This window comes from Corynebacterium sp. p3-SID1761 (genome assembly GCF_055862885.1).
In genome coordinates this window covers 57,298-152,514 of record NZ_JBSQBJ010000004.1, presented here as the reverse complement: position 1 = coordinate 152,514, position 95,217 = coordinate 57,298, and the positions used below count along the sequence as shown (strand labels likewise).

Sequence of the window (95,217 nt, the reverse complement as noted above, 5' to 3'; positions counted from 1 at the left end):
CTTTTCTTTACTTAACCCGCTATTTATTATCAATGTCTGGGGAGCGCTCCCGACAGATCAACAAATGCACTTAAAAATGAGTAATCATGAGGCCGTGAGTTACCACATGGTTCTCAACAAACCAACCAAACAACAGCTGGATTCGTGGGCGCTGCAAACCCAAAATCCTGGGGAAGCTGCATACAGAGAAGGCTTTGGCTCAGGTTCGCTGCTTGAATCCGGTTGGGTTCCAGCAGTCTGCTCCGCGGTATGATTCCCAAGGGAGAATGTCTGCGATAAACACGTTTCGAGGAGAATGCACATGACTACTTCAAAGAAGTTGCTGGCTCTGGGAGTTGCGGCAATTACCACGCTTTCAATCGCGGCATGTTCAGAGGATGAAGCTCCGCAGGCGGAGCAATCGTTTGAGGTGCAATCTTCGACTGCAGAATCTTCTTCCCCGGAGTCCACGGGGTCTGAGTCAGAGACTCCTTCCGCTTCCGCCAAAAATGAGAAGGAAGCCGAGCCAACTTTGGTTGATCCTGCAAATTCGCTTGAGCTGAGCAATGGAAAATTTCGCTTAACCAAGGACGAAGCCGGCCCCGGTTCTCCGGAGGACATCGTCACCTCATATCCTGAAATGCCCGATCATGGTTTTTCGGAGCTGCAGGTAACCGTGCCACGAGCTGAGAGGAACGGGATCATGCAGTATAAGAAGGGTTCAAAACTAGAGCTTAAGATTGCTGCGGCTGATCTCTCAAAGGTCCCTTTTGAAGAAAGAGAATGGGCGGCTCTGGACTTCAAGCTGCTGGACGAAAGCGGTGCTGACGTCTTAAAGGGACAGAATGTTCGTCCCGAATGGTTGCCGGGCTATCAAAACGTAAATTACGATGAGATCAAGTTTGAGAATAAGGATATTAAGCTATCGGATTACGCTGAGGCGAATGTTGCTTATAACCTTGAAAAGGAGGGGAAATTCACCCTGGAAATCGAGGTTGCAATCCCGGGCTACAAGCCATTTAACATCAGTCAGCCTTTAGTTGTTGCCTAAGTCGAAATGTTAGCTGCCACTGATGGTTCACACCTCATCGTCGATGATTTGATCGGAACCCGCAAGGTTTTATCTCAAGCAGTTAGTGTGACTCTTGGCCGGGCATCTGAATTCCCCATTGGAGCAGACGACCCTGCTATGCATCGCGCTTTTCTGCATTTCTGGTGTGACCATGGAATGTGGATGGTGCGCAATGTAGGCAGTTTCATCTCGGCCACTATTCAGCCGTCCTATGAAACCAACACGTATTCACCGGTTCGTCTCACTCCGGGAACGCAGTGGCCCCTCCCTACAGGTACTAATTTCATTCTGTTCGCGACTAGAAACCTGCGGTATGAGATTGAAGTAACGGTTGCCCGACCAGTCGATTCCGTTCCGCAAATGAATACTCCCTTGGCCCCATTCACAATGGGGACATTTGATCCAAATATCGAGCAGCAGCAGGTGTTAGCTGCGCTAGCAGCGCCGCTTCACCGTGACCCTAGTGCAGATCCGCGCATTGTGGTTCCTTCTGTGAAAGACCTTGCATGCCAGCTAGGCTGGGGAGAAAAGAAAACTTCACAGAAGATTCAGTACATGGCGGAGACGTTGAAAAGGTTGGGTGTTCCACAGTTTCAAGATGGAGTGAACATCCCGTGGCGCATCGTACTTGCGAAGTTCGCGGCGGAAAATCCGCATTTGTACTCTTAATTCTACTTGCTCGTATTCACCATGTTCACCATGAATTTTTCAAAAGCCTCTGTCCCTGAAGACTTTTTAAATGACTTAAGTGCCTTGGGGTACTCGAACGTCCAACAGCTTGGACAAGGTGGTATGGGCACCGTATTTCGTGCTTACAAGCGAAATCTAGATCGGACAGTGGCAATCAAGGTTGTTTCCCAGGATCGTGTTTCTAACTCTGAATATGTCCAGAGGTTCCACGCGGAGATGCGCACCATGGCAGCGCTTGATCACCCTGCGATCGTTCCTGTGTACGACGGGGGAGTGACCACACATGGTTTTCCGTACTTCACAATGAAGTACATCGATGGTGAGAATCTTCATGACTTCTTACACCGACGTCGAGCATCGCGCCAGCTTCTTACCGTTCAGGAAGTTGTGCAGATTCTGGCTCCAATTGCCAGCGCGCTTGACTATCTCGCGGTGCTACCGAATCCTGTGGTTCATCGAGATATCAAACCGGCTAATATTTTGTTGCCCTCTTCAGGGATGAACGGTATTCCGGCTTTGCTAACGGATTTCGGTATTGCAATTGATCGAGAATCCACTCGTATGACTCGGGTAGGGATGCGTATCGGTACAGATGGATACATTGCACCCGAATTGTTGGTTACGAAAGACGTGTCGGAACCTCCGCAACCGGATGCGTTGAGTGAACAGTATTCCCTGGGCCTGGTTGCTTTTGAGCTGTTAACAGGCATTTACGTTCGTGGCTCCGTGACGTATGCACAGTGGGCTGTGAATCGACCAGTACCAGAGCTTAAAGGGCATTTGATAAACCCCGCGGATGCTTCACACGTTAAGAAGCTCAATGAGGTCTTCGCGAGAGTTTTGGATGGTAACCCGAAGAAGCGTTTTGCAACCGCCTCGGCCTTTATTTCTGCTTTGCGCTCCGCAGGAATGGAGCAGCAGTCAGCGCATGTGAAGCAAGGAGCGAAGCACAAAAGAGTTCCGAAGAAACTACTAGTGCTTGCCACGGCGGGAATGGTGGTGGTCGCGATAGCTGCAGCAATCATTTCTTATCTGACCGCGTCCCAATGGGAAGGGGAAGATGCAGTTTTAGCTGACACTTTCCCACACATCGTGAGCCAGAATTCCGGAGGAGAAGGATGGCAATCTACGTCGTGCGAACATCGAGAACCAAGTAGTGGAGAGCTTGCCCGTATTGCCTGTAACTCGGGTCAATTTAGCGTGGTTGTTGCTCACTTCGAATCGGTGGAGGCGAGGAATGCCGTGATCCCAGTCGAAGGTGCTCAAACAATGAGATCAAGTCGATGCAGTGCGTTAACTATGCCGATGGGCTCGGATGATTCTGCCTATGGGGTGTTTCCACAAGGTGATCTGGCCGCCTACGGGTTTATTGTTTCTGGGGACAACGCTGAGGATCTGCGGTTGAAACTTCCGATCTGTTAGCCTCCTGCTACGTGTCGCCATTTTTGTTGCACTAAGTCGTATTAGGGCATTAATTCGAGCTGACTACACAAGAAGCCTAAACTTGGTCACCATGATCAACGTGCTGGCCGTCGATACCTCCACCAATTACGTCACTTGTGGTGTTGTCCGCATTTCCGCCAACGGCCAAGTCCGTGTGCTGGCGGAGCGTCTGGCGGATAACGTTCGCGGTCACATGGAACTACTCGCCCCCAATATTCAGGCTTGCCTGGACGAAGCCTCGCTTTCCCCGCGTGATCTGCACACCGTTGTAGTCGGTACCGGTCCAGGTCCGTTTACGGGGCTACGGGTTGGCATGGCCACAGCTGCTGCTTTTGGCGACGCCCTCTCAATTCCCGTGCACGGAGTTCCCAGCGCAGCTGGCACCGTGTGGGAACACGTAGTCTCCCAGGTGGGTGCGAAGGCCTTCGGCGATTACCTCGTTGTTTCCGATGCACGTCGCCGGGAGTTTTACCACTCCCGGATCAGTTTTGTTCAGGGCGTAGCAGGGCAGTTGTGCTCAGAGGTGCAGGTTCCGGCTTCTGTCCACGCCCCCGATGTGGTGCTGGACATACAGCGACGCCTGGATCGCTGGCCTCTACGAGTCCTGAGTGCCTCGGCGGTGGCTGATCAGGTTCAGGAGCTATGCGGCTGCCAGGAAGGTTGCCAGGTGGAGAGCCTGGACGCTCACCCCACGCCGCGTGGCCTCGTGCTTGCTGCGTTGGAATCTCGTGGTTCAGTCCCTGGGCTGCTCACAGATGCTCCAGCGTTGCGGGCACTGTACCTGCGCCGTCCGGATGCGAAGGAGCCCACGGCGAAGGCGATTTCGAAGGCACTGGATTTCTCCCGAGTTGGGGATCCGTATTCGGAGGTAAGCGAGCCTGAAAGCATTGCGGGGGTTGCCACGGTGACTAATGCAGAGCCCGCTGTGGATGCTTCCCCTCATGGCGCCCGGGTACGCCAGCTCAAGGTCACTGACGCGCCGGCATGTGCAACCATTGAGCAGCGACTTTTTACTGAAGATTCCCCTTGGTCAGCCGATGCGTTCGTTAGTGAGATTGCTGCGCCGCATACGCACTGTCTTGGCCTGGAGGTCGCCGGTGAACTTGTCGGATACGCCATCCTCGCAGTTGGTGGCCCGGCGCACGATCCGGAAGGGGAGATCCACACCATCGGTATCCTTCCCGAGTGGCAGGGCAAGGGATTGTCCAAACTACTCATGGATCCGCTCGTCACTATTGCCGACCGCTTGGGAGCCCCGATCTTCCTGGAGGTTCGCACCGACAATCAGCCCGCCGTTGGCCTCTACGAACGCTACGGCTTCGCCATCGAAGGCACGCGCAAAGACTATTATCAGCCTTCTGGGGCCGACGCCTTCACCATGGTGCGCCCTGGTTTTATTTCTGACGCCACCCCGGCTCCAGAGGCCGAAAATTCAGATCGACCTCGCTATATCCTGGGTGTCGAAAGCTCCTGCGACGAAACTGGCGTGGGGATTATCGCCAGCACCTCAGCTGCCGACGGCGCCGAACAGCTGGAGATCATCGCGGACAAAGTGGCTTCCTCGATGGAACAGCACGCCCGTTTCGGTGGGGTGGTTCCGGAGATTGCCTCCCGTGCTCACCTGGAGGCTATGCAACCGACGATGCGCGCCGCACTGGCGGAGACGCGCGCGAACGTCCCAGGCTTCCACGCTCCGGACGTGGTGGCTGCGACCGTAGGCCCTGGCCTTGCTGGTGCCTTGCTGGTCGGCGCCGCCGCGGCGAAGGCCTACGCGCTGGCGTGGGAGGTTCCTTTCTATGGGGTCAACCACTTGGGTGGACACGTGGCTGTGGGGACGCTCAGTGAAGGAGGCACGGTGGATACTACGGATACTACTGCCCCAGGTGAGGATCTCAACAATGCGATCGCTTTGCTGGTCAGCGGTGGGCACACGCAGATTCTCCACGTCACCGGCGTGGGTGCCCCGATGGAGGAGCTTGGCAGCACGCTCGATGACGCGGCAGGTGAGGCCTATGACAAGGTCGCTCGTTTGTTGGGGTTGGGCTATCCCGGAGGCCCTGTTATCGACCGTCTAGCGGCTGAGGGGAACCCGCAAGCTATAGCCTTCCCGCGAGGTATGATGCGCCAGCAGGACTCGCGTTATGATTTTTCTTTTTCGGGCCTCAAGACCGCCGTTGCCCGTTATGTCGAAAAGGCTGATAGGGAGGGTGCAAGCGTTCCGATCGAAGATGTGTGCGCTTCCTTCCAGGAGGCTGTGGTGGACGTCCTCGTCACCAAAGCTCTTCGTGCCTGCGAGGATAAGGACGCTCGTGTGATGTTGCTCGGCGGAGGTGTTTCCGCAAACAAGCGTCTAAGGGAAGCTGCTGCCACACGCTGCGGAGAAGTGGGCGTCACCCTAAAGATCCCGCAGGCAAAGCTCTGCACCGATAATGGTGTGATGATCGCCGCACTGGCCGCGCGTCTGGTTGCTGCAGGGGAGGAGCCGAGTGGTTTGTCGACGCCTACAGATCCCGCACTTGACGTGGAAGAGCCTATCCTGCGGAATCCCTAGTTTGCTGGCAAAATGTGTCTTGACTGTGTAAAGATTCACAGATTCTTCTTCCTTTGGTTTCTTGGGAGACTTCATCCGGTGCCGTGTAGACAGGTCAGCGGCATCAATAAACTCACGAGTTAGGAGCTCACAATGGCACGCAGCATGCTGGTCACGCCCGATCTTCAGGCGCGGGAACTCGACATTGATCTTTCAGAAGCCGCCGATGTCTTGGGCGGTAGCGAGCACGATCGCCTGCACGTGGTGTTCGTGGAGAGCGGTCTGACGGTCGCTGCTATTTACTCCTCTGATGCGCGCAAGGTTGAGAACCCGGAGCCGAACCCACTGGCCTCCATGGGGCGTAAGGAGCAGGAGACTGGTGATTCCAGCTTCATTTCTGATCCAGCTCGCGCGATCATCGGCCCGGTACTCTTCGTCGGTGACGAAGGCGAAGACCTGACGGACGAAGATATCGAGTCTATCCACAACGGCATCCGCGCGGTTGAGAACTACAAGACGGATAATGCCAAGGATTACGAGCTGTGGCACAACGCGGTCATTAACCTGACCAAGGGTGTTTAGCACCGGGGTTTGTTGAGCCTTAGCACTTGCGAGGGTAGAGTGCCAGATAGGTTGTTTGACTCACAGTTGTTCACCCGCGACGACGGCTGTATCTGGAAAACCAACCGGCATAACAGTTCACAAGAGTGAAACCTACAGCTCGAATACACGGAGGTATTCAATCGTGGCTAACGTCAACATCAAGCCCCTTGAGGACCGCGTCCTCGTTCAGATCGTTGAAGCTGAGACGACCACCGCATCCGGCCTGGTCATCCCTGACTCCGCAAAGGAGAAGCCGCAGGAGGCAACCGTCATCGCAGTTGGCCCCGGCCGCTGGGCAGATGACGACGATCGCATCCCGATGGATGTAAAGGAAGGCGACACGGTCGTCTTCTCCAAGTACGGCGGCACCGAGCTGAAGTACAACGGCGAAGAGTACCTGCTGCTGAGCCAGCGCGACATCCTCGCAGTCATCGAAAAGTAAGCGGGTAGCTGCATGTCTAAACTCATCGCATTTGATCAAGAGGCCCGTGAAGGCCTACAGAAGGGCGTCGACGCCCTGGCGGACGCGGTGAAGGTGACCTTAGGCCCGCGCGGTCGAAATGTCGTGCTGGATAAGGCCTTCGGTGGCCCGACCGTAACCAACGATGGCGTGACCATTGCGCGCGACATTGACCTGGAGGACCCCTTCGAGAACCTGGGTGCCCAGCTGGTGAAGTCCGTCGCCATCAAAACCAATGACATCGCCGGAGACGGCACTACCACCGCCACCCTGTTGGCTCAGGCCCTCATTAACGAGGGGCTGCGTACCGTGGCGGCAGGTGCTAACCCGATCGCTGTGAACCGCGGCATCGTGAAGGGGACCGAGCGTGTATTGGAGCTCCTACGCGAGCTGGCGCAGCCGGTTGCAGACAATGCCGCAATTGCCAACGTCGCCACCGTTTCTTCTCGTGACGAGAAGATCGGTGCCATGGTTGCCGATGCCTTTGACAAGGTGGGCAAGGACGGCGTTGTGACGGTTGAGGAGTCGCAGTCCATCGAAGACGAGTCCATCGTTACCGAGGGTGTCTCCTTCGACAAGGGCTACCTTTCCCCGTACTTCGTCACGGATCAGGAGACCGGCCACGCAGAGCTGGAGAACCCACTGATCCTGCTGGTGCGCGAGAAGATCTCCTCCCTTCCGGACTTCCTGCCGGTGCTGGAGAAGGTTGCTAATTCCGGTAAGCCGCTGTTGATCGTGGCGGAGGATATCGAAGGCGAGCCGCTGCAGATGCTCGTGCTGAATGCCATCCGCAAGTCGCTGAAGGTCGCCGCCGTGAAGTCTCCGTACTTCGGCGATCGTCGTGCGGCATTCATGGACGATCTGGCAATCGTCACCGGCGCTACCGTTATCGATAGCGAGCTGGGACACAAGCTCTCCGAGACCACCTTGGAGCAGCTGGGCACCGCGCGTCGCGTGAACATCACCAAGGAAGAGACCGTACTGGTCGATGGTGCTGGTTCTGCAGAGGCTGTCGAAGAGCGTCGCAACCAGATCCGTGGTGACATTGAGCGCACTGACTCCTCCTGGGATAAGGAGAAGTTCGAGGAGCGCCTGGCAAAGCTCTCGGGTGGCGTTGCTGTCATCCGTGCTGGTGGAGCAACTGAAACCGAGGTTAACGAGCGCAAGCTGCGCATCGAGGATGCGATCAACGCAGCCCGTGCTGCGAGCCAGGAAGGCGTAATTGCTGGCGGTGGCTCCGTGCTGGTGCAGATCGCTACCGAGATCGAAGAGATGTCTCGCCAGGCTGAAGGCGACGAAAGTATCGGCCTGCGCTCCTTGGCTCGCGCCCTGCGCCGTCCAGCGTTCTGGATCGCGGACAATGCCGGTCTCGACGGTGCTGTAGTAGTTGCCCGTACCGCCGAGCAGCCGAATGGCTCTGGCTTTAACGCCGCTACCCTGGAGTACGGCAACCTGCTGGAACAGGGAATTATTGATCCGGTTAAGGTCACCCACTCTGCGGTGGTGAACGCAACGTCCGTTGCCCGCATGGTGCTGACCACCGAAACTGCTGTGGTGGATAAGCCTGCAGAGCCTGCTGCTAATGCAGGCGCACACGCAGGCCACGTGCACTAACCACTGCGAACCTGCCTAAAGCTAGCAAGGCAGATAAACAAAAAGAGGATGCTTCCCAGGATGTTGGGAAGCATCCTCTTTTTGCGTTGTGCACAGCGTGGATGATTGTGAAGCTTAAAAGATGTGGCGTAGTGGCCTTAGGAGGCTACGCGGCGGCCACGGTTGCGGGAAGTGGGGCGCAAGATTGCGTCGCGCTCAGATTCACTGAGGCCACCCCAAATGCCATAGGGCTCGCCCACGCTGAGGGCGTGGTTACGGCACTGCTCAATGACAGGGCACTCGCGGCAGATGGCCTTGGCACGGTGTTCACGCATGGCGCGAGCACGGCCACGCTCGCCGTCCGGGTGGAAGAAGACGGAAGAATCGGCTCCACGGCATGCGCCGTGAAGCTGCCATTCCCAAGTCGACGATGCTGGTCCCGGAAGCTGGCTGGGCTGTGGCATTAGGTGGAAACTCCTCGTGAAAAAGTCAGATGCTCACTTGTAGTGACGTCAGAGAGGTTCCAATCCTTAAGTAAATTTTAGGTAAAGGGTTGGTGCCCTGCGGGTGTCGGAAAGCTGTTTTGCTATACATTCTCCGAAAGTCTGTAGCTACTAACCTGCGGAAATGCGATTAGTTGAACAATTGATTAACTTGTTTCGTCGCCACGCCCAGATTCCCCCAAAGGGGGCTAAGAAAAATCCCGTACTGCTGTTTCCTCCTGCGGGTGCGCAGCTCCGGTGTGGCTGAGCTAGAAGAGAGAGGAAAGGAAGAGGAGGGGAGGAGATGGGGAGACAGTGGGAGGTAAAGATCGGGAAACTCAGGAAATGTGGGAACATGGGTCGGGCTTAATTGATTGCACGCGTGTGAGGAGTATTCGAACAGTCCCTCCCTAATCGATCCGGGGCTGTCGGCGCGGTGTGATAGTTTCAACCCACATTGGTATTGACGTTCGAAAGCTTGACGGAGAAGAGGCGATGGCGGCAGCTTGGAATGCTGATAAGGAGATTCAAGATCTCCTGCCGGCGGCCATTGCACGGGACCGCCGGGCGGCTAATGACCTCATTAAGCTCATTTACCCCAGGGTGGTCGTATTCTGCCGTAGTAAGCTGAGCTCTCATGGCTATCCGACGCCGGAGGATGTCGCTCAGGACGTGTGCATCGCGGTAGCTAAGGCGCTGCCACGTTATCAAGACACCGGCGCGCCGTTTATGGCTTTTGTCTACCAAGTGGCGCGGAACAAGATTACGGACGCCTATCGCTCGCGTCAGCGCGACATGTCCGATCCGGCGGAGGAGCTTCCGGAGGAAGAATCTTTCCAGGATTCCCCCGAAGAGGTGTATTTGAGTCAGGATTCGTGTAACGACTTGGTTAAAAAGCTCGATATTCTGAGTGAGAAATCAAAAGAAATTCTTCTCCTCCGCGTGGTGCACGGCTACACAGCGGAAGAGACCGCGGAGATTGTAGGATCGAAGCCCACCGCCGTCCGGGTAGCGCAGCATAGGGCAGTGGCGAAGCTGAAGAAACACGGGATCATCCAAAGTAGGTAGTTACCTTCAAGTGATTTCAATAAAGAAAAGGGTTTAACGCCATGGCACAGAATGACGACTTCTGGGGAGACGAGGAGAGTTTCTCCTCGATCCTGGACTTGGATCGCATTCTCGATGCGATCGGTCGGGGGGAGTCGATCCCGGAAACTGAAAGCTTCGACTCCAACGATCCATTGTTTGCCGAGCTGGTTGCGACCCGCGAAGCGCTCCATCGGGATATTCCACCCGCACCGGACGTAAGCTTCCTCTTCCCGGACGAAGAACCCGAGTTGGCTGACGGTACGACCGGCCAGAATTCTCGTTTGCTACGCACAGGTGCGAAAGCCGCAGCAGCTGGAGGTGTGTCCTTGACCAGCATGTTGGTGGCTGGTGGTGTGGCTGCCGCTTTGGCAGTTGGCGGCCTAGGGTATGCGGCGTATTCCAATTCCCAAGGAGCACATGTAAAGCACGAGGAATCGGCCGAGAGGGGGGCGGCCGAGGCGCTGAACTCCAGTGGTGTCGGTGAAGATGTCTCCGGCGGACAAGAGGGCGTCCTAAAGGAAGAGAACATCGCAGATAAGACCGACCGCGACGATAAAGACCGCGAAAAGGATAAGAAAGACAAAAAGGAAAAGGACGAGGCGGACAAGTCTACTGTCACCGAGTCCCGAGCTCCGCTCACCACGGTGGAGGAAATCCCGACTACCACTATTATTCTGGGCGGAACTGAATCCTCCATGCAGCCGGAGCCAGGTCTGCCAGTCGGCCCGATCGCGCCTACGAAGCCCAGTGAGCCAGTGGCTACGCCTCACCCGGAGAAGCCGACGCCGACCGCCAAACCCACGGTGTCGCACCCAGAGCCACGACCTACGTTGGATGGCTATAGCGCGCCCGTAGATGCCCCAGCTCCGATTGAGGGTAGTTAACTTACTTACCCCTACAGAAACGGCGGGCGCAGGCCGTGGAACGCGAAATCGATAGCGTCCGCGTAGCCCAGGCAATAATCCCAGGTCACGTAATTATTTGGATCTGGTTGTGCCGATGGTTCGTGCACAGGGACAAGCTCGTTGTTGAGCATCGTCGTGATATTCGACTCGATGATGTCCCAATCGTAGAAGTGCGTATCCTCGCAGTCCTCACACAACATCGCCACGCCACGAATCCCACGGGGCTCCAGCAGCTTGCGGAAATCACGGACATTTTTCAGATCTTCCCGCAGAGCCTGAACCTCGTCGGGAGACAGCGGCGGCACAGCTCCGTCGAACTCGTCAGGATCCAGGAAAGACGCTGGGTCATTGGGATCATCAGCGAAAGGATCCGGCGGCATTTGATCGTGGTTAAAGCTCACATCAACACCGTACCCTGTGGTCGGTGGTGGAAAGCAAAAACACGATTGGATTCGAGCCGGGGTCAGTACCCAACCCCGGGAAACAAAAATGCGCCTCAAGGGGTTATTCTGTAGTACATCGGCGAGAAGACGGCGAGAACTCCCTGGTGAGCAATCCCGGTGAGTTTGAGTAGCAGAAAATTCTAAAGGAAGGTCGGGCAACCCGTGACAAACCCTGAGATGAACGCGAACACCTACCCAGTTTCCACCGGTGGCGACGACCCCAACAAGGTTGCTCTGGTCGGACTGACCTTCGACGATGTCTTGTTGCTGCCCGCAGCGTCTGAAGTGATCCCCTCCGGAGTGGATACCGCCACCCAGTTCACCCGCAACATCAACTTGAACATTCCCGTGGCTTCCGCGGCGATGGATACGGTGACGGAAGCTCGCATGGCAGTAGCCATGGCTCGCCACGGTGGCATCGGCGTGCTGCACCGCAACCTCTCCATCGAGGACCAGGCACAGCAGGTAGAAATCGTTAAGCGCTCCGAGGCCGGTATGGTTACCGACCCAATCACTGCTTCTCCGGACATGACCATCCAACAGGTGGACGAGCTATGCGCTCGCTACCGCATCTCCGGCCTGCCTGTGGTGGACGATGAAGGCGTGCTGGTGGGAATCCTCACGAACCGCGATATGCGCTTCGAGACTGACTTCAGCCGCAAGGTCTCCGAAGCCATGACCCCCATGCCGCTGGTTGTCGCCCAGGAAGGCGTATCTGCCGAAGCTGCCCTCAGCCTGCTGTCTGAGCATAAGGTGGAAAAGCTGCCCATCGTCGATGGTGCAGGCAAGCTGACTGGCCTGATCACGGTGAAGGACTTCGCAAAGCGCGAGCAGTACCCGCTGGCTGCCAAAGATTCCTCTGGTCGCCTGCTGGCCGCTGCAGGCATTGGTACTGGCGAAGATGCATGGACCCGTGCTGGCAGCCTCGTAGATGCTGGCGTGGACGTGCTGATTGTCGACACCGCCCACGCACACAACCGTGGCGTGCTGGACATGGTTTCCCGCGTGAAGAAGGAGTTCGGCGACCGCGTCGACGTCGTCGGCGGCAACTTGGCTACTCGCGAGGCCGCACAGGCCATGATCGAGGCAGGCGCTGACGCTATCAAGGTCGGTATTGGCCCCGGCTCCATCTGCACCACCCGCGTTGTTGCCGGTGTTGGTGCTCCGCAGATCACGGCCATCATGGAGGCCTCCGTGCCGGCCAAGAAGGCAGGCGTGCCGATCATCGCCGACGGTGGCATGCAGTTCTCCGGGGACATCGCCAAGGCACTGGCCGCCGGCGCATCCACCGTCATGCTGGGCTCCATGCTCGCCGGCTCCGCTGAGACCCCCGGTGAGATCGTGACCATCAACGGCAAGCAGTACAAGCGCTACCGCGGCATGGGCTCCATGGGTGCGATGCAAGGGCGCGGCCTTACCGGCGAGAAGCGCTCCTACTCCAAGGATCGTTACTTCCAGGCAGATGTGAAGTCCGAGGAGAAGCTGGTGCCGGAAGGTATCGAGGGGCGCGTCCCCTTCCGCGGTTCCATCAGCTCCATCCTGCACCAGCAGGTCGGTGGCCTGCGCGCAGCGATGGGCTACACGGGCGCGGCGACGATCTCGGAGCTGCAGAACGCACGATTTGTACGCATCACCGGTGCAGGCCTGCGTGAGTCCCACCCGCACGACGTGCAGGGCATCATGGAAGCTCCGAACTACAACCCGAATCGCTAAAACCCAGCCTTAGCTAGTCAGAGCACACTTTTAGGAGTGACACCCTCATGCAGGAATATGTGGACATCGGACGCTCGCGCACCGCGCGCCGAGTGTATGGCCTGAACCAGATCGACATCGTTCCCTCGCGGCGTACCCGCAGCTCGCACGATGTAGACACGTCGTGGAAGATCGATGCATATTCGTTCGATATTCCACTGATGTCCCACCCGACCGACTCGATCGTTACTCCTGAATTCGCTATCGAGTTCGGCCAGCTGGGCGGTCTGCCAGTAATCAACGCCGAAGGCCTGTGGGGTCGCGTGGAAGATCTGGACGCTGCCCTGCGCGGGGTCGTTGAAGCTGCCCAAAAAGCCGATGCTGCCCTGTTCGACGAGGAAGGTGTGGACGCCACCTCGGACTCCGGTATCTTCGGCGCCAACGCGGAGCTACAGCGCCTGCATTCCCTGGAGCTCAATGTGGATCTGCTGCAGGAGCGCCTGAACCAGGTGCGGGAATCGGGCGTGCGTTTTGCCGTCCGAGTTTCCCCACAGAACGCCCGCGAACTAGCTCCGGTGCTGATTAAGGCCGGTATGGATTTGCTGGTGGTGCAGGGAACCTTGGTCTCCGCCGAGCACGTGCACCGCGATGGTGAGCCACTGAATCTGAAGGAGTTCATCGGCAGCCTGGACATTCCAGTCATCGCCGGCGGCGTGGTGGATTACACTACCGCAATGCACTTGATGCGCACGGGCGCCGCTGGTGTGATCATTGGCTCCGGCCACACCACCAACAACGAGTCCCTGGGTATCGATGTGCCGATGGCTACTGCCATCGCCGATGCGGCTGCTGCGCGTCGTGACTACCTGGATGAGACGGGTGGCCGTTATGTGCACATCATCGCCGACTCTTCGCTGACCCGTTCCGGCGACGTGGCAAAGGCCATCGCCTGCGGCGCTGATGCGGTGTCTCTGGGCCTGCCCTTGGCTACCGCAGCTTCTGCAGGCGCCCCGAACTGGTACTGGCCATCCACTGCAGGTCACCCGCAGTTGCCGCGCGGTGTGGTGGAAGAAGTTGGCCTGGGTGAGCCACAGCCATTGAAGACCTTGCTTTTTGGTCCGACCTCCAACCCAGTTGGCGATGAAAATATTATCGGTGCTCTGCGTCGCTCGATGGCAAAGTGTGGCTACACGGATATCAAGAGCTTCCAAAAGGTCGACCTGGTCGTTCGCTAAGAAAAAGAAAGAACATAACTGATCCGCATGAAGATTTCCCAGTGGTGGCAGCGCACAACTGACCGGTTGCCGATGCAACTAGCGGTGCTGTCGTGGGCGTCAATAATAATCGGCGTGATCGGCATCATCGCGACGCTCGTCCTGTACGTCGGCTATAAGCCACAGCAGGGCGACGAAACCGTGCAGATGAATGTTGGCGCCACTGGTGTGATGGTGGGGCTGTATTTCTTCGCCTTCGTGTTGTTCGGGGCGATGATTATTCAGGGGCGCACATGGGGTGTGTCGGGGCTGGTGCTCACGCACGTCACTTTGGTGCTGATTACGATTACGGTGATCCAGTCGGGAGTGTTCTGGCTGGCGGCAATCTTCGGGGTGGTGGCAGCGGTATCGTTGGCGCTGATTTTCTCTCCGCCGTCGATGGATTGGTACAAGCAGCGTTTCGCGGATAACCGGGGGTAGCGCCACCGGTGTGCTGCGCGGGGTGGACGTGCGTTAAGGTTAGGAACTGTGACTCAACAAGACCCAGCTGCCGCCGCTCCACGGCCCGTGCTTGTCGTGGATTTCGGTGCGCAATACGCACAGCTCATTGCCCGCCGTGTGCGCGAGGTTAACCTGTATTCCGAGGTCATCCCGCACACCATGTCTGCCGAAGAGGTTGCCGCGAAGAACCCTGCGGCTCTGATTCTTTCCGGTGGTCCTTCTTCTGTTTACGCGGATGACGCCCCCTCGCTTCAACCCGGACTGTTGGAACTGGGCGTGCCGGTATTCGGTATCTGTTATGGATTCCAGGCGATGACTCAGGCCATGGGTGGCACCGTTGCAAAGACCGGCCAGCGTGAATACGGACGTACCGAGCTGCAGATTCAATCGGAAGCTGGCGTACTCCACGCAGACATGGGCAGTAACCAGCAGGTGTGGATGAGCCACGGCGATTCCGTATCTGTGGCCCCGGAGGGCTTTGCCGTGACCGCCCGCACCGAGGGTGCGCCGGTGGCTGCCTTCGAATGTCCGGAAAAGCGCATGGCGGGTGTGCAGTACCACCCAGAGGTGCTGCACTCTCCTAAGGGGCAAGAGGTGCTGCGCCGCTTCCTGCTGGAGACCGCAGGGCTGGAGCCGACGTGGACCGCGGGCAACATTGCCGAGCAGCTTATCGAGCAGGTACGCGAGCAGATCGGCGACGAAGGACGCGCGATTTGTGCCCTGTCGGGAGGGGTGGATTCCGCGGTGGCCGCTGCGCTTGTGCAGCGCGCAATCGGTGATCGCCTGACATGCGTATTCGTAGACCATGGCCTGCTGCGCGCCGGTGAGCGCGAGCAGGTGGAGAAGGACTTTGTGGCTGCCACCGGCGCGAAGCTGGTGACGGTGGATGAGCGCGAGGCATTCCTGAACAAGTTGGCCGGCGTGAGCGAACCAGAGGCAAAGCGTAAGGCTATTGGCGCGGAGTTTATCCGCTCCTTCGAGCGCGCCGTTGCCGGTGTGCTGGCCGATGCCCCGGAGGGGTCCAGTGTGGACTTCCTGGTACAGGGCACTCTGTACCCGGATGTTGTGGAATCCGGTGGAGGCACTGGTACCGCAAACATCAAGAGCCACCACAACGTCGGCGGCCTGCCGGACGATGTGGAGTTTGAGCTGGTAGAGCCACTGCGCCTGCTGTTCAAGGACGAAGTACGTGCAGTGGGTCGCGAGTTGGGTCTGCCGGAGGAAATCGTAGCGCGCCAGCCATTCCCGGGACCAGGCTTGGGCATCCGCATCATCGGTGAGGTAACCGAGGAGCGTTTGGAGACTTTGCGCGCTGCCGACGCGATTGCCCGCGCGGAGCTGACTGCCGCTGGCTTGGATGACGTGATCTGGCAGTGCCCGGTGGTGCTGTTGGCAGATGTGCGTTCCGTGGGCGTGCAGGGCGACGGGCGCACCTATGGTCACCCGATCGTGCTGCGTCCGGTGTCCAGTGAAGATGCAATGACTGCGGACTGGACGCGAATTCCTTTCGATGTGCTGGAGAAAATCTCGACGCGTATCACTAATGAGGTGGAGGAAGTAAACCGCGTTGTGCTGGATGTAACCAGCAAGCCGCCGGGAACCATTGAGTGGGAGTAAGAAAAACTTCCGGAATTCTTATTTTGCGCCTCAAACTAGGTTAAGCTGTACCGCATAGTCATTTTGCATGGCTATGCAAAAGTTGGGTTTTCATTTCTATTTCGCATTTCCCATAGAAAAGGTACATATCTATGACTTCCAAGTTTGTTCGTAGCGCAACTGCCATCGCTGCAGCATCTGCATTGGCTTTCGGTGGGGTAAGTGTTGCTTCTGCAGCTCCGGCTGGTTCCCTAGGTGGACTGGTTGGCTCCCTTGGTGGCAAGAAGGATCTGGATGTTCCGCAGGGTGCCAAGGTTAAGCTGGGTAACCTTGGCGGTCCGGCCTTTAATGTTGATCTGTACAAGCAGGTTCACGGTGCGACTACCGTTGCTCCGGGGGCTACTGTAAAGACTCGCGTTGAGGTTCAGGGCGTCAAGGGTAAGACCACCGTTAACGAGATTATTGAGTGGATGCCTAAGGGGTTCCAGCTGCTCAAGGTTGAGCGTATTAAGGGAAGTCTGATCGGCGGTGACTCTGTCCACGAGCTGGGGCAGAGCGAGTATGCAGTGACTCAGAACAAGGACAAGACCGAGGTTCATGTTTCCTGGGAGGAAGGGCTGCTGATCAAGCACAAGCCCACTGTTGATACGGCCACTCCGCTGCTGCTGGACTTCACGTGGAAGGTTCCAGAGAAGGAAGGCACCTACAAGAACGGTGCTGGACTAAAGGTTGGTGCTGTGGTTAATAACTACAAGGTCTTCGACAATGGCACTCCGATTGTCGTGAAGAAGGGCACTGCTCCGTCTGGCTCGGGTGCTTCCGGCTCCTCGATCTCCGGCTCTTAACTTAAAGCCGAGAACTTTTCGGCCCGTCTCCGCCGCATGGTGGGGGCGGGCTGTTTCTTGTGTACTAGCGCTTCTTCTTGGCCGTACCGATTGGCTTGATGTGCGCCGTGCCGTCGATCTGTGGGTAAACGAACCAGGTGTATGCTCCTGCGATAACCCACGCGATAGCCATCAACGCCCACGAGCGAGTATTGAGTAGCGGTATCGCCATGAGGGCGATCCACAGTGGGAATAGTGGCGCAACCTGCGATGCGCTGGTGCGATAGCGCTCGCCGCGTTTTTCTACTTCTTCGCGCACCTGCCTGCGATATGGGTGGCTAAACGTTAGCAACAGCGCTGCACCGACGGTGGCTACCAAGACAATGACCTGAAAGCCAGGCGCTAGCGGAGCTGCCATGATGCCTACCGCTAGGCCGAAAAGTGCCGACCCAATGGCGCGCACGACGGTAGGTGGGGCAATGACGGGCTCGTTGCGGTTTTTGGAGCTCATGACTGCCCATTCTAGGTGACGCCACCTTCTCCGCCCCTTCCAGCCTGCGTCTTTAGTCGCGTGTTTGACGTCTCTTTAGGGGAGGGATATATTCGCAACCATCAGGATAGAACATGTGTTCTAATATGTGTTGTTGGTTGCAGATATGTCCACGGGCACTGGTAGAAGATGCCTAGAACATGTTGCGGTGGAACAGGGAAGGGAGGTGACGGGTATGGCTCAGGCCGAAACACAGGCGAGAAAGCAGACTACACGGCAGGTGGAGGCAACGACGATCGCCAGTTTGCGGCACAAGATGCGGCAGATCGAATCTGGAGGTGCTCTGACATCCGGTATTTCCAGCGCTTCGGTACTGGAGGTAGTGCCGACGGGGAACGAGGCGTCACAAAGAAAAGACAATGTGCGTGTTGCGCCGGTGCCGCAGTGGCTGGCCGAGCACCTACCGGGCGGTGGGGTGGCGCGCGGGCAGGCAACGCAGGTGTCGGACTGTCCCGCAGTATTGGTGGATATGCTCGCACATCTCACAGCGCAGGGGATGTGCGTGGCGGTGGTGGACTATCCGCGACTGGCGATTGCGGCAGTGGCTGCCGCTGGTGGGGATGTGGAAAGGCTAGTGCTCGTACCAGACTCCACACCACATACCGCAGCGGTGTTAGGGACACTGGTAGAGGGGATGGATGCGGTGCTGTTCGCAGCCGGCGGGCAGAGCGGTGCTGTGAGTGCGACTTTTATGCGACCGGTGGAGGCACGGCTGCGGAAAAGCGAATGCGCCCTGCTGGTGTGTGGGCAGGCGTGGCCACAAGCGAGGATGCATGTGGATCTGCACGTATGCGGTGTGCAGGGGTTGCGCCGCGGTGGTGGGCGGATCCGCGCCGTGGCGATCGAGGGACGCGTGTGGGGGAAGGCTCAACCGCCACGTACAGTGCAGGCGACGATTGGCGCTGAGAATGTTGTGGATACAGGCGCAGCAGGCATAGAAGGCGTGACTTATGCCCACTCTGGGTAGAGCAGTGGGGAGAGCCTCGGGTAGCACAGCAGGGAGCGCAACACAGGCGCCCCGCAATGTACGAGTGGCTGTGCTGTGGTTTCCGGATTGGCCGGTGTATGTTCAGGCTCAATCACATGGGTGGGATGTGTTGGCGCCTGCTGCGGTGATTACGGACTACCGAGTTCTGGCTTGCAACGCGGCTGCGCGGAGCCACGGCGTCAAGATCGGTATGAAGCAGCGTCACGCGTTGGCGGCCTATCCACAGTTGAACGTGGCTGCGGATGATCCGAACCGGCAAGCGGCGGTACACGAGGACGTACTGAACGCACTGCAGGACGTTAGTGCGGTGGTGGAGACCCTGCGACCAGGATTACTGGCCTTCCCTGTGGATGCACTATCCAGGTATTACGGCGACGAGGACACTGCGGTGGAAAAGTTGCTGGACGCTGCCGCACGGATTCACGCTGACTGTATGGCAGGGGTGGCCGACGACCTGGTGTCGGCGGTATGGGCAGCACGGCTGGGCAGGACTATCCCTCCGGGAGAGAGCACAGAGTTTATCGCCGAACTACCGATCGACGTGTTGGGAATTGAGCCGGAGCTGCGCGCCCCCGTACAGCTAAGCGCTACGTTGCAGCAGTTGGGGCTGCGTACGATGCGAGACTTTGCCGACCTTCCACGGGCAGACGTAGCAGCGCGTTTCGGGCAGGAGGCCGTGACCTGGCACCGCATTGCCAGTGGCCATGTGGATAGGGATGTCGCGCCCCGACGACGCCGCGAAGAATTAGAACTGCGCTACGAAGCAGAGGAGCCTATCGCCCGCACTGAAACCGCCGCTTTCATTGCCCGGCATGTGGCCACTGCGCTGCATAATAAACTCTTCGCAGCGGGGGAGGCCTGCCTGCGCCTGGCTGTGCGGGCCTACTTGGAACCCCCAGCTGGCTATGCTGGGCCGACCGTTATTGAGCGGCTCTGGCGGTGCCGTGAGCCCCTCTCGGAACAGGACACAGCCCAGCGAGTGCGCTGGCAACTAGACGGTTGGCTCACCCGCCTGCGAGCAGGTGCGGGAGCTAACGCGGATGCTGATGTTGGGGCTGATGCTGGGTTCGACTGGGCGGATAGCACTGCTGGTGTCACATGCATTGAGCTTGTGCCCGTGGAAACCGTCCCAGCAGGGAGCCTCGCCGCGCCACTATGGGGTGGGCCAGACGAAGGTATCCGGGCCGCGCGGGCTGCCGCCGGACGGGCGCAAGCGTTGATTGGTATGAACCGTGTGTTGCGTCCCATCCACCGCGGCGGTCGTGCAGTGGCGCAGCGCATCGTTACCGTTCCCTATGGAGAAGACGACCCGGAGGCCATCACCGCCCTGACTACTCGCCAGTGGGAAGGCCAACTCCTGCACCCTCTGCCCGGCTTGATCGGGGCACCCGGATCACGTGACGCCCGCAATCCCAGCGCCGCACACCCCGCAGCACGACTGACGCTACTGGACCGCCACGAGAATCCAGTGCACGTTACAGGCCGGGGTTTGATGAGCGCACCACCGGAAACTCTGCGTTGGGGTGGCCGACGATTGCACATCACCGGCTGGGCTGGTCCCTGGCCCGTTGATGAACACTGGTGGGCAGAGGGGAAGCGCTATGCCCGACTGCAGATCTCTGCCCGGATGTCACCCCGTGAGGAGGAAACGCGCAATACCCGTCATGACGCGCCGGGCGAACAGGCATTTCTGCTGGTGTGCAAAGGGAAACAATGGCGGATCGAAGCCACCTATTAGCAAAGCTATGCCCCCGTAACTTGCTACTCTAGATAACATGCCAACAACTAGAAACGCCCAGGCCGGACAGCCCAAAAACAGCGCTGACACCTTAGGCGGAGTCTACGCGGACATGTGCTCCCAACGGACCGATGAGACTCTTCCTGGCACCGCTAAGCCGGGTCGCTTGGTCCTTGCCCTGGAGCATCTCACCGCCTGGGGGCACGATATCCTCGACGGCGATGCCTTGGGGAAGGAGCTCAGCACAAAAATTGAGAAATTCCTCGCAGAAAACAATGCTCAGCTGCAGTTCATCCGGCGTCCCGGCCGGGAAGGCCAGCAACGTGCCGCCAACCCCACCCGCCAGCTCTACATCAGCTGGGCCGAGGGCTATGGCGATGATCCCACGCCCATTCTCGAAAGTCTGCAGATATCCGATCCGGAGGCACTGCTCGATCTTGACCTCAGCGCTCCCGGCGCAGCCGGCGGCCAGCGCATCGACGGTCCGCTGTTACTGGTGTGTACTCACGGCAAACGCGACAAATGCTGCGCAGTATTCGGCCGTCCTGTCGCCGACGAGCTCACCGCCGAATACGGAGAAATAGTCTGGGAATCCTCCCACACCAAGGGGCATCGCTTTGCCCCCTCCATGATTCTGCTGCCGACCAACTACTCCTATGGCCGACTCGGCACTGCCGGAGCTCGCAGTATGCTGGAACGCGCCAAGCAGGGCGAACTGTGGCTGGAAGGCTGCCGCGGCCGCGGGCTGTGGGATCCGGTTGGGCAGGTCGCGGAGCTTGCCGTCGCGGAGAAGATGTCTCAAGAAGGCCGCCCCGTCACACTGGCAACGATGCACGTTCGTAAGCCGGAAGCAGCCGAGGCTGAAGCCACGGACGCTGGCACCGAGGTGCGCATTGTGCGCGTTACCGACGAAGCTGGTGCACATAAAGAAATCACGGTGCGCCTGACTTCGCGCTCGGGTGGTACATCCGTTCCCTCTTGCGGCAAGAAGCCCAAACAGACCGTGACGTGGGACGCGGAGTTCTAAACCCATAGAAAAACCCCGGGGCAGTTCAGATTTGAACTAGCACCCGGGGTTTTGTCGCTAACTAGCGGCGCATGATCTTCTTCGACAGCCAGTTTCCGCCCAGCTGCGCGATCTGCACGATGACGATGATTACTGCAACGGTCGTCCACGTTACGGCGTCATTAAACGAGCGATAACCGTAGACAATCGCGAAGTCACCCAAGCCGCCGGCGCCGATGTATCCCGCCATGGCGGACATATCGACAATGGCGATAAACATAAAGGTCAGGCCTAGGATCAGCGGCCCCAGCGCCTCAGGGATGATTACCGAGAAGATGATCTTCAGCGGCGAGGCACCCATCGCCTTGGCCGCCTCGATCACGCCCGGGTCGATGGCCACGAGGTTCTGCTCGAAGATGCGGGCGGCGCCGAAAGTCGCGGCGACGACCATACCGACGATCGCGGCCTCGGTGCCGATACGGCTCTGCACCACTAGGTCAGTTAGCGGACCGATCGCTGTCAGCAAGATGATGAACGGGATCGGGCGGATGAAGTTCACCAGGAAGTTCGTTACCCAGTAGACCGCACGGTTCTGCAGAATGCCGCCCTTGCGGGTGGTAAACAGTAGCAGGCCGATCATCAGGCCTAGAACCGAGGAGATCACAAGCGTGATCGAGACCATGTAGAGCGTGTCGAAAATGGCCTTTTGGAACGTGTTGCCGTAGCGATCCCAATCCATTTGCGCGAGGGTCATCGTGTTCATCGGATCTCCTCAATCTCGGTGGAGGACTGCATATGGCTGTGGAACTCCTCAATTGCCTGCTCGCCGGCGGCATCGTGCGCCGTCAAGCGCAAGGTAAGGCGACCGAAGCTGTGGTTTTGAAGGGTAGTGACGCCACCGTGGACGATGTTGACCGTCACTCCTGCAGCAGACAGCTTGGATACGGCGTCGAAGAAACCAATTCCCTCGGCCATAGTCACAGTGAAGAGGCGACCGTGCTCGGACTGTAGCGCCTCGGCCTCAACCATGTCCGGAGTGTTGCGCAGGGAAGTGGCCACAAAGTTGGCCGCAGTCTGCGTCTGCGGGTTGGAAAAGACTTCGTAAACGCTGCCCTGTTCCACGATGCGGCCGTTCTCCATCACGATGACGGAGTCCGCGATGGCGCGCACAACTTCCATCTCGTGAGTAATCACGACGATGGTGATGCCGAGCTCACGGTTGACCTTGCGGAGGAGCTCCAACACGTCGCGCGTGGTGGAGGGGTCCAGTGCACTGGTGGCTTCATCGGCCAGCAGCAAACTGGGGTTGGTGGCCAGCGCGCGGGCGATGCCGACGCGCTGCTTCTGACCGCCAGAGAGTTGCTCCGGGTAGGCCTTGCCCTTATCGGAAAGGCCGACGAACTCCAGCAGCTCCTTGACACGTTCCTCGCGCTGCTGCTTAGGCATGCCCTGCAGGCGTAGTGGGTAGGCCACGTTGCCTGCCACGTTGCGGGAGGAGAAAAGGTTGAACTGCTGGAAGATCATGCCGATATCGCTGCGCAGCTTGCGCATTTGCGATTCCGGTAGGGGAACGATGTCCTGGCCATCCAGCAGGATCTGCCCGCTGGTGGGGCGATCCAGGCCGTTGATCTGACGGACGAGGGTGGACTTGCCTGCACCGGAGTAGCCGATAATGCCGACGATGGATCCCGCCGGGATATGAGTGTTGATGTCCTGCAGGGCTCGAATTTCTTTCTTGCCCTGCTTGAAAACCTTCGTCACATCGCGGAAGACGATGTCTGTGCCAGTGCTACTCGTGCCAGTGTTGCTCGTGCCGGTGGTGCCGGCACTGGGCTGGTCGACGCTAGGTTTCGCGTCTGAAGCCATAGGGAACCTCTTTTGAGAGTGGGGGTTAGGGAAGGGAGCTACTTCTTGATCTGCTTTTCGGTGTCCTTCAGGATCTTAGACAGCTCGTCTGGGCCCATCTTGACCTCGACGGAGGTGCCCTTGGACTGCTCGTTCAGCGCATCCTGAACGTCCTTGGAGTGCCAGACGTCGATGAGCTTCTTCAGATCCTCATCGTCCTTGTGCTCCTCGGTGGTGACGAAGGCGTTGATGAATGGTTTTGCAGCCTCTGCCTTCGGGTCATCCTGGACAATGGAGGACTTCGGGTCGATGTTGCCGCGCTCCAGGAAGGAGTTGTTGATGACGGCTGGGGTGCCGTCCTTGTAGGCGGTTACGGTCTGGGCGGCATCAACCGGGGTGACCTTGACCTTGGACTTGCTTTCATCAACATCGGCCGGAGTCGGGGAGAGAACCTTATCGTCCTTCAGCTTCACTAGACCGGCGGATGCCAGCACGTGGAGGGCACGACCCTGGTTGGTCGGGTCGTTCGGGATGGCGACCTCGCCGGCTTCCTCGATGTCCTTAACTTCGCTGTGATCCTGGTAGTACACGCCCAGCGGGATGATCTCGGTTGCGCCGATCGGTACCAGGTTGGAATCGTTGTTGACGTTGAAGTCAGCCAGGAACATCAGGTGCTGGAAGTTGTTGACGACGATTTCGCCGTCCTGCAGAGCACGGTTCGGCAGGCTGTAGTCGCCGAACGGAACTAGCTCGACATTCAGACCTTCTTCCTTAGCCTTCTGTTCGAAGACCTGCCACTGCTTTTGGCCCTGGTCGGTGGTGCCGATCTTGATCGTGTCATCGTCACCGCCGCAGGCGGAAAGGCTGAAAGCCATAGCTACCGCAGCTACTCCGGCTGCAACCTTTTGGCGAAGGGACATGGGAATCCTCCTGGATTGTCATGGGCCCGGATCTTTTTGGAACGTCCGGGCTGAACTGTGCGATTAAGGTAGCAGTCTAAACCAAAATGAACAACTTAGTCTAGTTTCAGTTTGAGCTTTTTCGGAAGTAGCTACACATTAGCCATTAATAGAATATGTGTTCTATAGTTGCAGTGTGTCTAATGAGTCGCGCAAGCCACAGTCCAGAAGTTTCTCCCTAGGCTCACCACTGAGTTGGAAACAGCTCGAAAGCGTGCTGTCTGGGCAAGGCCCTGGACTGCGGAACCTGCGGGCAGTAGGAATAGGGGAGGAGACGGGAGTAACTGGGGGCGAAGGGGCGTCAACAAGAAAAACCGGAATCGCCTTTGCCGAGCTTCATGCCTGCAACACCTACAACTTCCTGCGCGGCGCGAGCCAACCCGAGGAAATGGTTGCAGCGGCGCGCGAACTGGGGCTAAGTGCTCTTGCATGTGTAGATCGCGATGGCTTTTATGGGGCAGCGCGCTTCGCAACGGCGGTGACTGAGAGCACAGGGAGCTCCGATGCTGGCGAAACGAACCTCGCGACGGTGTTCGGCGCTGAGCTGAGCCTCGACGTGCCGCTCACAGTGCTGTGCAAAGGACGCGAAGGGTATGTGCGGCTAAGTCGCCTTATTACTGACGCCCGTATGGCCGACCCCGACAAAGATTCCGTACGGTACCCCGACCTCTCCCAGCTAGCAGAGGCAGCGGGCGGCCACTGGCTCGTGCTTCTCGACTGGCGGTGGGCAGAAAGCACGACAAGCGCATACACGGCAGCGCGGCTAATAAAGCTTTTTGGCACGGCCAATGTTGTGGTCGAGTTGCAGCACACAATGAATCCGGCAGATGCCGATCGCAACGAACGCCTCCACGCCCTAGCGATGCACTACGGACTGCGTGAGATCGTTAGCAGCGCCCCTACATGCGCCACACCGAAACACTCCCGGTTGGCCGGGGCGAAGGCGGCGCTGCGCGAACGCACAGACGTCGCTGCCGCAGAGCCGACCGTCCACCCGGTGGGCGGCTCGTGGCTGCGCTCGGGGGAGGAGATGCTGCAGCTCGCCGGCGATTGTGAGTGGCTAGCCCGTGCCGTCGAGACTTCCGTGCAGGTCGCCCGCGAATGCGCCTTCACCCTGGATCTTGTTGCGCCGAACCTGCCGCATTTCCCCGTACCGGAGGGATACACGGAAATGTCCTGGTTGCGCGCTATTACCGCCCGCGGCGGAGCTGAGCGCTATGGACGGCGCGGTTCTTCTGCAGCCGCCAACCAGGCGTGGGCCACCATTGACCGCGAACTGGAAACGATCGAACACTTAGGCTTTCCCGGTTACTTCCTCATCGTCCACGACATTGTCTCCTTCTGTCACGAGAGCAACATCTTTTGCCAGGGACGCGGGTCTGCGGCGAACTCTGCAGTGTGCTTTGCTCTGGGGATCACGACGGTGGACGCGGTGGCGTCGGGGCTGCTATTTGAGCGCTTCCTCTCCCCGGAACGCGACGGGCCGCCCGACATTGACCTCGACATCGAGTCGGGAAGACGCGAGGAGGTGATCCAATACGTGTACTCCCGCTATGGACGTGAGAATGCCGCGCAAGTGGCAAACGTGATTACCTATCGCCGCCGTGGCGCGATCCGCGATGCTGGCCGGGCTCTCGGCTACGCGCCGGGTCAGATCGACGCATGGAATCGTCACCCAGAACAAACCCCTGAGATTGTTTATGACCTCGCCGAACAGATGCGGGATCATCCCCGACACCTAGGAATCCACTCCGGGGGAATGGTGATCTGTGATCGTCCTATCGCACAGGTCGTACCTACAGAATGGGCGCGGATGGAGGGGCGCTCCGTGGTGCAGTGGGATAAGGACGACTGCGCCGCCGTGGGGTTGGTGAAGTTCGACCTGCTGGGGCTGGGCATGCTGGAAGCGCTTCACCATGCGGTGGATCAGGTGCGTGCGCACCGCGGACGGAACGTCGAGCTTTGGCGACTGGACCCTACCGAATCGGAGGTCTATGCAATGCTTGCCCGCGCCGATGCAGTGGGAGTGTTTCAGGTGGAATCCCGCGCACAGATGTCCACTCTGCCGCGTCTGAAGCCACGTACGTTCTATGACCTCGTAGTGGAAGTAGCGCTGATCCGCCCCGGCCCCATTCAAGGCGGCTCCGTGCACCCATATATTCGCCGCCGCAATGGCCTGGAGCCCGTCACTTTTGACCATCCATGCCTGGAGCCCGCGCTGACAAAAACTCTGGGCATTCCGCTATTTCAAGAGCAGCTGATGCAGATGGCCGTGGATGCGGCGGGGTTCACCGGCGCCGAGGCTGATTCCTTGCGTCGGGCGATGGGATCGAAACGTTCTCCGCAGAAGATGGAGCGATTGAAAAAGCGCTTCTACCAGGGTTTAAAGAATAAAAACGGCATTATGGGCGCTGTAGCGGATCGGCTCTGGGACAAGATCGTGGCCTTTGCCAGCTATGGCTTTCCCGAGTCGCACTCGCAGTCCTTCGCCTCCCTTGTTTACTACTCCGCGTGGTTCAAATATCACTACCCGGCGGAGTTCTGTGTGGCGCTGCTGCGGGCACAGCCGATGGGTTTCTATTCGCCACAATCCCTGTTGGCGGATGCTCGCCGCCATGGAGTGCAGGTTCTTCCCGTGGACGTGAACGCTTCTGCCGTGCAGGCCGATGCCGTCGTTCCCTTAGCGACGCCCCCACGTTCCAACCGACCAACGGGAGTTCATGGGCTAGGGCGCGGCACCGCTGAGCCGGTGGGGCAGATACGCCTGGGACTTAGTGGTGCCGGAGGAGTAAAGGGTATCTCCGCCGAAGTAGCGGGGCGCATTGTGGAAGCACGTGAAAGGCTCGGACGTTTCACCAGTGTGGAGGACCTATCACGAGAGGCTGGCCTGACCACGGCTCAAGTGGAGAAGTTGGCTCGCGCTGGAGCGCTGGGGAGTCTCGGACTGACCCGCCGCCAGGCGGTATGGGCTGCCGGGGTGGCTGCGACCGAACGCCCCGGAATGCTTCCGGGCACGTCCGGGGTACATGCGCCAGCTTTGCCGGGGATGAGTGCTTTTGAGATGGCGGCGTCAGAACTAGAAGCAACGGGCGTAACAACTGATGAGCATCCGGTGCAGTTACTCCGCTCGTATCTGAACCAGTGGCATCGACGCCCAAACGGTGCAAGTGGTGCAAGCAATGCAGGTGGTGCGGCAGTGGTGACCGCCGACAGTCTGTTGCACGTTCCCAATGGCACCCGCGTGCGCGTCGCTGGCGTGGTGACACATCGGCAGCGTCCCATGACCGCAGGTGGAGTGGTGTTCTTTGGGCTAGAAGACGAGACAGGGCTGGCGAATATTGTGGTCTCGCCAGGACTGTGGACGCGGCAGCGGGCAGTGGCATTGAATGCGAAGATCCTGGTCGTGCGAGGGATCGTACACAACGCAGAAGGAGCTGCTGCGGTGACGGCAGATCTATTGGAACAGGTGGAAACTCAGTTACGCCCGGCAGGCGAGATCGCAGGTGCACATGCGGGGGCGCGAGACTTCCGCTAAGCGATAGCGGACTTAGCGCACTGAACGGCTTAGTGATCTTGAACACGGGGTGCGGTGATTGACACAAGCGCAAGGGCAAAGAACAATCGTCCACGTGAACCGCCAACCTTTCGACTCCAGTAACCGCGACGCGCACCGTCGCGAGCGCGGAAACTCTGCTCGAAAGAAGCATCACCATCTGGCCGAGTTTTCTCAGGCGGGAAGCTACGGCGCGCACGCTGCGGAAAATTCTTGGCGGGGGAACAGACGGCGTCATAACCAGAACAATGAGGAAGCACCTGCTGGAAGGCACCGCAGGGAAGACGCCGCAGCGCATAGGCGGCCAACAGAACAGCAATTCCGCCGCCGCCGAATCGCGGCGACAACGTTTGCAGTATTCCTCCTGGTTTGTGCCGCTGGCGTGGGCGTGACAGTGCAGAAACTGACTCACGCTACCCATAAGGATCCACAGGCCCATAACACTGTGAAAGAACCCGCGGACTATGCCCCTACAGAGGCTGTGGCGATCCCGCCTACCAGTCAGAATGTGCAGGTCACGCCTGCGGTTGCGCGTATCCCGAAGAAGTTCCGCCCTATCCACGATGTCATGAAGCCAGGGCAGAATAAGACTCTGCTGGTCAATTCCAGCAACCGTGACCGCCGGTACATCATCAACGTGCCTAAGGGTGCAAAGCCGTACTCCAAGAAGGAAAAGTCCGCCAAACCCGGCAAGCCCATCCCTTTGATCTTTGCGTTTCATGGCTACCGTGAGCAGGCAGACCAGATGGCGCGCTACACGGGCCTGGCGGGCAAAGATGCGATCGTGGCATACCCACAGGGAGTGGGTAATGCATGGGAGGGCGCCCCGTACGCGCGCGTGAAAAAGGGAGAGGATGTGCGTTTTGTCCGTGACATCCTGGACGAAATCTCGTCTACCTACGAGATCGACGCCAACCGTATCTATGCCACTGGCATGTCCAACGGCGGCGGTTTCGTGGGCAAATTGGCCTGCGAAATGCCAGATGAATTCGCAGCATTCGCGGCTGTGTCCGCCGCGTACTACTCGGGAACGTGGAAAGCCTGCGCAGAGAAGGGCTCAGATCCGAAGCACCCAGAAACAGTGCGTTTCAAGCGGGGAGCGACAAGCCCTTTTCTGGATATCCATGGGCGCAAGGATCAGACGATCCACTACAGCGGTGGCCCGCGCTATGGCGACAAGTACTTGGGCGCATTTGAGTTTGCACAGCAGTATGCAAGTCGCTCTCGCTGTGTGGGTGCGCCGATCTCCACCCGCGTGACAGATGCTGTGCAACGCGTGCAGTGGCCGCATTGCGGACCAAACATGGAAGTCACTCACCTAGCCATCGGCGATGCTGGCCACACGTGGATGGGTGAGCGCACGGGCGAGGCAGGCGCGGCGGCCAGTGACCCTGAGAGTGAGAGAAAGTCGAATGCCGTGACGGCGACTGGGGAAGTCGCCGCGTTCTTTAAGGCGCACAGCCGATAAGGCCACGCGCGTTTTAGGTAGAAAGATCCACGTCGTCGTATGCGATTGCGGGGTCGGTGAGCCAGGCGATCGCGCGGTGGCGTTCTACCAGCGTGGAGTGATCCTGGGGCTGCAGAACGCTAGGGCCGGTTGACATAGAGCCGGTAGGCGCCTGGGTCTGTTGCTCCACGGATACCCAGCGCAGGGAATAGACATACTCAGAGGCATCGCAGAGCTCGGAGAGACTGCGTAGGTTGAGCTCGCTCGCGTCGCGTCCCTCACGATCGACGGCACGGAGGGCGCCCCGGAGGGCGGGAAGATCAACGGGGTTGAAGCCGAAAACATCAATGTCAAGGAGTCCTACTGCCCAGGCAAGGAACTCTGCGGCGGTGTACGCCCAGGCCAGCTGGTAGGCATCTTCCTGCAGATCCTGACTGTATGCAAGGTTTCCGTCCGCACCAGCCTGTGCAGCCTCTGCGCGGTCAAGGAAGGCCCGCTCCACGGGGGTGAGATGTTCGAATGAACGGCGGGAGCCAGCGCGGAGGGAGGCGAAGTCCACGGGCTCTCCATTGAGCACGTTTGCTGCGACCGTCGCCACTACGGCCAGGGTGACGGCTCGGTTGAAAACTTCCTCGGCCGGGCGGATCAACAGCTCGCCTTCGGATCGCACTGGCGGCAACGTCGGCGCCACCTGGAAACCCTGCTGCCAAAGGCCACTGCGTACGCGTCGCATACGCTCCTCAGAGTCCGGGTGACGGGGCACAGAGTTTTCCTGAGCCCCAGTAGAAGAAGAGCTGCCGACCAGGGCTGGATCCAGCAAATCTGCCCCGCCGGCGTTGCGCACAGTGCCATCAGAAAGGAAGAAGACTGCATTCGCCTCACGGGCCCAGTCGGCGAAGTCTCCCAGATGGGAAAAATCAAAGTCGTCTTTACGCTCGAAGACGTAGTGGCGGCGCACATTATGGATGTGCTGCATCACAGCGTGAATATACGAATTAAAGCTGCCAAAGCGCTGCAGACCTTGCTCGGCCGCGTATCCCTCGAAGCCCTCCAGATGTTCCAGCAGCTCACGGGTTTGCTGGTCATCATCCTCACTAGCGCCGTTGGCGGTGGTCTTCAAAAATGGTCGCTCGGTTTCCTCGAAGCACAGAGCGCGGGAGGCGATAGCGGGCTCGCCCGGCCCGTTGAAGGGCACGTCCGCTCGGACGGTGGAATAGGCGTTCACGTAGATGCTCATGTCTCCACAGCATAGAGTCTCTGCGCCAGATGTGCCGTGAACTTTCACCAGCCCACCAGCTGGGACCCACGTCACAGTGGCGGGGAAGCCTGCGCTAAAATACTAGAGTCATGCGCCATACGACTTCCCCCTCGCTTGCGCCCAACGGCACCGCCATTGCCTATATTGTTCGCGATGGTGGTTATCCTTACGCGGTCCAGGCGGCCCTCACCGAGGATGGAGTGGGGAAGGAACGACCCGTCCAACTGCCTACAGAAGGCCCCGTGACGCGCGTACTGCATTCCCCGGACGCACAGTGGATCGCCTGCGAAGTATCCCCTAAAGGTTCGGAAAAGCTCGAGACCTTTACGGTTTCTACAGACCCTGGGGTGCAGGGGGCGTCACCACTCAGGAACACCTTTGACGCCCGCACGCGCCTGGTGGAGTGGGACCGCGACAACCTGGCTATGGACGCGGTGGCCGCCGACGGTATGACTGAGGCGCGTCTGGTGAACCCCAACACATCCCGCTACCTGGTGATGGACCGGCGCATTGATGCGCTGCTGGTCGCCGCCGAAGCCGGATATTGCCTGATGCGCGTTGGCCCGCGCGGCAACCGAGAACTTCTGCTGGTCACCCCGCAGGGCAGGTGGATGCCGCTGCTGCCACCGGAACCAGGCGCGACGACGGAGGACGGGCGGATACTGCCGATTGCGGATAATCGCCTGGTGATTCTGGTTGTCACCGACCACGGGGCGGAGCGGCGGCGTCTGCTGCGGCTGGTCGTTGATATTGAGGGCGAGCGTCCGGTGTGCGTCGAATCGGAAGAGTTGATTAGCAATCCCGAGGCCGACGTAGACGAATTCGTCATCAGTGAGGATCTATCGACCGCCGCGGTCCTGTGGAACCAAGCGGGGATTTCCAATCTGGAGCTTTTAAGCCTGGGCGACGAACAGCGCGTCCAGGTACGCCGCACTGTAGAGCTGCCGGGCATGGTGGCCGCCGGGCTTTCCATCACCGACGATGGCCGATTGCTGGCTCTCACAGTCGAGGGGCCGAATCTGCCGCCGACGGTGGAGATCCTGCGACTCGAGTCCGGGCGCGTGGAACCATTGGACCCGAACCGAAGTGACCGCCTAGATGAGCGTGCTCGCCAAGGAGATGTGCCCGAGCTGGTTTATTACACTGCTCGCGACGGGCTGGAGCTTTCCGGATGGCTGTATCTGCCCGAGGAACCTGCGCCGGAGCGCCCCGTGTATGTGCACCTGCATGGCGGGCCGGAAGGGCAGTCGCGCCCCACGAACCACGATGTGCTCGCAGACATCGTTGCCGCTGGTTACACGGTATTTACTCCCAATATTCGAGGTAGCAAGGGCAATGGACGGGCATTCATCCACGCCGATGATCGCTATGGTCGCTTCGCTGCCATCGACGATGTGGCGGATACGGTTTCTTTCCTTTGTGACGCCAACTTGTGCACTCCCGGGCGAGTATTCCTCGGCGGTCGCAGTTATGGCGGGTTCTTGGCTGTGTTGGCGGCGGCTCGCTACCCCGACATGTTCCTGGGCGTGGTGGATGCCTGCGGTATGACGAGTTTCGAAACGTATTACGAATCGACGGAGCCGTGGCTGGCAAGCGCGGCGTCCCCCAAGTACGGGTATCCCATGCATGACGCGGAACTGCTGTGGGAGATCTCCCCACTGCACAAGGCCGAGCAGATCACCACCCCAGTACTGCTGATCCACGGGGCGAACGACTCGAATGTCCCACTGCAGGAATCCCAGCAGCTATATGACGCGCTGGTGTCGCACGGCCGCACGCCCCAGTTCTTGGAGGTACCGGGGGAGGGCCACCAATTTGTAAAGCCGAAGTCGCGGCAGCTGATCGGCGAGCGGATTTTGCAGTTCTTTGGAGAACTGAGTTAGCGCCTACCGAGCTAGATTCTTTAGCTATGGCGCACGAGGGTGTGCAGGAGCCCCACGGCAAAAGTCAGTAAAGCGTCCTATCGTGGAAAGCGTTGGATCCCTAGTTCCTCTAGAACGGGGACACAGCCCAAAAACACTTTGTTAGGAGAGCGAGCCTCGATGGCACACCAAAAGCGTCAGATTCCAAACCCCGTTGAGATTTTTGACCTTCTGAAGTTCAAGAAGCCGACCCTGGATTTTAAAGCCCGCCGCCTCAGCAATGCGCAGACGATTTGGGATCTGCGCGACATTGCGAAGCGTCGCACCCCGGCTGCAGCCTTCGATTACACCGATGGCGCTGCCGACAATGAGATTTCCATGAACCGCGCACGTAAGGCTTTCCGTGACGTGGAGTTCCACCCGTCAATTCTGAACGACGTCTCCCATGTGGACACGACTGCGGAGGTCTTCGGCGGTACGTCCTCTCTGCCTTTTGGTATTGCACCGACGGGCTTTACCCGCCTTATGCAGACCGAGGGCGAGCTGGCCGGTGCCGGTGCCGCCGGCCGTGCAGGCATTCCGTTCTGCCTGTCCACCCTGGGCACCACCAGCATCGAGGACGTGCAGAAGGCCAACCCGAATGGCCGCAACTGGTTCCAGCTATACGTCATGAAGGAACGTGAGATCTCTTACGGGCTGGTCGAGCGTGCTGCTCAGGCGGGCTTCGATACTCTGCTGTTCACCGTGGATACACCAGTGGCAGGCAACCGCCTACGCGATGCCCGCAACGGCTTTTCCATCCCACCGGAGATTTCTCTGGGAACGGTGCTCAACGCCATCCCGCGCCCCTGGTGGTGGTGGGACTTCCTAACCACGCCACCGCTGGAGTTCGCCTCCCTGACCAGCACCGGCGGCACCGTCGGTGAGCTGCTGGATTCCGCGATGGATCCCTCCATCAAGTTCGAGGACCTGAAGACCATCCGCGAGATGTGGCCGGGCAAGCTGGTCGTCAAGGGCGTGCAGAACCTGCCGGATTCTAAGAAGCTGGCCGACCTGGGTGTTGACGGCATCATCCTGTCGAACCACGGTGGCCGCCAGCTGGATCGCGCTCCGGTTCCTTTCCAGCTGCTGCCGGAGGTCGTCCGCGAGGTCGGCAAGGACGTGGACGTCGCAATGGATACCGGCATCATGAATGGTGCGGATATCGTTGCCGCCATCGCCAAGGGTGCGAAGTTCACCCTAATCGGTCGTGCCTACCTCTACGGCCTGATGGCCGGTGGCGAGGCCGGCGTGGATCGCGCCATCGAAATCCTGGCCAGTGAGGTGCGTCGCACCATGCGTCTGCTGCAGGTTTCCTCCCTCGACGAGCTGACCCCGGAGCACGTGACCCAGCTGAACTCCCTGGACATCAACCGGGTCAACGGAGTGGCAGCCGACGAGCAGAGCCTGTTCAGCTAGTCGCTGAACTTCATGCCCGCGTCGCTGAGGCGGCGCACGTAGGGCATCCCCAGGCCGGTGGCCGGAGTGAGCACTCCGCCGCCGGTTTTTCCTTGGTAGGCGGAGCCTGTCGGCAGTTCGGCGTCACAAAGAACAAGAGTGAGCGCAGCCTCGCTAAGCATCAGGGACGTGCCCTTGTACCCCGGGTCGGCGTCCAGGCTGATGGTGTTTGTGTACGTGCTGCCGCCGGCGCCGACGCCGTAGTGCTTAGCGTGGAAGAAACCGGCATCGCGTTCGGCCTCAGACGGCCCCTCGCCGGGCTCAGGTACCCAGCGAGAGAGGAACGTGCGCAGCTTGTCTTGGTTCAGCGCCGTCACTGCCGTGCCGAGCACTGCGCCCATGGTGAAGGCACGCATGCGCCCCTTCAGCCCCTTGCCGGTGTACTGATATTCGCTGTAGCGCATTTTATCGCCGTATTCGTAGCCGAGCAGCGCGTTCGAGCGGCGTACCACGCGCGTGTTGGAGCCCGCCATGATGAAAGGCCCGGCCCAGACGTCCTCGCTGCCGTCGCTAGCGCTAGCACCCCCGATGTCACTTTCCCGCACCACACCGAAGTCTGGCTGCTTGCCCAGCTCCGGCTCGTTGGCGCGGTCAGGGGAGAGGGTGTATGGGTCGGCCAGCAGCCGCTTCTTCTTCTGGCTGCCCTTGGCGGCGGCGAATTGTTCGCGCATCGAGTCGATCGTGCCGCCGGAGAGCCCACCCTTCATCTTCACGATCATGGTGGCGGACTTGAGGGTGTCTTTATTTTCGGCCGCCCTCTGTCCCAGCAGTAGCATTCCCAGGTCACTCGGAACGGAATCGAAGCCGCAGGCGTGGACGATGCGCGCTCCGCTGGCGGTGGCGCGGTCGTGGTAGGAATCAGCGGATTCGCGCATGAAGAGCGCCTCTCCGGCGAGGTCGACATAGTGCGTACCGTGGGTGGCGCATTCGCGAACCAGCGGGAAGCCGTGGCGGTAGTAGGGGCCGACGGTGGAGATGACCACGCGTGTATCGCGGACCAGCTTCTCTAGGGAGCGATTATCGCTGGAATCGGCGATAACCAGCGGGAAATCCTTGGCTCGCGGGTGCTTTGCAGCCAGCTGCTCGCGCAGGGCCTCCAGCTTGGTCTGGTTCCGGCCAGCCAGGGCGATGCGCACGTCGGCGGGGGCGTTGGCGGCCAGGTAGCCGGCGGTCAGCGCGCCGACGAAACCGGTGGCACCCATCAGGGTGATGTCGAAGCTGCGGGAGGGGGAGTTGCTCATGGCTACATTTGTACCGGTTAGATTGGGTGAATGACGTCTGAAAACCAGTTTGCGGGTGTGAACCCACCACTGCACGTAGTGTTCGACCGCCCGGAGATCCCCCCGAACACGGGCAACGCCATCCGCATGTGCGCGGGCACGGGGGCTTCGCTCCACCTGGCTGGGCCGCTCGCCTTCAAGTTCGACGACAAGCACGTGCGCCGGGCGGGGCTGGATTACCACGAACTGGCAGACGTGCACGTCCACGAGGGCATCGATGAGGCGCTGGCTCACGTGACTGACCCGGTACGTGGCTCGGGGCGGGTATTCGCCTTCACCGCGCAGACGGGCACGTGGTTCACGGAGGTGGACTACCGGCCGGGTGACGCGCTGCTCTTCGGCCCGGAGCCGACTGGCCTGGCCGACGATGTGTTGGCCGACCCGCGGGTGGCGGCGAAGGTACGCATCCCGATGCTGCCGGGGCGGCGCTCCATGAACCTATCGAACGCCGCGGCGGTGGCGGCCTACGAGGCGTGGCGCCAGTTGGGCTTCGCCGGCGGTGTGTAGCGGGGTGCCGGAAGGGGTGCCACTGCTGTCCGGTGAACTCAAGGTGTAGATTCTATTAAGAGTAGCCTAAATCACCTTTCGGAATATTGAGCGGAACCTGTGAAGCTTGTATTCTTGTTCGTGTAGGGTGCAAGCTTGAAGGCTTAACCTTCATCTCGCCAAGAAGGAGTGGGTATCCGTTTTTTAGGTAAACCTTAACAGGTGGGTCGAAGAACGGATCTAAGGCTGGAAAAGGATAATGGCTCGCGTATTAACCGGTGAAAACCTTAAGTTGGCCGAAGATCGCCAAGGGGCGGCGCTTAGTCGGGCATGTATTTGTCTTCTAACCGTTGCTGCCCTTCTGGGTGCACTCGTGACCATCGTGGGAGCCATTGGAGGAATTAATGTTCCTTCGGCGCAGGCGCAGACTCCAACGGGAAACTGTAAAGAAGAGAAACTGCTGGATACGCAGCTCTACACACCTCTTTCGGATGCGAGGAATGACGAAGATTTAAAGCAAGTTGCAAGTTCTACAAAGAGCAACGCCAAGAGGTTCCGCATTAACATCAAGAGTGGTACGCGGGGGGTGGATCTGCCGCTGACCCGGGTAGAAATTAGCACTACAAGATCCTTTAATGTGGATCTAGGCGGGTTTTTTGTCACTAAGAAAGAGACCAGCAACGGGGTTGAATACAACTCGTCTACCACGCCACCGCCCGGAGGCGGTCGGATCGGCACGAACGGTAAGGCTGTGCAAACCACCGGTATTACGGTGCAAAGTCGTAATAGCGCAGGGAAGGTAAATTCCGTCTCTTTTGACCTTGAAGGTACAGGGACGGGATTCAATACTTGGCCAGGAAATACCCTACAGGTGTTGACGAATGCGCCGTCGACACAAGGTAACGATTACTCGGTCAAGGTTTATGGCATGGTCTCGGTGCCGTGTAAGTGTGAGGAGGCGACAACCCGTAAAGGTCCCCGAGAGCTCACCCAAGACGAACTCAATAAGGGCACGGCTGTTTACGTGTCGGCCACGCCGAATGGTGGACAGGCGGGAAACACGAGCACACAGCTCAACCTGCAGATCGAGGGTAGCAGTACTTTTACCCCCATCGGCAAGCCCTCCAACTGGGTGTACAACGCGCTGTCCTACAACACGAAGGATCACTGGATCTACGCCATAAGCCAGGCGAACCACAATTCGAGCCTCCAGGAATGCCACCCCGCGGGCCATCTTCTGCAGATCGATCCGGTCACGGGTGAGGTGTACGACCTCGGGCTGGTCAAGAATGCTCAGGGGGCGACCCTTTTCCACAAGGCGACCAGCGGAAGGCCAAACGACCTGGATCTAATCAACACCGGCACCTTTGACCTACGTGGATCGAACGAAGTGATGTGGGTGGGCAACACCGCAACATCCGGTACCCGACAGCTGTATAAGATTCCCCTGCCAGCGGTAGGTGCGAAGGATCCACGTGGCGAGATTGCCCGTAATCAAAACAACGCGCCTTTCCAAGCTGGAGCTGAGGATCATGTTGTCCTCCCCAGTGCCCCACAGTACCTCTGGGGTCTGGTGAGTCCCGCCCGCATGCAGCAAGACGGGGCGAACCCAAGGACACACGTCATGTTTGAGCGCATCAACATGGATACAGGAGAACGGAAGACGTGGACTATCCCCGCGGATCAGCTTCAAGACCCGTCTGGTAATACAGCGATCCCGGAGAAGGTCTGGGGTAAGGCCTGGTTGTACGGCAACGGCAACCTCGGCTTTGGTACCGGCGGAAGTACTGCCGATCAGGTGGGCATGCAGATTAGGGTTTTCGACCCAACCGGAGAGCATCCGAGCTTTCAGCTGGTCTCTCGGCTGTCGGACCTTCCTGCTTCCTACAACACCGATGCAACGAGTAACCCCGGGGTGCAGATCCCCTCGGATCTTAAGGCAAAGAAAACTACTTTGGAGCCAGGAGACCCCCGACTGGAACAGGTCTATGCTGCCGGCTTGCCCAGGAACAAGAAGTATTGGGCGCTGGAGGTTGAGAACATCGGAAAAGGTGCTTCGTCAGGTTTCACCTTGTACGACATTCTGCCGGCAACCTACGAAGGCCTCGTGGAGTACAACCAGGTTGTTTACGAGGGGTACGACGGTGGGAATGTCCACACTCAACCTGCCACCGAGAACCCCCAAACCGGTGAGATAACAAAAACCTACTTCTTCGGACCCATGCCTGCCGGCGGTAAGGCGACCGTCATCATTGGCGCGACATTGAAGTCCGGTGCGGAATGTCGCCCTAACACGGCGTCTGTGATTAACCATGACAAAGACGAAGACCCGACGAACGATACTGCTTACGATTCCTGTCCAGGTGCATTGAGCAAGACTGCCATCGACACCAACGGTGACGGAAAGGTCGGCTTCGACGACATCACTTCCGATACGGATGGCCAAGGCAATGTTACGTACACTGCCGCCTATGACGTGACGGTTAAGAGCTTTGATGACCTTAACGAATACGTTTACCCGGCGCCCACCGATACCCCGAAGCTGCCCAAGGGGGCGAAGCTCACCGGTGCGGAGGTGTACTTCACTGACGAATACACGTCCAAGGACAAACAACCGGGAGACACACCTTCGTGCGTGGTAGAATCTGACGTGCTGCAAACGGGAAGCTTCCGGCTAGACAACTGTGACCGAGAAGGTTCCGAGGACTCCCCAGAAATGCGGGAAAAGCGCACCATCGATGCAGTTGGACGGCAGGATCCCAAGCATGGCGACGGCACTCATCGGTACCGAGTCAAACTGAAGTTCACCCTTGATAAGGAAGAATACGATAAAGCTCGAACTGAATCGGCCGGAGGCGGGGAAGGTGGCGTCACACCCGGTGACGGTGACGACGTACCAGAATGCAGTGCAGAGCGCGGCGGCTTCGCCAATAGCGTGAAGATGGGCGACCTCGAAGACGAGGGTTGCTATCCCGGACCCGATAAGACCCGTTTCTATCTATGGAAGGTCGATTCGGACTCCGCAGGAAACATCACGACTATCCCCGCGCGCGACGGCGACAAATACGGGGCGCAGTTCGCGATCTACGACCAAGACCCCACGGGACCGGCGGCGAACAAAATTGCGGACCTCAAGGTCACAGAGGATGGAAAGTACCTCTGGACTGAACTGGACTACGGAACCTACTTCTTGTTGGAGACGAAGTCGCCGGACGGCTATCAGCTCTTGCCTACCCCGGTGAAAATCAGCATCAAACGAGATGCCAGTGGCAAGACGATCGTGGAGTCGGCCCAGCGGAGCGCGCTGTTTGCTGCGTCTAAGCCGAGTGACCTGCCACAGGACTATCCAGACGGTGCATGGCTGCAGGTGGCCAATGTGCACCAGGGCGTGATGCCAAAGACCGGTGGCGACGGTGTGATACTCCCCATTCTCGCGGGGCTTCTCATCGCAGCCACAGGAGCCATGGGCATACGCCGACGACTGAACTAACCCTGACGTGCACAACTTCTAAAGAGGAGAACAATGTTTCAACACAGTACCCCAGGCCGGTGCCGAGATGGACCCGGGTGGGCACGATGACCTGAAGCCAAGAAACCACATTGCTCACACAAGGATCCGTTACGAAGGCGCGCAGTGTTCACCGCAAGTAGCTCGCCACGAGTATTGCCAACCATGTGCCCTCGACCACTCGGATCAACTTCCACTACTCATTCACTTGTAAGAAAGAAGGACGTTCATGTCTAACGCAACTGTCGGCAAGCGCGTAGGTGCGCTGTCCGCTGCATTCGCTATCGCACTGGCTGCCGGCACCGTCGGCGCCGAAGTAGTCTACGAGGCCCCGACCGCACAGGCGCAGGCCGTCAGCACCATCGACAACAACCAGCCACTTTCCCTTACCCTGCACAAGCTCATCGGCGCTGAGGGCGAGCAGGGCAACGGAACCGAGATTGACAATCCCTCTGGTGAGCCAGCCGAGGGCGTCAAGTACAAGATTGAGCTGGTTCAGCCACTGAACAACAGCGGCGACTGGGAAAAGGCACGCAAGATTACCGACCCTTCCAAGGCAACGGCTTGGAACGGCGACGGTGCATACTCCAACGAAGGCACCACCGGTGCAAATGGCACCCTGAAGTTCGAAAACTTGCCAAAGGGTCTCTACAAGGTCACCGAAACCCAAGTCCCGGCTGATTCGGGTCTGGTGCCCGGTGCTCCGTTCCTGGTATATGTGCCGATGACCAACTCGGACAACAAGAGCTGGATCTATGACGTTCACGCGTACCCGAAGAACTCCAAGGTGACAATCACCAAGGAAGTTGAGGACCAGAACGCACAGGCAGGCCAGGACTACAAGTACACGATCACCACGGGCGTTCCGGCTGTTGCTAAGAATTCCACGCTGAAGAAGTACATCGTCAAGGATGTACTTGATCCGAAACTGGACGCTGTAAACGCCACTGTCGAGGTGAAGTACGGAGAGTCCGCTGACAAGGCTCAAGCATTGGTGGCAGGCACCGACTACCAGTTGGTAAAGGACGGCCAGGAGATCAAGGTCGAATTCACCGAAGCTGGCCGCGATAAGCTGAAGTCCACCGACCTCGTGTTCACCACCATCAAGACCAAGACCAACGGCTTCATCGAGCACGTTCCCAACGACGCAACGCTGATCACCAATAACGGCTCTTCCGAACACGACACTGAGAAGAAGTCGGATAAGGTTCACACCTACTGGGGCAAGGTCACCATCAACAAGACCGACGGCAACGATGAGAACAAGAAGCTGCAGGGTGCAGAGTTTGAGTTGGTGCAGTGTGTCGATGACGGCAACGGGGCCTGGAAGAAGAAGGAAGGCACCGATCCGCTGAACGTCCAGGGCCAGGACAAGTGGACCACCAACGACCAGGGCACTGTCACCATCGAGGGCGTCCACGTTACCGACTTCGCCAACAACCAGGCCGACGAAGAGACCAACTACTGCTTGCACGAGACCAAGGCACCTGAAGGCTACGTGGCCAACGATGCGCTTGAGCACTTCGAGCTGAAGAAGGGCGAGGTGGACAAAAACGGTGCGCCGACCGCCGACATCAAGTACACCGCCAACATCAAGAACTACACCGACGAAAACCACCTGCCGAACACCGGTGGCGCAGGCTTCTGGGCCATTGTTCTGGCTGGTTTGGCGATTATCGGTGGCGGTTTCTACGCAGCTCGCCGAAGCACCCAGCAGTAGGGGCTAGGCAGCTCGAACGGGAAAGCAACGGACATGACAAGCACAATTGGTAAGCATCGAAAGAGCGCACCGCGATCGCTCTTTCGTCGCACCTTCCTCCCCATCCTTTTAGTGGTGGTGGGGTTGCTTGTCATGCTTTATCCCGTTTACGCCACGCAGTGGAACAACCACCAGCAACAAAAGATCGCGGAAAAATACGAACAAGACTTGAAGGAAACGGATCCTCAAGTCCTTAGCCGAGCGGTAGAGGAAGCCCGCAGGTATAACACGACGCACAAGGACGGACCGATCCTGGATCCGTGGCTGGCTCGCGTCAGCGAGGATAACCCCGCATACGAAGAGTATCTTTCCCAGCTCTCTGGGCAGAGCGCCATGAGCCAGGTGGTTATCCCGTCCATCGAATCGCGCCTACCCGTTTACCACGGGACCTCCGACGAGGTTCTGCAAAAAGGTCTTGGGCACCTCTATGGATCCTCCTTACCTGTAGGTGGGAAGGGAACTCACGCGGTTATTACAGGCCATACAGGCCTGTCCAACGCCACACTGTGGGATGACCTCGTGGACGTGCGGAAGGGCGATGCGGTCTACGTGTCGACCTTCGGCGAGAAGATGAAGTACGAGGTGTACGACACAGAGGTTGTCTTGCCGGACGAGGTCGACAGCCTCAAAACCCGACCAGACGAGGACCTACTGACCCTCATCACTTGCACCCCCTACGGTGTGAATACCCACCGGCTCCTGGTGCACGCCCACCGCGTTCCAATGGATGAGGACGAAGGCAACGTGTTCGATGATCGCGGCAAGCTGATGCAGTGGTGGATGTGGCTACTGCTCGCCGCCGCAGTGTTGATCATCGCACTGATTACTTGGTGGTTCCTTCGCGAGCGGAAGAAGCAGAAAGCCAGACGATCCGAACAGGTAGTAGGCGAAGAAGAAATGGAAGAGGAATAAGCCGTGAACCTCATGAATACCGCGTCACAGGTGCAGCGGGCGCCGGTGCACCGTGCCGGGCTGCGCCGCTCCGTGTTCGGTTTGGGCGCAGTCGTGGCTCTGGTCGGCACTCCGCTCGTTGCCCCCGCTCCTGGTGTGCCGCAGGCTATCGCGAAGCAGCACACCATCACAGGCCAGGTCGAAGGCCTGGATGTGAAATTTATTGATGCCACCCGTCTCGGTACTCTCACTGTGGTGAAAAGCGAACCAAATTGGTGGGACGACCGAGGGGGCAAGAAACCCTTTGGGCCTATCGACAACATTCGCTTCACAGCGCAGCGTGTCCAGGGGATTGACCTCACTACCGAGAAGGGGATGAAACAGGCGAAGCGGCTCTCGGTAGCTGATGCTCGTCGGCGGGGATTCGATAGGACCTTTGAGGCGTACACAGATAGTTCCGGTAAGGCAGTGTTCACCGGTCTCCCGGTCGGCTTGTACTTGGTCACAGAATACGAGGGCGCGGATCCCACTAAGGAATACCGCCAGTCCAGTCCTTTCCTCATCACGATCCCTATCGGAGAAACCGGCAGCTGGAACTACAACGTGACGGTGAATACGAAGCCGAAGCCGGAGGACGATCCCGGAACGCCTCCGGATAAGCCCGGGACGCCGCCGGACGATCCCGGAACGCCTCCGGATAAGCCCGGGACGCCGCCCGATAAACCAAGCACTCCAGGTACCCCGCCGCCGGAGCACCCGGATACTCCAGCACCGCCAAATAGCCCAGGCGGTGGCCATGAAGGCGGCGAGTCTTCAAGCATCATCGATCGACTGGCACAAACCGGAGCGCATCTGTGGTGGGTGGCGCTCATCGGAGCCATGCTCGTTGTTTTGGGTGCATTTACCTTGCTTCGCCGCCGACGTGATCTGGCTGAATCGCAGGCGAATTAAAGTAGCTGTGGGAACATTCCCACAGTGCAGAAACTTCTATAAGTATGGAAGAAAAACCTCATCCTACCCCGCGGCATATTCTCAACGTGCCGCGGTTTTTCATGCTCTTGGCCGTGTTCACCTTAATGCCCAGAATGCGCAGCCAAAGCGCCCGCCGTCTGACAGGATCGGTGGCATGACGTACCCTCACTACGGCTCGCCTGCCCCTATGCCCGCCTACGGGTATGCCCCGCCGCCTCAGACCGGCCAGGACTCTCGCTTCATGCCCCTGCTCATCGGTTGGCTCGCTGCTTTCCTCATGCCGATTGTGTATTGCATCCTGCGCTTCGTGTTTTATGGCAAGGACTGGGTGGGGATACTTCTAATCGCCGGCGCGGTCGGCCCGCTCTTCTTCGGCATTCAGTGCCTCCTCAATTTCTTGGCGCTCGCGATCCCGAAGTGGTGCAATGATTCCCTCGCCATTTTTTGGAGCGGCATGCTCGTCTGGTGGGGTGGCGGGGCGGCTTTCGCGGTGGTGCCAGGGTGGGATTTTCGCGAGGAAATCCGGGAGTACGGAGAGAAAGCTTGGCCCACCGGGGGACCTAATGGCCGGGATGTAATGACTGCGGAAGATGGGCAGCGCTACATCGAAATCCTCGATACCTGGCTGGATACCGAAACGACTTTGCAGCATACTCTCACAATCCCCACCTTGGTCGCGCTGGCTGGAATCGCCATCGTCGTCATTGGCGTGGTCGTGGCCGCCATGAAACCTGCTCGTCCAACTGTCGCCTATGCGCCGCACTGGCCGGGTAGGCCCTACTAGCTTCTTGTGCTAGTTGCTCTTTTAGCCATGACGCCACCTCGATCCCAGCGAGCCCGCGTGGAATAATGGGGCTCATGGCAGCTACTAAATTGGATGGAAAACTCTACCGCGACGAGATCTTCGCCGACCTGGAACAGCGCGTCGCCGCGCTGAAGGAAAAGGGCGTGACTCCCGGCCTGGCCACCGTGCTGGTGGGCGACGACCCGGCCAGCCACTCCTATGTGCGCATGAAGCACAAGGACTGCGAGCAGATCGGCGTGAACTCCATCCGCAAGGACCTCCCGGCGGACGTTTCCCAGGAAGAGCTCAACGCAGTCATTGACGAGCTGAACGCTGACGATGCCTGCACCGGCTACATCGTGCAGCTGCCGCTGCCGAAGCACCTGGATGAAAACGCTGTGCTGGAGCGCATCGATCCGGACAAGGATGCCGATGGCCTGCACCCGGTGAACCTCGGCAAGCTGGTGCTCAACGAGCCCGCTCCATTGCCCTGTACTCCCAATGGCGCGATCCACCTGCTCAGCCGCTTCGGTGTGGAGTTGAACGGCGCGAAAGTTGTAGTCATCGGCCGCGGAGTGACGGTCGGCCGCCCGATCGGCCTGATGCTCACCCGCCGCAGCGAGAACTCCACTGTCACCCTGTGCCACACCGGCACGAAAGACCTGGCGGCGGAGACGAAGGCTGCGGACGTTATCGTGGCCGCCGCTGGTGTGCCGCACATGCTGACCGCAGATATGGTCAAGCCCGGTGCTGCCATCCTGGACGTGGGAGTGTCCCGCGGCGAGGACGGCAAGCTGAAGGGCGATGTGCACCCGGACGTGTGGGAAATCGCCGGCGCTGTTTCGCCCAACCCTGGGGGAGTGGGGCCACTGACCCGTGCCTTCCTCGTGCGCAATGTCGTCGAGCGTGCGGAGAATCTGCTGCGTGACTAATCGCTCCCGCCCCGCCCGCATTGGGGATGCGCGCCTGCGCTTACTCGATAACCCCCACGACCGGAATAACCCGCCATCCAGGCTCTCCCGTAATGTGCAGATGGCGCTTCTGGGGCTGTTCGTGTTGATGCTGCTGGCTGTCATCGCCCTTTTGCTGGTGGACAGGTGGCGTCGCGCCAGCGTGATGCTGGGCAGCGCTATGCTCTACCTGGCCGTCCTGCGCCTACTTCTGGATTCCCGCGTGCTGGGAATCCTGGCGGTGCGTTCACGCCGCTTCGATACGGCCTTCACCGCGGCAATCGGATTCGGCATTCTGTGGATTGCCGTGAGCGTCGACCCGCTGGTGAGTTAATTCAGCGTAGCTGCGGGGACAGAACTTCCCTCGGCAATGATCTCCGCCTTAGCCAGGAATTTCGTTAACACCTGACCCATCTGCCGCGACTCGATCAGAAACCCGTCGTGACCAGTGGGGGAGGTGATTTTCGACATGCCAATGAAGTCGCCCAGGTTGCGTGAAAGGTGTTCCTGCTGGTGCAGCGGGTACAGAATATCGGTATCCACGCCCACCACCATCGTCGGTACTTTGCACGACCCTAGAGCTGCATTCATGCCACCCCGACCCCGACCTACATCATGCCTGTTCAGGGCATCCGTCAGTACCACATAGCTGCCTGCATCGAAGCGTGCGACCAATTTCTCTGCTTGGCGGTCTAGATAGCTCTCTACCGCGAAGCGCTGCTGTGGGTCGCGGTAGGGGCCGTAGGGGTTCTCATTCCGCTGCGGATCCACCCCGAAGCGTTCGTCTACTTCCAGCTCTCCGCGATAAGTCAGGTGCGCAATCCGACGTGCCTGCCCCAGGCCGTGTGATGGCACCTCGCCCGTGGAGTAGTAATCGCCGCCATGCCAGGCCGGGTCCGCTTCAATAAAGCGAATCTGGCTGGACTGCAAGCCGATCTGCCAGGCCGACGCGCGTGCGCTTACCGCGATGGGTAATGCTGCGTTGATCATGTGCGGGTACATGAGCGACCACTCAAGCACCCGCGCCCCGCCCATCGAAGCGCCGATAAGGGCATGGATCCTTGTGACGCCGATACGCTCCAGCAACTGCCGTTCTGCCACAACCATGTCGCGGATCGATAGACCGGGGAATCGCGAACCCCATGCCTTGCCATCGGGATGTGGTGAGCTAGGCCCAGTGGACCCCTGGCATCCGCCCAGCACATTGGCGCACAGCACCAAATAGCGGGTGGTATCGATCGGCTTATTCGGGCCGACCATGTCCGCCCACCAGTCAGCGGCATTGCCGTCGCCAGTCAGGGCATGTTCGATCAGTACAACAGGTCGTTCCTCCGGGGATAGTCCCGGCTCGGGACCTGCGGAGAACTCGGCATAGTCCGCGTCGCCCTCCGAAGAGTCGTAGAACGCGAAGAAACGGAGTTCGGCGTCAACAATAGTCACACCCGCCTCCGTGACAACGTCGCCGATAGGCACCGTGCGCGACGTACCAGAAGCGGGGAGGAACTCGGGGTTCATGAGGTATCAGCCCAGTAAATTGTGTGTTCTAGATAGCCTCGAAGCCGCGCTTGAGGTCATCGATGATGTCGGTGATGTCCTCGATGCCAACGGACAGGCGGACGGTCGCATGGGAGACACCAGCACGAGCCAGGCCGGTCGCGTCGGACTGGGAATGCGTAGTGGTGGCTGGGTGCACCACCAGGGAACGTACATCGCCGACATTCGCTAGGTCGGAGTGCAGCTGCAGGGCATCAATAAAAGCCCAGGCCTTCTCCTTAGCTTCCTCCGAGTTCGGGTCATCTACCTTGAGGCCGAAACTCAGGACGGAGCCCGTGTACTCCAGCCCCAACTCTTCCTTGACCTTGAACCAGGGGGAGGTAGGCAGACCCGCGTAGTTCACTGTGGCAACCTGCGGCTGGTCAGCCAGGAACTCGGCTACGGCCTTTGCGTTTTCATTGTGCTTGGCGATGCGCAAGGTCAGCGTATCTAGACCTTGAGCCACGACCCAGGCGTTAAAGGCGGAGAGAGTGGCGCCCGTATCGCGGATAATGCCGGCGCGGAGCTTCATGCCGAAGGCAGCCGGGGCCAGGTCTACGTACTTCAGGCCGTGGTAAGCGGGATCCGGGTTGACGAAGCCAGGGAAGACTGGCTGGCCATCGCGCTCGACGGACCAGTCGAAGGAGCCGCCGTCGACGATGATGCCGCCCAGGCCGGAGCCGTTACCCGTGTAGAACTTCGTCAGGGATGCGACTACGACGTCGGCGCCGAGCTCCAACGGACGGACCAGCGCAGCGGTGGCCAGGGTGTTATCCACGATTAGCGGAACGCTGTTGTTGTGCGCAACCTCCGCCACAGCCGGGATGTTCAACACATCGGCCTGCGGGTTTGCGAAGGTCTCGGCGAAGAAGGCCTTGGTGTTCGGGCGGACGGCGGCCTGCCAGGATTCCGGGTCGTCCGGGTTGTCCACAAAAGTCGTTTCGATTCCCAGCTTTGGCAAGGTGTGCTGCAGCAGCGTCTCGGTGCCGCCGTACAGACGCGGGGAGGCGACGATGTGGTCGCCGGTGCCAGCGAGGTTGAGGATCGCGGCGGTCTCGGCAGCCATGCCCGAGGCGAATGCCACTGCGTGCACGCCGCCTTCTAGGGAGTTCAAGCGGTTCTCCAGCGCTTCTACCGTGGGGTTGGTCAGGCGCGAGTAAATCGGTCCGAGGTCTTCTAAGTGGAAGCGCTGCTTGGCGTGCTCGGCATCGTTGAAGACGTAGCTGGAGGTGAAGTGGATCGGCAGGTTACGGGCGCCGGTATCGCCGACAGGTTGGCCAGCGTGGATCTGGCGGGTGGCGAAACCCCACTTCTCTGCGTTTTCGTTGTTGTACTTGGGCATTGGGTGCGATCCTTTGGGGTCTGTCGTTTTGCTTGTTATTTGGGCTTGTTGCTTTACGACGATAGACCGGCATGCCATAAAAGTAAACCGCTCTGTCTACTTTTTTCTTCTCGACGCCATAAAATGCCAGGTAGTGGCGTGTTTAGCGCCTAGAAGTTATCCGTACTGCTTAGTCTATATTTGTATGGTTTGGTTGCGGGGGATAGCTCCGGGGGTTGCGGGGGAATGTCGCTAAAACGGGAATCTGTTATTAGAAGCCGTTGTCAAAACTCTAAAAGGCCTGGTCAGGAAGCTGCAACAAATTGTGTTTTGTGTAGACGCGTTACAGATTCCCGATCTAGCGACATTCGCAGCGTGAACGGGGAGGAGAGGGAGGAAACTGTGCATGAAGAAACCCCGGCGCCGGCATCCTAATGCCAGCTCCGGGGTAAAACTCGCAGCAATACTACTTGTTGGAGTTTAGGCCGTCGATGATCTCGTTGAAGGTCGCGGACGGACGCATCACTGCGAACGTCTTCTCGTCATCTGGCCAGTAGTAGCCGCCCAGATCCACCTCGTGCCCCTGAACATCCAGCAGCTCCTGGGAAATCTTCTCCTCGTTGGCCTCGAGGGCGTCAGCAACAGGCTTGAAGATCTCTGCCAGCTCCGCGTCGCGAGTCTGGTCAGCTAGCTCACGTGCCCAGAATTTCGCCAGGTAGAAGTGAGAGCCGCGGTTGTCGATCTCGCCGACCTTGCGGGACGGGGACTTCGACTCGTTCAACAGCGCCTCGGTAGCGGCATCCAGAGCATCGCCCAGAATAGGGGTGCGTGGATTGTTATCCGTCTCCTGCAGTTTGCGCAAGGACTCCGCCAGAGCCAGGAACTCGCCCAGAGAATCCCAGCGCAGGTGGTTCTCCTCGGTCAGCTGAGCCACGTGCTTCGGAGCGGAACCGCCGGCACCCGTCTCAAACAGGCCACCACCGGCGATCAGCGGAACCACGGACAGCATCTTTGCGGACGTGCCCAGCTCCATGATCGGGAACAGGTCAGTCAGATAATCGCGCAGCACGTTACCCGTGACCGAAATAGTATCCTCACCAGCACGGATGCGGTCGATGGACAGCTGCATTGCCTCCTCCGGAGACAGGATGCGGATGTCCAGATCCGCGGTGTCGTGATCCTTCAGGTAGGTCTCTACCTGCTTCTTCACGTTCATGTCGTGCTCACGCTTTGGATCCAGCCAGAACACTGCCGGGGCGCCGGTAGCGCTAGCGCGCGTCACAGCCAGCTTCACCCAATCCTGCAGCGGAATGTCCTTGGTCTGGCATGCGCGCCAAATATCGCCCTCGGAGACCTCGTGCTCCATCAGTACGTCGCCGGCCTCGTTCAGAACCTGCACGCGCCCCTCGGCCGGAATGCGGAAAGTCTTGTCGTGCGAACCGTACTCCTCGGCCTTCTGCGCCATCAGGCCGACATTCGGGACGGTGCCCATCGTCGTCGGGTCGAAGGCGCCGTTCTTGCGGCAGTCATCGATAACTACCTGGTAGATGCCTGCGTAGGAGGAATCAGGCAGAACCGCTAGCGTATCCTGCGTCTCATTGTTCTTGTTCCACATCTGGCCAGAGGTGCGGATCATAGCCGGCATGGAAGCATCCACGATCACGTCGGAAGGAACGTGCAGGTTAGTGATGCCCTTGTCGGAGTTCACCATCGCCAGATCCGGGCCATCAGCCAGAGCCTTGTCAAAGGCCTCGCGGATCTCTGCGGCACCTTCGACCTCGCCAGCGTCCAGCGAATCCAGGATTGCGCCCAGGCCGTTCTCGCCATTCAGGCCAGCCGGCAGCAGCTGGTCACCGTACTGCTCGAAGACATCGCTGAAGTAAGCACGCACGGCGTGGCCGAACATGATCGGGTCGGAGACCTTCATCATCGTGGCCTTCAGATGCACGGAGAACAGCACGTCCTCCGCCTTCGCGCGTGCCACCTGAGCCCTGAAGAAAGTGCTGAGAGCATCGGCACGCATAACGGTGGCGTCAATAATTTCCTTGTCCAAAACCGGCAAGGATTCCTTGAGCACCTGCGTCTCACCGTTCGGCTTGACCAGCTGGATGCGCAGGGTGTCATCACCATCGATGATGACGGACTTCTCGTTGTGGCGGAAGTCATCTGCCTCCATCGTCGCGACGTTCGTCTTCGACTCTGGCGACCACTTACCCATGGAGTGCGGGTGCTTGCGGGCAAAGTTCTTCACGGCCTTCGGCGCGCGACGGTCGGAGTTACCCTCACGCAGCACCGGGTTCACAGCAGAGCCCTTCACTGAATCGTAGCGAGCCTGTGCATCGCGTTCCTCGTCCGTCTTTGGCTCAGCCGGGTAGTCCGGCAAGTCGTATCCGGCCTTCTGCAGCTCCGCGATGGCGGCCTTCAGCTGCGGGATCGACGCGGAGATATTCGGCAGCTTGATGATGTTCGCATCCGGGGTCTTGGCTAGTTCGCCGAGCTCAGCCAGAGCGTCGTCAACCTTCTGCTCCTCGGGCAGCACATCGGAGAACGCGGCAAGGATACGGGCGGCCAGTGAGATATCGCGGGTCTCCACCTCCACTCCAGAGGTAGAAGCAAAAGCCTCCACGATTGGCTTCAAAGAATAAGTCGCCAAGAGTGGGGCTTCGTCGGTGCGGGTGTAGATGATCTTTGCCATGTGGCGTTCGTCTCCCAGCCTCTAGTTAGTTAGTTGATCTTTTCGTGGTTTACGATCCAAGAATACGGCAAATAGCAAACCCGTGAATGATACGGGGTTACCGCCCACCGCGCGGCCAGTTTGTGGTTAAAGAGCAAAAATATTTTTTGTTACACCCACCCGCCGCCCAACCTACCCATGAAAGCAAGCGATGCCTGTGAATCGAATCCGCCAAAATAGCTCTAAATCTCGCCTAACCAAGCTGCCATCGCGCCGCCCTATACCGCGCCAAACGGAGATTTCCACCCGCCACCGTTATATAGCCATGATTGCGATGGCTCTGGGTGGTTTCGGTATCGGTACGACTGAGTTCGTGGCAATGGGGCTGCTGAACCTCATCGCGGATGACTTTTCCATCACCGAGGGGGAGGCCGGCCACGTAATCTCTGCCTATGCGCTGGGAGTGGTCATTGGCGCTCCGCTGATTACGACGCTTACGGGTTCAATTCCGCGCCGACGCCTGGCATTGATCCTTATGGGGGCTTTCGTTATCGGCAACGGCCTCAGCGTCTTTGCACATTCCTATTGGGTGCTGATGATTTCGCGCTTCATCGCAGGTTTCCCGCATGGTGCCTACTTCTCCGTTACCGCGCTGATCGCGGCGTCGATGGCCCCGAATGGCAAGCGTGGTAAGGCAGTGGCGTTGACGGGCATGGGACTTTCAATCGCCACGGTTATTGGCGTGCCAGTTGCGCAGGGCTTGGGTTCTGCCCTTGGGTGGAACGCGGCTTTCGCGATGGTTGCGGTCATCGGCATCATTACCTTCATTGCGCTGTGGTTCACGGTTCCGCACATGACGTTGATGCCCCGCACAAAGCCGATCACCGAGCTTGGCGCACTGGTTAATTCGCAGGTTCTTATGACGTTGGCTATCGGCACTGTTGGCTTCGGCGGTATGTTCGCGGTCTACACCTATATCTCGTGGACGCTGACGGAGAACGCGGGCTTCAACGCTGACCTGATCTGGATTCCGCTGATGGTCTATGGCATTGGCATGGTCATCGGTACGTACATCGGTGGCGTGTTGGCTGACCGGAACCTGGAGTATGCGATCCTTGGCACTCTGCTGACCTTGATCGTGGTGCTGTCCGCTTTCTACTTCCTGTCGCACAACGCAGTGCTGGGAATCATAAACTTCGGAGTAATCGGACTTTTGGGTTCCACCCTGGTGCCGAACCTGCAAACCCGCCTGATGGATGTGGCGGGCGATGCTCAAACCCTCGCTGCGGCGCTGAACCACTCCGCGCTGAATATGGCCAATGCGGCCGGTGCAGCGGTGGGCGGCGCCGTCATCTCCGCTGGTTATGGATATTCCACCCCGGCCCTAGCCGGTGCTGTGATGGCTGCCTGCGGCGCACTGCTGTGGGTTCCTGCCTACTTCTTACGACGCCGTCAGCTTGCGGCTGCTCGCGGGTAGATTCTTCGCGCTGCGCTACTGGCGCACTCGTCGGGGTGGTTGTCTGACCTACTTAGTAGGGTAGGGCGCATGAAGTCTTTGACTATTGCGACGGTGAACGTCAACGGTATCCGTGCCGCGGCGAAGGTGCGTCACGAGGATAATCAGGGGATCCTGCCGTGGCTGGAAAATACTCCGGCCGACGTGGTGTTGATGCAAGAGGTGCGCGCGGATGAAAAGCAGACGCGCGCTGCGCTGGAATCTGTCTTGGACGAGTGGCATCTGGAACAGGCGCCTGCAGCCGCAAAGGGACGTGCCGGGGTGGCCATCCTGTCCCGTCTGCCACTGCGAGAAGTGCAGGTTGGCTTTGGGGACGAGGAGTTCGCTGACTCTGGCCGCTATATAGAGGCCACGGTGGATGCCGGCGACCTGCCGGTGCGCGTGGCTTCCCTGTACTTGCCCAGCGGTGCGGCGGGGACGGCAAAGCAGGATGAAAAGTACCGTTTCTTGGATTCTTTCGGCGAGTACCTCAACAACCGCGCTGGGCAGGGGGAGCTGGTTATCGGCGGCGATTGGAATATTTGCCACCGCCGCGAAGACCTAAAGAATTGGAAGACCAACCGTAAGAAGTCGGGCTATCTGCCGGATGAGCGAGCCTTTATGGATTCCGTCCTGGGCACCTTCCCAGATGAAGCAACTCAGGTTGCGGACGCAGAGGACGCGGGCCGCAATGGCAACCCCGCTGGCGTGGCCGGGGACTTCTTCGGTGCGGTTGATTACGCGCCGGGCGAGATTGCTGCAGCTCGCCTGGCAGCCGGCGCAGCAAAGGATCCGCAGTACTTCGATGTCATGCGTCGGGTTCTGCCGGAGCAGGCCGGCCCGTACTCCTGGTGGACTTACCGCGGTCAGGCTTTCGACACCGACGCGGGCTGGCGCATCGATCTGCAGGTGGCCACCCGCGGCATGCTGGAGCGCGCACTCAGCGCGAACAATGTGTGGGTTGACAAAGCCGCAGCCTACGACCAGCGCTGGTCGGATCACTCACCGGTGTTGGTGGAGTACACATGCTAACCGTCCTCTACGTCCTGGGGCTTACCGCCGAGTCGATGACGGCGGCGTTGGCTGCGGGACGGCAGCGGATGGACATGTTCGGCGTCATGCTCATCGCCGCCGTGACCGCCTTCGGTGGCGGCACGGTGCGTGACATGCTGTTCGGCCACTACCCATTGCGCTGGGTGGACGAGCCAATCTTCCTGGCGATCGTGCTCGTTGCAGCGTTGGTAACGGTGCTGGCGAGCTTCCTGATGGACTACTTCCGCACCATCTTCCTGGTGCTGGATGCAGTGGGTCTATCCACCTTTGCCCTGCTCGGCGCGCAGGTGGCGTTGGAGATGGGGCACAGCCCTCTGATCGTTGTGGTGTCCTCCGTGGTGACGGGCGTTTTCGGCGGTGTGCTACGCGACATCCTCTGCGATCGAGTGCCGCTGGTGTTTAACGAGGAGCTCTATGCCTCTATCGCCATCCTCGTGGCCGTGATGTACATGAGCATGCTGCACTTTGACCTGGATCAGACGATCGGCAGCCAATTCGTCATCGTCATCTGCCTGTTCTTTGCCTTTGGCCTACGTCTGTTGGCGATTTTCTACCGCATTTCCTTGCCCGTGTTTGAGTACCAAGAACGGGAATATGTACGCGACCCCGCTGGCCGATTGACTATGTGGGCACTCAACAAGGCCGGTGTACGTCGCCGAGAGATGCGCCGGCGCAGCCTGGGGGCTCCGCGCGCCCCGAAGGACAAAAAGGGGCAGAAGAAGCGACGAAACGAAAACCGGTTTGAACTGGTCGATCGGGGGGAGTTTGAGTACGAGGACGACGGGGCGTCACCAAACCCGCCCACAGAACCCGACAACCGTGACGAGTAAGGTTACCTACTATGAACCAACCTGCGAAGAAACAGCGCGTCGTCTCCGGCCTGCAGCCGACCAGCGATTCCTACCATCTGGGCAACTACCTGGGTGCCGTAAAGCAGTTCATTAAGCTGCAGGAAGATTACGAGACCTTTTACTTCATCCCCGACCAGCACGCCATCACCGTGCCGGGCTACAACCCGAAGGACCTGCGCAAGCGCACCCTCGCGGGCGTGGCACAGCTGCTGGCGCTGGGCATCGACCCGGAGCGCTCCACCCTGTACGTCCAGTCCCACGTGCCAGAGCACACTCAGCTGGCATGGGTGCTGATGTGCATCACCGGCGACGGTGAAGCGCGCCGCATGACGCAGTTCAAGGACAAGTCGGCAAAGCAGGGCGGCGACAATACGACCTCCGGCCTGTATGCCTACCCGATGCTGATGGCTGCGGATATCCTGCTGTACCGCCCGCACCTGGTTCCGGTGGGCGAGGACCAGCGGCAGCACCTGGAGCTTACGCGCAACCTCGCGGAGCGTTTTAACTCCCGCTACAAGAAGACCTTCGTGGTGCCAGAAGGCTTCATCCCCGAAGGCGCGGCCAAGATCTACGACCTGCAGAACCCCACGGCCAAGATGTCGAAGTCCACGGACAACCCCAAGGGTCTGATTAACCTGCTGGATGACCCGAAGGTCTCCGCCAAGCGCATCCGCTCTGCTGTGACCGACAACGACGGTGAGATCCGCTACGACAAGGAAAACAAGCCGGGCGTATCGAATCTGCTGGTCATCCAGTCCGCACTGGGAGACAAGAGTATCGACGAGCTGGTGGAGGGCTACCAGAAGGCCGGCTCTGGATATGGTGATCTGAAGAAGGACACCGCTGAGGTACTGGAGGCATTCTGTTCCCCGCTGCGACAGCGCTACGACGAGTACATGGCGGACCCCGCGGAGCTGCACCGCATCCTCGCTAGTGGTGCAGAGCGAGCCCGCGAGATCGCGTCGAAGACCATCGAGCAGGTCTACGAGCGCGTGGGCTTCTTGGCAGAACAGTAAGGCAACAGTAAAGCGCGCCCGCGCCCGCCGTGCTTTACTAATGTGAGAATCTTCGAGACGAGACGACCGGAAGGAAGGGCCGTCCCCTTGGCGACCACCGATCCTGATAAGAAAAACCTGGATAACTACGGCGTGGAGCGATCCCGCAAAGACGATCCAGATCCGCTGGATAAGTACCGCGAGAAGTGGCCGTGGCTAGACCACGTGCTGCGGATGCAGGATCGGTACACCGAACAGGGCGGCAACCAGTATGCCGCGGGCATCACCTACTTCTCCGTGATGACCATCTTCCCGCTGATGATGCTGGTGCTGGCCGTCATGGCCATGATTCTGGCCGGCAACGAAAAGCTGCTGAACGAGGTCATGGACAAGGTCGCCACCATGGGCGACGGCAACATGGGCGAGGTTCTGCAGACTATTATCGAGCAGTCCATCGAGCAGCGTAAGTCCGTCTTCTCCATCGGTCTGCTGCTGGCGCTGTGGACCGGACTGGGCTGGATTGCGCACCTGCGCATGGGCGTATCCGAGATGTGGAAGGTACCAGGCCAGGCGGACAGCTTCCTCTCCGGCAAGATCAAGGATCTGATCGGTCTAATTGGTCTGCTGGTTTCCCTGATTCTTGCCTTCGCGGTAACCACTATCGGTAATTCCGGCCTGACCGCTCAGCTGCTAGACAGCGTGGGGCTGGCAGACGTCCCTGGCATTCGCTACATCACCTTTGCTGTGGCCCTGGTAGTGGCGTTGATCGCCAACTTCTTAGTTTTCTTCTGGATGATCCTCTACTTGCCACGCACGAAGGTGCCGCGCAAGTCCGCGGTGAAGGCAGCAATCATCGGCGCGGTACTGTTTGAGATCTTCAAACAATTCGCCACCATGTTCTTCTCCAAAGCACTTTCCAACCCGGCGGGCGCGGCCTTCGGCCCGATCATCGGTCTGATGGTGCTTATGTATTTCGTTTGGCGAATCCTGCTGTACTGCTCCGCATGGGCTGCCACCACACCCGAGTCCCTGGCGAACCTGCGCCCCGAAGCACCCCCGGCAGCCGTTATTCGCGTGCGCCAGGAGGTGCGTACAGGAAGCACGGATGCGAACCGCGCTGGCCTTCTCGGCGTCGGCGCTGCCGCAGGTGTAGTAGCGGGTGGACTGGTTTCTAAGCTCTTCCGTCGCTAGTTAGCTCCAACCAGCAACTCTCCCGGGACGCGGATGTCGCTAGGATCGTTAGACATGATCGACTCTGACATCATCGCGTCCCTTCCCAAGGTAGAACTCCACGACCACCTCGACGGCGGGGTGCGTCCCGCCACCCTGGTCGAGCTCGCCGAGAAAATCGGCTACGAACTGCCCACCACCGACCCCGCAGAGCTGGAGCAGTGGTTCTACGAGGCAGCGAACTCCGGCGACCTGCCCACGTACCTTACGACCTTCGACCACACCACCGCCGTGATGCAGACCGCCGAGGGGCTGGTGCGCATCACTCGCGAGGCAGTTGAGGATCTGGCTGCCGATAACGTGTGCTACGCCGAACTGCGCTACGCCCCCGAACAGCACCAGGCCGATGGCCTTACCTTGCAACAGGTCGTTGAAGCCACCGTGCAAGGCGTTAAGGAAGGTGAGCGGATCGTAGCTGAAAAGGGCGGCCGCATTCACGTGCGTCTCATCCTGTGCGCTATGCGCCACGCCGATCGCTCCGAGGAAATCGCGCAGCTCACGGTCGATAACTACGGTGAGCACACTCCGGGTGAAGGCTATGTCGTCGGTTTCGACATTGCCGGCGCCGAGGATGGTTTCCCGCCGTCGAAGCATGCTGCCGCTTTTGAGTTGCTGCGCCAAAATCTTGTTCCTTTCACCATTCACGCTGGTGAGGCCGCAGGTGTGGATTCTCTTCGTGACGCCCTAGCGCAGGGTGCCCGACGTATCGGTCACGGCGTACGCGTGTACGAAGACTTTAATGCCACCATGAGCGGTATTGAGCTGGGGCAGGTAGCCCGCTTTATGCGCGACCAGCGCATCGCCTTGGAGATCTGCCCGACCTCCAACACACAGACGGGCATCTGCGACGATGTGGCGGAACATCCTTTCGGCCTGCTGTACGAGATGGGCTTCCTGTGCACCGTGAACACGGACAACCGCCTGGTCTCTGGAACCACGATGTCCCGCGAATTCGAGTTGCTGGCCGAACACTGTGACCTGGAGCTGTGGCAACTGTTGGAGCTGACCAGCAATGCGCTGCAGGTGGCCTACTGCGATGAAACTCTGCGCGAAGACCTGGAACGTAACGTGATTTACCCCGCCTACGCCGAGGTCGGCAATAGCCTGCCCGACGATGCTTTGGATGCCGAGGATGGCGAGTTGTCCAGCGGTATGCAGCGGCTGCACGGTCACGGACAGCCACACGCTGCGGGTGCAGGGGCTGGGCAGCAGGACATTGAATTGTCGATGGAGAACCTCAAGGCCGAGCTGGAAGAGCTGGGGCTTAGCTTGGACGATGACGAGGGTGAAGGTACTGACGATCCTGACGGTTCCGATGGCTCAGAAACCCGCAGCTAGAAGCCTCTGAATGCTTTAAGTTATCTCGCTAGCAGTTGGGCTTTGCCCTTGTGACCTGGCAAGATGCTCTGCATGGCGAATTCTCGGGGAAAGTTGTTCAACCTCCGCCGCACTGCGGCATTGCTGCTCACGATCTGCACTGGCCTGGCTTTGACCGCATGCTCGGAAACCGGTGGCCGTCCGCGGGGAGGATCCTCCGGCGATGGTGGCGGGGGAGTGGATACTCCGCGCTACACCGTGGCGATGGTAAGCCACGGCGCACCGGGCGATACCTTCTGGGATCTTGTCCGTGCCGGCGCCGAGGATGCCGCCAAGAAGAACAACCTTGAGCTGCGTTATAGCTCGTCCCCGCAGGCGCCGGATCAGGCAAACCTGGTACAGAACGCCATCGATTCCCATGTCGATGGTCTGGCTTTGACCATGCCCACCCCGGAAGCATTGGGGCCGGTGGCTAAGCGCGCATCGCAAGCCGACATCCCCGTGGTCGGTCTGAACTCCGGCATGGAGCATTACAAGAAATACAACCTCAGCGCCTTTTTTGGTCAGGACGAGTCCGTCGCCGGTGAACGCGCCGGTCAGCGCTTGGCTAAGGACGGGGCCAAGAAGGTGCTGTGCGTGATCCACGAACAGGGTAACCCCAGCCAGGAATCCCGTTGCGCAGGCATCAAGAAGGGGCTGAACGGTGGCTCCGTTGAGAACCTCTATGTCAATGGCATGGATCTCACCAGTGTGCAGTCCACGGTGCAGGCCAAGCTGGCACAGCAGAAGGACATCGACTGGGTCATGGGGCTTGTCGCGCCCGTCGCATTGACTGCGGTGCAGGCCAAAGAACAGGCCGGCTCGGATGCGAAGATCTCCACCTTTGATACGAATGCGGAGCTCGTCGCCGCTATCAAGAAGGGCACCGTTCAGTGGGCTGTTGATCAGCAGCCCTATCTACAGGGCTACATGGCCATCGACGCGCTCTGGTTGGCTAAGCGCAATGGTTCGACCGTGGGCGGCGGGCAGCCAGTACTCACCGGGCCGTCGTTCGTGGATAAGTCGAACGTAGATACGATCGCAGATGCCGCCAAGGAAGGCCTACGATGAAGGCTGTGAAACTGCTCAAGCGCCCCGAGTTCACCTCCGTGCTAGGCGCGGTGTTGATCTTCGCGCTGTTCATGTTCGTAGCCCCGTCTTTTCGCTCTTTAGACGCTCTTTCGACGGTGCTCTACTCCAGCTCCACCATGGGTATTATCGCCCTGGCTGTCGGACTGCTGATGATCGGCGACGAGTTCGACCTCTCCTCTGGTGTGGCCGTGACCACTGCCGCCCTGGCCGCCACAATGCTGAACTACAATTTCTGGCTAAACTCCTGGGTCGGCGTGTTCCTGTCGCTCCTGATCGCCTTGGCTATCGGCGCGTTTAACGGGTTTATGGTGATGCGCACTGGCATTCCCTCATTCCTTATTACTCTCGCCGCATTCTTGATGCTGCAGGGCATCAACCTTGCGGTGACGAAAATGGTCACCGGCCAGGTCGCCACACCGTCGATCGCCGATATGGAGGGCTTCGACTCCGCCAAAGCAGTTTTTGCCTCCTCGGTGGATATCCATGGCGTGGAAATTAAAACCATTGTTTTCTGGTGGCTGTTCTTTGTTGCACTGGCCAGCGTGCTGTTGTTCAAGACGCGCTTCGGTAACTGGATCTTCGCCGTCGGCGGTGATGCCGAGGCTGCCCGTGCCACCGGAGTTCCCGTCCGTCGCGTGAAGGTCATCCTTTTCATGTTCGTTGCCTTCGCCGCTTGGTTCGTGGGTATGCACAACCTGTTTGCTTTCGACTCCATTCAGGCCGGACAGGGTGTGGGCAACGAGTTCCTCTACATCATCGCCGCGGTTATCGGCGGCTGTGCGCTCACAGGCGGGCGCGGCACTGCCATCGGTACTGCTATTGGTGCATTGATCTTCGGTATGACGAACCAAGGCATTGTTTATGCAGGCTGGACACCAGATTGGTTCAAATTCTTCCTCGGCGCGATGCTCCTGTTCGCAGTGCTCACCAATAACTCTGTCGCCAAGTTCACTTCTGGGGGTCGTAGCTAAATGTCTTCTTCTATTGACGCCACCCCAGTCATCAGCCTCCGCGATATCACCAAGGACTATGGTGATGTCCACGTGCTGAAGGGCATCAACCTGGATATTTACCCTGGCAAAGTGACCTGCATCCTGGGTGACAACGGCGCAGGCAAGTCCACACTGATCAAGATTCTGGCTGGCCGTCACAAGCACACCAGTGGCGAGTTACTGGTCGATGGGGAGGAGGTTCAGTTCTCTGGCCCGAAGGACGCACTGGAAAAGGGCATTGCCACCGTTTACCAGGATCTAGCGGTCGTGGGGCAGATGTCCGTGTGGCGGAACTTCTTCTTGGGCCAGGAGCTCACCGGTCGCTTCGGTATGCTCCGCGCTGATGAAATGCGTCGCATCACTGCCGAAGAGTTGGAGAAAATGGGCGTGCACCTGGATGATGTCGAGGTGCCCATCGCCAACCTCTCCGGTGGTCAGCGCCAGGTCGTGGCGATTGCACGGGCTGTGTATTTCGGCGCGCGAGTGATCATTCTCGACGAACCCACCGCAGCGCTGGGCGTCAAACAATCCGGCATGGTACTGCGCTTCGTTAAGGCCGCGGCGGAACGTGGGGTGGGAGTGGTGCTGATTACGCACAATCCTCACCATGCATATCTCGTCGGTAGCCACTTTGTGCTGCTGAATATGGGCGAGCAGTCCCTGGACGCGGATTACTCTGAGGTCACGTTGGAACAGTTGACGTTGGAGATGGCCGGTGGTGGCGAGCTGGATACCCTAAATCACGAGCTCCGGCGCTAAGTGGGTTGGGGTGTTAATCTACGGCGTAGGTAACGATCGTTTGGCCTATTAGAGGCAAGACGCCCGAGTAAGCAAATGGTTTTCTGATGAACAACGAGAACTGGAACAATTGGAATAATTACCATCCGCCGGCACCAGAACCACAGCGTGCGAAGGAAACCTCGCCATGGGTTTATGCCAGTGTCGCAATTGCCGTGATTGCGCTCTTAGTCGGCGGTAGTGTGGCCGCCTTTGCCATCTTGGGCGACAGAAACGACGACGGTGACAGTGAAGCGCCCGTCGCGGCCAGTGAGTCCTCTGCCTCTGCTCCGAGTGGGGCTTCAGAAACAAATGGAGAATCCACCGCTCCCCCGAAGAAGCCGACGCCCGATGCTCCCGAGGATGAAACGGAGAGCCAGGAAAGTAACCGCAGTACTGGCAGCGCCCAGTACTCCTTGAGTCGACATGGATGGGAAGGGAGCTCCGCCCACTGCAACTCAGATGACGAATGGCTCTACGCAGCATACGGAGACGGTGACTATGTGGTTGTCTGCAAGGTCGGACAGAAAGGCGATTACTACTACCGCGGTGATGTCGGTGGGTATGAGCTAGAGAAGGATGTCGATATGGCTTACGCCGATCCAGGTCGGGGGAGCTACCGCGTCCCAGTTGGTGGGGGAACGAGAATCGAGATCAACCAGAAGAGCTTGAAAGTTTTCGAGCATGGCGAGATGGCCAGCAACGTTCAGTTTGACGAGTACTTCGTAGAGAACCCCTAAACGTCCCATTCTGTAGGGAGGATTCCCCAATTGGAGTCGCCGGAAGGGGAGCTGAATGTAATAATTAGTCGGCTAGTAAACCACGATTTTTCGCAGAAAGATTGAGAGCATCCTTTATGAGTAACCCGAACCCTTACGGTCAGCCGGGGCAGAATTTTGGTGGCCCAAGCCAACCGAATCAACCTAACCAGGCATTCCCAGCGCAGCAGCCGAACCAAATGCAGCAGCCACAACAGCCGCAGCAGTTCGGCCCGCAGAGCCAGTTCAATCCGCAGGGGCCGAAGGGGCAGTCTCTGCAGTGGAACCAGATGGGTGCGATTGCCGCCGGAGTCTCTGCTCTATTGGTGCTGATCGTCAGCTTCCTTCCCTGGTTTGGCGTGGAAGCTAGGTATGAAGATACTAAGAATTCCGCGTCGATGAACGGCTGGGGTCGAGTTTCTGCCTCCTACGCAGATGCATCCGACGCTGAAAGGTACAGCGAGAGCCTAGGCATCCTGTTCATGATCTTGGTTCTGGGGTTGCTGATCGGCGCGGCGGTAATGCTATGGCTGAAAGCGCAGCCTCGCATTGCTGTCTTCATGACGATTGGTTCCGGAGCACTACTGTTGATCTGGAATATTGTCGCATATGTCCAGTTCAATGGCGACTTCAAGGAGGCGAAGGAGGAAGTTGATAAGTTGACGCAGTCAGTTCCATCAGGCTACTCGGAATATATGCCAACTCCTAAGGTTGACGTCTCCTTCGATGGTGGCCCTAAGTTCTGGTTGTTTGTCGCAATTCTCCTTGCTTTGGCGATCATCACCCTCGGCGTGATTGCGATCGTCAAGTATGGCCACCTTCTGCAGGGGCCGGGTAACAACAATCCGAACCAGTTCGGCCAGCTACAGAATCAGCCGGGCAACCAGTTCGGCCAGCCGCAGAATCAGCCGGGTAACCAGTTTGGCCAACCGCAGGGTCAGCCACAGAATCAGCCGGGCCAGCCGGGGAACCAGAACCCCTTTAACCAGCCAGGGCAGTAGCTAACCCTGGGCATTAAAAAAGAGCTCACCAGTACATACTGGTAGAGCTCTTTTTGGTTGTTTGGCGATATTCCGGCTAGAAGCGCGTAAAGCGCTTGGTCAGGTCTTCTTCCAGTGCCTTCCAGCCCTTGGCCTCCTCGTCAAAGGGGGCGGAGGGCTGCGAATCGGACGGGGAGCCGAGCATGTAAGCCAAGTAGTTCTGCAGCTTGGGGTAGCTCAGCAGAACCTTGTTCACGCTGTCATCACCTGCCCAGTCAGCGGCGTCTGCCAGCAGCTCGTAGGCGCGACCCAACTGGTCGGTATCCACCGCGTCGATGGATTCCGCGATGTCATCGTGCAGGCCGGCGAAGGAATACTGGTTCGAGTCGTGCACCGTGACCTCTAGTTCACCAGCATTGGCGGCGCTGACAATATCGCCCCACGTCTCCAGCTCCTCGAGGTCGTGATCGTGGGCGTCGATAAGCCACCGCACCAAAGCGCGAGAGTTCGGGAAGGTATTGATCTCTCCGTGACGACCTAGGAAGCGCGGCTTGTCACCGACGTAACAACGCAAAGTGTAGACGTACTGGCCCCCCAGGCTGATCCGGATCGGATCAATGCCGGCGTCCGCCCAAATGGTCTTGTCGTAAGGGTCGGCATCGGCACTGTCTTCCTTCTTGGCTGCGGCAGCTGCCTCCGCTTCCTTTTCCTGTAGACGCTTCTCGCGAGCCTCCTGTGCCTCGTCAATCCTCTTCTGAGCGTCTTCGACCTTGGCCTCGTCGACCTCGGGCTCTGTCAGGTGCTCCTCAACGTCGTTGAGCATGCCCTTCCAGCGATCTAGCACGGTACGTCCGACGCCCGACCACTCTTCCAGGCCGTTCTGCGACTGGTAGTGGTCCGGGCCACGGCGCACATTGTCCAGGATGGAATAAGAGTGGAACCAATTGTTCACGCTCTTTAGCCCCAGGACGTTACCCATGGAGCGTAGAAGGTCGAAGCCGCGGGATACAGCGGAGGTGGATTCATAACCCGGACGGAGGGACAGTTTCCGAGGAATCTCGATTAGGCTGATCTTGCCCGTGCGCGTGGGCACCACATTCGTCACCAAGTCGGTTTTAAACTTCGCCCACTTGGGGTGTTCGGCCAGCTCATTACGGCCACCGTTTTCCAGGAAAGCCAGCAGCTTGGCGGGGGAATCAAAGACGAAAAGATCGTCATCGTCACCTAGGAACCCCTGCCAGCGTTCGCCCTTGACCAGCCAATTGGGTGCCCACAGGGTGTACCAAGTACCGCTAGTGATCTCTAACTCGACGGCGACGATGCCGTTACCGAATGTCCTCAAGCCATTATCTGCTGCCATGGAAAGGCATTCTACTAGGTTGGCATGCCGAAGTTGGTGTTAGTCCTGTGACTGATCTGGGCGCCGTGTGCGGAGCTCCGCAGTGAGCACCGCTGGTACCGTCTCGGGCATCTCGCCTAAGAATTGAGCTGCCAGATACTCACGTGGAGGGGGAGTGCTGACGATGCGTGCCAGACCACTGCTGTGTGAACGTCCGTTGATAAGTGCCATGTCCTACTCCTTTTGATTCCAGCCTGTAGCCTAGGCCGCCGTCGGTCGGTAGAAGCCCTTGAAGGGCATTCCGCTGTTCTCTTGCCGGATCGGGCTGATTTGCACCGGATTGCCTGCTTCGATCATGTGGTTATTATCGACGACCATTGCCACGTGGCCATTCCACACCGCGAGGTCTCCTGCTTGCACCGCCGACCTGGCGATCTGTGGTCCGATTGCCTGTTCGCTCGACGTTCTGGGCAGTTCCACCCCAGCCTGTTTGTAGGCCCACTGAACCAGCCCACTGCAATCCAAACCTTTGCCGGGCACCGTGCCGCCCCATTGGTAGGGGGTGCCCAAGGCAGTCTTCGCTGCGGCAACCGCCTGCGATGCTTGCGAGGAAGGCGCCCCTTGCGTTCCGGGTGCCTCGTATGCAGCTGGTTCCAGCGCCGGGGACGCGTCCGGGTTGCGCGCGGGAAGCCGCTCCGGCAGCTGTTCCTTGTGCACCTTGTGCACGTCGTTCGTAAGCCCGTGAAGTTCAGTCTCCAGCGTGTGTACGCGATCCTTCGCCCGTTCCACGTGCCGCAGCACCACCGGCATCGCCGCACCGAGGCCATTTATCCACCCCAACGGTCCGGCCATTCCACTTCCCGCCACGGCCTGGCCGACCTCCCGCACGCAGTCGCGCAGGATCACACCCAAGTCCCCGATTGTGCGTTCCACCGCCAGGGCAGCCTGGTTAGCCAACCCGTCCAGGGCTCCACCAGCCTTCACCACGGAAGCTACCGCTCGCGCCACCGTGTCTAAAGATCCGTGGACACTTTTCCCCGCATTACCCTGTAGTGCCGCAGTCGCCATATCTCCCAATCCCTCCAGCCCGCGCACCGCTGGCACACTCGCACTCAGGCCCGGGCTAAAAGGCGAGGGGATAGCTGCAATCAACGGGGTCACAAGACCCGCTATATCGAGCACTTCACACCTCCGTCAGCCCATTGAAGGCCCTGGAAAACTCGCCTTCGTGTCCCTCAAGGTCGCGGTTAATGCTGGCCAGGGCAAACGTGGCGTCATTAAAGTAACCATCCGCATCCCGCAGCAACCCGTCGTGCGCGTCCCGTGCAGCCGACAACGCCCGCAGGAAATCACTCAACGCAAGCGGCGCTACGGCCCCCGTTTCCCCGTGAATCGGCGAAGCTCGCCCCTGCAATGCTGCGCCCACGTCCGTGGTACGGCTCTTAAGCTGCGCAACTAGCTCCGGATCAGCGTGAATCTTATCCCCATAGAGCAAAAGAAACCCTCCCCAAACAAATGCTCAGAACCGTTAGACCGCGTTGTGAGGCAAAAGGTTCCGCGCGCCATCAACTACAGTGGGGAACCATGGATATTCAGGTGGTAAAACATCCGCTCGTCGCAGCGCGCCTCAGCATTATGCGCGACAAAAACAGCGATAACGCACAGTTCCGTGCTGCCCTGGCCGACCTGGGCGCGATGCTGATCTACGAAGCCTCGGCAGATCTGGTAGCCGAAAAATTTGAACTAGAAACCCCGGTAGCCACCACCACGGGCACGCGATTGGAAAAGCCCCCGATTATCGTTCCCGTCATTCGCGCAGGTCTGGGCATGATCGATCCGGCATTATCCATGATCCCCGACGCGCAGGTCGGGTTCATCGGCATGGCTCGCGACGAAACCACCCACGAGCCCGTGCCTTATCTCGAGGCTCTGCCAAATGACCTCCGTGATCAGCCGGTGTTCCTCGTCGACCCGATGCTGGCTACCGGTGGCTCGCTGCTGCACGCCATTCGCCTACTGGAGGGCCGCGGCGCCAACGACATCACCTGCGTGTGCATGGTCTCTGCCCAGCCCGGCGTTGATGCGCTCGTTGAGGCACAGGTGAGCGTTCGCAAGTTGGTCACCGCCACAATTGATCCGAGCCTGAACGAAGATGCGTATATCGTCCCCGGCCTAGGCGATGCCGGCGATCGCCTATACGGCCCCCGAAACATCGACCTTTAGGCGCTCCAGCAGTGCCTCCACGGCCTGTGCGTCTGCTCCCGCCTCGGCGCTGACCTCCAGGTAGAACTTTGCCTTCGGCTCCGTGCCGGAGGCTCGGGCGACCACGCGCAGCGCCAGATCATCCACATGACCCACGAGGCGCACTCCGTCGGTGCGGTTGCCCTCTGAGTCCTTGATCGGCCCGGCCTGCACCGTCGCGCCCGCAAGTGTTGCCGGTGGGTTTTTCGTCCAACGTTCGATCAGTTCGTGTGCCTGAGCCACGTCCTCGAATCGGCTGCTTACCTGCGCAGTTCTAAACACGCCATAGGTGGCCTCGATGTTGTCCAACTCGGCGGCCAGGTCCGTCTCGGCTGCCCATGCCGCAGCGATCAGCGCCGTGGCAATACCGTCCTTGTCCGCCACGATGTGCGGAGCAGGAGCAGTGCCGATCGCCTCCTCATAAGCGAAAGCCAACTCCCCAGGGCGTCCTCCCGCAGCACGCGCGAGATTCTTAAAGCCCGTCAGCGTCTCTACATAATCCCAGCCTTCGGCGCGTGCCATGCGTCCGAGCAGCTGTGAACTGACAACCGTGGTTGCTACGACAGGTTTGTTTCCTGGTGACGCCCCCACACCTGCCAATACCCTGCGTGCCAGCAAGGGCCCGGTCTCGTCCCCGCGCAGCATGTGGTACTCCCCGTCGGCCCGCTTCAACCCCAGCATGCAACGGTCGGCGTCCGGGTCCAGAGCGATCAACAGATCCGCGTCGATCTCTCGCGCTTCGGCCAATAGGGCGTCCGTCGCACCGGGTTCCTCCGGGTTCGGGAAGGCCACTGTGGGGAAGTTGGGATCCGGCCAGCGTTGCGAAGCAACGGTGTGGACATTGCCAAAGCCGTTTTCGCGTAGAGCCCACTCCAGGGCGTTACCGCCCACGCCGTGCATTGGGGTGTACAGGATCTTCAGTTTGCGCCGTGGTGCCAGTTCGGATTGGCGTCCTGTGGCTACAAGGGTGCCCAAGTCAGTGACGTAGCCGGAGACCGCCGACAAATCGACCGACTTCGCCTCGGAGCGGGGGATGTCGGCTGCATCGGCGGGCTGAGCAGCAATGTGTTCTTCGATTTGGCGATCAGCGGGGGAGACCAGCTGTGAACCGCCATCGAGGTAAAGCTTGTAGCCATTATCCTGCGCCGGGTTATGCGAGGCGGTGATCTGCACGCCCACGTCCATCCGGCGGGACTTAACCAGCCACGCCAGCACTGGCGTAGGAGCTGGCTCCGCAATGAGGGTGACATCAAACCCCGCGCCGGCGAAAGTCTCCGCCGTTGCGCGGGCTAGGGCGTGGGAGCCGTAGCGGGCGTCATATCCAACAGCCGCACGAAAAACCCCGTCGGCGCGCAAGGGCCGTTTGCGTTCCTGCAGCCAGGCGGCCACGCCGGCGGTGGCTCGGGTGGCGGTGCCCACATTCATCTCATCAGGGCCGGGTCCTACTTTGGCGCGCAGACCGGCGGTGCCGAACTTCAGTTCGCTCATAGGTTGTTCACCAGCTCGCGGAGCAGCCCACCCATGTCGTTGGCTGCATCCTTACCCGCTTGCAAGACTTCTTCGTGGTTCAGTGGTTCGCCGGTAATACCCGCGGCCAGGTTGGTGACCAGGGAGATTCCCAGCACATCTACGCCTGCCTCGCGTGCGGCGATGGTTTCATAGACCGTGGACATACCCACCAGGCCCGCGCCCAGGGTGCGCAGCATGTGGATCTCTGCGGGGGTTTCGTACTGCGGCCCAGGCATCATGGCGTAGACGGCCTCGCGCATGCCAGGACGCATCTCCTGCACCTTGGCGCGCAGGGTAGGGCTATAGGCATCCACCAGGTTGACGAAGTTCGCGCCGGACAGGGGAGTCTTCGCCGTGAAGTTGATGTGATCGGCAATCAGCACTGGCTCGCCTACACTCATGCCCTCGGTGAGACCGCCAGCAGCATTCGTCAGCACGACCGTCTGTACCCCCGCGGCTGCGGCGGTCCGTACGGCATGAGTGGTGCGCCACAGCTCGTGGCCTTCGTAGGCATGGGTGCGACCCAACAGCACCAGCACATTGCGGCCACCAATTCTTCCGCTACGCACCGTGCCGCCGTGCCCTTGGGCGGTGGGGGCGAGGAATCCCGGAAGCTCCGACATCGGGAACTCCACCAGGTCTTCCGCGCCTTCACACAGCATGTCCGCTGCAGGGCGCCAACCGGAGCCGAGTACGACAGCACAGTCGTAAGAGTCGAGACCCGTGCGATCTTTCAAAGCCGCCGCAGCGTCGTCGGCCAGCTGATAGGGATTTGGGGAAGCAGTCATGTCAACCAAGGGTACCGCAGGCGTTAGACTAGATAGGTCAATCGAAGTGAGAGGAATGTGAGTAGTCAAGTGCAAGACGGCACACAGCAGCGCACACAGGAGGACAGCGCACACTCCATTGCCGAGTTCGTGCGGGACTGGGTGCGGGATAATTCCCAGCGGATCGTCGACTGGCGCCGTCACCTGCACCGCAATCCCGAGCTTTCGCACATGGAGACGGAGACGACTCGCTTCCTCACCCAGGAACTCGAGCGCGCCGGGCTGCGTCCGGTGGCTTTGCCCTCTACGGGACTCATTGCGGATATTGGCCCGATCGGTACACCTCGTATCGCCTTCCGCGGTGACATCGACGCTTTGCCATTGCAGGAGGTCACAGGCCTGGACTTTGCCTCTGAAATTCCCGGCATCATGCATGCATGCGGCCACGATATTCACACCACCGTTGTGCTCGGTCTAGCTGTCGCCCTCGCCGAGTTTGTGGACGCCCACGGGGAGGATGCGCTGGGAATCCAGGTTCGCTTTATCTTCCAGCCGGCTGAGGAAGTCATGGATGGAGGCGCAGTCGACGTGATCGAGGCCGGGGCTCTCAATGGCGTGTCCCGTATTTTCGCATTGCACTGCGAGCCAAAGCTCAGGACGGGGGAGATCGGCGTGCGCACTGGCGCCATCACCTCGGCTAGTGATGTTGTGGAGGTCATCTTGCGCGGTAGCGGTGGCCACACCTCCCGGCCACACCTGGCGGCGGATCTGGTGTACACAGCAGGGCTTATTGCGTCGCAACTGCCCGGCCTACTGTCCCGCACGGTGGATCCGCGAACCGGCACGGTACTGACTTTCGGCGCGATTAATGGCGGGTCGACGTTCAACGCAATGCCCCAGGAGGTTCGCCTGCTCGGTACGTTCCGCACGGCGGAGGTTGGAGTGTGGCGTCGTGGCGAAGAAACCCTGCGCGAACTGCTGGAGCACCTGGTCGCACCGACCGGAGCTCAGCTTGAATTGCGCTACACCAAGGGCGTGCCGCCGGTGATGAACGACGACGTCTCCACCGCCGCCTTGGCGCAGGCCGTGAACGACGTCGATCCGAATGCCTTGAAGGAAGCCCCGCAATCCACCGGTGGTGAAGACTTCAGCTGGTATCTGGAGCATGTGCCTGGCTCGATGGCGCGCCTGGGCGCATGGATCGGCAAGGGGGAGCGCCCCGACCTGCACCAGCCCGATATTGTCTTCGATGAACGGGCGCTGGGGATCGGTATTCGCCTCTTCGCCGGGGTTATCGACCAGTTCCGTTAAAGCGCTTCTGGGCGAAATTCATCGCACTGCTGGTGAGCTCGTGAGTGCGCTGTTTGCGCTCGAACTTCCACTGCGCCTGTTGTACGCGCTGCTGTAGTTTGAGCTCCTGGAAGCGCTGTCGATCTAGCTGGCGAGGGCTGGGCTCGTACCACTGCTTCGGGCCGGCTTTCATAACGTAGAGCATGACGAAAACCATTGGGATGAGCAGCAATAGCACTGGAGAAGAGGCCCATACGCTATTGAGAACAATGGCCAGGCCTGTGCTGCCAATGACGGTACTGAGCAACAACCCGAGGCGGATATTCCGGCCACTTCGGTAATGGCGATCAACCTCGTTGGCAGAGTAATAAGGAACCACTTCGCGGGTAGGGGACAGCGGCGGAAGATCTGCGAAGAGTTGCTCTAGTTCTCTTTCAGAGACAGCTTCGGTGGCCAGCTGCACGCGCTCCTCGTATTCGGACATGGCGAGCCGGCCATCGGCGAAATGGGCACCGAGGACGCTGATTGCGTCGCTGCGGTCGATGTCAGAAACTCGAATCTCTCTGTGGGAGGGGTCGCTCATGCTTCTAAGCGTAGCATTGCGTCTTAGTCGGACTTCCAATCAAAAGTGCGCTCCACCGCGCGCTTCCACTTCGCAAAAGTGACCTCGCGCTCTTGGGGATCACCCTGGGGGAAATAGGTCTTTTCCTCCTGCCACAGCGACACGAGCTCGTCAAGATCCTGGAAAAAGCCCACTGCCAGACCGGCGGCGTAGGCTGCGCCAAGGGCGGTGGTTTCCGACACCTCCGGAACGGTTACTGGAACCTCAAGTTGATCCGCCTGGAACTGCATCAGCAGTGAGTTCACAACCATGCCGCCGTCGACGCGTAGGTTTTTTAAGTCCACCTTGGAGTCCGCGTTCATGGCTTCGACGACCTCGCGGGTTTGGAAGGCGGTGGCCTCCAGCGCAGCGCGAGCGATGTGTGCTTTTGTTACGTAGCGAGTAAGGCCGGCGATGATGCCGCGCGCCTCGGGGCGCCAGTGAGGAGCCAGCAATCCACTAAAAGCCGGCACGATGTAGCAGCCACCATTGTCGTCCACGCTCCGAGCCAGTGGCTCAATATCATCGGCGGTGTCAAAGAAGCCCAGGTTGTCACGGAGCCACTGCACTAGGGAACCCGTGACGGCGATGGAGCCTTCCAGGGCATACACCGCGGGCTGATTACCCAGCCGGTAGGCGACGGTGGTGATTAGCCCATGTTCCGACCACTGCGGTTCGGTACCGGTGTTTAACAGCAGGAAGTTCCCCGTGCCGTAGGTGTTCTTCGCTTCGCCTTGGTTGAAGCATACCTGCCCGAAAGCAGCGGCTTGTTGGTCGCCCAAAATACCGGCGATGGGTACACCGTTGACCGGGCCGCTGCGTCGCACCTTGCCGACGATCTCGGAGGAGCTCACGATCTCCGGCAGCATAGATTCAGGGATGTCAAAGAGCTTGCACAGTTCCGGATCCCATGTTTGCGTGCGCAAATCCATGAGCATCGTGCGGGAAGCATTGGTGACATCCGTGACATGCCGGGCGCTACCTGCCCGTCCCGCCTTGGACTTCTTCCGTGAGCGGCGCGTGAGTTCCCAAATCAGCCACGAATCAATGGTTCCAAAGGCCAGCTCCCCGCGCTCTGCTTTCTCGCGGGCGCCGTCAACGTTATCCAGAATCCATCGAATCTTCGGCCCGGCGAAGTAGGTAGAGGCATTGAGCCCTGTGCGCTCGAAGATCATTGACTTCTGCTCTTCGCTTAAGCTCTTGATGATCTCGTCAGTGCGGGTATCTTGCCAGACGATCGCGTTGTAAATCGGTTTGCCGGTCTCGCGATCCCATACGACGGTGGTTTCACGCTGGTTGGTAATGCCTACTGCGGCGAACTCTTCCACGGGAATATCGTGGGAGGCTGCGGCGTCGGCCATGACGCGTCGGCTATTGCGCCGAATTTCCTCCGGGTCGTGTTCCACCCAGCCGGGCTGGGGGAAGATCTGCCGGTGTTCCATCTGGCTGGAGCTCACCATCTTCCCGCGGGCATCGAAAATGATGCAGCGGGTGGAGGTAGTTCCCTGGTCGAGCGCCAGTACGTAGCCCCGCTTGGAGCTCTTCCACTTTGCCAAAGTCCCGGTCAGCTGATTTGAGAGGGTTTCTGCCACTTAGTTTTCTTCGAGGTCGGCGTCGGATTCAGAAACAGTTTCGCTATCCTTCTTCCGCTGCTTCGCAAACGCGGCCAGGATCAGGATCGCCACGCCGGCTGCGCCACATAGCATCGTCACCCAGCGCAGTGCTTGCAGGGTGCCGGAAGAGAAGGTGGAGATGTAGATGGTTCCCTTGTCGCAGTTGTACTTAGCCTTTGCAACGTCCTCTTTGAACGTGATGGACGTGTACACGCCCTTGTTCTTGGTCAGCGGCAGAGAGACATCGGAGATCTCCAGATCGTCCTGGCTGAATTTCAGGTCAGCTTCGCGGATGCGATCGGCGAGATCCTTGTCATGCTCGTCGGTAAGGGTGCACTGGCGCGCGCTGAGAGCGTCCTCGTCGGCCAGCAGGTAGTATTCCTTGCCACCTGAAACGTCGTAACCCTTGCCGAAGTCCTTTACACCGACCAGCGAAACGATGGCAGTGATCACGGCAACGACCAGCAGGCCGAGCCCCAGAAAGATCATGCTCTTCGGCGTCTTGCCCTCCGTGGTGTCCTGGGGCGTTCCCTCAGTCGCGCTCTGATCTTCCTGCTCGGAAAAGTCTTCAGCTTTGTGGTGGGTCATGGGATACGTTTCCTGTCTCGTTAATTTATTCTGCGACATTATCAGCCGCAGGGTCATCCTTCAGTTCGAGCAGTGCTTGGTTCTTTGTGACGCCATCACCGCTTCCGACGCTCAGCGACTGCACCACACCGGACTTGTGCGCCTTGACGGCATTTTCCATCTTCATGGCTTCAAGAACCAGCAGTACGTCGCCCTCGGCCACTTCGTCGCCTTCGGAGACCTCTACCTTGATGACGGTGCCCTGCATCGGGGAGGCCACGGTGTCTCCAGTGATTGCGATGTCCGCGGCGTCGGCGCGGCGCTTCTTCGCCCGGCTCACCGAACCGCGACCCGCTAGGATCTCGCCTGGCACGAGCACCTCCACGCGGCGCCCGTCGACTTCCACGACCAGCTTCTCCTTCGGTAGTTCATCTTCCGCAGAAGCTGCGAGTGGCTCTTCGTAGGCGGGTAGCTGGTTATCCCATTCCTCCTCGATCCAGCGTGTGTACACGCGGTAATTACCGTCCTCAGCGACGAAAGCTGGATCGGTCAATGCAGCCTGGTGGAAGGGGATAACCGTCGGGATGCCCTCGATCTCGTATTCCTCCAGTGCGCGGAGCGAGCGCTGGATCGCCTCGGTGCGGTCGGTGCCGGTGACAATTAGCTTTGCCAGCATGGAGTCGAACTGGCCGCCGATAACCGCTCCGGTCTCGATACCCGAATCCATACGAACACCGGGGCCTGCTGGTTCCCGATAGGTCTGGATGCGTCCAGGTGCGGGCATGAAGTTATTGGCTGGATCTTCGCCGTTGATTCGAAATTCGATCGCGTGGCCGTGGATTTCCGGATCTTCAGTGCGGGAGAGCGTCTCGCCACGGGCGATGCGGAATTGTTCGCGCACCAAATCCCAGCCGGTGACCTCTTCCGTTACGGGGTGCTCCACCTGGAGGCGAGTGTTCACTTCCAGGAAGCTGATGAGTCCATCGGAGCCAACTAGATATTCCACCGTTCCCGCGCCGTAATAGCCAGCCTCGCGGCAAATGGCCTTGGCGGAAGAGTAAATGCGCTCATTCTGCTCGTCGCTCAAGAAAGGGGCCGGAGCTTCCTCAATCAGCTTCTGAAAGCGGCGTTGGGCAGAGCAGTCGCGAGTGGACGCTACAACCACATTGTCGTGCTTATCGGCAACAACTTGCGCTTCCACGTGGCGGGCGCGATCCAAGTAGCGTTCCACGAAACATTCGCCGCGGCCAAAGGCGGTGATGGCCTCGCGGGTAGCGGAGTCGAAGAGATCAGGGATCTCATCCATCGTGTAGGCAACCTTCATGCCGCGCCCACCACCGCCAAAGGCGGCCTTGATGGCGATCGGTAGACCATGACGTTCTGCAAAGGCAGTCACCTCTGCGGCGTCCGCGACAGGCTCCTTAGTGCCCGGAGTCATAGGGGCGTCAACAGTAAGGGCGATATTGCGGGCCGTCACCTTATCGCCGAGCTTGCGAATCGCCTCAGGCGACGGGCCAATCCAGTTCAGACCAGCATCAATGACCGCCTGTGCGAAGTCCGCGTTCTCCGACAGAAAGCCGTACCCGGGGTGGACTGCATCGGCGCCCGATTTGCGAGCGGCGGCAAGGATCTTGTCGATATCCAGGTACGTCTCTGCAGAGGTCTGGCCGCTCAAAGCCAGGGCTTCATCAGCCATGCGTACAAATGGCGCGTCGGCGTCCGGATCCGCATAGACGGCAACGGTGGCGATGCCTTCGTCGCGCGCAGCCCGGATGACGCGCACTGCAATTTCACCGCGGTTGGCGATCAGTACCTTCGTCAAGGGGGCGGCGGTGCTGGAAGTCACGGGCAATCCTTTCGGGTAAATAATTAAAGGCTAGTTAATGAGGCTACACTGCGCGCTTAGCTGCGTTCGATGGGCACGCGCATCATATTTCCCCATTCGATCCACGAGCCATCGTAAACGCGCACATCGTCCCATCCCAAGAGGAAACGCAAAACGAACCATTCGAGAGCTGCCCGGGCGCCGTTATTGCAATAGACAACGGTGGGGCGGCTGCGGTCGAGTGCAGCGTGATTGGCTTCGATGTCCTTAACCGAGCAGAAACGCGAGTTCGCCAGTAGCGAGGAATCCGCACGCAGGTTTACTGCTCCCGGTACGTGGCCATTGCGGCGAATGGGGTAGCCCGGCAGCGTCACTTCGCCGGTGTACTCTTCTGCGTTTCGCAGGTCGATTACTTGGGAGCCTTCGAACTTCGTGCGTAGCTCGTCGACGAAGATGCGGTTTGTGTGATCGTTGCGACGGGAAGCCACGGCGTAGCCGGGCGGGTGGGGGACATCATCCACGGCGTAGGAGATTTCCCGTTCCTCCTGCATCCAAGCGTCGCGTCCGCCGTCCAGGATGCGCACGTCGGGGTGGCCGAAGAGCTCGAAGACCCATAGCGCATAGATAGCCCACAGGTTGGCGTGGTCGCCGTAGAAGACCACGGTGTCGTCCCGGCTGATGCCCAGACGGTCCATGAGCTTTTCGAATTCCCGGGATCCAATAAGGTCACGCCACACCGGGTCGGAAAGATCTTCGTACCACTTCAAGCGCACTGCGGTGGGAATGTGACCAATATCGTAGAGCAGTGAATCCGCGTCTACTTCTACGACCTTCAGGCCGGGGGTGCCTAGCTTCGCTCCTAGCCACGCGTTCGTGACCAGCTTGTTTGGGTGGGCATATTGCTTCAGCTGAGGGCTGGGGTCGAACTCGATTCCCATGAATTACCTGCCTTTCGATCGAATGAAAGTCTAGCGCTTTAGATCACACTTATCTTCCACTGCCGTGCGGGCCAAGTGATCGTAGAATTATGTTGTTGGCTAAACACGGCCATACGCACTGCATTTTTACTTCTAGAGCTAGGGGAAACCGTGCACAAGAACATTGTTGTCTTTGAGGTTCAGGGCGGAAACGACAAGGGTGAGGACGGCCACCGCCGCGACACCATGCCGATCGTTGAGGCTATCCGCGAGAAGGGTTGGGGGGCCGAAGTTGTCTACTTCGACCCGGAGAAAGCCGACGAGATTTACGACGAGGTTGCTGCGACCTACGATGCCTACATTTCCCGCGTTAACCCGGGCCACATTCCCGGCGGCGAAAAGGGCTACTTCGACATGCTGACCAAACTGACGGAGCAATCTGGCCTGGTTGGTATGTCCACCCCGGCTGAGATGATGGCATATGGCGCAAAGGATGCGCTGGTGAAGTTGAACGACACCGACCTGGTGCCGGACGATACCGCCGCTTACTACGATGTCGATTCCTTCCACAAGACCTTCCCCACCTCTTTGTCTTATGGCGAGCGCGTGCTGAAGCAGAACCGTGGCTCCACTGGCTCTGGTATCTGGCGCGTGCAGCTGGAGGATAAGCAGCTGGCCGAGTCCATCGAGCCGGGTACCGCCCTGCCTATGGACACCAAGCTGAAATGCACCGAGGCTGTAGACAACCACACCGAGGTTCGCGAGCTCGGTGACTTCATGGATTTCTGTGACCAGTACATCGTTGGCGACAACGGCATGCTGGTGGACATGCGCTTCATGCCGCGCATCGTCGAGGGTGAGATCCGCATTCTGCTGGTTGGTCCGCACCCTGTGTTTGTGGTTCACAAGAAGCCGGCCGAGGGCGGCGACGCGTTCTCTGCAACTCTGTTCTCTGGTGCCAAGTACACCTACCAGAAGCCGGAGGAGTGGCAGGAGCTGGTGGACATGTTCGCCGAGGCTCGCCCGGTTATCGCTGAGAAACTGGGGGGCGACAACATCCCGCTGATCTGGACTGCCGACTTCATGCTTGCCGATGACGATGAGACGGGTGAGGACACCTACGTTCTGGGCGAGATTAACTGCTCCTGCGTGGGCTTCACCTCTGAGCTGGACATGGGTATCCAGCAGCTGGTTGCCGAAGAGGCCATCAAGCGCGTCGAGGAAAAGCACGCCTAAATACCAACTGACGTTTTGGCGTCAAAAAATGTTTGTTTAGCAACATAGATCGTCGCGAGGCGTTAGGGTGAGGTGCATCACAGCACCTCCATCCCTGAAAGGACCTAACCCCCGCGATGATTAACCACGACGTTCGCGTCCACCCCTCGGCGGACGACTTTCCGCAGGAAGAACACCTCGCCTGGAAGGTTGCGCAGGTCGCCGCCGACCCGGTCGAGTTGCCGCAAGACACCGCGGACATGGTGGTCAACCGCATCATCGATAATGCGGCCGTCGCTGCCGCATCCATTCTGCGTCGTCCCGTCTCGTCGGCGCGCAGTCAGGCGCTGTGCCACTCCGGTCCCAGCGCCGTTTTTGGTACTGACGCCACAGTTTCCCCCGAATGGGCTGCCTGGGCCAACGGCGTGGCGGTGCGTGAGCTAGATTTTCACGATACTTTCCTAGCCGCCGAGTATTCCCACCCCGGCGATAACATTCCGCCGATCCTGGCTGTTGCACAAGCGCGTGGCCTGGGAGGGCGCGATCTGATCCGCGGGATCGCAACGGGCTATGAGATCCAGGTGGATCTGGTCAAGGGAATTTCCCTCCATAAGCACAAGATCGATCACGTGGCTCACCTGGGGCCGTCTGCGGCTGCAGGTATCGGCACCTCGTTGCGGCTGGACCCGCAAGTGATTTACCAAGCCGTCGGGCAGGCGCTGCACACCACCACGGCTACTCGCCAGTCACGCAAGGGACTAATCAGTTCGTGGAAGGCTCACGCGCCGGCCTTCGCCGGGAAAATGGCCGTGGAGGCTGTCGACCGCGCCATGCGTGGCGAGGGTGCGCCAGCGCCGATTTGGGAAGGCGAAGACGGTGTTATCGCTTGGCTGCTGGACGGCCCGGATGCGCACTACGTCGTGCCCCTGCCGGAACCGGGAGAGCCGAAGCGGGCGATCCTTGATACCTACACCAAGGAGCACTCTGCGGAGTATCAGTCTCAGGCGCCGATCGACTTGGCCCGCCGGATGCGCGACAGGATCGGCGACCTCAGCCAGGTGGAGAGCATTGTCCTGCACACCAGCCATCACACCCACTACGTGATCGGTACCGGCTCGGGCGACCCGCAGAAGTTCGACCCCACTGCGTCGCGCGAGACGTTGGATCACTCCGTGATGTACATCTTCGCCGTCGCCTTGGAGGACGGCGAGTGGCATCACGAACGCTCCTATGCGCCAGAACGCGCTCAGCGTCCGGAGACCGTCGAGCTGTGGCGCAAGATTTCCACCGTGGAAGATCCGGAGTGGACCCGCCGCTATCACTCCACCGACCCGGCGGAGAAGGCCTTCGGCTGCAAAGCAGTGGTCACTCTGCGCGATGGCACCGAGATCGTTGACGAGCTGGCGGTGGCGGATGCGCATCCGCTGGGAGCCCGCCCCTTCGGTCGCGCCGACTACATAGCCAAGTTCCGCACCTTGGCTGAGGGAGTGGTGGACGAGGTGGAGCAGGATCGCTTCCTGGCCGTCGCTGAAGCCACTGCCGACCTGGCACCTGGCGAGCTCGGCCAGCTGAACCTAGTGGTCAGCGACGACGTGCTCGCACGCGCCCCGCAGATTCCCGGCGGCATTTTCTAACTCGAAAGGACACCTCACCATGACTAAGCCCATCAAGGTTTCTAACGCACCCTTCGACCGCGGACGCACCAACTTCACCACGCCCCGCGCCCAATCTAACAAGACGTCCAACGCCACAGGCACTGAAAAGAACATCAACAAGGGCCTTAACGGTGTGGTCGTGGATACCTCTGGTATCTCAAAGGTAAACCCGGAGACCAATTCACTGACTTACCGTGGCTATCCCGTGGAAGAATTGGCAGAGCACTGCACCTTTGAGGACGTTGCCTATCTTTTGTGGAACGGTGAACTTCCGGACTTCCGCGAGTTAGAACAGTTCCGCCAGCGCGAGCGCGCCCTGCGTCCGATCGACCGCAGCATGCTGGACCTCATCAATTCCCTGCCCAAGACTGCGCACCCCATGGATGTGCTGCGCACAGCGGTGAGTGTGTTCGGCACCGAGGATCTCAACGCGGACGACCGCGCCCCGGACACAGTACGCCGCACAGGGCTGACTCTGTTGGCGAAGCTGCCAACGATTGTCGCCTACGACCTGCGTCGCCGGAAGAACCTGGAGTACATTCCGCCATCCCGCGACCGCGATATCGCCGAAAACTTCCTCTACATGTGCTTCGGAGACGAAGAGGGGAGCCCGGCCAATAACCGCGATGACGTGGAAGCATTTGATCAGTCACTTACTCTGTACGCGGAGCATGGCTTTAATGCTTCCACGTTCACCGGGCGCGTCATCAGCTCCACTATGAGCGATGTGTACTCCGCAGTCACTGGAGCCATCGGTGCCCTCAAGGGGCCGCTGCATGGCGGTGCGAACGAGGCTGTGATGCACAACTTCCTTGCTGTCGACGACCCAGCCACCGCTGAACAGTGGGTACTCGATCAGTGCGATGCGAAGAATAAGATCATGGGCTTCGGCCACCGCGTGTATAAGAAGGGCGATTCGCGCGTGCCGACCATGGAGGCCGCTATGCGTCGCACCGCCGCCAACCACGATGGCCAACGCTGGGTCGACATGTACGACAACATGCAAAAGGCAATGGATCAGCGCACCGGTATTCAGCCCAACTTGGACTTCCCAGCTGGGCCGACTTACTACATGCTGGGCATCGATATTCCGTTCTTCACCCCGATCTTCGTGCTGGCCCGCGTCGTTGGCTGGACCGCCCACATCGTGGAGCAGAATGCGGATAATGCCCTCATCCGCCCTCTATCTAGCTATGTCGGCCCAGAGCAGCGCTCCGTCAAGGCCGACTAGTCCCACAGGTCGGAGAAGTCATAGCCGAAGCTTGCCAACCCGCGGCGTAGCGCGGGTAGTGAAAGCCCAATCACGGCGGACGGGTGGCCGTCGATACTCTCGATAAACCACCCGCCGAGCGCTTCCAGAGTGAAAGCGCCCGCGCACTCCAATGGCTCTCCCGTGGCAGCATAAGCCTCGATGGCACGATCGGATACGTCGGCGAATTGGATCGTAGTGGCAACTACTTCCTCATAAAGCTGACCCGTAGCGGCGTCAATTAGCGCATGCCCTGTAATAAGCTCCGCGCGCTTCCCGCGCTGCTGGCGCCACCGCCGCACCGTCTCTTCGTGCGTGTGCGGTTTGCCCTGGAGCTCCCCGTCGATGAGCAGCATGCTATCGCCGCCCAAGACCAGCTCTCCCTCGACCGCTTGCGCCTTGGCGGTGGCCAGATGCTGTACGTACTCAGCAGGGGAGGGGTTCACCAGTTTTGCTACCGCAGCCTCCTCGTCCACGCCCGGTGCGACCTTGCGCGGGTAGACCCCGGCGGCGTTCAGTACCTTCTCGCGGGCGGGCGAGGTGCTGGCCAGAGTGAGTTTCATATTTCTCGCCCTGCCACTAGCCTCGCGGCATCCGCGGATTGCGGAAAGCCCCCGGGTTACCGTGTGGCATCTCGCGCCCATAGTGCCCGCGGGTGTCGGGCTTAGCGTCGCGCAGTGCTGCGGCTTCGGCCGCTAGGTCGTCCACGATAAGTTGCAGCGCCCGGGTCTCTACCTCGTTCGGATTGCCCTTGATCACCTGAAAGTCTGTCACGCGCTTACTCCTAGAACGGCAGGTTGTCGTGCTTGCGCGGATAGCCATCCTCGGCCTTGCGCTCCACCAGGCGCAGCCCGTCGATAATGCGGACGCGGGTCTCCGACGGGGGAATCACGGCGTCGACCAAGCCCCGTTCGGCGGCGGAGTAGGGCTCCGCTTGGTAGCTATCGTCCTGTGCAATTTGTGCCGTGGGCCATGCGTAGACCAGGTCGGTACCCAGGCGCTTGGCCCCTAGCGAGAGGTACGCATCCCCGAAAGCCTTGCGGGTAATCACCGCGATCTTGCCGACGGATGCCGTTGCGGTCACTCCGATAAGTTTCGCGGTGCGGCGGAAGAGCGCGTCGGGTGCGTAGCCAACGGAGTCTACGAAGGTCACCAGGGGTACGTTGAATGCGTCGCAGAAGCGGATGAAACGCGCGGCCTTCTCGGCTGCCGTGGCATCGATCGCTCCTGCTTGTTGCTCAGGTTGGTTCGCAATGACGCCCACATTCCGGCCGCCGACCCGCGCCAGCGCCGTAATCAGGTTCGGTGCGTGGAATTTCTGCAGCTCTACTACGGTGTTAGCGTCTACCACCCGGTTGAGAACCGCGTGCATGCCATAGGCCTGTGAGTCGGAGTCCGGGATGAGGTTGTCCAGCTCGCCGGCCTCTGCCTCGCCATCTTCGCCGCGCAGGGGGAGTGCACGGTTATTGCTGGGCAGGTAACCCAGAATGTCCGCGACGAGTCCCAGTGCGGAGGCATCGTCCTCGGCGTAGAGGTGGGCGGTGCCGTCTGTGGCGTCAGCAACGAGACCGCCTGCGTTCTTGACGGCAACGACGATGTCGGACAGAACTACCGAGTGCACCAGCGCGCCACTGGTGGGGCCGGCGACGAGAGCGATCTGCGGAACCACGCCGGAGAGCTTGGCCTGCAGGCTGTGGATGCGGGAGAAGTACTCCAGCGCGGTAATGCCCTCGTGCGGGCGGGCGCCGGTGCCCTCGTAGATGCCGATCAGCGGGGTGCCGGACTTCACTGCCAGTTCCATGACTTTCAGGATCTTCTCGCCGGCGGTCTCACCAATCTGGCCGTCGAAGAGGGTTGCGTCCTGTGAAAATACGCAGACGGGGCGGCCGTCGATGGTGCCGTAGCCGGCGACGATTCCATCGGTAACGGGGCGGAACTTATCGGCCTTAAATGCGGTCGCGCGGTGGCGGGCGAGTGCGTCGGTCTCCACGAAGCTACCGGCGTCCAATAGTGCGTCCACGCGGCGACGAGCGCGCGGGATCTCGTCTCCCTGCGGCTTGTGGGTCTCCGCCAGGCGATCGCGGAGGTCGGCGATCTTCCCGGCGGTGGTCGATGTGTCGGTGGTAGAGCTCATGGTGGCCATAATACGGTGTAAAAACTCCCATGCCGTTATTGGTGGGGCTAGAGTGTCTTGGGAAAGGCATGTGAAAAGAAAGGACGGCACGGTTCATGCGCACTCCGCTGGATCCCCGCCATCTGGCCGAGCGCCTGGCACCACTGGGCTATCGGCATGTCGAAATAGTGGAATCCACCGGCTCCACCAGCACTGACCTAGCCGACCGTGTGCGCAGTGGCGAGGATCTGCCCGACATGAGCCTGCTGATGGCCGAGGAGCAGACCGCCGGGCGCGGCCGCAAAGGACGTTCCTTCGAAGCCCCAGCGCGCAGCCAGTTGATTTGCTCCGTCCTGCTGCGCCTGCCCGACGTGCCAACCGACCGAATTGGACTTCTGCCGCTGCTTACCGGATTGTCGATCGCATCCGGAATCCGCTCTTCCGCTGATATTCCGCTGCAGCTGAAATGGCCCAACGACTGCGTCCTGGATAGTCGTAAGCTCGTTGGGATCCTGGTAGAGGCCGTACATCTGAATCCGCACCCGGCCATCATCCTGGGATTTGGCATTAACTACGACCTGCAGGTCGAAGAATTGCCCGTCGCCCACGCCAGCTCCATTGATTTGGAGTGCGCCCGGTTGGGCGTTCCCTGCCCGAAACGCGAGGATATTGCGGTGGCAGTGTTCGCGGAATTGGCCGCGAATCTGGAGAGGTGGCGTCGATTGGGAGGAGCAGCACAGACCGTGCTGCCGCGATACCGCCAGCTATCCGCAACCATCGGTACCTCTGTGCGCGCCTTTCTACCCGGCGACGAGGTAGTGGAAGGACAGGCCGCTGACATTGATAACGATGGTGAGCTGCTCATTCGCACCGATACCGGCACGCGGGTAATCCGCGCCGGGGAGATCGTGCACCTGCGCGCCGACGGTAGCGGTGATTACGGGGGCCGATACGCATGAGCAAGATCACTTTTGACCCTGACGAACAAATTCTCGCCGAGCTCAGTCCCGCCCGTCGTTCCATGTTCTTCCCGGTACTGCGCCTACTGGTGTGGACGGGCTTGTTCTGGATGGGAATCGGTGCACTGGATCAGTACATGGCGACCCATGCTTTGGACGCCCCCACGGTGGAGTCTTTTACCTGGCTCCGTCGGGGCTTGTTGCTCCTATGGTTGATAGTTTGCTGGAGGCGCTGCGTTCGGCACCTGGTTTTCCGCGCGCGCTCCCGAATGCTGTTGACTGACAGGCGACTGATTACCGCCAGTGGACATGTGCGCAGCCGAATCGGCCAGATCCCTCTGGCCAATATCGTTGATTGCCGCGCATACCGAGGGGATGTTGCGGTGTACGTGGCCGGGGCGCGTGTGCCGCTGGTGCTCCATTCGGTGCCTTATACCCGCAAGTTCGAAAGGTTGATGAAGAGCCAGATTAAGAGTGTCGGGGCAGAGAACTATAGTTGGGGGTTGTGAGTGAAAGCAATGGGAAGAATACTGCCGACTGGTCACTAGCCCGGGAGACTGCACACGCGCCGGGTGCGCCGCTGGTGACGATCATCGGCGACGGTCAGCTGGCGCGAATGACACAGCAAGCAGCCATCGAGCTGGGCTTGAGTTGCCGGGTGCTGGCCGGCGCCTCGGACTCTTCGGCTGCGCAAGTCACCGCCGATGTGGTGTTGGGGGATTACGCGCTGGAGGAGCACGTCCGCGAGGTCTCCCGCGACTCCGACGCGGTGACCTTCGACCACGAGCACGTGCCCAATCGTTTCCTGGATGATCTCATTGCCCAGGGGGTGAACGTGCAGCCACAGCCGGCGGCGCTGATCCATGCTCAGGACAAGTTGGTGATGCGTAAGAAGCTGCGCGAGATGGGGGCACCGGTGCCTGCCTTCGCCGCCATCGAATCTGCCGATGATATCGCCGGGTTCTTTGACGCCGTAGGAGGCCAGGTCTGTCTAAAGGCGCGCCGTGGTGGCTACGACGGCAAGGGTGTGTGGTTCCCCGCCACGGTGGACGAGGCCCGCGAGTTGGTGGAGAAGCTGCTGGACAAGGAGATCCCCCTGATGGCGGAGAAGAAGGTCGCGCTGGTGCGCGAGCTGTCCGCCATGGTGGCGCGTACTCCCTCCGGCCAGGTGCAGGCGTGGCCAGCGGTGGAATCGCTACAGGAAGATGGCATCTGTGTGGAGGCCGTGGCGCCCGCCCCAAACTCCACCCCAGAGATTCTCGCTGCCGCAGAACAGCTGTCCCGCGACGTCGCCACCGAGTTGGGCGTCACGGGTGTGCTGGCGGTGGAGTTGTTCGAGACAACCGACGAGAACGGCCAGCCGGAAATCATCGTTAACGAGCTGGCGATGCGTCCGCACAATACCGGCCACTGGACGCAGGATGGCTGTGTCACCAGCCAGTTCGAACAGCATCTCCGCGCCGTGTTGGATCGTCCGCTGGGTTCCACAGAACCCACCGCGCCGGTAGTGGTCATGGCAAATGTGCTCGGAGCGCCCGAGGATCCGGCGATGCCGATGCACGAGCGTATGGATGCGGTGTGGCGTCGATTCCCGAATGCAAAGATCCACATGTACGGCAAGGATTGGCGCCCGCGCCGTAAGATCGGCCACGTCAATATGCTGGGCGAGGATCCGGAACTCACCCGTGCACAGGCGCGCTTGGCCGCAAAGTTCCTGGAAACCGCCGAATGGGAGGACTAACCGATGACTGAGAACGCACGCACCCCGCTGGTCGGCCTGGTGATGGGGTCCGACTCCGACTGGCCCACCGTCGAACCGGCCGCTGAGGTGCTGGCCGAGTTCGGCATCCCCTTCGAGGTCGGCGTGGTCTCCGCGCACCGCACCCCGGAGCGCATGCTTGACTACGCCCGCACCGCCCACTCCCGCGGCGTGAAGGTGATCATCGCCTGCGCCGGCGGTGCCGCCCACCTGCCGGGCATGGTCGCCGCAGCTACTCCGCTGCCGGTGATTGGCATTCCGCGTGCCCTGGGCAACCTGGATGGCCTGGATTCCCTGCTCTCTATCGTGCAGATGCCGGGCGGAGTGCCGACTGCCACCGTCTCCATCGACGGCGCGAAGAACGCTGGCCTGCTGGCTGTGCGCACCCTCGCGGTGGCGGATGCAGCGCTGATGGACAAGATGGTCGAGTACCAGGAGAAGATGCGTGACGCGGTGCTGGAAAAGGACCGCGCCTTGCAGCAGAAGTTGATGGGGTGAAGCGTTCTAACTGGGTAGGGTTCGTCGGGGCTGCCTACTCATCGACTTTGTGGAGAACGGGGAAAACTCCTTGAGGCCTGTCGGTAGCAGAAAAACTATCTTGCAAAGTTCTTATAAAACCATCTTCGCAGAGAATTAAACTATCTGGTTTCGTGTCGTCTAGTTTCGCGGCCTGAACTCGGTATTTATCCCCTAAATGTGCCAGGGTTACATCATCTATACGGTCAATGCTGCCAATTTTGTGAAGTCGAGTTCCTTTCTTGACGCTTATCTCTTGAATATTTGTGGAGTAGGATGATTTATCCTTGCTTCCTTGGTAGAGGTCGACAATTCCGGGAAGAAAATCAACTTCATAGTCCCCGTCGGGCGTGGTTATTCTTAGGAAGCTGACGGTAAGAACCTGCCCTGTGTCTGGATTGGATACAACATCTCCATCATTCGGGCGACTTAATGGGTTCCCGGATGGGTCGATGATTAAATAGGCCATAATTTACCTCATCTCGCAATTTGTGTAGCCCAAGAGACCGACTCATCCCCGGTAGGTGTGAATCGTATCGTCTGGATGGCTGGTTTCAAACCAGGTAACAAAGAAAATCAAGATCCTCGATCGATAAGATTCTTATCGAACTCGGTAGAAGTATTCCTTGGGGGGATTAATGGCTCAAGAATCTCATTTAGGATTGCGCAAACAAGGGCAGCAATTAGGCAGGCATAGAAAGGCGTAAGGATAATGTAAAAAACAGCAGCCAAGAGAAAGGTGCCACCAATTGTGGACGCCCAGTACTCTGACGGGCAGATTCCGAGCATAATGAAAGCTCTAGCAACAATCGCAACTGAGATGTCCAATATTGGCGACAGGATGAGGATGGTTAAGCTCCACAGTGGCACAGCCCAAACGCCGCCGACGCTGAATCGCCAGTGCGCGTTTGGGATGATCCATTGCGTCGCAATGACAGTCAATACTATCGGGAGACATATGGCCACAAGGGTGAGGGTTAATGCAATGAGTGAGCCAAGTTCGCCGATTTGCTTCTTCATCAGTTTTCGAAGCCTAACATGATCTCCAGCCAATCTGCCATGTCTCGGGCTAGGCCTGGCGACGTCCTCTGGTTGTTCAGATAGCGTTCGAACGCCATTTGTTGCCGAGCAGAAGTTGTTTCGTTAATGGCCTGCTCGTTTACGGCGATAGGGTGCGCCTGTAACTAGACTCTTCATACATGTCTTATGAAGCAGTTCTTCGCCCGGTGTGGTGGCGGGATGCCTCCTGGTGGGTGTTCGTATCCATCGCGGGCTTCCTGTACCTCTTCCTCGGTGCCGGCGCGACATTCGGCAGCGGGATCGTTAGCTCGACCTGGCAGGTCGTGCTTGCAGTCGTTGGGCTGATCACTAGCTTCATCGGTCTGCTTCTGCAGAGGTTTCGGCCCGAGCCGGGCGTGGCAGTCGTGGCGCTCGGCATGTTTATTTTCGCTGCGTCTGCGATGCTGGTCTGGCCTCTCGGCTACCTGGTCGTGGCCTACGAGGCTTACTTCATCTCCGCGAAGCTGACGCTGCGCCGCAAGCTGTGGCTGACTTTGCTGCTGCTCGGCTCTTTCTTCGCGATGGTGTGGGCGACTTGCTACAACGCGGGCACCACTGGGGTCGGCGTAGACTTTCGGACCGCCGAGTTCTGGCTATTCTGGGGGCTAATTGTCCTGCTCACCGTCTTGACCGTCGCCCTGATGTGGCTGACGGGCCGCTATTCGCTGCGTCGTGACCAGGCCGTTGAGGCGTTGGCCGCCCGCGCCGAGCTCGCCACCGTCAGCGAGCGCAACCGCATCGCCCGCGAGCTTCACGACATCGTCGCGCATTCCCTCACCGTCGTCATCGCGCAGGCGGACGGCGGGCGCTACGCGGGCCGCAAGGATCCCGACAAGGCCATCGAAGCCCTCGACACTATCGCCGCGCGCGGTCGCTCGGCCCTGACTCAGATGCGGGAGCTGCTCTCTGTTCTTCATGAGGACGCCCCCCCGCCGCGTTCTACCACCGTCACCCCTGGGGTGGCCGGCGTTCCCGACCTGGTGGCGGATGCAAAGCGCAGCGGGGTGCAGGTGGAGCTGCACGTCACGGGCGAACCGCACCAGTTGGACGAGGTCCGCGACCTCAGTGTGTACCGCATCGTGCAGGAATCCCTGACCAACGTGCTGAAGCACGCGGGTTCTGTGCCCGCGCAGGTGCGGCTGGAGTGGGAGCCTGCCCGGGTGTTCATTAGCGTGGATAACGCGCCTGGCGACGAGCAGATCGAGGGCTCCGGGCGCGGCCTGACCGGCATTCGCCAGCGTGTGGCCATTCACGGCGGCACGGCCAAGTGGGGAGCCTCGGCGGTTTACCCCGGAGGGTGGAACGTTACTGCTACGGTGCCTTATGCGAAGGAGGATTAAGTGATACGCGTAGGTTTGGCCGACGATCAGCAGCTGGTGCGCGCCGGGTTTGGCTTGGTATTGGATTCGCAGGACGACATCGCTGTCCAGTGGCAGGCTGCCGACGGGCAGGAGGCCTGCGAGCTGGCCGAGTCGCAGCCCGTCGACATCATCCTCATGGATGTGCAGATGCCCCGCTTGGACGGCATCGAGGCGACCCGCCGGGTGGTTGCCGGCGCCACCGGCGCCCGCGTGATCGTGCTGACCACCTTTGATAACGACAACTACGTCCTCGGCGCCGTGGAGGCCGGGGCCAGCGGTTTCCTCCTCAAAGACACCGACCCCGAGGACCTTATTTCCGCCGTCCGCACCGTTGGCGATTCGGCTGCCGTGATCAGCCCGAAGGCCACCGCGCGCCTGCTGCGCAGTATCCGCATGGAGCAGACTCCGCAGCGCCGCGAGCCCGTGGAGCTGGATCTTCCCGATCCGCTGACCCCGCGCGAGCTGGAGATCCTCAAGCTCATTGCGCTGGGTTTCAGCAACCAGGAGATCGCCGACAAGCTTTACATTTCGCTGCCCACTGTGAAGACGCACGTCGGCCGAGTACTCATGAAAACCCAGTCGCGGGATCGGGTGCATGCGGTGCTGTTTGCCTTTAAGTACCACCTCGTCAATTCCGAGGATTTACTCGAACAGACTTTCTAAAACCTCTACCTTAGCTTTACGGACATTTTCGCTGTTCGGGCTGGTAGTGTCAATAAAAAGAAAAAAGTTTCGGTGGGGGTATTGACTTTGTTTGATGGTGTGTTCTATTGTTTAGCTAGGAAGTTTGGCGGGGGCACCACAACCTCGCCGCTGGATTAGGGGAACTCCATGACTACCTCACCACCATCGTTTCGAATAGCCAGTTCGCAGGATCCGCTGACCGTGGCGGCCCGGCAGCTCAATCAACAACAATTCCAACTGATAATGGCATGCGCCCCGGACGGGGAGAATCTGGTGCCCGATTTTTGCAGCCGCCTCGCCGTGCGTCTGGGTGTTTCCGCCGGGGTCGCGGAGGCCTGGGCCGAGGCCGCTTTCGTATTGCGCGACTTTCCGCGGCTCGTCGAGCTGTTTGATCAGGGGTGCTACACCGCCCGCCACGTTCTGCGGGTGGCGCAGGATCTGCTGCCGGTGTCGCCCGACGATCGGGAGAGGGTTGAAGGCAAGGTTCTTGAGGTATTGACGCCCTCACGTCCCGACCAGCACGTGTTTTCACCACGGACTATCCACAACCGGATCTCGAAGATTTTGCGGGAGGTCGATCGGAACGTCGTACCTAAGGATGAGTCCACCGTGGCCGAGCCGAGTTTCAACGTCGATTGCCGCGACCCTGAGTACACCACCTTCACGCTGCGGGTCCCGCGGATGGAGGGCATCGAGATCGACAAGATCGTGCGCGCTACCGCCAAGAAGTATGACTGTTCGCAGCCGGAGGCAATGGTGCGGCTGATCACCGACAAGGCCGAAGTTTCGGTGACTCTGAACCTGTACCACGATCCGGCGAATGACGGCGCGGTGCTGGGGGAGGACCACTGGCTGAACCGCTCCGCTTCCAAGACCTGGTTGCAGCGGGTGACTCACCTGTCCGCGCCGGGCTACGCGGAATGCGAGGGTTACGTGCCGACGGAGAGCATCAAGGCAGCTGTTGCGGGGCGCGACCTGCACTGTCGCTTCCCGGGCTGCGAGGTTCCCGCCTACAAGTGCCAATACGACCACGTGCGGCGCTACGGCAGCGGACCGACGTCCACGGCGAATATGGTTGGTGAATTGGTGTAAAACTTTATTCATGGCTCACATACCCACCAAAACCACCTTGCCCGCCGGTATCTACGTGCGCATTTCCCTAGACAAGCACGACGGCGCGGGCGTTGAACGACAAGAACAGGCGTGCCGGACATTGGCCGCCGAGCTCGGCCTTGAGGTGTCCCGCGTGTACTCGGATAACTCAATTTCGGCCTACTCGGGGAAAGTGCGCCCCGGCTTTATTGACCTTGTAGCCGACGTGAAAGCACGCAAGATTGGGGCGGTGCTATCGTTCGCCCCCGACCGCATTAGCCGCAATGTGAGCGAGTACGGACTATTCAAAGCCACCCTCAAGAACATGCATTGCCGCCTTGTCTACGTCAACGGTGGCGAGCAAGCCCTAGACGACCCTAACGCCGACCTGATTAGCACCATGCTTTCGGGCGTGAGCCAATGGGAAAGCGCGATTAAATCCACCCGTATAGCCGCCGCCAAGGCACAGCAACGCGCCCGTGGTGAGTACCCGAGGAACCCGAACCGACTATTTGGGTACACGCACGACGGTGAGCACCACCCGACCGAGGCGCCGCTTGTTCGTGAGGCGGCCACCCGCATTTTGGCCGGGGAATCACTCAAACGACTTAGCCGTGAATGGCAAGACGACAGGATAACCACCACCGGCGGCAACCGACCTATCCCGGAATACATACGCAAGGTTCTTTTGACCCCTACCACGGGCGGGTTTACGCACTTCAAGCTCAAGAAAAAGGACTACACCGCGAGCGAGTGGGAACAGCTTAGCGAGTGGGACAAGCTCGGGGTTATTGGCCGTGGAAAATGGGAGCCGGTGCTTGACCCCGAGGTGTGGCAAGCCGTGTGGGCGCACCTAACGAACCCGGCACGCAAAACCAACCTTGTGGGTAGTACGCCGCGGCACTTGCTTAGCGGTATCGCGCGGTGTGGAAAATGCGGTGAACCACTGTATTGCCGTAGAAAGCCCTATAAGAAAAAGGCCGACAAAGAACGCAAGCGTGTGTACTACTGCAAGGAAAGTGGCGGCGGGCACCCTACCCGCATTGCCGAGCCGCTGGAGCGATACATTGCCGACCTTGTGCTTAGCCGACTATCGGCAAGTGACATTGTTGGCGAGCTTGCAAGCGGGGTGGATAGTGACCGCCGCGGCGAGCTCACCACGACCCGTGACATGTTGCGCGGACGTATGGCCGACCTTGAGCAACAGGCCACGCTAGGCAATGTGAGCATGGAACAGTTCGGGCGAATGAACCGCACGTTAGCCGACCAGCTTGAGGCTATCGACGCCGAGCTTGTTGAGTTGGCCGGTGCCGGTGGTGTTCTAGCCGAGTTAGCCGGGGTTGCCGACGTTCGCGCGTGGTGGGCGACCGCCACGCTTGAGCTTAAGCGTGAGCTCATACGGGCGTTAATGACTATCACCGTGGAAGTGACCCCGCGGGCGCAAAACAAGTTCAACCCCGAGTACGTCACCGTGGAATGGAAAGTGTAGGCATGGCTACTCACGTGTTGAAAATCAAGTGCAAGTGCCGACCAACACCGCAAGGTGAGCCGAGACCGGTATCTAATCTGTTGTGGCTCAAGCAATCCGCACACGCTAATCGCTGGCTTGCACCTCCCTTTGACCGGCAAGTTCGTAACGCGGTGGTGACGGAATCGGGGCAACCCGGCGAGCCTATAGGTGAACACGTTTTTACCGTGGAATGTACCAAGTGCCGCCGCGTACACACGGTGAGGTTTGCACAGCTCGTACGTTGGTGGGGCGATTTTCTCAATGGTGGCGCCCCCTCAATTGAACTGTAAACGCCCATGCCCTATAATGGAGGGGCAACTTTATCGGCGTGGTTACCAAACGAGCCTTTACCAGCGTCAACGCTAGGTAAATGGTATTCACCACATTAAGCCGCGGGGAGCCCCATACCCTGCCTAAACGGTGGCCTTTAAAGCCTTTCTTCCGGGAAAGGCCTGAAAGGTATGCCCTTATGGCTCCCAAGGAATCGCAAGCGGTACAACGCCGAATTGGCCGCCTCAATGCGCAAAAGCGTTGGCACCCCGGCACCGACACCACCGAGCTAGAGCAAGACCTAGCCGCGTGCCGAATCAGTGAGTACGCCCGCAAAATCATGGCCGAGGCGCCCGCCCTCACTCAATCGCACATCGACGCGGTGGCCGCCATTCTCGCTAAGGGCGGTGAATAAGCCGTGACCAACCGAGCAATGACCCCCGAACAGCGCGCCGAATACATGCGTCTATCGTTCGCCACGCTAGACACGCTCAAGGCATACGACACGACCCGCCGGGCGCCGACCTTGAGCCCCGAGCGGCGCGACCGGTTGGTTTCCATCTACCGGGCCAACAAGGCGGTGGTGTAGGTGACCCGTTCCAAGCTCACACCCGCCCAAGCTCACACCGCCCGGCAACTCGCCCGTGACGGTGTAAGCCTCATGCGAATTTCTACCGTGCTGAACAAGCCCTATGTTGAGGTGTTCGCCGCCGTGCGAGGCGTGGACTACCCCCACCCCGTCATGGGAGAGCACCCGGTACCGAACAAGAACAAGGGCGGTGACCTATGGCCGTAAACGAACCAATCTGTCTACGCCCCGGCACCGTCGTGGACGTATGGGTACAAACAGGCGCGCACGTGTTGATGGACACGTTCACTATTGAGTGCCCGCCCAATGCCTACTACACCCCGCCCACACCGCCGCCGCGGTTCACACTTCACGCCGCCCGCGTGCTCACGATCAACGAGCGCCGCCAACTACGCCGACTTCTTGGCAACCTCGGCGAACCACGAGGGGTGGAACTTCCACCGTCGCCCGTTCATCGCACGCGGCCTACGCCCGCACAAGCGGGAACGTGGGTTAAGACCGGCACCGTTGCCCCGTGGTATTCCGCCCGGTCGTCTGACAAAGGAAAAGCCCCCCGCCGAAAGGACTCACAGCGAGGGACTTCAAGCCACCACCACCAACAAGGAAAGTGACACCTACCATGGTAACCCATAATCAAGAGTCCACCATTCCGCGCGGGAAATTCCCATTTTGCGAACCGGCGGGTGCCGTCGACCGCCAAGAGCCGACGCGCGCGCACAAGCTCACCCGGCTACTCAACAACGCGCCGCGGGTGGATAAAGCTACCCGTGCCGAGGTGCTTGACTACGTACATGCGCTACAGGCCGAGGCCGTGGCGGTGTTGCCAATCCGAGCAGGGGAAAAGCTACCAGCGACACCGAACGGTGTACATGGCGCTACGACAGACCCGGCGGCGTTCGACGCCATGTATTCCACCGGGTGCAACCTTGGTGTCAATCTCGGTGCAAGCGGCCTTATCGTGGTCGACGCCGACACCCCGGCCGAGGTCGAATCATGGCAGACGTGGCAGCGTGAGCACCACGCCTACATGCCGACAGCAACGGTGTCGACGCCCGGCACCGCCGCGGCGCACAACGATGGCGGGCATTGGTGGATTGACGCCACCGGTGCCGGTGAGCTCAAGACGACCAAGCTCGGAACCGCTACAGCTATGACCGGTGACCGCTACGTCCTATTACCCGGCAGCGTGCGCACCGACGTGGCCGACCCCAACCAGCCTGCCTACGTTGCACAGGGCACCGTCTTTAACAGTTCTGTAGGCAGTGCCGTCATTGAGGCTGCACGCCGGGTGGACAAGCCCGAGACTAAGACCACGCGAGAGCCCAACCCCACCCCGGATAACAGCATTGGCCAATGGGCAGCGGCGACCGAGTGGGACGAACTTCTAACCGCCGACGGTTGGATTAACACCGGCGATAGCGATAGTTGCGGTTGCGACACCTACACAGCGCCGGGAACTCACGCTAACCCCAAATCCGCAACGGCACACACCGGACTTTGTGAGCTGTCCAATAACGGCGGGGCACTTACAGTGTGGACTGATAATCCACCGGACGAACTCACCGACGTTATAGAAGCCAAGGGCAAAAGAATTAGCAAGTTCGACTATGTAGCCCACATGCACCACGACGGCGACACCTCGGCCACCTTTGAGGCTTTAGGTCTTGAATACTCCGCCGGAGGGCAAGCACTAAGCGCCGCCGAGTTACGAGGCAGCGACAGCAGTCAAGAGGTCGCACAGCCGCGGGGCAAAGTAGACCTAAGCGTCATTTTGGCCGACGACTACACCCCGCCCACACCAACCTTGTGGACGCGCACCGACGGGGCGAACTTGCTATACCCCGGCAAGTCTCACAGCGTTCACGGTGAGAGCGAATCGGGAAAGTCATTGCTCATGCAAGCCTTGACCGCCGAACTCATTAGCACCGGTGAACGAGTCCTATATCTGGACTATGAGGACACCGCCCTTAGCGTCGTCGGCCGTCTACGCGCCATGGGAACCCCCAAGGACGCCATTGTGTCCATGCTGGACTATTGGAACCCCGAACCAGCAGGAACCAACGCGGTGGAACCCGAGGGGCTAGGCCTCATGGACACCGCTACCTACTCCCTAGTAGTCATCGACGGTGTGACAAGCGCACTATCTGACGCCGGTCTGAACTCAAACGACGGTGACGACGTAGTGCAGTGGTTTAGCCGTGTTCCTAACCACCTCGCAACCACCACCGGCGCGGCTGTGGTTGTTGTTGACCACGTGGTCAAGAACGGAACCGGTGGACGGTTCGCCGTCGGCTCCAACCAGAAAATGGGTCAACTTACCGGCGCCGCGTACACCGTGGACGTGCTCACCCCGCCCGCCCAAGGCAAGGTAGGAACCCTTGAGCTATCAGTCGGCAAAGACCGCCCCGGCGGTGTACGAAAGTTCGCAGACAGCCCCAATCAACACCGCCAAGGGCGCGTGGCAACAGTGACCGTGGACGGTACAGGCGGCGGCCTATCGGTGACCGTCGAACCCCCACATGAGAGCGCCAAGCGCGCCACGCAGGCCACAGCCGCGGACGGCGCCATTGGTGCCCTGGACGTCTACCTAAATGGGCTAGATGAAAAGGTTAAGCCGAGCCGCCCAGATGTGCTGTATGCCATTGTGCGCGTTTATGACGAGGGCAACGGAGTAACCGCGAAGGAAATTAAGGACATGTGGAAAGAGCTTTCACCACAGGACGGCACCCTAGCGGTGACCCGCTTTAAGGAAGTGGTCAGGCGCGCCAAGGAAACCGGTCTAGTCAAAACTCCGAGGGGTAAGCGTTCCTACGTGTGCGCCCCCAGTGCCATGCCGTCACCGCGTGCGCTCGCCCTTGTTGAGTTCCTAGAGGGATACGCCGAGAGGGACGTAAACGCGGGACTTTAGGCGCCCAAAGACGGTACCCTTTAGTACCTTTACGTGCGTAATGGTGCAATTCTTTTACGCACGTAAGTTACGCACACCATCGGCTACACCGCCGCGCGCACCATTACGCACGAACTAGAGCACGTTAACGCAGCTCATAGCACATATTCTAGGCCTAGTGGTGTGCGTAAAGATGTGCGTGAGATTACGAGTAAAGATGCGTAGATGTCCGTGCGTAACTCTCTCTATAGGGAGTTACGCACACCACGGACACCACAAAGGTGAGACACCAAAGAAAGAAATAAACGGATTGAAAGAGCTGTGTTGAGGTAGACGACAACCAACGACACATGAGTTGAGCTTTGCAGCAATCGACAAGCAACAAGAACAAATGAATATTCACCAACAACGTGCATAATTCCGCCCGCTATGCCCCGCGTGGTCTAGCGTGGGGTGGGGGGTGCCTCCCTTGGCCTTGGCCGGTCTACCCTCCCGGTATACCGACAAATGTATCGCGGAAACCAAACGCTCGGAACTGGAACATATAAACACCCGCCGCGGGCATGAATAAACCGTGCATAAAATGTGGTGAGACCTCCGAGCGAAAAGGACTACAGCCGTGACCGACCTACACGCCCCGCACAAGAAAGACGACCGCGCCGCCCGGCCGTGGGCATTCTCCGCCGCGTGGAAGAAGAAAGTGCGCACATGGCGCCGCAAGCTAGAAAACGACCCCGCCCTTGCCGTGTGCTGGATATGCGGCGGCACAATCGACATGAACTTACCGCCGACCCACGGCCGAGCGTTCACCCTTGACCACCTTGTGCCCTTGAGCCAAGGCGGTGAGCTCATGGGAGACGTCAAGCCCGCCCACCGCTCATGCAACTCGGCCAGAGGAAACGGCCGCCGTTCCCGCCGAGGCTCCAACCCACCCACCTTGCTTGACTGGTAACGCGACACACGACGATAACCCGGCCAAATCAACGCCCCGCGTGGCCGTGGACGGCCTCAAGCCCCGGCGGTGGGTAAAGAGTCCACCCCGCGCCCTAAAAGCCGTGAGAGAGCCTTACAGCGCCGCGCCGAGCGAACAGAACGCCGCCGGTCTATATTGAGGTTGCACCCCGCCCGCGGCGCGTGTCCCTCAATCCCCCAAAATCCCCCGAGGTGACCCCGTGGACGGGGTGCTTCCTATCGCACGCACCGACGCCGAGGGCAACGCCTTTTGGTCGGCGCGCGACCTCATGCCGCTCATGGGGTACCGCAATGTCAACGCTTGGCAACCGTTCCGTGCAAACGTAATCAACCGTGCCGAGAAGTCGGCCGAAAACACCGGTATGACCTGCCAATTCATGCACGTGCATGAGGTCATCGACCGCCACCAAGGCGGCACCACCGAACGCGCCGACGTCCACCTTGACCGCATGGCCGCCTACTTGGTTGCCATGAACGGTGACCCTAACAAGCCCGAGGTGGCCGTCGCTACCCCCACTAACTACCCCCGTTCAGTAAGCGCCCTAACTTACAGCCGTGTAGTCCCTACCTCGCACAACGCGCCAATATTACACATTATCGCCGTGACCAGCGCAAACAGTACCCTTTTAGAGACTTGCCAACGCCTACCACACGCACGACAATAGGCGGTAGTGGCGCGCCCCGATCCCAACCCGACCCGAGCCCAAAAGTGCCATGACCACCAACCAGCTTTCTAGCTTTCAAGGACGTGACACTTATGGCTACCGAGCCAATTACTTACTTTTCCGACCGTGCCGCCGCGGTATCTTCCGCGCTACGTATGACGGGCGTTGTTCCTACCGCCGCTAAGGCCATGCGTGAGGTAGACGACAAAATCACCGGCGCGTTGGACATGTTCGACGCCCGCACCGCCGCCCGTCCCCTCAGCGAGTTCACCGAGGCCGGGCGTAAGTGGGCGAAGAACCCAACCAAGGGCGGGCTTGAGCGCCTCGTTGAGACCTTGGACGCCCCCGTTGGCAGCGCCGCCACCACGGTGCCCGTGCGCGTCAAGGAACCGTGGGGTGAAGAGTGGCAGCGCGTCACCGCCTCAACCCCTCATGCA

Annotated in this window: 88 protein-coding genes (1 of these 88 only partly in view); 61 read left to right on the top strand and 27 right to left on the bottom strand. The window is 59.6% G+C overall.

The genetic code is table 11. The features are described 5' to 3' along the window. The 8 genes from ACWXWJ_RS04165 to groL form a co-directional block, all read left to right on the top strand. Positions 1 to 253: hypothetical protein (locus ACWXWJ_RS04165; protein ID WP_473963636.1), on the top strand; the 253-nt coding region annotated here is incomplete at its 5' end. Between the two features lie 48 nt (positions 254 to 301). Further along, positions 302 to 1,030, top strand: coding sequence for a hypothetical protein (locus ACWXWJ_RS04160; RefSeq protein WP_293790697.1), 729 nt, complete (start codon positions 302 to 304; stop codon positions 1,028 to 1,030). 6 nt (positions 1,031 to 1,036) lie between these two features. Further along, a complete protein-coding gene (locus ACWXWJ_RS04155; RefSeq protein ID WP_293790698.1) occupies positions 1,037 to 1,720 on the top strand; it encodes an FHA domain-containing protein in 684 nt (227 codons plus the stop codon). A 30-nt stretch (positions 1,721 to 1,750) separates the two neighbouring features. Next, positions 1,751 to 3,163, top strand: coding sequence for a serine/threonine-protein kinase (locus ACWXWJ_RS04150; RefSeq protein WP_293790699.1), 1,413 nt, complete (start codon positions 1,751 to 1,753; stop codon positions 3,161 to 3,163). A gap of 91 nt (positions 3,164 to 3,254) precedes the next feature. Further along, the gene (tsaD, locus tag ACWXWJ_RS04145) at positions 3,255 to 5,735 is read left to right on the top strand and encodes a tRNA (adenosine(37)-N6)-threonylcarbamoyltransferase complex transferase subunit TsaD (RefSeq protein ID WP_473963635.1); all 2,481 of its coding nucleotides are present in this window, start codon (positions 3,255 to 3,257) and stop codon (positions 5,733 to 5,735) included. A gap of 132 nt (positions 5,736 to 5,867) precedes the next feature. Beyond that, complete coding sequence (locus tag ACWXWJ_RS04140; RefSeq protein WP_293790701.1) at positions 5,868 to 6,296, top strand: hypothetical protein; 429 nt, start codon at positions 5,868 to 5,870, stop codon at positions 6,294 to 6,296. 163 nt (positions 6,297 to 6,459) lie between these two features. After that, the gene (gene groES / locus ACWXWJ_RS04135) at positions 6,460 to 6,759 is read left to right on the top strand and encodes a co-chaperone GroES (protein WP_013889160.1); all 300 of its coding nucleotides are present in this window, start codon (positions 6,460 to 6,462) and stop codon (positions 6,757 to 6,759) included. A 12-nt stretch (positions 6,760 to 6,771) separates the two neighbouring features. Continuing rightward, complete coding sequence (gene groL / locus ACWXWJ_RS04130; RefSeq protein ID WP_293790702.1) at positions 6,772 to 8,391, top strand: chaperonin GroEL; 1,620 nt, start codon at positions 6,772 to 6,774, stop codon at positions 8,389 to 8,391. 137 nt (positions 8,392 to 8,528) lie between these two features. On the opposite strand, the gene ACWXWJ_RS04125 is transcribed toward groL, so the two are convergent. Continuing rightward, a complete protein-coding gene (locus tag ACWXWJ_RS04125; RefSeq protein ID WP_293790703.1) occupies positions 8,529 to 8,834 on the bottom strand; it encodes a WhiB family transcriptional regulator in 306 nt (101 codons plus the stop codon). Between the two features lie 456 nt (positions 8,835 to 9,290). Here ACWXWJ_RS04125 and ACWXWJ_RS04120 point away from each other — a divergent pair, with 456 nt between their 5' ends. Both ACWXWJ_RS04120 and ACWXWJ_RS04115 read left to right on the top strand, forming a co-directional pair. Next, positions 9,291 to 9,920 (top strand): sigma-70 family RNA polymerase sigma factor, encoded by a 630-nt coding sequence (locus tag ACWXWJ_RS04120; RefSeq protein WP_473963634.1) that lies wholly within the window; start codon positions 9,291 to 9,293, stop codon positions 9,918 to 9,920. A gap of 41 nt (positions 9,921 to 9,961) precedes the next feature. Then, positions 9,962 to 10,825: a hypothetical protein gene (locus ACWXWJ_RS04115; RefSeq protein ID WP_473963633.1), complete on the top strand. Its 864-nt coding sequence runs from the start codon at positions 9,962 to 9,964 to the stop codon at positions 10,823 to 10,825. A gap of 11 nt (positions 10,826 to 10,836) precedes the next feature. On the opposite strand, the gene ACWXWJ_RS04110 is transcribed toward ACWXWJ_RS04115, so the two are convergent. Continuing rightward, positions 10,837 to 11,226 (bottom strand): DUF5319 domain-containing protein, encoded by a 390-nt coding sequence (locus ACWXWJ_RS04110; RefSeq protein WP_473963641.1) that lies wholly within the window; start codon positions 11,224 to 11,226, stop codon positions 10,837 to 10,839. 240 nt (positions 11,227 to 11,466) lie between these two features. On the opposite strand from ACWXWJ_RS04110, the gene guaB reads away from it, so the two are divergent. From guaB to ACWXWJ_RS04085, 5 genes are all read left to right on the top strand, one after another. After that, positions 11,467 to 13,002 (top strand): IMP dehydrogenase, encoded by a 1,536-nt coding sequence (gene guaB, locus ACWXWJ_RS04105; RefSeq protein WP_293790813.1) that lies wholly within the window; start codon positions 11,467 to 11,469, stop codon positions 13,000 to 13,002. A gap of 47 nt (positions 13,003 to 13,049) precedes the next feature. Beyond that, entirely contained in the window at positions 13,050 to 14,216 is a 1,167-nt protein-coding gene (locus ACWXWJ_RS04100) for a GuaB3 family IMP dehydrogenase-related protein (protein ID WP_448308006.1), read from the top strand. 27 nt (positions 14,217 to 14,243) lie between these two features. Beyond that, complete coding sequence (locus ACWXWJ_RS04095; protein WP_473963632.1) at positions 14,244 to 14,675, top strand: hypothetical protein; 432 nt, start codon at positions 14,244 to 14,246, stop codon at positions 14,673 to 14,675. A gap of 48 nt (positions 14,676 to 14,723) precedes the next feature. After that, complete coding sequence (guaA, locus tag ACWXWJ_RS04090) at positions 14,724 to 16,313, top strand: glutamine-hydrolyzing GMP synthase (protein ID WP_473963631.1); 1,590 nt, start codon at positions 14,724 to 14,726, stop codon at positions 16,311 to 16,313. A gap of 131 nt (positions 16,314 to 16,444) precedes the next feature. Beyond that, positions 16,445 to 17,137: a hypothetical protein gene (locus ACWXWJ_RS04085; RefSeq protein WP_448308008.1), complete on the top strand. Its 693-nt coding sequence runs from the start codon at positions 16,445 to 16,447 to the stop codon at positions 17,135 to 17,137. Positions 17,138 to 17,201: 64 nt separating this feature from the next. Here ACWXWJ_RS04085 and ACWXWJ_RS04080 read toward each other — a convergent pair whose 3' ends face one another. Then, positions 17,202 to 17,627 (bottom strand): hypothetical protein, encoded by a 426-nt coding sequence (locus tag ACWXWJ_RS04080; RefSeq protein ID WP_473963630.1) that lies wholly within the window; start codon positions 17,625 to 17,627, stop codon positions 17,202 to 17,204. A 187-nt stretch (positions 17,628 to 17,814) separates the two neighbouring features. Here ACWXWJ_RS04080 and ACWXWJ_RS04075 point away from each other — a divergent pair, with 187 nt between their 5' ends. The 3 genes from ACWXWJ_RS04075 to ACWXWJ_RS04065 are packed head-to-tail and all read left to right on the top strand — an operon-like array spanning position 17,815 to position 21,419. After that, positions 17,815 to 18,633 carry a hypothetical protein gene (locus ACWXWJ_RS04075; RefSeq protein ID WP_473963629.1) on the top strand — a complete coding sequence of 273 codons (819 nt, stop codon included), beginning with the start codon at positions 17,815 to 17,817 and terminating at the stop codon, positions 18,631 to 18,633. Beyond that, on the top strand, positions 18,617 to 20,392 hold the full coding sequence (locus ACWXWJ_RS04070; protein ID WP_473963628.1) for a Y-family DNA polymerase: 1,776 nt from the start codon (positions 18,617 to 18,619) through the stop codon (positions 20,390 to 20,392). Before ACWXWJ_RS04075 ends, ACWXWJ_RS04070 begins: the two co-directional genes overlap by 17 nt. 37 nt (positions 20,393 to 20,429) lie before the next feature. Further along, on the top strand, positions 20,430 to 21,419 hold the full coding sequence (locus tag ACWXWJ_RS04065; protein ID WP_473963627.1) for a sucrase ferredoxin: 990 nt from the start codon (positions 20,430 to 20,432) through the stop codon (positions 21,417 to 21,419). 61 nt (positions 21,420 to 21,480) lie between these two features. Here ACWXWJ_RS04065 and ACWXWJ_RS04060 read toward each other — a convergent pair whose 3' ends face one another. Genes ACWXWJ_RS04060 through ACWXWJ_RS04050 form a run of 3 tightly spaced genes read right to left on the bottom strand, consistent with a single transcriptional unit; the run spans position 21,481 to position 24,163 of the window. Continuing rightward, the gene (locus tag ACWXWJ_RS04060; protein WP_293790714.1) at positions 21,481 to 22,161 is read right to left on the bottom strand and encodes a methionine ABC transporter permease; all 681 of its coding nucleotides are present in this window, start codon (positions 22,159 to 22,161) and stop codon (positions 21,481 to 21,483) included. Further along, the gene (locus ACWXWJ_RS04055) at positions 22,158 to 23,264 is read right to left on the bottom strand and encodes a methionine ABC transporter ATP-binding protein (RefSeq protein ID WP_448308013.1); all 1,107 of its coding nucleotides are present in this window, start codon (positions 23,262 to 23,264) and stop codon (positions 22,158 to 22,160) included. Before ACWXWJ_RS04055 ends, ACWXWJ_RS04060 begins: the two co-directional genes overlap by 4 nt. Before the next feature lie 38 nt (positions 23,265 to 23,302). Continuing rightward, positions 23,303 to 24,163, bottom strand: coding sequence for a MetQ/NlpA family ABC transporter substrate-binding protein (locus ACWXWJ_RS04050; protein ID WP_448308014.1), 861 nt, complete (start codon positions 24,161 to 24,163; stop codon positions 23,303 to 23,305). A 175-nt stretch (positions 24,164 to 24,338) separates the two neighbouring features. Here ACWXWJ_RS04050 and ACWXWJ_RS04045 point away from each other — a divergent pair, with 175 nt between their 5' ends. Next, positions 24,339 to 27,737 (top strand): error-prone DNA polymerase, encoded by a 3,399-nt coding sequence (locus ACWXWJ_RS04045; RefSeq protein ID WP_473963626.1) that lies wholly within the window; start codon positions 24,339 to 24,341, stop codon positions 27,735 to 27,737. Between the two features lie 94 nt (positions 27,738 to 27,831). Continuing rightward, positions 27,832 to 29,223, top strand: coding sequence for a CE1 family esterase (locus tag ACWXWJ_RS04040; RefSeq protein WP_473963625.1), 1,392 nt, complete (start codon positions 27,832 to 27,834; stop codon positions 29,221 to 29,223). Positions 29,224 to 29,236: 13 nt separating this feature from the next. Here the strand turns inward: ACWXWJ_RS04040 and ACWXWJ_RS04035 are convergent, their stop codons facing one another. Continuing rightward, a complete protein-coding gene (locus ACWXWJ_RS04035) occupies positions 29,237 to 30,439 on the bottom strand; it encodes a DUF4272 domain-containing protein (RefSeq protein WP_473963624.1) in 1,203 nt (400 codons plus the stop codon). Between the two features lie 110 nt (positions 30,440 to 30,549). On the opposite strand from ACWXWJ_RS04035, the gene ACWXWJ_RS04030 reads away from it, so the two are divergent. Further along, positions 30,550 to 32,343 carry an alpha/beta hydrolase family protein gene (locus ACWXWJ_RS04030; protein ID WP_448308017.1) on the top strand — a complete coding sequence of 598 codons (1,794 nt, stop codon included), beginning with the start codon at positions 30,550 to 30,552 and terminating at the stop codon, positions 32,341 to 32,343. A 159-nt stretch (positions 32,344 to 32,502) separates the two neighbouring features. Further along, a complete protein-coding gene (locus ACWXWJ_RS04025) occupies positions 32,503 to 33,780 on the top strand; it encodes an alpha-hydroxy acid oxidase (RefSeq protein WP_448308018.1) in 1,278 nt (425 codons plus the stop codon). Here the strand turns inward: ACWXWJ_RS04025 and ACWXWJ_RS04020 are convergent. Then, positions 33,777 to 35,060: a saccharopine dehydrogenase family protein gene (locus tag ACWXWJ_RS04020; protein WP_473963623.1), complete on the bottom strand. Its 1,284-nt coding sequence runs from the start codon at positions 35,058 to 35,060 to the stop codon at positions 33,777 to 33,779. The two genes, ACWXWJ_RS04025 and ACWXWJ_RS04020, sit on opposite strands and share 4 nt — an antisense overlap. A gap of 30 nt (positions 35,061 to 35,090) precedes the next feature. Between ACWXWJ_RS04020 and ACWXWJ_RS04015 the strand changes: the two genes are divergently transcribed. The 8 genes from ACWXWJ_RS04015 to ACWXWJ_RS03980 all read left to right on the top strand — a co-directional run bounded on the left by ACWXWJ_RS04015 (position 35,091) and on the right by ACWXWJ_RS03980 (position 44,783). After that, complete coding sequence (locus tag ACWXWJ_RS04015) at positions 35,091 to 35,606, top strand: tRNA (cytidine(34)-2'-O)-methyltransferase (RefSeq protein ID WP_448308020.1); 516 nt, start codon at positions 35,091 to 35,093, stop codon at positions 35,604 to 35,606. 850 nt (positions 35,607 to 36,456) lie between these two features. Continuing rightward, positions 36,457 to 39,075, top strand: a complete 2,619-nt coding sequence (locus ACWXWJ_RS04010) for a prealbumin-like fold domain-containing protein (protein ID WP_473963622.1) — start codon at positions 36,457 to 36,459, stop codon at positions 39,073 to 39,075. A 247-nt stretch (positions 39,076 to 39,322) separates the two neighbouring features. Then, positions 39,323 to 40,813 carry a SpaH/EbpB family LPXTG-anchored major pilin gene (locus tag ACWXWJ_RS04005; protein WP_473963621.1) on the top strand — a complete coding sequence of 497 codons (1,491 nt, stop codon included), beginning with the start codon at positions 39,323 to 39,325 and terminating at the stop codon, positions 40,811 to 40,813. Between the two features lie 33 nt (positions 40,814 to 40,846). Next, complete coding sequence (locus tag ACWXWJ_RS04000) at positions 40,847 to 41,764, top strand: class C sortase (protein WP_269944006.1); 918 nt, start codon at positions 40,847 to 40,849, stop codon at positions 41,762 to 41,764. Between the two features lie 12 nt (positions 41,765 to 41,776). Further along, on the top strand, positions 41,777 to 42,694 hold the full coding sequence (locus ACWXWJ_RS03995) for an LPXTG cell wall anchor domain-containing protein (RefSeq protein ID WP_473963640.1): 918 nt from the start codon (positions 41,777 to 41,779) through the stop codon (positions 42,692 to 42,694). 175 nt (positions 42,695 to 42,869) lie between these two features. Then, entirely contained in the window at positions 42,870 to 43,499 is a 630-nt protein-coding gene (locus tag ACWXWJ_RS03990; protein WP_473963620.1) for a hypothetical protein, read from the top strand. Positions 43,500 to 43,573: 74 nt separating this feature from the next. Then, the gene (locus ACWXWJ_RS03985) at positions 43,574 to 44,431 is read left to right on the top strand and encodes a bifunctional methylenetetrahydrofolate dehydrogenase/methenyltetrahydrofolate cyclohydrolase (RefSeq protein ID WP_287861863.1); all 858 of its coding nucleotides are present in this window, start codon (positions 43,574 to 43,576) and stop codon (positions 44,429 to 44,431) included. Beyond that, entirely contained in the window at positions 44,424 to 44,783 is a 360-nt protein-coding gene (locus ACWXWJ_RS03980; RefSeq protein WP_473963619.1) for a DUF3017 domain-containing protein, read from the top strand. The genes ACWXWJ_RS03985 and ACWXWJ_RS03980 overlap by 8 nt, the downstream gene beginning before the upstream one ends. Here ACWXWJ_RS03980 and metX read toward each other — a convergent pair. The 3 genes from metX to ACWXWJ_RS03965 all read right to left on the bottom strand — a co-directional run bounded on the left by metX (position 44,780) and on the right by ACWXWJ_RS03965 (position 49,998). Next, positions 44,780 to 45,964, bottom strand: coding sequence for a homoserine O-acetyltransferase MetX (metX, locus tag ACWXWJ_RS03975; protein WP_293790729.1), 1,185 nt, complete (start codon positions 45,962 to 45,964; stop codon positions 44,780 to 44,782). The genes ACWXWJ_RS03980 and metX overlap by 4 nt on opposite strands. Before the next feature lie 28 nt (positions 45,965 to 45,992). Continuing rightward, on the bottom strand, positions 45,993 to 47,324 hold the full coding sequence (locus ACWXWJ_RS03970; RefSeq protein WP_473963618.1) for an O-acetylhomoserine/O-acetylserine sulfhydrylase: 1,332 nt from the start codon (positions 47,322 to 47,324) through the stop codon (positions 45,993 to 45,995). 445 nt (positions 47,325 to 47,769) lie between these two features. Then, positions 47,770 to 49,998, bottom strand: coding sequence for an NADP-dependent isocitrate dehydrogenase (locus tag ACWXWJ_RS03965; protein ID WP_293790731.1), 2,229 nt, complete (start codon positions 49,996 to 49,998; stop codon positions 47,770 to 47,772). A gap of 241 nt (positions 49,999 to 50,239) precedes the next feature. Between ACWXWJ_RS03965 and ACWXWJ_RS03960 the strand changes: the two genes are divergently transcribed. The 11 genes from ACWXWJ_RS03960 to ACWXWJ_RS03910 all read left to right on the top strand — a co-directional run bounded on the left by ACWXWJ_RS03960 (position 50,240) and on the right by ACWXWJ_RS03910 (position 61,577). After that, positions 50,240 to 51,454, top strand: coding sequence for an MFS transporter (locus ACWXWJ_RS03960; RefSeq protein WP_473963639.1), 1,215 nt, complete (start codon positions 50,240 to 50,242; stop codon positions 51,452 to 51,454). A gap of 69 nt (positions 51,455 to 51,523) precedes the next feature. Continuing rightward, positions 51,524 to 52,504: an exodeoxyribonuclease III gene (locus ACWXWJ_RS03955; RefSeq protein ID WP_448308029.1), complete on the top strand. Its 981-nt coding sequence runs from the start codon at positions 51,524 to 51,526 to the stop codon at positions 52,502 to 52,504. After that, on the top strand, positions 52,498 to 53,355 hold the full coding sequence (locus ACWXWJ_RS03950; RefSeq protein WP_473963617.1) for a trimeric intracellular cation channel family protein: 858 nt from the start codon (positions 52,498 to 52,500) through the stop codon (positions 53,353 to 53,355). The genes ACWXWJ_RS03955 and ACWXWJ_RS03950 overlap by 7 nt, the downstream gene beginning before the upstream one ends. 11 nt (positions 53,356 to 53,366) lie before the next feature. Continuing rightward, positions 53,367 to 54,392, top strand: coding sequence for a tryptophan--tRNA ligase (gene trpS / locus ACWXWJ_RS03945; protein ID WP_034977831.1), 1,026 nt, complete (start codon positions 53,367 to 53,369; stop codon positions 54,390 to 54,392). Between the two features lie 87 nt (positions 54,393 to 54,479). Beyond that, entirely contained in the window at positions 54,480 to 55,562 is a 1,083-nt protein-coding gene (locus tag ACWXWJ_RS03940; RefSeq protein WP_473963616.1) for a YhjD/YihY/BrkB family envelope integrity protein, read from the top strand. Between the two features lie 54 nt (positions 55,563 to 55,616). Then, complete coding sequence (locus tag ACWXWJ_RS03935) at positions 55,617 to 56,939, top strand: adenosine deaminase (RefSeq protein ID WP_293790737.1); 1,323 nt, start codon at positions 55,617 to 55,619, stop codon at positions 56,937 to 56,939. 93 nt (positions 56,940 to 57,032) lie between these two features. Beyond that, positions 57,033 to 58,028 carry a substrate-binding domain-containing protein gene (locus ACWXWJ_RS03930; RefSeq protein ID WP_448308054.1) on the top strand — a complete coding sequence of 332 codons (996 nt, stop codon included), beginning with the start codon at positions 57,033 to 57,035 and terminating at the stop codon, positions 58,026 to 58,028. Continuing rightward, entirely contained in the window at positions 58,025 to 59,020 is a 996-nt protein-coding gene (locus ACWXWJ_RS03925) for an ABC transporter permease (RefSeq protein WP_293790739.1), read from the top strand. Before ACWXWJ_RS03930 ends, ACWXWJ_RS03925 begins: the two co-directional genes overlap by 4 nt. After that, complete coding sequence (locus ACWXWJ_RS03920) at positions 59,021 to 59,800, top strand: ATP-binding cassette domain-containing protein (RefSeq protein WP_448308031.1); 780 nt, start codon at positions 59,021 to 59,023, stop codon at positions 59,798 to 59,800. Positions 59,801 to 59,886: 86 nt separating this feature from the next. Then, on the top strand, positions 59,887 to 60,558 hold the full coding sequence (locus ACWXWJ_RS03915; protein WP_473963615.1) for a hypothetical protein: 672 nt from the start codon (positions 59,887 to 59,889) through the stop codon (positions 60,556 to 60,558). A 116-nt stretch (positions 60,559 to 60,674) separates the two neighbouring features. Further along, a complete protein-coding gene (locus tag ACWXWJ_RS03910) occupies positions 60,675 to 61,577 on the top strand; it encodes a hypothetical protein (protein WP_473963614.1) in 903 nt (300 codons plus the stop codon). Positions 61,578 to 61,653: 76 nt separating this feature from the next. Here ACWXWJ_RS03910 and ACWXWJ_RS03905 read toward each other — a convergent pair whose 3' ends face one another. From ACWXWJ_RS03905 to ACWXWJ_RS03890, 4 genes are read right to left on the bottom strand one after another with little or no spacing between them, the layout of a single operon-like run. Further along, positions 61,654 to 62,916 (bottom strand): hypothetical protein, encoded by a 1,263-nt coding sequence (locus ACWXWJ_RS03905; protein ID WP_448308034.1) that lies wholly within the window; start codon positions 62,914 to 62,916, stop codon positions 61,654 to 61,656. A gap of 39 nt (positions 62,917 to 62,955) precedes the next feature. Further along, entirely contained in the window at positions 62,956 to 63,126 is a 171-nt protein-coding gene (locus ACWXWJ_RS03900; protein ID WP_293790744.1) for a hypothetical protein, read from the bottom strand. Positions 63,127 to 63,156: 30 nt separating this feature from the next. Continuing rightward, positions 63,157 to 64,056 (bottom strand): C40 family peptidase, encoded by a 900-nt coding sequence (locus tag ACWXWJ_RS03895; protein WP_473963613.1) that lies wholly within the window; start codon positions 64,054 to 64,056, stop codon positions 63,157 to 63,159. Positions 64,057 to 64,078: 22 nt separating this feature from the next. Beyond that, complete coding sequence (locus tag ACWXWJ_RS03890) at positions 64,079 to 64,390, bottom strand: hypothetical protein (protein WP_448308036.1); 312 nt, start codon at positions 64,388 to 64,390, stop codon at positions 64,079 to 64,081. An 89-nt stretch (positions 64,391 to 64,479) separates the two neighbouring features. Here ACWXWJ_RS03890 and upp point away from each other — a divergent pair, with 89 nt between their 5' ends. Continuing rightward, positions 64,480 to 65,118, top strand: a complete 639-nt coding sequence (gene upp / locus ACWXWJ_RS03885) for a uracil phosphoribosyltransferase (protein ID WP_448308037.1) — start codon at positions 64,480 to 64,482, stop codon at positions 65,116 to 65,118. Here the strand turns inward: upp and ACWXWJ_RS03880 are convergent. After that, the gene (locus tag ACWXWJ_RS03880) at positions 65,089 to 66,624 is read right to left on the bottom strand and encodes a phospho-sugar mutase (protein ID WP_473963612.1); all 1,536 of its coding nucleotides are present in this window, start codon (positions 66,622 to 66,624) and stop codon (positions 65,089 to 65,091) included. The two genes, upp and ACWXWJ_RS03880, sit on opposite strands and share 30 nt — an antisense overlap. Then, on the bottom strand, positions 66,621 to 67,433 hold the full coding sequence (locus ACWXWJ_RS03875) for a purine-nucleoside phosphorylase (RefSeq protein WP_473963611.1): 813 nt from the start codon (positions 67,431 to 67,433) through the stop codon (positions 66,621 to 66,623). Before ACWXWJ_RS03875 ends, ACWXWJ_RS03880 begins: the two co-directional genes overlap by 4 nt. A 57-nt stretch (positions 67,434 to 67,490) precedes the next feature. Here ACWXWJ_RS03875 and ACWXWJ_RS03870 point away from each other — a divergent pair, with 57 nt between their 5' ends. Further along, on the top strand, positions 67,491 to 68,723 hold the full coding sequence (locus tag ACWXWJ_RS03870; protein ID WP_473963610.1) for an amidohydrolase: 1,233 nt from the start codon (positions 67,491 to 67,493) through the stop codon (positions 68,721 to 68,723). Here the strand turns inward: ACWXWJ_RS03870 and ACWXWJ_RS03865 are convergent. The 5 genes from ACWXWJ_RS03865 to ACWXWJ_RS03845 are packed head-to-tail and all read right to left on the bottom strand — an operon-like array spanning position 68,704 to position 74,246. Continuing rightward, the gene (locus ACWXWJ_RS03865; protein ID WP_448308039.1) at positions 68,704 to 69,285 is read right to left on the bottom strand and encodes a DUF1707 SHOCT-like domain-containing protein; all 582 of its coding nucleotides are present in this window, start codon (positions 69,283 to 69,285) and stop codon (positions 68,704 to 68,706) included. The genes ACWXWJ_RS03870 and ACWXWJ_RS03865 overlap by 20 nt on opposite strands. A gap of 23 nt (positions 69,286 to 69,308) precedes the next feature. Further along, positions 69,309 to 70,859 (bottom strand): glycerol kinase GlpK, encoded by a 1,551-nt coding sequence (gene glpK / locus ACWXWJ_RS03860; protein WP_473963638.1) that lies wholly within the window; start codon positions 70,857 to 70,859, stop codon positions 69,309 to 69,311. 36 nt (positions 70,860 to 70,895) lie between these two features. Beyond that, on the bottom strand, positions 70,896 to 71,504 hold the full coding sequence (locus ACWXWJ_RS03855) for a hypothetical protein (RefSeq protein ID WP_473963609.1): 609 nt from the start codon (positions 71,502 to 71,504) through the stop codon (positions 70,896 to 70,898). Between the two features lie 25 nt (positions 71,505 to 71,529). Then, complete coding sequence (locus ACWXWJ_RS03850) at positions 71,530 to 73,329, bottom strand: acetyl/propionyl/methylcrotonyl-CoA carboxylase subunit alpha (RefSeq protein ID WP_473963608.1); 1,800 nt, start codon at positions 73,327 to 73,329, stop codon at positions 71,530 to 71,532. Positions 73,330 to 73,385: 56 nt separating this feature from the next. Continuing rightward, a complete protein-coding gene (locus tag ACWXWJ_RS03845) occupies positions 73,386 to 74,246 on the bottom strand; it encodes a sulfurtransferase (RefSeq protein WP_448308042.1) in 861 nt (286 codons plus the stop codon). A 150-nt stretch (positions 74,247 to 74,396) separates the two neighbouring features. On the opposite strand from ACWXWJ_RS03845, the gene ACWXWJ_RS03840 reads away from it, so the two are divergent. The 3 genes from ACWXWJ_RS03840 (at position 74,397) to ACWXWJ_RS03830 (ending at position 78,326) form a co-directional block, all read left to right on the top strand. Continuing rightward, on the top strand, positions 74,397 to 75,461 hold the full coding sequence (locus ACWXWJ_RS03840) for a Cj0069 family protein (protein WP_293790757.1): 1,065 nt from the start codon (positions 74,397 to 74,399) through the stop codon (positions 75,459 to 75,461). A gap of 116 nt (positions 75,462 to 75,577) precedes the next feature. Continuing rightward, a complete protein-coding gene (gene prpD, locus ACWXWJ_RS03835) occupies positions 75,578 to 77,074 on the top strand; it encodes a 2-methylcitrate dehydratase PrpD (protein WP_473963607.1) in 1,497 nt (498 codons plus the stop codon). Positions 77,075 to 77,093: 19 nt separating this feature from the next. Beyond that, a complete protein-coding gene (locus ACWXWJ_RS03830; RefSeq protein WP_473963606.1) occupies positions 77,094 to 78,326 on the top strand; it encodes a bifunctional 2-methylcitrate synthase/citrate synthase in 1,233 nt (410 codons plus the stop codon). Here ACWXWJ_RS03830 and ACWXWJ_RS03825 read toward each other — a convergent pair. Genes ACWXWJ_RS03825 through ACWXWJ_RS03815 form a run of 3 tightly spaced genes read right to left on the bottom strand, consistent with a single transcriptional unit; the run spans position 78,323 to position 80,487 of the window. Next, positions 78,323 to 78,907 (bottom strand): Maf family protein, encoded by a 585-nt coding sequence (locus ACWXWJ_RS03825; protein WP_293790760.1) that lies wholly within the window; start codon positions 78,905 to 78,907, stop codon positions 78,323 to 78,325. The two genes, ACWXWJ_RS03830 and ACWXWJ_RS03825, sit on opposite strands and share 4 nt — an antisense overlap. A gap of 16 nt (positions 78,908 to 78,923) precedes the next feature. Next, positions 78,924 to 79,118 carry an acyl-CoA carboxylase epsilon subunit gene (locus tag ACWXWJ_RS03820; RefSeq protein WP_293790761.1) on the bottom strand — a complete coding sequence of 65 codons (195 nt, stop codon included), beginning with the start codon at positions 79,116 to 79,118 and terminating at the stop codon, positions 78,924 to 78,926. 10 nt (positions 79,119 to 79,128) lie between these two features. Beyond that, positions 79,129 to 80,487 carry an acyl-CoA carboxylase subunit beta gene (locus ACWXWJ_RS03815; RefSeq protein WP_473963605.1) on the bottom strand — a complete coding sequence of 453 codons (1,359 nt, stop codon included), beginning with the start codon at positions 80,485 to 80,487 and terminating at the stop codon, positions 79,129 to 79,131. A gap of 86 nt (positions 80,488 to 80,573) precedes the next feature. Between ACWXWJ_RS03815 and ACWXWJ_RS03810 the strand changes: the two genes are divergently transcribed. The 4 genes from ACWXWJ_RS03810 to purE are packed head-to-tail and all read left to right on the top strand — an operon-like array spanning position 80,574 to position 83,673. Continuing rightward, positions 80,574 to 81,416: a biotin--[acetyl-CoA-carboxylase] ligase gene (locus ACWXWJ_RS03810; protein ID WP_448308047.1), complete on the top strand. Its 843-nt coding sequence runs from the start codon at positions 80,574 to 80,576 to the stop codon at positions 81,414 to 81,416. Beyond that, positions 81,413 to 81,925 carry a hypothetical protein gene (locus ACWXWJ_RS03805; protein WP_473963604.1) on the top strand — a complete coding sequence of 171 codons (513 nt, stop codon included), beginning with the start codon at positions 81,413 to 81,415 and terminating at the stop codon, positions 81,923 to 81,925. Before ACWXWJ_RS03810 ends, ACWXWJ_RS03805 begins: the two co-directional genes overlap by 4 nt. Next, positions 81,922 to 83,157 (top strand): 5-(carboxyamino)imidazole ribonucleotide synthase, encoded by a 1,236-nt coding sequence (locus tag ACWXWJ_RS03800; protein WP_473963603.1) that lies wholly within the window; start codon positions 81,922 to 81,924, stop codon positions 83,155 to 83,157. The genes ACWXWJ_RS03805 and ACWXWJ_RS03800 overlap by 4 nt, the downstream gene beginning before the upstream one ends. A gap of 3 nt (positions 83,158 to 83,160) precedes the next feature. Then, complete coding sequence (gene purE, locus ACWXWJ_RS03795; protein ID WP_473963602.1) at positions 83,161 to 83,673, top strand: 5-(carboxyamino)imidazole ribonucleotide mutase; 513 nt, start codon at positions 83,161 to 83,163, stop codon at positions 83,671 to 83,673. A 34-nt stretch (positions 83,674 to 83,707) separates the two neighbouring features. On the opposite strand, the gene ACWXWJ_RS03790 is transcribed toward purE, so the two are convergent. Beyond that, a complete protein-coding gene (locus ACWXWJ_RS03790; protein ID WP_473963601.1) occupies positions 83,708 to 84,160 on the bottom strand; it encodes a hypothetical protein in 453 nt (150 codons plus the stop codon). 107 nt (positions 84,161 to 84,267) lie between these two features. Further along, positions 84,268 to 84,711 (bottom strand): hypothetical protein, encoded by a 444-nt coding sequence (locus ACWXWJ_RS03785; RefSeq protein ID WP_473963600.1) that lies wholly within the window; start codon positions 84,709 to 84,711, stop codon positions 84,268 to 84,270. 179 nt (positions 84,712 to 84,890) lie between these two features. Between ACWXWJ_RS03785 and ACWXWJ_RS03780 the strand changes: the two genes are divergently transcribed. From ACWXWJ_RS03780 to ACWXWJ_RS03730, 11 genes are all read left to right on the top strand, one after another. Next, a complete protein-coding gene (locus tag ACWXWJ_RS03780) occupies positions 84,891 to 86,090 on the top strand; it encodes a sensor histidine kinase (RefSeq protein WP_473963599.1) in 1,200 nt (399 codons plus the stop codon). Further along, a complete protein-coding gene (locus ACWXWJ_RS03775; protein WP_473963598.1) occupies positions 86,091 to 86,774 on the top strand; it encodes a response regulator in 684 nt (227 codons plus the stop codon). 168 nt (positions 86,775 to 86,942) lie between these two features. Beyond that, complete coding sequence (locus ACWXWJ_RS03770) at positions 86,943 to 87,887, top strand: HNH endonuclease signature motif containing protein (RefSeq protein ID WP_473963597.1); 945 nt, start codon at positions 86,943 to 86,945, stop codon at positions 87,885 to 87,887. A 10-nt stretch (positions 87,888 to 87,897) separates the two neighbouring features. Then, positions 87,898 to 89,376 carry a recombinase family protein gene (locus ACWXWJ_RS03765; protein WP_473963596.1) on the top strand — a complete coding sequence of 493 codons (1,479 nt, stop codon included), beginning with the start codon at positions 87,898 to 87,900 and terminating at the stop codon, positions 89,374 to 89,376. 490 nt (positions 89,377 to 89,866) lie between these two features. Next, entirely contained in the window at positions 89,867 to 90,082 is a 216-nt protein-coding gene (locus tag ACWXWJ_RS03760) for a hypothetical protein (protein ID WP_473963595.1), read from the top strand. An 18-nt stretch (positions 90,083 to 90,100) separates the two neighbouring features. Beyond that, positions 90,101 to 90,256, top strand: coding sequence for a hypothetical protein (locus ACWXWJ_RS03755; protein ID WP_473963594.1), 156 nt, complete (start codon positions 90,101 to 90,103; stop codon positions 90,254 to 90,256). Next, positions 90,257 to 90,463, top strand: coding sequence for a hypothetical protein (locus ACWXWJ_RS03750; protein WP_473963593.1), 207 nt, complete (start codon positions 90,257 to 90,259; stop codon positions 90,461 to 90,463). A gap of 412 nt (positions 90,464 to 90,875) precedes the next feature. Further along, on the top strand, positions 90,876 to 93,164 hold the full coding sequence (locus ACWXWJ_RS03745; protein WP_473963592.1) for a bifunctional DNA primase/polymerase: 2,289 nt from the start codon (positions 90,876 to 90,878) through the stop codon (positions 93,162 to 93,164). Positions 93,165 to 93,762: 598 nt separating this feature from the next. After that, entirely contained in the window at positions 93,763 to 94,095 is a 333-nt protein-coding gene (locus ACWXWJ_RS03740) for an HNH endonuclease (RefSeq protein ID WP_473963591.1), read from the top strand. Between the two features lie 220 nt (positions 94,096 to 94,315). Continuing rightward, positions 94,316 to 94,780: a hypothetical protein gene (locus ACWXWJ_RS03735; protein ID WP_473963590.1), complete on the top strand. Its 465-nt coding sequence runs from the start codon at positions 94,316 to 94,318 to the stop codon at positions 94,778 to 94,780. 92 nt (positions 94,781 to 94,872) lie between these two features. After that, positions 94,873 to 95,217 carry the beginning of a hypothetical protein gene (locus ACWXWJ_RS03730; RefSeq protein WP_473963589.1) on the top strand. The gene runs 786 nt beyond the window's last position, so only the first 345 of its 1,131 coding nucleotides appear in the window; it begins with the start codon at positions 94,873 to 94,875; its stop codon lies beyond the right edge, outside the window.

Excerpts from the sequence above, each read along its gene's own strand:
- ACWXWJ_RS04160 (WP_293790697.1), top strand. The coding sequence starts at position 302 with ATGACTACTTCAAAGAAGTTGCTGGCTCTGGGAGTTGCGGCAATTACC.
- ACWXWJ_RS04155 (WP_293790698.1), top strand. The coding sequence starts at position 1,037 with ATGTTAGCTGCCACTGATGGTTCACACCTCATCGTCGATGATTTGATC.
- ACWXWJ_RS04150 (WP_293790699.1), top strand. The coding sequence starts at position 1,751 with ATGAATTTTTCAAAAGCCTCTGTCCCTGAAGACTTTTTAAATGACTTA.
- tsaD (WP_473963635.1), top strand. The coding sequence starts at position 3,255 with ATGATCAACGTGCTGGCCGTCGATACCTCCACCAATTACGTCACTTGT.
- ACWXWJ_RS04140 (WP_293790701.1), top strand. The coding sequence starts at position 5,868 with ATGGCACGCAGCATGCTGGTCACGCCCGATCTTCAGGCGCGGGAACTC.
- groL (WP_293790702.1), top strand. The coding sequence starts at position 6,772 with ATGTCTAAACTCATCGCATTTGATCAAGAGGCCCGTGAAGGCCTACAG.
- ACWXWJ_RS04125 (WP_293790703.1), bottom strand. The coding sequence starts at position 8,834 with ATGCCACAGCCCAGCCAGCTTCCGGGACCAGCATCGTCGACTTGGGAA.
- ACWXWJ_RS04115 (WP_473963633.1), top strand. The coding sequence starts at position 9,962 with ATGGCACAGAATGACGACTTCTGGGGAGACGAGGAGAGTTTCTCCTCG.
- ACWXWJ_RS04110 (WP_473963641.1), bottom strand. The coding sequence starts at position 11,226 with ATGCCGCCGGATCCTTTCGCTGATGATCCCAATGACCCAGCGTCTTTC.
- guaB (WP_293790813.1), top strand. The coding sequence starts at position 11,467 with ATGAACGCGAACACCTACCCAGTTTCCACCGGTGGCGACGACCCCAAC.
- ACWXWJ_RS04100 (WP_448308006.1), top strand. The coding sequence starts at position 13,050 with ATGCAGGAATATGTGGACATCGGACGCTCGCGCACCGCGCGCCGAGTG.
- ACWXWJ_RS04095 (WP_473963632.1), top strand. The coding sequence starts at position 14,244 with ATGAAGATTTCCCAGTGGTGGCAGCGCACAACTGACCGGTTGCCGATG.
- ACWXWJ_RS04085 (WP_448308008.1), top strand. The coding sequence starts at position 16,445 with ATGACTTCCAAGTTTGTTCGTAGCGCAACTGCCATCGCTGCAGCATCT.
- ACWXWJ_RS04080 (WP_473963630.1), bottom strand. The coding sequence starts at position 17,627 with ATGAGCTCCAAAAACCGCAACGAGCCCGTCATTGCCCCACCTACCGTC.
- ACWXWJ_RS04070 (WP_473963628.1), top strand. The coding sequence starts at position 18,617 with ATGCCCACTCTGGGTAGAGCAGTGGGGAGAGCCTCGGGTAGCACAGCA.
- ACWXWJ_RS04065 (WP_473963627.1), top strand. The coding sequence starts at position 20,430 with ATGCCAACAACTAGAAACGCCCAGGCCGGACAGCCCAAAAACAGCGCT.
- ACWXWJ_RS04060 (WP_293790714.1), bottom strand. The coding sequence starts at position 22,161 with ATGAACACGATGACCCTCGCGCAAATGGATTGGGATCGCTACGGCAAC.
- ACWXWJ_RS04055 (WP_448308013.1), bottom strand. The coding sequence starts at position 23,264 with ATGGCTTCAGACGCGAAACCTAGCGTCGACCAGCCCAGTGCCGGCACC.
- ACWXWJ_RS04050 (WP_448308014.1), bottom strand. The coding sequence starts at position 24,163 with ATGTCCCTTCGCCAAAAGGTTGCAGCCGGAGTAGCTGCGGTAGCTATG.
- ACWXWJ_RS04035 (WP_473963624.1), bottom strand. The coding sequence starts at position 30,439 with ATGAGCATCTACGTGAACGCCTATTCCACCGTCCGAGCGGACGTGCCC.
- ACWXWJ_RS04030 (WP_448308017.1), top strand. The coding sequence starts at position 30,550 with ATGCGCCATACGACTTCCCCCTCGCTTGCGCCCAACGGCACCGCCATT.
- ACWXWJ_RS04025 (WP_448308018.1), top strand. The coding sequence starts at position 32,503 with ATGGCACACCAAAAGCGTCAGATTCCAAACCCCGTTGAGATTTTTGAC.
- ACWXWJ_RS04020 (WP_473963623.1), bottom strand. The coding sequence starts at position 35,060 with ATGAGCAACTCCCCCTCCCGCAGCTTCGACATCACCCTGATGGGTGCC.
- ACWXWJ_RS04015 (WP_448308020.1), top strand. The coding sequence starts at position 35,091 with ATGACGTCTGAAAACCAGTTTGCGGGTGTGAACCCACCACTGCACGTA.
- ACWXWJ_RS04005 (WP_473963621.1), top strand. The coding sequence starts at position 39,323 with ATGTCTAACGCAACTGTCGGCAAGCGCGTAGGTGCGCTGTCCGCTGCA.
- ACWXWJ_RS04000 (WP_269944006.1), top strand. The coding sequence starts at position 40,847 with ATGACAAGCACAATTGGTAAGCATCGAAAGAGCGCACCGCGATCGCTC.
- ACWXWJ_RS03995 (WP_473963640.1), top strand. The coding sequence starts at position 41,777 with ATGAATACCGCGTCACAGGTGCAGCGGGCGCCGGTGCACCGTGCCGGG.
- ACWXWJ_RS03990 (WP_473963620.1), top strand. The coding sequence starts at position 42,870 with ATGACGTACCCTCACTACGGCTCGCCTGCCCCTATGCCCGCCTACGGG.
- ACWXWJ_RS03985 (WP_287861863.1), top strand. The coding sequence starts at position 43,574 with ATGGCAGCTACTAAATTGGATGGAAAACTCTACCGCGACGAGATCTTC.
- metX (WP_293790729.1), bottom strand. The coding sequence starts at position 45,964 with ATGAACCCCGAGTTCCTCCCCGCTTCTGGTACGTCGCGCACGGTGCCT.
- ACWXWJ_RS03970 (WP_473963618.1), bottom strand. The coding sequence starts at position 47,324 with ATGCCCAAGTACAACAACGAAAACGCAGAGAAGTGGGGTTTCGCCACC.
- ACWXWJ_RS03965 (WP_293790731.1), bottom strand. The coding sequence starts at position 49,998 with ATGGCAAAGATCATCTACACCCGCACCGACGAAGCCCCACTCTTGGCG.
- ACWXWJ_RS03955 (WP_448308029.1), top strand. The coding sequence starts at position 51,524 with ATGAAGTCTTTGACTATTGCGACGGTGAACGTCAACGGTATCCGTGCC.
- ACWXWJ_RS03950 (WP_473963617.1), top strand. The coding sequence starts at position 52,498 with ATGCTAACCGTCCTCTACGTCCTGGGGCTTACCGCCGAGTCGATGACG.
- trpS (WP_034977831.1), top strand. The coding sequence starts at position 53,367 with ATGAACCAACCTGCGAAGAAACAGCGCGTCGTCTCCGGCCTGCAGCCG.
- ACWXWJ_RS03935 (WP_293790737.1), top strand. The coding sequence starts at position 55,617 with ATGATCGACTCTGACATCATCGCGTCCCTTCCCAAGGTAGAACTCCAC.
- ACWXWJ_RS03925 (WP_293790739.1), top strand. The coding sequence starts at position 58,025 with ATGAAGGCTGTGAAACTGCTCAAGCGCCCCGAGTTCACCTCCGTGCTA.
- ACWXWJ_RS03920 (WP_448308031.1), top strand. The coding sequence starts at position 59,021 with ATGTCTTCTTCTATTGACGCCACCCCAGTCATCAGCCTCCGCGATATC.
- ACWXWJ_RS03915 (WP_473963615.1), top strand. The coding sequence starts at position 59,887 with ATGAACAACGAGAACTGGAACAATTGGAATAATTACCATCCGCCGGCA.
- ACWXWJ_RS03910 (WP_473963614.1), top strand. The coding sequence starts at position 60,675 with ATGAGTAACCCGAACCCTTACGGTCAGCCGGGGCAGAATTTTGGTGGC.
- ACWXWJ_RS03905 (WP_448308034.1), bottom strand. The coding sequence starts at position 62,916 with ATGGCAGCAGATAATGGCTTGAGGACATTCGGTAACGGCATCGTCGCC.
- ACWXWJ_RS03900 (WP_293790744.1), bottom strand. The coding sequence starts at position 63,126 with ATGGCACTTATCAACGGACGTTCACACAGCAGTGGTCTGGCACGCATC.
- upp (WP_448308037.1), top strand. The coding sequence starts at position 64,480 with ATGGATATTCAGGTGGTAAAACATCCGCTCGTCGCAGCGCGCCTCAGC.
- ACWXWJ_RS03880 (WP_473963612.1), bottom strand. The coding sequence starts at position 66,624 with ATGAGCGAACTGAAGTTCGGCACCGCCGGTCTGCGCGCCAAAGTAGGA.
- ACWXWJ_RS03875 (WP_473963611.1), bottom strand. The coding sequence starts at position 67,433 with ATGACTGCTTCCCCAAATCCCTATCAGCTGGCCGACGACGCTGCGGCG.
- ACWXWJ_RS03865 (WP_448308039.1), bottom strand. The coding sequence starts at position 69,285 with ATGAGCGACCCCTCCCACAGAGAGATTCGAGTTTCTGACATCGACCGC.
- ACWXWJ_RS03855 (WP_473963609.1), bottom strand. The coding sequence starts at position 71,504 with ATGACCCACCACAAAGCTGAAGACTTTTCCGAGCAGGAAGATCAGAGC.
- ACWXWJ_RS03845 (WP_448308042.1), bottom strand. The coding sequence starts at position 74,246 with ATGGGAATCGAGTTCGACCCCAGCCCTCAGCTGAAGCAATATGCCCAC.
- prpD (WP_473963607.1), top strand. The coding sequence starts at position 75,578 with ATGATTAACCACGACGTTCGCGTCCACCCCTCGGCGGACGACTTTCCG.
- ACWXWJ_RS03830 (WP_473963606.1), top strand. The coding sequence starts at position 77,094 with ATGACTAAGCCCATCAAGGTTTCTAACGCACCCTTCGACCGCGGACGC.
- ACWXWJ_RS03825 (WP_293790760.1), bottom strand. The coding sequence starts at position 78,907 with ATGAAACTCACTCTGGCCAGCACCTCGCCCGCCCGCGAGAAGGTACTG.
- ACWXWJ_RS03815 (WP_473963605.1), bottom strand. The coding sequence starts at position 80,487 with ATGGCCACCATGAGCTCTACCACCGACACATCGACCACCGCCGGGAAG.
- ACWXWJ_RS03810 (WP_448308047.1), top strand. The coding sequence starts at position 80,574 with ATGCGCACTCCGCTGGATCCCCGCCATCTGGCCGAGCGCCTGGCACCA.
- ACWXWJ_RS03805 (WP_473963604.1), top strand. The coding sequence starts at position 81,413 with ATGAGCAAGATCACTTTTGACCCTGACGAACAAATTCTCGCCGAGCTC.
- purE (WP_473963602.1), top strand. The coding sequence starts at position 83,161 with ATGACTGAGAACGCACGCACCCCGCTGGTCGGCCTGGTGATGGGGTCC.
- ACWXWJ_RS03790 (WP_473963601.1), bottom strand. The coding sequence starts at position 84,160 with ATGGCCTATTTAATCATCGACCCATCCGGGAACCCATTAAGTCGCCCG.
- ACWXWJ_RS03785 (WP_473963600.1), bottom strand. The coding sequence starts at position 84,711 with ATGAAGAAGCAAATCGGCGAACTTGGCTCACTCATTGCATTAACCCTC.
- ACWXWJ_RS03780 (WP_473963599.1), top strand. The coding sequence starts at position 84,891 with ATGTCTTATGAAGCAGTTCTTCGCCCGGTGTGGTGGCGGGATGCCTCC.
- ACWXWJ_RS03770 (WP_473963597.1), top strand. The coding sequence starts at position 86,943 with ATGACTACCTCACCACCATCGTTTCGAATAGCCAGTTCGCAGGATCCG.
- ACWXWJ_RS03765 (WP_473963596.1), top strand. The coding sequence starts at position 87,898 with ATGGCTCACATACCCACCAAAACCACCTTGCCCGCCGGTATCTACGTG.
- ACWXWJ_RS03760 (WP_473963595.1), top strand. The coding sequence starts at position 89,867 with ATGGCTCCCAAGGAATCGCAAGCGGTACAACGCCGAATTGGCCGCCTC.
- ACWXWJ_RS03755 (WP_473963594.1), top strand. The coding sequence starts at position 90,101 with ATGACCCCCGAACAGCGCGCCGAATACATGCGTCTATCGTTCGCCACG.
- ACWXWJ_RS03745 (WP_473963592.1), top strand. The coding sequence starts at position 90,876 with ATGGTAACCCATAATCAAGAGTCCACCATTCCGCGCGGGAAATTCCCA.